Source organism: Curtobacterium herbarum, from assembly GCF_016907335.1.
GTDB lineage: Bacteria > Actinomycetota > Actinomycetes > Actinomycetales > Microbacteriaceae > Curtobacterium > Curtobacterium herbarum.
This window is the reverse complement of record NZ_JAFBBT010000001.1, coordinates 221653-333113: the sequence shown is the minus strand read 5'-3', so window position 1 is coordinate 333113 and position 111461 is coordinate 221653. Positions and strand designations below refer to the sequence as shown.

Sequence of the window (111461 nt, the reverse complement as noted above, 5' to 3'; positions counted from 1 at the left end):
GCGGGATCCGGACCACGTCGATGCTCCGGACCGTCGTCGACGTCGCGCGGACGTCGACGTTCGAACACGCCGTCGTCGTGCTCGACCACGTCCTCCACGTCGGGGCGCTCGACCGGTCTGCCCTCGAGCATGCGCTCACCACCTGCGTCGGACGTCGAGGCGTCCGTCAGGCGTCTGCGGCACTGGACTTCGCCGATGCGGCCGCCGAGTCGCCCGGCGAGTCCATCAGCCGGGTCACGGTCGATCGCCTCGGAGCCCCTGCCCCCGTCCTGCAGCACCGGTTCGACACCGACCGTGGCGTGTTCCGGGTCGACTTCTGGTGGCCGGATGCCGGTGTCATCGGTGAGTTCGACGGGCGGGTGAAGTACGACGACGGTGATGCGCTCTGGCACGAGAAGCGGCGCGAGGACGCCCTCCGCCGCGCGAGCCGCGTCCACGGGTTCGCGCGGTGGGGCATGGCGGAGGCCGGAGACCCGGCGCGCCTGGGTGCGGTCCTCGTCGCCGCCGGGCTGCCGATCGGACGCGGTTGGGCGCAGCGCAGATGAACGGCCGGTCGGGCGCGGCGAGACGCCCCCGTCTGCGCGACGCGCGTCGGACATGCCGAGACACCGCTGAACTCGGCGGCGTCTCGGCGCAAGGCGGGCGTCGAACACAGACGGGGGCGTCTCGTGGACCTCAGGCCTCCCGGGCCAGCCGTTCAGAACAGTGGAGACCGTCCGGACGGACTGCTGATCAGGGGTTCCGGTGAGACCGTTCAGAAGAGTCACGGCTGTGTAACGAAACACCCAGGTGTGCACTCCCGTCACACGGGCGAAACACATCGACCCTAGTTTTCTCCACATCCCACGCGGAGACGCAGCGCTCGACCCGATGCGGCAGGGCCTCCGCGCAGAGAAAGGGTTCCACGGATGATCAGAACCACCCGCGCCACCACGGCGCTGGCACTGGCGGGAGCTGCAGCGGTGCTCCTCGCCGCCTGTTCCACCTCGAGCAACGCCGGTGGCGGCTCCTCCGAGTCGGCCTCGGCCGGCGGGGCGAAGAAGGACCCGGCCTCGAGCTGCCAGGCCCCCTCGTCGCCCGGCACCGACGCCCTGAAGATCGGCACGATCCTGCCGCTCACCGGGTCGCTCGCCTACCTGAACCCGCCCGCCGAGTCCGGCGTCGGCCTGGCGGTCGAGGACATCAACTCCGGCGGCGGCGTGCTCGACAAGGACGTCACGATCGACCCCGCCACCGACTCCGGTGACAGCAACGACATGACCGTGTCGAGTGCAGCGGCGACGAAGCTCGTGAACGCCAAGGTCCCGGTCGTCATCGGCGCCGAGTCGTCCTCGGTCACGCTCAACGTGATCGACCAGCTGACGAGCAACTGCATGGTCCAGATCTCGCCGGCCAACACGGCGTCCGACCTGTCCGGTTACTCGTCGCACTACTACCGGACCGCTCCGCCGGACTCGGTGCAGGGCTCGGCCCTCGGTCAGCTCATCACGGGTGACGGCAACGCCAAGGTCGCGTTCCTGGTCTTCAACGACACGTACGGCACCGGTCTCCGCAACTCCGTGCAGGCGGCCGTCGAGGCCGCCGGCGGCCAGGTCGTCTACGGCGCCAAGGGCAAGGGCCAGGAGTTCCCGCCCGGACAGACCACGTTCTCGTCCGAGGTGACCGCGGCACTCGCCACGAAGCCCGACGCGATCGTCGTCCTGGCCTTCGACGAGACGAAGTCGATCATCCCTGAGCTCGTCTCGCAGGGGAACAAGGCGAAGATCTACATGTCCGACGGCAACACCGCGGACTACTCGAAGGACTTCGACAAGGGCACCCTCGACGGCGCCCAGGGCACCATCCCCGGTGCCAGCCCGAAGGACGAGCTGAAGCAGCGTCTGGTCGAGTTCTACAAGAAGTCCTCCGGCAAGGACCTCGCCGACTTCTCGTACGCCGCTGAGTCCTACGACGCCACCACCCTCGCCGCCCTCGCCGCGGTGAAGGGCAAGGGCACCGACTCCGGCACCATCCAGGCCAACATGGCTGCGGTGTCCGGCGCCGACGGTGGCACCGAGTGCTCGACGTTCAAGGACTGCAAGGCCCTGCTGGACAGTGGCAAGGACATCCACTACACCGGCCCGTCCGGCATCGGCCCGTTCGACAAGAAGAACGACCCGTCGAGCGCCTACATCGGCATCTACAAGTTCGACAAGGACAACAAGCCGGTCTACCAGAGCGCCATCCAGGGCTCGGTCTCGAAGTAACCGCACCAGCACCACGACGGCCCCCGGGAGCACCAGCTCCCGGGGGCCGTTCGCGTGCCGCGGGGTCGGCCGAACGAGCAGGCGACGGACGGGAGGCCCGCCCCGCCCCCGTCAGCTCAGGCCGGCTCCGGCACGGGGTCGCGCCGGGCACTCCGCCGCGCAGCGGTGAACGAGTCGATCGTGAGCAGCACCAGCGCGAACCAGACCACACCGAAGCCGACCCACCGCGAGGGCGACATCGCCTCGTGCTGCACGAGCACCCCGACGAGCAGCTGCATCACGGGTGCGAGGTACTGCGTCAACCCGAGCGTCGACAGGCTGACCCGACGGGCCGAGGACGCGAACAGCAGCAGCGGCACCGCGGTCGCCGGCCCGGTCAGCACCGTGATCAGGACGTGCACCCCACCCTCGCCGGCGAAGGTCAGCCCGCCCGCGAGTCCGGTCACCCCGAGCACCACGAGCGCGCCGACCGCGATCGGCAGCAGCCACACGGTCTCGATCGTCAGCCCGCTCAGTGCGTCCACGGTCCCGCCGACGCGCTTCTTCACCAGACCGTAGAGCCCGAACGAGAACGCCAGCGCCAGGGAGATCCACGGCATCCGCCCGTACCCGACCGCGATGACGACGACCGCGACGACACTGATGCCGACCGCGATCCACTGCAGCGGCCGCAGGCGTTCGCGGAGCACCACGATGCCCAGGGCGATGGTCACGAGCGGGTTGATGAAGTACCCGAGCGCGGCCTCGACGGTGTGGCCGGTGGTCGTCGCAGCGACGTACACGGTCCAGTTCACCAGGATGAGTCCGGCGGCGATGCCCATGATCCCCATCACCCGGGGCTGCACGAGCAGGGCACGGGTCCGCAGCCACGAGCGGGTGGCGAGGATCGCGACGGCGCAGAACACCAGGCCGAAGACGATCCGCCACGACACGATCTCGAACGCGCCGGCGGGGGCCATCGCGGCGAAGAGCAGGGGCATCAGGCCCCAGAGTCCGTAGGCGACGAGCGCCTGCACGACGCCGACGGATGCCTCGCTGCGCGCCGGGCGCGTGGGACTCGGTTCACTCACGGAACCATCCTAGGAACGCGAGCCGACGTCGGGTGCTGGGGCGGGCCTCCCGGCAGACGACGAACGCCCCGCCGGCCAGGCCGACGGGGCGTTCGTGGAGCAGGTGTCAGTGCTCGATGACCGCGAGGACGTCGCGGGCGGAGAGGACCAGCAGGTCCTCGCCCGAGTACTTGACCTCGGTGCCGCCGTACTTCGAGTAGATGACCTTGTCGCCGACGGCGACGTCGAGCGGCACGCGGTTGCCGTTGTCGTCGATGCGACCCGGGCCCACGGCGACGACCTCGCCCTCCTGGGGCTTCTCCTTCGCGGTGTCCGGGATGACCAGACCGGACGCGGTGGTCTGCTCCGCCTCCACCTGTCGGATGACGATGCGATCTTCGAGCGGCTTGATGCTGACGGCCACGGTGACCTCTTCTTTCTCGGTACGTGTTCGGTACTGACGAAAACCGGGTTGGCACTTCCCTCGGGAGAGTGCCAACCCCAACTGTAGGACGTCACTGGCACTCGGTCAATCCGAGTGCCAGTGCGCCGCGGCCGTGTCCGCCGCCTGGGAGGATCGGGGCATGGACGCCGCCGAACTCACCCAGCTGCTGACCCCGGCCGGGATGGACCTGCTCGACCGTACGCCCTCGGTCTCCGACGGCGGCGAGATCGTCCGGGTCGTGTCCCGGCTGCGGGCCGAGGGCCACGACCCGGCCCTGGTGGCGGCTGTCCTCACCCAGGCGAAGCTGCGACAGAAGGCCCGCGGCAAGTTCGGCGACTTCGCCGCGCGCATGCTCTTCACCGAGGCGGGGCTCGAGCAGGCCACCCGGCTGCAGGTCGCCGCGCAGCACGCCGGGCGGTTCGCGGCCGCTGGCCTGGGGCGGGTCGCGGACCTCGGCTGCGGGATCGGCGGGGACGCCCTCGCGATGGCGGCGCTCGACCTCGACGTCACGGCGGTCGACCGCGACGAGGTGACGGCGGCCGTCGCGACGCACAACCTGGCGCCGTGGCCGAACGCCCGGGTCGCCCTCGGCGACGCCGCCTCGTTCGACCTGTCCACCGTCGACGGGGTGTGGATGGACCCGGCCCGGCGGACGAGCGGGCACTCGGACACCCGGCGCCTGGCCGATCCCGACGACTGGTCGCCGTCGCTCGACACCGTGTTCGCGGCGGCCACGACGACCCCGACCGGCGTGAAGCTCGGGCCCGGCATCGACCGCGACCTGATCCCGGACACCGCCGAGGCGCAGTGGACCTCCGTCGACCGGGAGGTCGTCGAACTCGCCCTGTGGTTCGGCCCGCTCGCCCGCCCCGGGATCCGCCGTGCCGCGACCGTCGTCGGCCCGCACGGCATCGCCGAGCTGACCGGCGCAGCCGACGCCGAGGACGTCGAGGTCGGACCACTCAGTGGCTACCTCTACGAGCCCGACGGCGCCGTGATCCGCGCGCGGCTGGTCGGGGACCTCGCCCGTTCGATCGACGGCCGGATGCTCTCCGAGGGCATCGCGTACGTCAGCTCGGACCGGGCCGTCGTCACCCCGTTCGCGCAGGGGTTCCGCGTGCTCGACACGATGCCGCTCGACGTCAAGCGGCTGGCCGCACGCCTGGCCGCGGACGACATCGGCACGGTGGAGATCAAGAAGCGCGGGGTCGACGTGGACCCGGCCGAGTTCCGCAAGCGGTTGCGTCTGCGGGGCCGCGGTCGCGTCACGCTCGTGCTCACCCGACTGGAGGGACGACACACCGCCGTCCTGTGCGAGCGCCTCACCGACGTGGCCGGCTGAGCGACCGGGTACGGCCAGGGTCAGGCGGCGCGGTCGCGGTCCGGCGACCGCGGTCAGGCGGCGCGGTCGCGGTCAGGCGGGCGCGGTCAGCCGACGAGCGCGGCGCTCCCGCCGCCCGTGCCGTCCCAGCCGCTGACCCCAGACTGGTCGATCGTCGACGCGACGACGATGATCACGACGACCAGGAGGATGAAGAGCCCGGTCAGGATCCACCCGCCGATGATGCCCGCGAGTGCCAGGCCACGACCCTGTTCCCCGGTCTGCTTGATGCGACCGAGGGCGACGTGACCCATGATCGCGCCGGCCGGGCTCGTCAGGATCAGGAGCGGACCGAGGACGACGCCGCCGAGGGCGAAGATGATCGACAGGATCGCCAGGGTGCTGGTCTTCTGCGGGGCGTACGGGTTGTGGGTACTGGCACGGTACGGGTCGGCGGCGGCGTACTGCGGCGCAGCGTACGGGTTCTGCTGGGCGTACGGGTTCTGCTTTGCGTAGGGGTCGGGTGTGCCGTACGGGTTCTGCTGACCGGCGCCGTACTGCCCGGGCTGGCCGTACTGCTGCGGCTGACCGTACTGCTGGGGCTGCCCGTACTGCCCCGGCTGCTGCCATCCCTGGCCCTGCTGCCCGTCTGGGCCCGGCTGCGCCTGCCGGGACGTCTCGTCCGGCTTCGATCGGTCGTTCAGATCGGACACGTGGCACCCTCCTGGCGACCACTCGATCACCGGGGCCGATCCTCCCACACGGGTCCCTGAGCGGTTCGGGAGACCGGCTCAGACCTGGACGGTCGTCACCGGCAGGGTGGAGTCCGCCGCGATGCCGAGGTCGCTCGGCGCGTGCCCCTCGGCGACGAGCCGGGCCCCGACGGCCGCGATCATCGCCCCGTTGTCCGTGCACAGGTCGAACGGCGGGATCCGCAGGGCCACACCGGCCGCGGCGCAGCGTTCCTCGGCGACCTGTCGCAGTCGGGCGTTCGCGACCACCCCACCGCCCAGGAGCAGTCGGTCGACACCGGTGTCCCGGCAGGCGTTGAGGGCCTTGGTGAGGAGCACGTCGACCACGGCCTCCCGGAAGCTCGCGGCGACGTCGGCGACCGGGACCTCGCGGCCCTCGTCGCGGCACCGCTCGACCCAGCGGGCGACGGCGGTCTTCAGCCCGGAGAACGAGAAGTCGTACCGGTGCGCCGCCATGTCCTTCGGCAGGGTCAGCCCGCGCGGGAACCGGATCGCGGTGGGGTCGCCGTCCGCTGCGGCCCGGTCGATCTGGGGCCCGCCGGGGTAGGGCAGGCCCAGGAGCCGGGCGACCTTGTCGAACGCCTCGCCCGCCGCGTCGTCGATGGTCTCGCCGAGGAGCTCGACGTCCCCGACCAGGTCCCGCACGAGGAGCAGGGACGTGTGCCCGCCGGAGACGAGCAGCGCCACCGTCGGCAGGTCGATCTCGGACCCGTCCGGCCGCAGCACGTCCGCGCCGACGTGTCCGACCAGGTGGTTCACGCCGTACAGCGGCTTGCCGGTCGCCACGGCGAGCGCCTTCGCCGCGCCGACCCCGACCATCAGGGCACCGGCGAGCCCGGGGCCGGCGGTGACCGCGACGGCGTCGAGTTCGTCGAGCGTGACGCCGGCCTGCGCGAGCGCCTGCTGCAGCGTCGGGGTCATCGCCTCGAGGTGCGCGCGGGCGGCGACCTCGGGGACGACGCCGCCGTACCGGGCGTGCTCGTCCATGCTCGAGGCGATCACGTTCGCGAGCAGGGTGGTGCCACGGACGATGCCGACGCCGGTCTCGTCGCAGCTCGTCTCGATGCCGAGCACCAGGGGTTCAGTCGCGCTCATCGAGGGCCTCCTGTCCGATCGGGCCGGGGCCGGAGCCCGGACCGGTGGGTGCCGCGGGTTTCCCGGTCTCGAGCGCGGCACGCATCACCCACGCGTCGACCCCGTCGGGCTGGTAGTACCGCGGCCGGGTGGCGATGTGCGCGAACCCGAAGCCGGCGTACATCGTCTGCGCGACGGGGTTGTCGGCGCGGACCTCGAGGAACACCTCGTACACGCCACGGCGTCGGGCTTCGTCGAGCAGCTCGGTGAAGAGGACCCGGCCGATCCCCTTCCCACGCTGCTCGGCGGCGACCGCGATGGTCTGCACGTCGGCCACCGGGTTGCCCGGCAGCGACGACAGTCCCGCGTAGCCGACGACCGTGGGGGCGGAGTCGTCGCCCGTGGTCTCGATGACGACGTAGTACCCGTTGGGCGAGTGCAGTTCCTCCGACATCTGCGACGACGACCAGGCGTCGGTCGGGAACGAGACGCGCTCCAGCCACATGACGTCGTCGAGGTCCGCCGGGTGCGCCGGCCGCAGGCGCAGACCGTCCGGCAGGGCGAGGGTCACCGGGCCACCCGCTTCGGTGCGCCGGGGACGGTGACGTCGGGCTCCCGCAGGTACACCGGCGTGTCCGCGGCCAGGGGTGTGCCGGAGGCGAGCCGGTCGGCGGCGAGCACCCCGAGCCTCCCGGCCGGGATCGTGACGGCGGTGTGCCGGCGCCAGTCGACGGTGTCGGGACGGGAGGCGCGCAGCACGTCGTCCAGGTCCGCCGGCCTGGCGAGACCCGGACCGGCGACGCGGATGCCGTCGGCGTCGTACGCGCTCCACGCGACCTCGCGGCGGCGGGCGTCGGTGAGGACGACGAGCGGGCCCCGCTCGCCGGCGGCCACGGCGTCGTGGCTGACGAGCGGCAGGAACGGGACGCCCCGGGCGGCGGCGAAGGTGCGGGCGGCGGCGATGCCGACGCGCAGACCGGTGAACGGTCCGGGGCCCATGCCGGCGACCACGGCCGTGACGTCGGCGGGCGTGATGCCGGCGGCGCGCAGGGTCTCGTCGAGGAACGGGCCGATCACCTCGGCATGGCGGCGCGTGTCCTCGGTCTCGCGCTCGGCGAGGACCCGGCGGGTCGACGGGTCGACGACGGCGACCGAGGTCCCGGCGGAGGTGTCGATCGCGAGCAGCACGAATCCATCGTAGGCGCGGACCAGCGCCCGCCCTACGCTGACGGGATGGACCGCGATGCCCTGCTCGAGCACGTCCGGACGCGCCGCGGATCAGCACGGTCGCCGCTCGTCGTCGGGGTGTCCGGCCACTGCGGGTCCGGCAAGTCGATGTTCGCCCGCGCGCTCGTCGACACGATGCCCGGGGCGGTCCGCATCCGCGGTGACGACTTCCTCGACCCGACCCGTTCGCACCGGCGGTCGACGGACTGGGACGGGGTCGAACGCCTGCGGCTCGCTGCGGAGGTCCTCGAGCCGCACCGGGCCGGTCGTGCGAGCACGTTCCGCCGGTTCGACTGGTCCGCCCGCGCGCTCGGAGCACCGGAGCCGTTGCCGACCACCGACCTGCTCGTGGTCGACCTGATCGGGCTCTTCCATCCGGAGGTCCGGGGGCTGCTGGACCTGGCGGTCTGGTGCGACGTCGACCTCGACGAGGCGGCTCGGCGTGGGATCGCTCGGGACCGCGAACTCGGACGGTCGCACGAGGCCCTGTGGCGCGACGTCTGGATCCCGAACGACCGCGACTTCGCCGAGCGTTTCGCCCCGCGGGAGTCCGCAGACATCCGGTACCGCTCGCGGGTTCGACAGCCGGACATCCGCACGCCCGGAGACGGGTGAAGCCGCCGTGACCCGAGGGACTACGACGGCTTCCAGAACCCGAGCAGCCTTTCGACTGCGGGACTATGCATCGATAGTAGCGTGCCTGGGTGATCCCGCCTCCGACGTACGACGAACAGCGAGCTCTGATCGCGAGTCTCGCACCCGCTCGCCTGCGACGCTTCCGTGCTGCAGTCGGTGGTGCAGACCGCGCAGCCGTCGAGCTGGCCCTCGTCGACGCGTCGCTGGCCTCGCACTTCCATGCAGTCCTCCGACTCGTGGAGGTCGCGCTGCGCGAGCACCTGCACCGGTCTCTCGCAGCGAAGTTCGGACCCCGCTGGTTCGAGAACCAGCGGGATGCGTTCGATGAAGACCTCCTCGGGCAGGTGGAGACGGCGATCGCACGCGTCGGCGTCGGTGCGCAACCAGGCCAGGTCGTCGCGCAACTCATGCTGGGGACCTGGGTGGCGGTGTTGGGTCGCGGTGGCCGGAAATCCGACGGAACGAAAGCGTCCTACTCCGAGTCCTTCTGGGAACCAGCTCTCGGCGTTGCGTTCCCGGGCCGGACCCGCCGCGAAGTCCACCGCCTCGCGCTCCGTCTCAATTGGGCACGGAACCGCATCAACCACTGCGAGCCGATCGTCTTCGGGTTCCCCCAACCGGGCGTCGGATCGGAGGGGCGTCAGCTGCGGCGGTCACCGGCCCTGATCCTCGAGGATGCCAGAACGCTCACGACCGCCGTCAGTCCTGAGCTCGGTCGGTGGGCGCGCCGCTGGGATGCTGTGGACGCGCTCCTCGAGGACGAGCGCGCGCAGGCTGCACTCGACCACATCGCGACGGATCGGCACGTGACGCTCGAACGCTGACCGGCACACTCGCGCCGTCCGGCGTTGAAGACGGAACTCCCCCACCCCGATCGGGCAACACCAATTTCGCGCTGAGCGACAGCGCTCGGGTCGCCGGCCACGAGGACTGTCGCTCAGCGCGAACTCCCGTCCGCGTGCCGCTCACAACCGCGGGTCGACCGCCTCCGACTCCATCGCCAGCACCCCGAACACGGCCTGGTGCACGCGCCACAGCGGCTCCCCCTCGACGAAGCGCTCGAGTGACTCCAGCCCGAGGGCGTACTCGCGGAGCGCCATCGACCGCTTGTGGCCGAGGTCCCGGTCCTTGAGGCGCGCCAGGTTGCCCGGCTCCGTGCACTCCGGCCCGTAGATGATCCGCAGGTACTCCCGCCCGCGGACCTTCACGCCCGGCTGCACCAGTCCCTTCGGTCCCCGGGTCAGGTTCGTCTCCGGCTTCACGACGGCACCTTCGCCCCCGGCGCCGGTGAGGTCCTGCCACCACTCGACCCCGGCCGCACGGCTCGCCTCGTCCCGCACGTCGACGAGCAGCGAGCGGGTCGCCCGCACCACGTCGGGTGCGGCGGCGGCCAGCCGGTCGGCGACCGCCATGTGCCACCCGTGCGGCCGGTCCGCGAACGTCCGTCCCTGGGCTGCCAGGACCTGGAACGGCGCGAACCGCACGTCGTCGAGGCCGGTCGCGGGGTCGGCGTACCGGCGGTAGGACGCGGTGTAGGCGGCCGCGTCGACCGCCCGCTGCTCGGTCCGGGCCAGCAGGTCGGTGACGTCGACGCCGCCGTCACGGGCGGCGGCGAGCGCGGCCAGGGCGTCCGGGAAGGCCCCGCCGGCAGCGGCCCCGACCTCGGCGTACCAGTCGCGGATCATGCCCTCGGCCTTGACCGCCCACGGCAGCACCTCGCCGTCGAGCAGCAGCCAGTCGGTGTCGAGTTCGTCCCAGAGCCCGGCCGCCTCGACCGCAGCGTCGAGTCGCCCGAGGAACGTCCGTGTGTCGACGGCGTCGAAGAACGCCCGGCCCGTGCGGGTCGTGACGACGCCGTTCCAGTCGGCCGGTGTACCGAAGCGGGCGGGGTCGCGTGCGAGCAGCACGGTCCCACGGGAGCCCATGTGCTTCTCCTCCATCCGCACGTGCTCGACGCCCTGGCCCCGGTAGTACGCGAACGCCTCGTCCGGGTGCTCCAGGTGGTCGGGGTGCGCCGAGGTCGCGACCGGGCTCATCGTCGGCGGCAGGTACGGCAGCCAGCGCGGGTCGACGGCGAAGCGGCTCATCACTTCGAGGGCGCCGGCGGCGTTCTCGGCACGGATGCCGATCCGGCCGTGGTGCCGGGTCTCGACGATCTGCTTGCCGGTGACGTCCTCGATCGGGAGCAGCCCGGGGACGCGACGCGGTGCGGCGGGGCCGGCCACGGGCCTCCCGGCCGGACTGGAGGCACGCCCCACGTCCGCACCGTCGGCACCCGTCGTCGACGTGCCCGGTCCGCGCAGCGGCTCGAGCGGCTTGGCGGCTTCGTGGTGGACCCGCTCGGCGGGGACCTGGACGACCTCACGCTCGGGGTAGCGGAGCGCGGAGAGCTTGCCGCCGAACACGCACCCGGTGTCGAGGCACATGGTGCCGTTGATCCACTCGGTGTCGACCGTCGGCGTGTGGCCGTAGAGGACCGTCGCCTTCCCGCGGTACGAGTCCGCCCACGGCAGGCGGACGGGCAGGCCGTACTCGTCGCTCTCGCCCGTGGTGTCGCCGTAGAGCGCGAAGGACCGCACCCGACCGGAGGCCCGGCCCTGGTACTGCTCCTTGAGCCCCGCGTGCGCGACGACGAGCCGGCCGTCGTCGAGGACCAGGTGGCCGACGAGGGACCGGCAGAACTCGCGGACCTCGTCGCGGAAGGCGTCCGGCTCGGCGGCGAGCTGCGCGAGGGTCTCGGCGAGCCCGTGCGACGTCTGGACCTTGCGGCCGTCGAGCGCGCGGACGAGCTTGTCCTCGTGGTTGCCCGGGACGGCGAGGGCGTGGCCGTTCCGCACCATGCCCATCACGAGCCGCAGGACCCCCGGGGAGTCCGGGCCGCGGTCGACCAGGTCGCCGAGGAACAGTGCTTGGCGGTCCGCGGGGTGCACGGCGTCGACAGGACGCCCGAGGTCGTCGCGGACCAGGGTCCAGCCGAGGCGGCCGAGGAGCGTCTCGAGCTCGGAGCGGCAGCCGTGCACGTCCCCGATGACGTCGAAGGGGCCGTGCTCGCCGGTGCGGTCGTTGAGCAGGGGTTCGCGGACGATCGTGGCGGCGGCGATCTCGTCCTCGCCGTGCAGGACGTGGACGCGGCGGAAGCCCTCCTTGCCCAGGGCCTTGAGCCCGCGGCGGAGCTGCCCCTGCTGGCGGCGGATGACCTCGGGGCCGAAGTCACGGCCGGTGCGGGCGGCGTTCCGGGCGATGCAGACCGACTCGGGGACGTCGAGGACGATCGCGACCGGCAGCACGTCGTGCTCGCGGGCGAGCTGCACGAAGTCGCGACGGGCCTCGGCCTGCACGTTCGTCGCGTCGACGACGGTGAGCAGGCCGGCGCGCAGCCGCTGGGCGGCGACGTGCTTCAGCGCCTCGAACGCGGCGGGGGTCGCGGCCTGGTCGTCCTCGTCGTTCGAGACGAGGCCGCGGAAGAAGTCGCTCGACAGGGTCTCGAAGCGGCCGAAGTGCTGCGCGGCGAACGTGGACTTGCCGGAACCGCTCGTGCCGACGAGGAGCACCAGGGACATGGTGGGGACGGTCAGGGCGGTCATGCGGCGGTGCCTCCGGTCGTCGGGCTGGTGGTCGTCGGGCTGGTCGTCGTGTGGCTGCCGGTCGTGTGGCGGCGGAACAGGGCGAGCTGGGTGGGCGGGCCGACCTCGGGGTCGTCGTCGCCCACGGGTCGGTGTTCGACGGTGTAGCCGTGCCGGTCGCCGACGGCCTGCGCCCACCTGCGGAACTCGTCGCGGGTCCACTCGAACCGGTGGTCCGGGTGCCGGAACCGACCGGCCGCCAACGAGGGGAAGCGGACGTTGTGCTCGGCGTTCGGGGTGGTCACGACGACGGCTGCGGGGCGGGCGGCCTGGAACACCGAGGCCTCGAGTGCCGGCAGTCGCTCGGGGTCGACGTGCTCGACGACCTCCATCAGGACGACGGCGTCGAGGCCGGCGATCCGGTCGTCGGAGTACGTGACCGAGGACTGCAGCAGCCGCACCCGCGCCCGCTGCTCGTCGCTGACGTCGTCGAGTCGCAGGCGCCGCTCGGCCCGTGCGAGTTCACGGGGTGCGACGTCGGTGCCGATGATCGTCGTGAAGGAGCGGTCGGCGAACAGGTGCCGCAGGAGGGCACCTTCACCACAGCCGACGTCGGCGACGGTGTGGGCCTGGACGTCGGCGAGCGCCGTCAGGACGGCCTCGGCGCGGCGGCGGTACAGCGGCGTCTCGGGCGGAGCCGTCGTGCCGTCGTCGTCGGCGGAGACCTCGTCGACAGCGGTGTCCCCGGCACCCCCGACCACGGCACCGCCGTCGCCGGCGGCGCCGTCGAGCCCGAGCAGCCGTCCGGTCGCGTCGTCCACGAGGGAACGCTGGTGCGCGAGCGACCGCGTCGTGATGAGCTCCCGGAGCGGGTGGCCGGCGAGCCAGCCCTCGCCCCGACGGAGCAGCGTGCCGACCTCGTCGTCGCCGACCCAGTAGTGCTTGGCGTCGTCGAGCACCGGCAGCAGCACCGTGAGCTGGCGGAGCGCGTCGGCGAGCCGGACCCGTCCGCGCAGCCGCAGCCCGACCGTGGCTGCGTCGCCCCACTCCGGCCGGGTGTCGTCGAGCGGCCGTCGGGTCTCCTCGACGTCCCAGCCGAGCGGCGCGAAGAGCCGGGTGGCCAGGCCGACACCGTGCTCGTCGACCTCGCTCGGCACGCTGGTCAGGGCGAGCTCGAGGTCGAGCGGCTCGGCTGCACGCTCCGGCCGGGAGGCACTGCGCCCACCCATCGCGCTGCGGAACACCTGTCCGATCGCCAGCGCGAGCATCGAGGTCGACGCGTAGGGCCGGTCGTTGACGTACCGCGACAGCGCCTGCGCGTCGGCGCCGTACCGCTTGCTGCGGGCGAGGGCGATCGCGTCGACCTCGAGCAGCAGGGCGGCGGTGCACTCGTCCGGGGTGTCCGCGGGGTAGAAGACGTGCGCCGTGCCGACGCTGAGGTCGAAGGACTGGGCCCGCTCGGGGTGCTTGTGCAGCAGGTGCGAGAGGTCCGGGGCGGCGTCACCGCGGGTGGTGATGGTCACGAGCATGCGCGTGGCCTCCGATCGTCGTGGTCCGGCATCACTGCCGCCCGGCGGGTCCGAGGCCGGAGAGCGAGCCTAGTACGACGGCACGGCGTCCAGGCAACGGCAGCAGACTGGGACGTCGACCGTCCCGCCGCCCCCGGCACCGGTCCCCCGACAGGAGGCCCGTGATGGTCGTGTACGACAGCCGCCCGATCCGACGTGCCCGGCAGGTCGTCGGCGACGTGCTCGTCCTGCTCGGCATCGTCCTGGCGGTGGTCGTCGGCCGCGACGTCGCCGGCTCGATCGCCCGGCTCGCCACCATCGGCACGCGGGTGCAGTCCGAGGGGACCGCGTTCCAGCAGCAGCTCGCCGCCACCGCACGGGCGCTGTCCGGTATCCCGCTCGCCGGGGACGCGGTGAGCAGCCCGCTCCGGAAGGCGAGCGAGCACGCCGGTGCCGTCGCGGCCGCCGGGGCCCAGCAGCACGACACCGCCCTGCACCTGGCGCACCTGGTCGGGGGCGGGCTGACCGTCGTGGTCATCGCCCTCCTGCTGCTGGTGTGGGTCCGGACCCGCGGGCGCTTCGTCCGGGTCGCGAGCGCCACCAGCCGCGTCGACCGGTCGCCGGACGGGGCAGAGCTCCTCGCGCTCCGCGCCCTGGTCGGCCGGGACGCCGTCGTCGCCCTCGGGCCCGGTGTGGTGGACCGGTGGCGCGGGCGGGACCCGCAGACCGTCGCGGCGCTGGCCGACCTCGAGCGGCGGAGCTGCGGCCTCCGGACCCGGGCGGGCCGCGGCTGAGTCCACGGCCGGGTCTTGTCGGGTCACTCCCCCGGCGGTACCGTCGAGCACCCGACCAAGGAGTCCCTGGTGCCCGCACGGTTCGTGTACTGGATGAACGTGTCGCTCGACCTGCTCATCGAGCGCGACAGCGACGACCACAGTGGGATCGACGGACCGGACTGGCTGCACATCGACGAGACGCTGCACCGTGCGTTCACCGACCGTGCACGAGCCATGTCGATGTTCGTCGAGGGTCGTGTGGTCCGCGAGATGATGGACCCGTTCTGGCCTGATGCCCGGCACGACGAGTCGCTCCCGGCGTGGCTCCGGGAGTTCGGCACGGTCTGGACCGACATCCCGAAGGTCCTGGTGTCCCGGACCCGCACCAGCGCCGAGCACCACACACGTGTGATCGGCGGTGACGACGCGATCGAACAGCTCGCCGCCCTCCGTCAGCAGGCGGAGGGGGACATCGCCGTCGGAGGAGCGAGCCTCGCCACGCAGTTGCTCACCGCCGGGCTCCTCGACGAGCTGCTGCTGTACACGCACCCCGCCGTGCTCGGCACCGGCCGCCCGCTCTTCGACGAGCCCGTCGCGGTTCCCCTGCTGCTCGACCTGCTCGAGCAGCAGGCGTTCCACAACGGGGTCACGCTCACCCGCTACGCGATCCGAGGAGCGACCGCATGACCACGGTGTGGGCCGCAGCGTCGTGTGCGTACGAGAACGTGCCCTGCGACGACGGCGGCGGCAGCATGGACGCGACCGGACTGTTCGTCACCGTCGTGGTCGTCGTGGCGGTCATCGTGCTGTTCGGTGTGCTCCTGCTCGGACGCTCCCGCCGCTGACCGGCGGACCCCGCCCGCAGGTCGACGGGGTCGAGGGCGCCTGTCTCGCGTTCGGGTCACGCGACAGGCGCCCTCGCGCTACGACGCCGTCGGGTACGACGTTGGCGCACGACGAGGTCCGACCCGGTAATGGGGACGGGCGACCGCGGCCAGGGTCCGCGGTGTAGCGCGGGTGACGCTACGCCGTCGGGTCTCGATACCCAAGCGTTCCGAAACGGTTGTCCGATCTCCGCGGAACCCGGTCGGGAGGCCCGCCGACGTCCGCCCCGCCGGCCTCGGTCAGAGGGTGACGCCCTGCCACCGCGGACCGGTCCCGGTGACGATCACCCGGCGCGGCTCGTCGGGGACGTCGTCCGGGTCGACGTCGTCCAGGTCGACGGCGCCCTCGGCACCACCGCCGGTCGGCCGGGCGATCTCGACGTCCAGGACGCTGTCGCTGACCCCGTCGACCATGCCGCGACCCCACTCGACGACGACGATCGAGCCGTCCCAGTCGAGGTCCAGGTCGTCGAGCTCGACGGGGTCGGACAGCCGGTAGGCGTCCACGTGCACCAGGTCCGGGCCGGCCGTGGTCGGGTGGGTGCGCGCGAGCACGAACGTCGGGCTGGACACCTGCCCGCGAGCGCCGAGCGCCGAGCCGAGGCCCCGCGTCATCGTGGTCTTGCCGGCGCCGAGCGGCCCGGTCAGGACGACGAGGTCCCCGGCCCGGAGCACCGCGGCGATCCGGGCACCGAGCGCACCCATCTCCTCGGTCGTGGCGACCGTGGTGTCGAGCAGGACCGTCACGACCGTTCGCCCCGCAGGTACTCCCCCACGCGGCCCTCGCCGGAGTGCCCTTCGTGGACCCGCTGGACCCGGCTGCCGATCCGGCAGACGATCTCCTCGCCGATGGTGTCGAGCGCACGGCCCCACTCGAGGACCGTGGACTCGCCGTCCTCGCCGGTGCCGAACAGCGTCACGGTGTCGCCGACCCGGACGTCGTCGTCCCCGACGTCGACCAGGAACTGGTCCATCGCGACGCGGCCGGCGATCGGGTAGCGCCGGTCGTTGATCGCGACCTCGATGCGTCCCTGCGCTGCCCGCGGCACACCGTCCGCGTAGCCGATCGGCACGAGCGCCAGGGTCGTCTCGGTGTCGGTCCGGTACGTGTAGTCGTAGGAGACGCCGGTGCCGACCGGTACCCGCTTCGTCTTGGCCACGGCGGCGGACACCGTCATCACGGGCGTCAGGCCGAGGTCGGCGGCGGAGACCCCGTCGGCACCGGGGATGCCGAACAGGTTCGCGCCCATCCGGACCATGTCCTTCCGGAACTCCTTGCGCTCCAGACCGGCGAGCGACGCGGCGACGTGCTCCCACCGGATGTCGAGCCCCAGGTCCTCGGCCCGCTCGACCATGGCGTCGAAGTGCGCCACGGCCTCGGAGTCGTCGGCGTCCGAGGACTCCGCCAGGTGCGTGTACGCGGCGACGACCTCGATGCGGCCGTCGCGCTGGGCGTCGCGCGCCAGTTCGACCAGCGCGGTCCAGTCCTCGGCGGTCGCGCCGTCACGGTGCAGACCGCTGTCGACGCCCAGGTGCACACGGGCCGGACGCTGGTCGACCGCCTCGACGATGCGGCGCAGCTCGGCGGTGTTCGAGACGCCCAGGTCGACGGCCGAGTCGATCGCGTCGCGGAAGTCGAGCCCCGGGTCGTGCTGCCACGTGAACAGGTGGACGTCCTCGCCGACGCCGATCGCGCGCAACCGCAAGGCTGCCGGCACCGTCAGCACGCCGATCCACCGGATGCCCGCGTCGACCGCGGTCAGGGCGATCGGTTCCAGACCGTGCCCGTAGGCGTCGGCCTTCATGATCGCCATCACCTCGACCGGGTCCATCCACGACCGCACCAGGTCGAGGTTGGCGCGGTAGGCGTCCAGGTCGATGACCGCCCGGCGCAGTCCAGCGCTCACGTCGTCCTCCGTTCGACGCTGCGGCCGACCCGTGCGACCACCTCGTAGTTGATGGTGCCGATCGCGTCGGCCCAGTCCTCCACCGCGGGGTCGCCGTTCGCCGGGTCGCCCCAGAGCACGACCTCGTCCCCGATCGCGACGTCCGCGTCGCCGATGTCGATGTGCATCGCGTTCATGGCCACGCGGCCGACCACCGGGAACCGACGGTCCCCGATCCGGACCGAGACGTGGTTGCCGTACGCCCGGTCGAAGCCGTCGGCGTACCCGAGCCCGATCACCGCGAGCCGGGTGTCCCGCTCGGCACGCCAGGTGTACCCGTACGAGACTCCGTCCCCGGCGGGCACGGCGACCGTCCGCAGCACCGCGGCGGTCACCCGCATCGCGGGGCGCAGGCCGAGGTCCGCCGAGGTCCGGTCCGGGAAGGGGCTGAGGCCGTACAGCGCCAGGCCGACCCGTGCCAGGTCGCGGCGGGTCTCCGGCAGCGCCAGACTGCCCGCGCTCGCGGCCAGGTGCACGACGTCGGGGCGGATGCCGACCGCGGCCAGGCCGTCGATCGCCCGCTGCAGTGCCGCGTCCTGGTCGAGGTCGTCCGAGCGCGAGGCGTTCGACAGGTGCGACATCAGCCCCTCGATGCGGGTCCGGTCGCCGTTCCGGGTCAGTGCCGCGGCCGTCGCGAAGAGCTCGGGCCACTCGGACTCGACCGCGCCGTTGCGGCTCAGACCCGTGTCGACGACCAGGTGCACCTCGGGGACGTCGGCGTCGGCCGCGGTGGAGAGCTGCTCGACGCTCGAGACCGCCGGCGTGATGCCGTAGCGGGCCGCACGGCGGAAGTCCTCGTCGGGGGCGTGCAACCACGCCAGGATCCGGACCCCCTCGTCGATGCCGGCCTCGCGGAGCGCCACGCCCTCGTCGAGGTCGGCGACCCCGAGCCAGTCCGCACCCGCGTCCACCAGGGCCCGGGCGACCTCGACGGCGCCGTGCCCGTACGCGTCGGCCTTCACCACCGCGACGACGCCGGCCGGAGCCACCTGTTCCGCGACCGTGGCGTAGTTGGCGATGAGGGCCTCCCGGTCGACGGTCACCCCCGTGAACGCGCTCACGCGATCGGTCCTTCCGTTGCGGGCCGGTCCCGGCCCTCGATGACGACGAACGCCGTCGCGATCCCGCCGTCGTGCGACAGCGAGAGGTGCACGTGCGCGACGCCGCGCTCGTCGGCGACCCGTTGCGCGCCCTCGTGCAGGGTGAGCGACGGGTTCCGTTGGTCGTCCGAGACGACCTCGAGCTCCCGCCAGCTCAGGCCGGCACTCGACCCGAAGGCCTTGATCAGGGCCTCCTTCGCCGCGAACCGGGCAGCGAGCGACGCCACCGGGCGTGGCTCGCCGTCCCGCAGCTGCTCGGCGTCGGTGAACAGCCGCGACCGCATCGCGGGGGTCCGTGTCAGGACCCGCTCGAACCGTTCCAGGTCGACCACGTCGACCCCGATGCCGATGATCACGTCCCGACTACTCGACGGTGACCGACTTCGCGAGGTTGCGCGGCTGGTCCACGTCGAGGCCCTTGGCCGCGGCGAGCTCCATGCCGAACATGTGCAGCGGCGCCACGGCGAGCAGCGGCTCGAACAGCGGCGTCGCGAGCGGGATCCGCAGGACCTCGTCGGCGAACGGCAGCACGGCGGCGTCGCCCTCTTCCGCGATCGCGATCACCCGGGCACCGCGGGCGCGGATCTCCTGGATGTTCGAGACGACCTTCGGGTGCAGCGACCGGGCGTCACGCGGCGACGGGACGATGACGAAGACGATCTGGCCGGGCTCGATGAGCGCGATCGGACCGTGCTTCAGCTCACCGGCGGCGAAGCCCTCGGCGTGGATGTAGGCGAGCTCCTTGAGCTTCAGCGCACCCTCGAGTGCGATCGGGTACCCGACGTGGCGGCCGAGGAACAGCACGCTGCGGGTGTCCGCCATCCACTTGGCGAGCTCGGCGATCCCGGCGGCGTCCTCGATGGTCTGCTGCAGCTTCTCCGGCAGACCCTCGAGCTCGGCGACCTGCGCGGCGATCTGCTCGGCGGTCAGCGTGCCGCGGAGCGTGGCGAGGTGCAGCCCGAGCAGGTAGAGCGCGACGCCCTGCGCCAGGAACGCCTTCGTCGACGCGACCGCGACCTCGGGACCGGCGTGCGTGTAGATGACGGCGTCGGACTCACGCGGGATCGTCGCGCCCTGGGTGTTGCAGATCGACAGGACCTGGGCACCCTGCTCCCTGGCGTACTTGACGGCCATCAGCGTGTCCATCGTCTCGCCGGACTGGCTGATCGAGACGACGAGCGTGCGGTCGTTCAACACCGGGTCACGGTAGCGGAACTCGTGGGCGAGCTCGACCTCGACGGGCACGCGGGCCCACTGCTCGATCGCGTACTTGCCGAGCATGCCGGCGTAGGCCGCGGTGCCGCAGGCGATGACGATGACGCGGTCGACCTCCTGCAGGCGCTCGGCGATCGGCTCGAGGTCGGTCAGCGTGACCGCGCCCTCGTGCACACGACCGAGGACCGTGTTGCGGACCGCCTCCGGCTCCTCGCTGATCTCCTTCGCCATGAACGAGGACCAGCCGCCCTTGTCGGCGGCCGACGCGTCCCAGTTCACCTCGAACTCGTTGCGGTCGGCGGGGGTGCCGTCGAAGTGGATGACGTCGACGCCGTCCGGGCGGATCGTGGCGATCTCGTCCTGACCGATCGACAGGGCGCGCTGCGTGTACGCGACGAACGCGGCGACGTCGGAGCCCATGAAGTTCTCGCCGTCGCCGAGGCCCACCACGAGCGGCGAGTTGCGACGGGCACCGACGACGACACCGGGCTGGTCGGCGTGCACGACGAGGAGCGTGAAGGCGCCGTCGAGTCGGGCGACCGTGCGCCGCATCGCCTCGGTCAGGTCGTGGGTGTCGCGGAACTCCCGCGCGACCAGGTGTGCGGCGACCTCGGAGTCGGTCTCGCTGTGGAAGACGACGCCCTCGGCGAGCAGTTCGTCCTTCAGCGGGGCGAAGTTCTCGATGATGCCGTTGTGGATCAGCGCGAGCTTGCCGCCGTCGGCCAGGTGCGGGTGCGCGTTCTCGTCCGTCGGGCCGCCGTGGGTCGCCCAGCGGGTGTGCCCGATGCCGGTGCCGCCGTCCGCGATCGGGTTCGTGTCGAGCTCGTCGACGAGCATCTGGAGCTTGCCGGCCTTCTTCGCCGAGGTCAGGTCACCCGACGGGTCGACGACGGCGATGCCGGCCGAGTCGTAGCCGCGGTACTCCAGGCGACGCAGGCCTCCGAGCAGGACGTCCGTGCTGCTGTTGCTGCCGACGTATCCGACGATTCCACACATGGGGTCGATCCTACGGGCAGCGCGGGGAGCACCCTGCGAAGCGCACGGCGGGTGGGGATAGCCTCCGGGCATGGGACGCTTCGACGACATCGAGATCACCACCATCAAGGGCGAGACCACCACGTTCGGCAGCTTCGGTGACAAGGCGGTGCTCGTGGTGAACGTCGCCTCGCGCTGCGGCCTCGCCCCGCAGTACGAACAGCTCGAGGAACTGCAGCGCACGTACGGCCCACGGGGCTTCACCGTGCTCGGCTTCCCGAGCAACCAGTTCCTGCAGGAGCTCGGCTCGTCCGAGGCCATCGAGGAGTACTGCTCCACCACGTGGGGCGTCAGCTTCCCGATGTCCGAGAAGGTCAAGGTGAACGGCCGCTCGGCGCACCCGCTGTACCGCGAGCTCACGCAGGCCCCGGACGCGTCGGGCAAGGCCGGACGCGTGATCTGGAACTTCGAGAAGTTCCTGGTCGCTCCCGACGGGACGGTCACCCGCTTCCGTCCGACGGTCAAGCCGGACGCCCCCGAGGTCGTCGCCGCCATCGAGGCGGCGCTCCCCGCCTGATCGGCGGGTGCACCCGCCCACGGACGGGAGGCCCGTCCACCGCAGCCGACGTCGCTGACCGGTGGCGGGCCTCCCGGCTGAGTACGCTCGACCCCATGCCGATCCCGGAGACGACCGTCGCGCACCCGACCCCCTTCGTGGAGATCCCCCGGGACGAGTGGTCACAGCTCGCGCCGAAGGAGCACCTGTCGCTCACCGAGACCGAGATCGTGCAGCTGCGCGGCCTGGGTGACCGGCTCGACATCACCGAGGTGCAGGACGTGTACCTGCCGCTCTCCCGGCTGCTGACGCTGTACGCGGCCGGTGCGCGGGATCTGCACGCGGCGACCGGGCGGTTCCTCGGCGAACGGGCCGGTCGGACGCCGTTCGTGATCGGTGTCGCCGGGTCGGTCGCCGTCGGCAAGAGCACGGTCGCGCGGCTGCTGCGCGAACTGACGAAGCGCTGGCCGGACACCCCGCGGGTCGAGCTGGTGACCACCGACGGGTTCCTGTACCCGAACGCGGAGCTCGAGCGTCGCGGGATCATGGACCGGAAGGGCTTCCCGGAGTCCTACGACCGCCGGTCCCTGCTGCGCTTCGTCAGCCAGGTGAAGAGCGGCGCTGCCGAGGTCCGGGCGCCGTACTACTCGCACCTGGTGTACGACATCGTGCCGGACGCCGAGATCGTCGTGCGCCAGCCGGACATCCTCATCGTCGAGGGGCTCAACGTGCTCGCGCCGCCGGTGCACGGGCGGCTGGCACTGTCCGACCTGTTCGACTTCACGATCTACGTCGACGCGAAGACGAAGGACATCGAGTCCTGGTACGTCGACCGGTTCCTGGCGTTGCAGGAGCAGGCGTTCTCGAGCCCGGACTCGTTCTTCCACCGCTTCGCCGCACTGTCCCGCGAGGACGCGGTGGCGACGGCGACCGGGGTGTGGCGCGCGATCAACGAGCCGAACCTGCTCGAGAACGTGCTGCCGACGCGCTCCCGGGCAACGCTCGTGCTCAAGAAGGCGGCCGACCACAAGGTGACGAGCGTCCTGCTCCGCAAGATCTGACGCGGCTGGGTTCTCCCCCGATCGGTTCGGAGTGGCGTCGCACAACAGGAACCCGCTCGAACCGCAGACGTCCGTGGTTCGAGCGGGTTCCTGTTGTGCGTGGCCGGAGCGCACCAGCAGGCGCGGCCGGCGCCGGGGCTCCGCCGGGCTACGCGGCCTCGGGGGTCAGGCGCTCGCGGACGACCTCGGCGAGCTGCTCGGCGACGCGCTGGGCGTCCTCCTGCGACGCGGCCTCGACCATCACGCGGACGACCGGCTCGGTGCCGGACGGACGCAGCAGCACCCGGCCGGTGTCACCGAGCTCCTGGGTCGCCGCAGCGATCGCGTCCTGCACGCCCTGGTCCTGCAGCCCGTGCCGGTCGACGCCCTTGACGGCGAGCAGCACCTGCGGGAACACGGTCATGCACGCAGCGAGTTCGCCGAGCGTCTTGCCGGTCCGCGCCATCTCGGCGACCAGGTGGAGGCCCGTCAGGACCCCGTCACCCGTCGTCGCGAAGTCGTTGAAGATGATGTGGCCGGACTGCTCGCCACCGAGCGAGTACCCGCCCTCGTTCATCTTCTCGAGCACGTAGCGGTCGCCGACGCCGGCCTCGATCACGGTGATGCCGGCCTCTGCCATCGCGCGCTTCAGGCCGAGGTTCGACATCACGGTCGCGACGAGGGTGTCGTCGACCAGCCGGCCGCGTTCCTTGAGGGACAGCGCGAGGATCGCCATGATCTGGTCGCCGTCCACCGCGTTGCCGTCGGCGTCCACCGCCAGGCACCGGTCCGCGTCGCCGTCGTGGGCGATGCCGACGTCGGCTCCGGCCTCGAGGACCGCGCGGGCCAGGTTGTCGATGTGGGTCGAGCCGACGCCGTCGTTGATGTTGATGCCGTTCGGGTCGGCACCGATCAGCGTGACCTTCGCCCCGGAGTTGACGAACACCTCGGGTGAGACCCCGGAGGCAGCCCCGTTGGCGCAGTCGAGCACCACGTGGATGCCGTCGAGCCGGTGCGGCAGGGTGCCGAGCAGGTGCACGACGTAGCGGTCCTCGGCGTCGGCGAACCGCGTGATGCGACCCACCTCGGCGCCCGTCGGGGTCGGGGCGGACTGGTCGTGCATGGCCGCTTCGATGCGGTCCTCGACCTCGTCCGGCAGCTTGCGACCACCAGCGGCGAAGAACTTGATCCCGTTGTCCGGGGCGGGGTTGTGCGACGCGGAGATCATCACGCCGAAGTCGGCGTCGATGTCCGCGACGAGGTACGCCGCTGCGGGGGTGGGGATGACCCCGGCGTCGAGGACGTCGACGCCGGCGGAGGCGAGCCCGGCTGCCACTGCGGCACCCAGGAACTCGCCGGAGACGCGCGGGTCGCGCGCCAGCACGGCCTTGGGGCGCGTGCGACCGGACGCTCGTCGAGCGTCCGCGTGGTGTCCGTGCGTGAGCACGGCCGCGCTCGCCTGGGCAAGACCCAGTGCGAGCGCGGCCGTCAACTCGCCGTTGGCGAGGCCACGAACGCCGTCGGTACCGAACAGACGCGGCATGCGATCTCCCGCCGTCAGGCGATCAGCGCTTCGAGAACTGCGACGCCTTGCGGGCCTTCTTGAGACCGGCCTTCTTGCGCTCGATGACGCGGGCGTCACGGGTGAGGAAGCCGGCCTTCTTGAGGGCCGCGCGGTTGTTCTCGCGGTCGATCTCGTTCAGGGTGCGGGCGATGGCGAGACGCAGCGCGCCGGCCTGACCCGAGGGGCCGCCACCCGTGATGCGGGCGGTGACGTCGTACGAGCCGAGGAGCTCGAGCACCTTGAATGGGTCGTTGATGAGCTGCTGGTGCAGCTTGTTCGGGAAGTAGTCCTCGAGCGAGCGGCCGTTCACGACGAACGTGCCGGAGCCCGGGACGAGTCGCACGCGGGCGATGGCCTCCTTGCGGCGACCGACGGCACCGCCCGAGACGTTGAGGATCTGACGGGGAGCCGCCTCCGACGCGACGGGTGCGCTCTCGGTGGTGAAGGTCTCCGGGGTCTGGTCGATGGAGTCAGCGATCTGAGCCATGAGTGTTTTCTCGTTCCTGGAAGTCGTCGTGGCCGCTGTTACTGCGAGACCTGGTCGAAGGTGTACGGCTTGGGCTGCTGCGCCGCGTGGGGGTGCTCAGCGCCTGCGTAGACCTTGAGCTTCTTGAGCTGCTCGCGACCGAGGGTGTTCTTCGGCAGCATGCCGCGGATCGCCTTCTCGACGGCGCGGGTCGGGTGCTTCTCCAGCATCTCCGGGTAGCTGGTGGCCGTGAGGCCGCCCGGGTAACCGGAGTGACGGTAGTAGACCTTCTTGGCGAGCTTCGACCCGGTCAGGGCGACCTTGTCGGCGTTCACGATGATGACGTAGTCACCCATGTCCATGTGCTGGGCGAAGGTGGCCTTGTGCTTGCCGCGGAGGAGGGCGGCGACGTGCGAAGCGAGGCGGCCGAGCACGACGTCGGTCGCGTCGATGACGATCCAGTCGTGCTGGACGTCTGCCGGCTTCGGGGAGAACGTACGAGTCACAGGAGTGCTGCTTTCGTGTCGAGGTGAGGAGTCCGTGAATCCCACTCCGGTGGGCGTTCCCGCGGGCAGATGCCCGGTGAACGACCCGGTGGAGGGCCCATCTGACTGTCTGGCGCAACAGAGCGCGCAGACCAAGAGATGAGCCTAGCCGACGCCGATCCTCCCGGTCAACCGAGCGCCGCTCCCCGACACCACGGACGGGAGGCGCGGCACGGGTCGGACCCGTGTCGCGCCTCCCGTCGGTGGTCGCGTTCAGCGCGAGGTCACCCGGCGCTGCCACCCGTCGTCCGGCGGCGACGGAGGGCGAGGAGCCCGCCGCCGGCCGCCAGGAGCGCGAGGGCCGCCGCGAGGCCACCGCCGATCTGGGCACCGGTGAAGGCCAGGCTGCCGCCACCCGTGGTCGGCGTCACGCCGGCACCCGGGGTCGTGCCCGCACCACCGGCGATCGGCGCCGGGGTCGGGTCGGCCGCGGGGTCGTCGGCCGGCTCGTCCGTGCCGGGCTCGGGCGTGGGCTCCGGCGTCGGGTCGCCCGGCACCGCGGCGGCGGTCAGGTCGAAGCCGACCAGGATCGGGTCGTGGTCGCTCGCGCGGTACACGTCGGCGGAGTAGAGGTCCGAGACGTTCACGTTGTAGCGGCTGTACTCCAGGCCCACCGACTCGGTCGAGTTGATGTTCCAGATGTCCACGCCCGTGACGCTCGCCAGTGCTGCCGGTGATGCGAGCACGTGGTCGAGGGACCCGCTCAGACCGCTGAACACGTACGAGTACTCGCTCCGGTCGCGGGCCGAGGCCAGGTCGGTGTACCCGGCGTCGCGGAGGACGACCATCGGGTCCTCCTCGCTGTAGGCGTTGAAGTCCCCGATCAGGAACGTCTTGTCGGTGCCGTACTGCGCCTGCATCGCGGTGGAGAAGGTCGTGAGTGCCCGGGCCTGGCGCACGCGATCGGCGTTCGAGGCACCCTGGCCGTCGCCCTGGTCGGCATTCTCGCCGGTGCCGGAGCCCTTCGACTTGAAGTGGTTCGCGATGACCAGGAAGTCGTCGTCCGCGGTGCCGCCGACCGGGCGGAACGCGTCGGCGACCGGCTGGCGCTGGAAGACGTCGGAGTCGGTGAGGATCGTCGACTCGGCGGTCGGCGCGACGCGGGCCTTCTTGTAGATGAGCGCCAGGCGGATGACGTCCTCGTCGGCGGCGAGCTTCGTCGGCGACGGGACGTACGCCCAGGTGTCGCTCCCGGTGGCCGCGTTGAGTGCGTCGACGAGGGTGGCGACCGCAGCGTCCCGGTCCTGCCCGAACGCCGCCGAGTTCTCGATCTCCTCGAGCGAGACCACGTCGGCACCCAGGCCGTTGATGGCCTTCACGATCTTCACCTGCTGGCGCGCCAGGTCCTCCGGCTCGGCAGCACCGCGGGCGTCACAACCGGAGTTCACCGTGATCGGGTCTCCGGTGCGGTCCGTGTAGTAGGTGCAGCCGGTCAGCTGGTCGCCCGTCGTCGGGAAGTAGTTCAGGACGTTGAACCCGGCGAGCTTCAGGTCGCCGCCGACCGCGGCGGGCGCCGTGGTGCGCACGTCCGAGAACGTCGCGGGCAGGTCGGCCTTCGGGGTCGCGCCGGTGATCGGGGCCGTCGGCTGGAACGTCCAGACGTCGTTCCGGTAGTCCAGGACCACGGGCTCGGTGAACGTCGTGGTGGCGCCGACCGTGACCGGGCCCGCGTTCGTCAGCCACGGCACCGGGATCGACCGGGCGGACTGGTCCTGGCCGTCGCGCGGCAGGAAGTTCGTGCTCGCGCCGTCGTCGAGCGTGACCGCGCGGGCGGCGTTGTCGGCGACCACCGCGGCTGCCTCGGCGCTGCCCGGACGGGCGACCTCGGTCGGCTGCAGCAGGCGGCCCGGACCCGTGGCGAGCGTGACCACGCCGTACTGGTTCGTCGTGTAGTTGTCGGCGACCGTGTAGTCACCCTGCGGTGCGACGAGCATGCTCTCGAGCGCCTCACGTTCGGCGTCCGTGCGGGGGAACGCCACGGCGGCCGGGACCGGGGCGGCGGCCGGGGTGGTGAGCTCCGTCAGCCCGGCGGTGTCCGCGACGGTGAGCTCGGTGAGCCCCTTGAACTCGGAGACCGCGCCGGTGACCTGGACGTGGTCGCCGATCGTGACGAGTCCGGCCGTGGCGGCGGAGTAGACGTACAGACCGTCGGAGGCGGTCCGCGTGGCCAGGGTGGTCTCGCCTCCCGTCCCCGGGGTCTGGATCGTGTACCCGTTCAGCCCGCCGGTGGCGTAGACCGCGGTCACGACGCCGCTGGTGGTGACGGTCGAGCCGGCGAGCGGTGAGGTGTCCGTCGTGCCCTGGATCTCGGGGATGGTCGCGGCGACGGGGGTCGTCGTCGGCGGGGTCGTGCCGCCACCGCCCGGCGTCGGCGTCGTGCCGCCCGCTGCCGTCTCGCCGGCGGCGTTCCGCGGGGTGATCGTCCGCGTCAGCGTGAAGTCGGCGGCGTTCGCGTCGGTGTCGGTCGTCCCCTGCCGGACGAGGGCGTCCGGGGTGCTGTTCGCGCCCGACGGGTTCGTGGCCGGAGCGGTCTCGGAGGTGTTCGAGGCGCCGTACCCGAGCAGGTCCACCACGCCGGGCGTGCCGGGTGCGATCGCGCCGACGGGCAGCGTGAGCGCCGTCCGCTGGTCGGAGAGGACGAGCGTGCCGCTCGCACCGGAGGTGTTCAACGTCGAGACGACGTCCGGCGTGGGCAGCGCGGCGCCGGCCGTGCCGTTGGCGGCACCCTGCACGAGGTACGTGCCGTTCGCCGGGACCGACCCGGTGAGCGGTACGACGGTGCTCGCCGCTCCACTGCTCGTCGCCGAGCGGTACTGCAGCGACCACCCGTCGACGGAGACCGCGGCGGCGGTCGGGTTGCCGATCTCGACGAACCGGTTCGTGAACGGCTGGTTCGCGCTGCCGCCCTTCAGGTACGCCTCGGTGATGACGAGCCCGGTCCCCGCGGGGTTCGCGGAGGCTGCGGTGACGATGACGAGCGGTGCGGCGATCAGGGTCGCGGCAGCCGTGGCGCACAGCAGGGTGCGTCCGACGGTTCGTGGCATGGGGACCTTCGGTTCGGAGTCGGGAGGGATCGCGTGAACCGTACGGGCCTGCGGGGTCACACAGGTTACGACGAGGTGAAACCTCGCCCCCGGACGAGGGTCGACCGTCCGTTCCCCCGGGCGACGCGAGCAGCCACGCACCCGCCGTCACCACGATGGGCTCGACGACCGCCTCACGACCCGGAGAGCACACGCAACAGCGCCACCCCCGCTGCAGCGACGTACCACCCCACGAGGTTCCCGCGTCCCCTCGCGAGCGCCAGCGATCCGGCCATCGCAGCTACTGTGACGACTGCCGCGACCCCGCGGATCGTCAGACCTTCGCTCATCACGCCGACGACGCAGCACCCCAGTGTCGCGACGACCGTCAGGAGTCCGACGACGGACTGGCGGATCCTGCCGTGCCCGCCTGATCCGGCGTTGGCCCCGTCGGTCTTGCCCCTGCGGACGATGTCCATGGTGGTTCCCTCCAGGTCGCGGCTCCGTCACCGGTCGAACACCATGTCACATCTGTTGTTCCAGCACCAGTCGCCGATGCCGGAACGACGCCCTCACCCCTGGATCGGCACCCACTCCGACCCCACCCGGTGCACCGCCGGCCCGTGCCCCGGCAGCACGATCGCCGGGTAGGCCAGCGCCCGAGCCGACTCCACGGCGAGCGCCTGGTCGGCCGTGAAGAACGGCGTGATCATCCGCGGCCGCGGTGCCCACGACCCGGGCTGCGTGTCGTGGTGCGTGACGACGGCGTCACCGGTGACGATCGCGTCGGCCGCGGGCAGCAGGTAGGCGGTGGAGCCGTCGGTGTGCCCGGGGACGGGCAGCGGCGTCATCGCCCGGCCCTCGAAGTCTCGGGCGGTGAAGGCGCGGGCACTCGGCACGGTAGTCGGGCGGAGGGCGTCGGAGGCGATCGCGCGGCCGAGCCAGCGGAGCACCCGGGGCGCGGCCAGACGTCCGCCGATCTCGGCCGGCGTCACCTGCCGGCGCGACGGTCCACGGACGTTGTCGAGTTCGTCGGCGTGCGCCAGGACCTCGACGTGCGGGAAGCGCTCGAGGATCCCGGGCAGCCCGCCGACGTGGTCGACGTGGCCGTGGGTGACGTAGACGCGGCGGAGCTCGTCGAGGTCGTGGCCGGCGAGCAGGACGCTGTCGAGCACCAGGTCGGTGTCGGCCGGGTAGCCCGCGTCGATGAGGGCGACGCCGTCCTCCTCGGCCAGGACGACCCAGTTCGACACCGGCCCCTCGACGAAGACCACACCGGGTGCGACGGAGACGACGGAGCGTGGAGCACGAGGAGCCATCCCCCGACGCTACCGCCCGTCCTCGTCCGGCAGGTCGCCGGGCCGGTGCCCCTCCGCGTCGCGACGGGCGCGTGTCTGGACGGCCCGCGCCTCCAGGGCGTCGTCGTCCGGGTACCCGACCTCGGTGAGGGTGAGTCCGCGGGCCGGCGCGGTGGTGAAGGCGCTGGTGCGTGCCGCCGCGACCCGCAGCTCGTCGAGCTCGTCCGGCGTCAGCCGGCCCTCGCCGACGGCGAGGGTGCCCCCGACCATCGCACGCACCATCGAGTGGCAGAAGGCGTCGGCCTGGAGGCTCGCCACCAGCACGCCGTCCGGCTCACGGTCCCAGCGGAACTCCTGCAGGGTCCGGATCGTGGTCGCGCCGACGCGCGGCTTGCAGAACGCCGCGAAGTCGTGCAGTCCGAGCAGCCGCAGCGCACCCCGCTCCATCGCTGCCGGGTCGAGGCGCCCCGGGTACCAGGTCGTGTGCCCGCGGCGGAGCGGGTCGCGGAGGGCGTCGACGTCGGCGACCCGGTACCGGTACCGCCGCCAGAGCGGGGAGAACCGGGCGTCGAAGCCGGCGGGGGCGACGGTGACACTGCGGACGACGATGTCCCCGTCGGCACCGGCGAGGCCGTTGAGCCGTCGGACGAGGCCGGCGAAGGCGTCGCGGACGGTGCCGTCGGCGCTCGGGCGCTTCGGCCGGGTCAGGGCGGCCCACTGGTCGGGGCTGAGGTCGAGGTGTGCGACCTGTCCGGTGGCGTGCACGCCGGCGTCGGTGCGACCGGCGACGGTCAGCTGCGGTGGTTCGCCCCACCGGGTGAAGACGGTGGCGAGCGCGTCCTCGAGCACACCCTGCACGGTCCGGAGGGCGGGCTGGCGTGCCCACCCGGAGAAGCCGGAGCCGTCGTACGACAGGTCGATCCGCAGTCGCACGCCGGTCTCGCCTGCGCCGGTGTCGCCTGGTGTCCGGGCCGTCTCGCTCACGCCCTCCACGGTACCGATGTCAGCGCCGCGTCAGTGCCGCGTGAGCGGTACTCGGCACTGTCGTCCTCGACCACGACGTCGACGGAAGGACACGACGATGACCACGACACCGCTCGCGGTGGAGGCCACTGGCCTCGTGAAGACGTTCGGCAGCAACCGGGCCGTGGACGGGGTCGACCTCCGCGTCGAGGCCGGCACGGTCTACGGGGTGCTCGGGCCGAACGGCGCCGGCAAGACCACCACCATCAGCATGCTCGCGACCCTGCTCCGCCTGGACGGCGGCGAGGCGCGGGTGTTCGGCCACGACGTCCGCCGGGAGCCGCACGTGGTGCGCCAGCTCATCGGCGTGACCGGCCAGTACGCCAGTGTCGACGAGACCCTGAGCGCCACCGAGAACCTCGTCGTCTTCGGTCGGCTGCTCGGGCTGTCCGGGGCCGAGGCGAAGCGGAAGTCCACCGAGCTGCTCGAACGCTTCGGGTTGAGCGAGGCCGCGCGACGGCCGCTCCGCGGGTTCTCCGGCGGCATGCGGCGTCGGCTGGACCTGGCGGCGAGCCTCATCGCGCAGCCGCCGCTGATCTTCCTCGACGAGCCGACGACCGGCCTCGACCCGCGGACCCGGGCGCAGATGTGGGACACGATCCGGGAGCTCGTCGCGACCGGGTCGACGGTCCTGCTGACGACCCAGTACCTGGACGAGGCCGACCAGCTCGCGGACCGGATCGCGGTGATCGACCACGGCCGGGTGGTGGCCGAGGGCACGAGCGACGAGCTCAAGGCCTCGATCGGGACCGCGTCGCTGCAGCTCCGGCTGGCGGACTCGGCCCCGGCCCGGCTGGCGGAGGCGTCCGAGCTGGTGCTCCGGGTGCTCGGGACCGCGGCGGTCGTCAGCCCCGAGGGCTCCCGGCTCACCGCGCCGATGGCGGACCCGGACCGCGTCACCGACCTGCTGGTGTCCTTCCGCGAGGCCGGCATCTCCCTCACCGAGATGAGCGTGCAGAAGCCGACGCTCGACGAGGTGTTCCTCACCATCACCGGCGAAGGGGTGGGCGCCGACGCGTCCGCACATGCCGACCGCACGCTCGAAGGGAGCAACGCATGACCACGCTCACCACACCCGACCTGGCCACTACCGGCGCACCGCGCATCACCCCGCGGCCCGGCGTCGGCGGTTCCGGCCTCGCCGCGACCGTCCGGCAGTCACTGACGATGGCGTACCGCGGGCTGATCAAGGTCCGGCGCACCCCGGAGCAGCTCTTCGACGTGACGCTCATGCCGATCGTGTTCACCGTGATGTTCACGTACATCTTCGGTGGCGCGATCGCCGGCGACGTCAGCAGCTACCTGCCGATCATCATCCCGGGCATCCTCGTGCAGACGAACATCACGTCGTCGATCGTCACCGGCGTGCAGCTCCGCGAGGACATGGACAAGGGCGTGTTCGACCGCTTCCGGTCACTGCCGATCGCGCGCATCGCCCCGCTCGCCGGTGCCCTGCTCGCCGACACCGTCCGCTACGCCATCGCCACGACGATCACGTTCACGGTCGGCTTCATCATGGGGCTGCGTCCCGCGGGCGGCATCGGCGCGGTGCTCCTCGCCGGCCTGCTCGTGGTCGTCGTGGCCTGGGCGATCAGCTGGGTCTTCGCCTACTTCGGGGTCGTCGCCCGCACGGCGTCGAGCGTCTCGGGCATCTCGAACCTGGTGCTCTTCCCGCTGACGTTCCTGTCGAACGCGTTCGTCCCCGCGGACACCCTGCCGGACTGGCTGCACTGGTTCTCCGACGTGAACCCGGTCTCGCACCTCATCACCGCGGTCCGCGACCTGGTCAACCACGGCACGGTCGGCGGCGACCTGTGGCTGAGCCTGCTCGGCGCAGCGGTCATCGTCGCGGTGTTCGCCCCGCTCACCGTCCGGGCGTACATGCGGAAGGCCTGATCGCCTCGAGCACCGCACGCGCGGCAGCGGCGGCCTCGGCCCGGGACGTCCCGGCCGAGGCCGTCTCCGCATCCGCCACCAGCGCCTCGCCGACGGCGGCGACGACGAGCGGCCTGAGCCGTCCGTGGCCGAGGACCGCGAAGTCCTGTCGCGCGCCGAGCCGGAGGGCGCTGCCCCACGCCGCGGCGACGAGGGCCGGGTCGGCACGACGCCCGATCGCGTCGAGCGCGGCGGCGAGGACGGCCGTCCCGACCACCGGCAGGTCGTTCCACAGCGACGGCTTGCGGAGGGCGACCAGGGCGCTCACCCGGACCTGTCGTGCGATGTCCGCACGTGCCTCCCGGCCGTCCTGGAGGCCCGCCCCGGCCCCGGCGGACCGGCCCGCGTCCGCCGCCTCCCGCGCGGCGCCGTCCGCCGCCTCGTCCTGTGCGGCGAGCAGCGCCGCCCCGACGATCATCACCCACTGGCTCGCCTCACGCCGGTGCGGCAGCACCTGGTCCCACGCACGCCGGTACTCGCCGACCGCACGCGCGGGATCGCCCTCGGCGCGCGCGACCTCGGCCCGGACCGCGTGCGCGAGCAGCGTCATCTGTGCCCGTTCCCCGCCAGGACCGCCACCCGGACCACCGACCGGACCGGTACCGGGGGCGACCGGGAGTGCGGCGAGTTCCGCGGCCAACGCCCGGGCCCGGTCGACGTCGCCGGTCGCCGCAGCGCTCAACCCGACGCTCCAGCCGACCTCGACCAGGTCGTCCTCGGCGCCGAACTGCTCCAGCCGTTCCCGCGCCACGTCCGCCGCGGCGAGCGCCTGCTCGTACCGACCGAGCTGCCCGGCGAGCTGTGTCACCGAGACGGCCGCGGTACCCGACGTCCAGACGTCACCGGCCTGCTCGGCGAGCACCCGCGCGCGGGTCGCGAAGCCCAGGGCGCGTTCGAGCTCGCCGTCGTTCTCGGTCAGGGGCGCGCTGAGCAGGTGCGCCAGGCACGCCACCCCGGTGTCCGGGTCCCCGCGGAATCGGGACAGGGCCGCCTCGCCCACGTCCCGACGGCCGAGGGTCAGCAGCAGCTCGGCCTGGGCGTCGACCACCGGGACGCCGGTCACGCCGGCCCGACGCAGGCGGCGGAGCGCGGCGCGGGCGCGCACCGAGGTCCGCCGGTCGGAGAACGCGGCGGTCGCGCAGGCGATGACGAGTCCGAGGACCGCGGCGGTGCGGACGCCGGAGGCGCGCGCGGGTGCGTCCTCCGGGGCGGGCCCGCCGTCGTGCCCGCCGTCCTGCCCGCCGTCGTCTCCGGGCGGGAGGGTGCGGAGGACAGCGACGACGTCCGGCGCGATGGCCGCGACCTCGCCGTGCGCCCCGCGGAACGACCAGTACCCGGCGAGCGCCGAGAACAGCGGTGCGACCGCGAGCGCGTCCCCGGCCCGGAGGTTCCAGCGCAGCAGTGTGATGAGGTTGTCCGCCTCGCGCTCGAGGACCCGGAACCGTGCGACCTGGTCCGTGGTCCGGACGGTGAACAGGTCGTGCTCGGCGGCCAGCGCGCAGGCCCACCGCGTCATCGCCGCGCGGACGTCCGCCGTGGCACCGGACTCCTCGAGCCGTGCGGCACCGAACTCGCGGACGGTCTCGAGCAGGCGGTAGCGGACCGGCTCCCCCTCCTGCTCGACGAGTTGCACGAGGGACTGCTCGACCAGTTCGGCCAGGTCGTCGAAGGCGTCGTGCACCCGGGCCGGAGCAGCGACGGCCGCCACGGCGTCGACGGACAGCCCGTCCGGGAAGAGCGCGAGCCGGGTCAGGAGATCGCGGGCGCCGTCGTCGAGCAGTCGCCAGCTCCACTCGATGACGGCGAGCAGCGTCCGGTGCCGTTCGGGCGCCGACCGGTCCCCACCGCGGAGCAGCGCGAACCGGTCGTCGAGCCGGCGTTCGATCTCGTCGACGCTCATCCCGCGGATCCGGGCGGCCGCGAGTTCGATCGCCAGCGGCGACCCGTCCAGGCGGGTGCAGATGCGGCGGACGGCATCGACCGGCAGCACCGCACCCGGTCGGGCAGCGCGGGCCCGGTCCGTGAACAGGCGGACGGCCGCCCCGTCGGCCTCGACCGGCAGGGGCGCCAGCGGGGCGACGACCTCGCCGGAGACCACGAGCGGTGCACGCGAGGTCGTCAGGACCCGCAGACCAGGCAGCTCGGCGAGCAGATCGGCAGTGAACGCGGCGACCGGCTCCAGGAGGTGCTCGCAGTTGTCGAGCACGAGCACGGTGGGTTCCTCACCGAGCGCCCGGACCACCCGGGTGCGGAGGTCAGCGACGACCGCGTCCCGGAGGCTCCGCGCACTGCGCACCTCGGCGATCCCGAGCAGCGCACCGATCGCGGGGACCACGTCCTCGCCGGTGGTGAGCGGGGCGAGCTCGACCACCACGACCCCGCAGCCGGCAGGGACCGTCGCCGCCGCGGCCTGCGCCAGCCGGGTCTTGCCGAGGCCACCGGCCCCGAGGATCGTCACCAGCCGCGCCTGGGACAGGAGGCGCGTCACGGTGGCGAGGTCGGCCTCCCGACCGATGAGCGCGTTCGGGGCGGCCCGCAGCCCGACGCGACGGGTCGAGCCGCTGGCGGGTCCGGCGCTGCGGAGTACGTCGGCGTTCAGTCGGACCAGGTCGGCCGACGGGTCGGCACCGAGTTCGTCGGACAGCCGGTCGCGGTGCGCGGCGAAGACGGCGAGCGCCTCGGCGGACTGGCCGGCGGCGGCGAGGGCACGCACCAGGCCGGCGACGGCGGCCTCGTCGAAGGGGTCGGCCGCCGCTTCGTCCCGCCAGAGGGCAGCGGCCGCGGCCGGGTCACCGGCTGACTGGAGGGTCGTGGCGAGTCGACGACGGAGGTCCCGTCGGACGATGGCGGCCCGGTCGGCGAGCTCCCCGGCGACCGGGCCGTCGAGGTCGCCACCGGGCTCGCCGCGCCAGCGGTCGAGCGCGGCACGGAGCGCCGGAGCGTCCGCCGGCGCGTCCCGCGACCCGTCGAGTGTCCGTTCGGCGGCGCCCAGGTCGGTCGCGTCGGCGTCCACCCCGAGTGCGTAGCCGGCGGCCGTCGAGACGACCAGCCCGTCGGCGGTGGCACGGCGCAGGCGCGAGACGAGGGTCTGCAGGGCGGCGCGGGCGCCCTTCGGTGGTCCGTCGCCCCACAGGTCGTCGATGAGCGCCCCGGTGGTGACGGCACGGCCGCCGGCCAGCACGAGCGCCGTGAGGAAGGTGCGTGCCAGCGCCCCGGGCAGCGGCACGAGCGTCCCGGTGGGGTCCTCGGCGAGCACCGGACCCAGGACGGCGATGCGCGGCGCGGACACGCAGCGAAGTCTAGGCGCGGCGCCGGGCAGCGCAGGCCGGTCAGCGCAAGGCGGTCAGGCCGACGGTCCGGTCTCGGTGTCGACGTCCTGGGTCGCCCGACGCTCGGACTCGACGATGCCGCGGAGCGACACCAGCGCCGACGACGTCACCGCCACGTCGGACGGGTGCTCACGCGACGCGTCGAGGGCCCGCTCGAGCTCCGAGATCGCCCGGTCGCCCTCCTCCGGCGGGTGGTCGCCGCGGACCATCGCCGCGACCTGCCGGATCGCCGTCGTGAGCGGAGCGGTGAAGGCCTCGTCCGGTCGCCCGAGGTTCGACGACACCGGACCCGACCGGGCCACGAGCTCGGTGAGGTCCGTCGTGTACCAGGCGACCCGTTCCAGGGCGCGGAAGCGTGACCCGTCGTGCTGCAGCCGCGCCCGCGATCCCCGCAGTGCGCCGCGGGGGTTGATGCGCCGGCTCTCCTGCGCGATCGACACCCGGCTCCGGACGTCGGCGATCGCGCGGTCCAGGCGGTCCTGCGCCCGGTCCCACGCCCGCTCGTCCCGTTCCCCCTGCTCCAGGACGTCCGCCAGTCCGTCGAGGTGCTCGGCCAGCACGCTGTTCACCTGATCGATGCGGCGCTCGGCGTCCCAGAACCGCAGCGGCGGGAACACCAGGAAGTTCACCAGCAGCCCGACGACCACGCCGACGGCCATCTGCACCAGGTAGCCGAGCGAGTACCCCTCGGCGTGCGCACCCCCGACGAGCAGGACGAACAGCGCTGCCGTCGACACCCACGAGCTGCCCTCACCGAGGATCCGGAAGCCGCCGACGAGCACGCCGACGCCGACCGCCAGCGCGACCGCCAGGACACCGGGGTCGCCCACCCACATCGTGAACGCGGCCACCGCGATGCCCAGTGCGATGCCGACCAGGGTCTGGATGCCGCTCCGGAGGCCCGCGAACACCGTCGTCTGCATCGCCACGACCGCGCCGAGCGGGGCGTAGTAGGGGTAGTCGGACGCCACCCCGGGCACGTAGCGGGCGACGACCCACGCGAGCGCCGCGGCGACGGCGGCCTTGGCGGCGTGGAGCAGGCGCGGCTGCGTGCCGGAACTCCGGCTCCACCGCCAGACGCGGGTGCCGACCCCCGCGATGTGCTCGAACTGCATGGGTGCTCTCGTCTCGTCGGCCGTCACGGTACCCGGCGGCCACTGGTCGGGCCTCCGGGTGGGGACGGTCCGGTTGCCGGGTGGGGCCGGTGCGGTCTCCGGGTGGGGCCGGCAGGGTTCCCGGGTACGGAGGGTTCCCGGGTCCGGAGGGCCGGGGGAAGCAGGAGGGCCCCCGCAGCCTGCGCTGCGAGGGCCCTCCTGGTGGTGCGGTGTGACTACTTGGACGAGTCCGCAGCGTCGTCCGACTTGGCTGCGGCGTCGGCCTCGACCTCAGCGGCAGCGTCGGTCGTGGTCTCCTCGGCGACCGGGGTCGACTCCTCGGTGGACTCGGTCTCGTCGACCGGGGCCTCCGTGGCGTCGCTGTCCGTCGCGGCCGGCGCGGCGGCGGCCGGAGCAGCCTTGCGCGAGACCGGAGCCGGCGTGCTCGACACGGGCTCGAGGACGAGCTCGATCGAGGCGAGGGGCGCGTTGTCGCCCTTGCGGAAGCCGAGCTTCGTGATGCGGGTGTAACCGCCCTGGCGGTCGGCCACCTGCGGCGCGATCTCGGTGAACAGCGTGTGCACGACGGTCTTGTCGCGCAGGGCTGCGATCACACGACGACGAGCGTGCAGGTCGCCACGCTTCGCGAACGTGATGAGACGCTCGGCGACCGGGCGGAGGCGCTTGGCCTTCGTCTCGGTGGTGGTGATGCGGCCGTGCGTGAACAGGGCGTTGGCGAGGTTGCTCAGGAGCAGGCGCTCGTGGGCGGGACCGCCACCGAGGCGGGGGCCCTTGGTGGGCTTCGGCATGTCAGTTCTCCAGTGGTGATGGTGGTGCGCCCCGTGTCAGGAGCGCGTGCGCGTCAGCGCGAGGTCAGTTGCTGGACTCGTCCTCGTCGTACCCGCTGTAGAAGTGGGCACCATCGAATCCGGGGACGGTGTCCTTGAGGGACAGGCCGAGCTCGGTGAGCTTGTCCTTGACCTCGTCCACCGACTTCTGGCCGAAGTTGCGGATGTTCATGAGCTGCGTCTCCGAGAGGGCGACCAGCTCGGACACCGTGTTGATGCCCTCGCGCTTCAGGCAGTTGTAGCTACGGACCGACAGGTCGAGGTCCTCGATCGGCGTCTGCAGCTCGTTCGACAGCACGGCGTCGACCGGCGCGGGGCCGATCTCGATGCCTTCAGCCGCCGTGTTGAGCTCGCGGGCGAGCCCGAACAGCTCGACCAGCGTGCGACCGGCCGACGCGATGGCGTCGCGCGGCGTGATCGCGGGCTTCGACTCGACGTCGACGACCAGACGGTCGAAGTCCGTGCGCTCACCGGCACGCGTCGCCTCGACGCGGTAGGTGACCTTGAGGACGGGCGAGTAGATCGAGTCGATCGGGATCTGACCGGCTTCGCTGAACTCCGAGCGGTTCTGGGTCGCCGAGACGTAGCCGCGGCCACGCTCGATCGTCAGCTCCAGCTCGAAGCGGGCGGCGTCGTTCAGGGTCGCGATGACGAGGTCCGGGTTGTGGATCTCGACACCGGCCGGCGCGGAGATGTCCGCAGCGGTGACCTGACCGGCACCCTGCTTGCGCAGGTAGGCGGTGATCGGCTCGTCGTGCTCGCTGGAGACGACCAGGCTCTTGATGTTCAGGATGATCTCGGTGACGTCTTCCTTGACACCGGGAACGGTGCTGAACTCGTGGAGGACACCGTCGATGCGGATGCTCGTGACTGCAGCACCGGGGATGGACGAGAGGAGCGTGCGGCGCAGCGAGTTGCCGAGGGTGTACCCGAAGCCCGGCTCGAGCGGTTCGATGACGAAGCGCGAGCGGAATTCGGAGATGGACTCCTCGTTCAGGGTGGGGCGCTGTGCAATGAGCACTGTGGAATTCCTTTCGGCGAAGTGTCCGCTATATGACACTTGGCGGTACGTCGGGGCCGGCCGGGCCCCGACGGGTCTGTTTCAGTTGTGATCACGCGCACAGGAGTGCGCGATCGAACGACCAGGAATGGCCGCCCCCACTCGTCCCGGTCAGGGAACGAGCGGGGAACGGCCGGTTGCTCCTCGCGTCAGACGCGGCGGCGCTTCGGCGGGCGGCACCCGTTGTGCGCCTGCGGCGTCACGTCGTTGATCGAACCGACCTCGAGGCCAGCGGCCTGGAGCGAACGGATCGCCGTCTCACGACCGGAACCCGGCCCCTTGACGAAGACGTCGACCTTCTTGACGCCGTGCTCCGCTGCCTGGCGGGCAGCCGACTCGGCCGCGAGCTGCGCCGCGAACGGCGTCGACTTGCGCGAGCCCTTGAAGCCGACGGCCCCGGAGGACGCCCAGCTGAGGACGGCACCCGACGGGTCGGTGATGCTGACGATGGTGTTGTTGAACGTGCTCTTGATGTGGGCCTGGCCCACAGCGACGTTCTTCTTCTCCTTGCGGCGCGGCTTGCGCGCGGCGGTCTTGGGGGTAGCCATCGTGATCTCCTATCGAGCCTTCTTCTTGCCTGCCACGGTGCGCTTCGGACCCTTGCGGGTACGAGCGTTCGTCTTGGTGCGCTGACCGCGCACCGGGAGACCGCGACGGTGGCGGAGACCCTCGTAGCTACCGATCTCGACCTTGCGGCGGATGTCGGCGGCGACCTCACGGCGGAGGTCACCCTCCACCTTGAAGGTGCCCTCGATGAAGTCGCGGAGGGCGACGAGCTGGTCGTCGGTGAGGTCCTTGACGCGGATGTCGCCGGAGATGCCGGTCTCCGCGAGCGTCTGGACGGCGCGGGTACGGCCGACCCCGTAGATGTAGGTGAGTGCGATCTCCACGCGCTTCTCGCGCGGGATGTCGACGCCTGCTAGACGTGCCATTGTGCTGGCTGCTCCTGTTGTCGATGGAGGTGTGGCACAGTGCCGGTGCCCGGGCCTCCGACCCGAGGTGTCCCCCACCCGCTGATGCGGACGGGATCTGACACTGCGTTGTCGATGTTCAGTTGTGGGTCGTGCTCGAGCCGCTGGCAGTCTCGCAACTGGCGGCCCCGGTCGTGCAGCCGGACCGGAGTCCGTCCCGGAGCAGCTCGCGCTGGTCCGTCAGGGACTAGCCCTGGCGCTGCTTGTGACGCGGGTTGCTCTTGCAGATCACCATGACGCGGCCCTTGCGGCGGATGACGCGGCAGTGCTCGCAGATGACCTTGACGCTGGGGTTGACCTTCATTGTTCGTTCCTCGTGCTCGCTGGCTTCGTGCTCGGCGGGTTCGCCTTGCCGTTCCTTTCCAGCTCGCGGATCACTTGTAGCGGTAGACGATCCGGCCGCGGGTCAGGTCGTACGGGCTCAGCTCTACGATCACGCGGTCCTCGGGGAGGATGCGGATGTAGTGCTGGCGCATCTTCCCGGAGATGTGCGCGAGGACCTTGTGTCCGTTGGTCAGCTCAACGCGGAACATCGCGTTGGGCAGAGCTTCGAGCACCGAGCCTTCGATCTCGATGACGCCGTCTTTCTTGGCCATAGCCTCACTGTCGCTTGGTTGGATTACCGGTGTGATCCCCGAGCCGGTCTGCGGGTTCGGGCGCCACGCCAGAAGGCATGGCACACCAAAGATCGATCTTATGTGGTAGACGGCGGATTGCCAAGTGCGGCTTCCCCGCTCCGCGCGTCGGACTGTCGCCAGGCACCTGCCGGGCACCCCGGTGCAGGGGCCGGATCGTCCGAGACTGTGCGGTGGTGCGCCGTTCCACAGCGATCTCGTGGGCTCCCCGTCGTCGACACCGAGGCTCGGCCCGTACGGTGTCGGGAGCAGTGACCGAAGGAGAACACCCGTGCCCGACGCCCCCGGCCGCACGCGCCCCCTCGCGCGACACGGTCGCCTCCCCCGCCGACGCGGGTGGGCGACCCTGCTCACCGTCGTCGCCGCGGCCGCCGCGGTGGTCCTCGTCAGCGGCGCCAGCGTCGCGACCATCGCCGGCGCACAGCTCGCGACTTCGACACGGACCGTGCCGCTGAGCACCGACGACCAGAGCACCGCGAAGACCGCCGACGTCTCCGCCATCAAGGGCGGGGCGAACATCCTGCTCATCGGCAGCGACACCCGGGTCGGCCAGTTCGACTCCGACGAGGACGTCGAGGGTGCGCGCAACGACGTCACGATGCTCGTCCACGTGTCCGAGGACCACAAGCAACTCACCGCCGTCAGCTTCCCCCGCGACCTGATGGTCCCGATCCCGGCCTGCACCAACCCGGAGACCGGCACCACCTACCCGGCAGAGGCCTCCGCACAGTTCAACACCGCGCTCGGCAACGGCGGCGTCTCGTGCGTCGTCGACACCGTCGAGAACCTGACCGGGCTGACGGTCCCCTACGCCGGACTCATCACCTTCGACGGCGTCATCGAGATGTCGAACGCCCTCGGCGGGGTCGACGTCTGTGTGGCGTCCCCGATCGACGACACCTACACCGGGCTGCACCTCAGCGCCGGCGCGCACTCCCTGCAGGGCTCGGACGCGCTGGCGTACCTGCGCTCCCGGCACGGCGTGGGCGACGGCAGCGACCTGGCGCGGATCAGCTCGCAGCAGGTGTTCCTGTCGGCGCTCCTCCGGCAGGTGACGTCCAACGGCACGCTCTCGAACCCGATCACGCTCTACAAGCTGGCGGGCGCCGCACTGTCCAACATGACGCTGTCGGACGGACTCGCCCAGACGAAGACACTCGTCGGCCTGGCGTCCACGCTCCGCGGCATGAGCACGTCGAGCATGCTGTTCGTCCAGTACCCCGTGGTCGACGACCCGGCGGACTCCGCACGGGTCGTCGTGGACGAGGCGAACGCCCACACCCTCAACGTGGCGCTGCAGACGGACGAGCGGACCTCGCTGAACGACTCCACGACGGGTCGCGCATCCAGGGACTCGTCGGGCACGGGCTCGCCGTCCACTCCGGCGACCGCGACGCCGACAGCGACACCGGCACCGACCTCCGACACCGGGTCGCCCGCTCCCGAGACCACGACCACGAGCAGCCCGTCCGCGACGCCACTCCCGTCCTCGATCACGGGGCAGAGCGCCGCCGAGCAGACCTGCTCCGTCGGGAACTGAGCAGACCTGCTCCGTCGGGAACTGGGCCGGTTCGCTCGCGACGGCGACGGGGCGGGACCACGACAAGACGGGAGGCCCGCCACCAGCTGGCGACGGGCCTCCCGTCACGTGGGCAGCACGTCTGGTCCCGCACCCGCCTGCGCGCGTGCCTGCCCTGCGCGCGTGCCTGCCCCGCGCTCGTACCTGCCCTGCGCCCGTACTGCCTGGTGCTCGCACCCGTCCGCGCGCGTACCGGCCAGCTCTCGAGCCCGTCCCTGGTGTGGCGCCGAGCGTGTCGACGAGCTCGTGAGGCCGTTCCGGCCTGCTACGGCACCGGGACGGGCGTGACGCCGAGCGGTTCGAGCGCCGAGGCACCGCCGTCGGCGGCGGTGAGCACCCAGATCCCGTCGGCGTGCACCGCGACGCTGTGTTCCCAGTGGGCGGCGTCGGACCCGTCGAGCGTCCGCACGGTCCACTCGTCGGCGTCGGTCGAGCTGTCGATCGTGCCCGCGGTCACCATCGGTTCGATCGCGACGGCCAGACCGGGCTTGATCGCCGGGCCGGCGCCGCGGACGCGGTAGTTGAAGACCGGCGGCTCCTCGTGCATCGAGCGACCGATGCCGTGGCCGGTGAAGTCCTCGACGATGCCCCACTCGCCGGTCTCGTCGATGGCGTCCTCGACCGCGGCGCCGACCTCGTGCAGGTTCTTCGCGTGCGCGATTGCAGCCACACCGTGCCAGAGCGCGCGCTCGGTGGTGTCGCAGAGCTTCTGGCGCGCGGCGGTCGTGTCTGCGTCGCCGCCGGGCACAACCGTGGTGAAGGCGCTGTCGCCGTTCCAGCCGTCGACCTCGGCACCGGCGTCGACCGAGACGATGTCGCCCGGCTCGAGCACGCGGTCACCCGGGATCCCGTGCACGATCTCGTCGTTCACGGACACGCAGAGGGTGTGCCGGTAGCCGGGCACCAGCTGGAAGTTCGGCACACCGCCGCCGTCGCGGATGGTGCGCTCCGCGATGGCGTCGAGCTCGCCCGTGGTCGTGCCGGGGCGGATCGCTGCCCGGACGGCGTCGAGGGCCTGGGCCGTGAGGAGCCCGGGGCGCACCATGGCGCGGAGCTCCTCGGGGGTCTTGTAGATCGAGGGCTTCCGGAGGCGGGACACGGCGTTCCTGGTCAGACCGAGGCTGCGAGGCCGCGGGCGGACAGTGCCGCCGCGATCCGGTCGCCGACCTCGTCGACGCCACCGAGACCGTCGACGTCCACGACGAGACCGCGCTGCTGGTAGACGGCGACCAGCGGAGCGGTCTGCTCCTGGTACACCTGCTGACGACGGCGGATGGTCTGCTCGTTGTCGTCTGCGCGGCCCTGTTCAGCGGCACGGTTCAGCAGCCGACCGACGAGCGCGTCCTGGTCGGCGACGAGCTGCACGACCGCATCGATCCCGGTGCCGTGCTCGGCGAGGAGACCGTCGAGGTACTCCACCTGGGCAGGGGTCCGCGGGTAGCCGTCTAGGAGGAAGCCCTCGGACGCGTCGGGCTCGGCCAGACGGTCACGGACGAGCTCGTTCGTCAGGTCGTCCGGGACGTACTCGCCCGCGTCCATGATCGCCTTGGCGCGCTGGCCGAGGGGCGTGCCCTCGGAGACGTTCTTCCGGAAGATGTCACCGGTCGAGATCGCGGGGATCCCGAACGACGACGCGATCCGACCGGCCTGCGTGCCCTTCCCGGCTCCGGGAGGTCCGACGATGATGAGACGTGCGCTCAACGGAGAAGCCCTTCGTAGTGACGCTGCTGCAGCTGCGAGTCGATCTGCTTCACCGTCTCGAGGCCGACACCCACGATGATCAGGATGCTGGCACCACCGAACGGGAAGTTCTGGTTCGCCCCGAACAGCGCCAGTGCTGCGAGCGGGATGAGCGCGATGAGACCGAGGTAGAGCGCGCCGGGCAAGGTCACCCGGGTCAGGACGAAGTCGAGGTACTCGGCGGTCGGACGACCGGCACGGATGCCCGGGATGAACCCGCCGTACTTCTTCATGTTGTCCGCGACTTCTTCGGGGTTGAAGGTGATCGCGACGTAGAAGTACGTGAAGCCGACGATGAGCAGGAAGTACAGCACCATGTAGAACCAGTTGTCACCCGAGGTCAGGTTGCTCTGGATCCAGGTCACCCACGGCGCCGGCGCGGAGCCGTCCGAGGGCTGGTTGAACTGGGCGATCAGCGCCGGCAGGTACAGCAGCGACGACGCGAAGATGACGGGCACGACGCCGGCCATGTTCACCTTGATCGGGATGTACGTGTTGTTGCCGCCGTAGGTGCGCCGACCGACCATGCGCTTGGCGTACTGCACCGGGATCCGTCGTTGCGACTGCTCGACGAACACGACGGCCATCATGATCACCAGGCCGACCAGGATCACGAAGAGGAAGAGCTCGAAGGACTGCGACTGCTCGATGGCCCAGAGCGCGGAGGGGAACTGCGCGGCGATCGAGGTGAAGATGAGCAGCGACATGCCGTTGCCGATACCGCGTTCGGTGACGAGCTCACCCATCCACATGATGAGGCCGGTGCCGGCGGTCAGGGTGATGACCATGAGCAGGATCGCGTACCAGCTGTCGTTCGAGATGATCGACGTGCAGGACGCCGACGCACTCGTACCGAACAGCGCGCCCGAGCGGGCGACGGTGATCAGGGTGGTCGACTGCAGCACGCCCAGCGCGATCGTGAGGTAGCGCGTGTACTGCGTCAGCTTGGCCTGACCGGACTGGCCCTCCTTGTAGAGGGAGTCGAAGTGCGGGATGACCACGCGCAACAGCTGCACGATGATCGACGACGTGATGTACGGCATGATCCCGAGCGCGAACACCGAGAGCTTCAGGAGCGCGCCACCGGAGAACAGGTTGATCAGGTCGTAGAGACCACCGGAGGACGACGCGGACGCCAGGCAGGCCTGGACGCTGGCGTAGTCGACGAACGGTGCGGGGATGTACGAGCCCAGGCGGAACAGCGCGATGATCGCCAGGGTGAAGCCGATCTTCTTGCGAAGATCTGGGGTGCGCATGATGCGCGCGACCGCTCTGAACACGAGTTACTCCGAACTTCTGTGACCGGTCTGGCCGGTCGAGCCGGGCGAGGTGCCCGTGGCCGGAAGCGCCGACCCCGTGGCCCGTTGACGCACGTCGAACGACGCCGTCATGTCGGGCCTGCCATCAAGGAAACCGTAACGGCGGCCCGCGCGCAATGCGCGGGCCGCCGACGGGGACTTACTTGGTGACGGTGCCGCCCGCCGCCACGATCTTCTCCTCGGCGGATGCCGAGACCTTGTCGACCGTGACCGTGAGCTTCACGCTGATGTCACCCTGACCGAGAACCTTGACCTTCTCGTTCTTGCGGACGGCGCCCTTGGCGACCAGGTCCGCGACGGTGACGTCGCCACCGTTCGGGTAGAGCTCCGCGATCTTGTCCAGGTTCACGGGCTGGTACTCGACGCGGAACGGGTTCTTGAACCCGCGGAGCTTCGGGGTGCGCATGTGCAGCGGCATCTGCCCACCCTCGAAGCCGACCTTGACCTGGTACCGGGCCTTCTGACCCTTGGTGCCACGGCCGGCGGTCTTGCCCTTCGAGCCCTCACCGCGACCCACACGGGTGCGGTCCTTCTTCGAGCCAGCGGCCGGACGAAGGTGGTGCACCTTCAGGATCTGGACGCGCTCGTTCTTCTCGTCGCTCATGCGTCGACCTCCTCGACCTTCACGAGGTGCGCCACCGTTGCGACGTACCCGCGGTTCTGGGCGTTGTCCTCACGCAGGACCGTACGGCCGATGCGCTTGAGACCCAGGCTGCGGAGCGTGTCGCGCTGGTACTGCTTCTCGCTGATGACGGACTTCGTCTGCGTGATCTTCAGCATGGCCATCAGGCACCTGCCTTCTCGTTCGCGGCGGCACGCGCAGCTGCTTCGGCCTTCAGCAGGCGAGCCGGCACGACGTGGTCGACGGGGAGGCCACGACGTGCTGCGACGGCGCGGGGCTCCTCGAGCTGCTTGAGGGCCTCGACCGTGGCGTGCACGATGTTGATGGTGTTCGACGAGCCGAGCGACTTGCTCAGGACGTCGTGGATGCCGGCGCACTCGAGCACGGCGCGGACCGGACCACCGGCGATGACACCGGTACCGGCCGCGGCCGGACGCAGGAGGACGACGCCAGCGGCGGCTTCACCCTGCACCGGGTGCGGGATCGTGTTGCCGACGCGGGGGACGCGGAAGAAGTTCTTCTTGGCCTCTTCGACGCCCTTCGAGATGGCGGTCGGGACCTCGCGGGCCTTGCCGTAGCCGACGCCCACCAGACCGTTGCCGTCACCGACGACGACGAGTGCGGTGAAGCTGAAGCGACGACCACCCTTGACGACCTTGGAGACGCGGTTGATGGTGACGACGCGCTCGAGGAACTGGCTGTCGCCACCTCGCCCGCTCCGGTCGTTGCCGCCGCGTCCACCCTGCTGGCGGTCACGGCCGGCACCGCTGCCGCCACCACGGCGGCCACGGTTGTCGACGGAGTCGCGGTTGTTCGAAGCCGAACCCGCAGCGGTCTCGACGGGACGCTCGACGACGGGGACCTCAGGCTCCTTGGCCGCGGGGGCCTTGGCGTCTGCGTCGGTCGTCTCGGTCGTCTCAGCCGCGTCGGTGCTCTCCGCGGCGGTGTCCGCCTCGGTCGCAGCGTCGGTGGTCGTCTCGACCTCGGCGTCGGTCGTGGCCTCGGCCTTGACCTCGGCGTCGTCGTTGGTGTTCGCGATGTCGCTCACAGGTTCAGCCCTCCTTCACGGGCACCGTCGGCGATCGCGGCGACGCGACCGGCGTACTTGCTACCACCGCGGTCGAAGACCACGGCTTCGACGCCAGCCGACTTCGCGCGCTCGGCGACGAGCTCGCCGACACGACGGGCCTTGGCGGTCTTGTCGCCGTCGAACGAGCGGAGGTCGGCCTCCATCGTCGATGCGCTGGCGAGGGTGTGACCCTTCGCGTCGTCGATGACCTGGACGAACACGTGACGTGACGACCGGGTGACGGCGAGGCGGGGACGGGTCTCGGTCCCGGCGATCTTCTTCCGGAGACGGTTGTGGCGGCGGGCCTTGGCGGCCGCCTTGCTCTTGCCTCGAGTACGAGTTCCGATGGCCATGATCACTTACCTGACTTTCCGGCCTTGCGGCGCACGATCTCGCCGGCGTAGCGGACACCCTTGCCCTTGTAGGGCTCGGGCTTGCGCAGCTTGCGGATGTTGGCCGCGACCTCACCGACGAGCTGCTTGTCGATGCCGTTCACGGTGACCTTGTTGTTGCCCTCGACGGCGAAGCTGATGCCCGCCGGCGGGTTGACCGTGATCGGGTGCGAGTACCCGAGCGCGAACTCGAGGTCGCTGCCCTTGGCGGCCACGCGGTAACCGGTACCGACGACCTCGAGGCCCTTGGAGTAGCCCTGGGTCACGCCGATGATCTGGTTGGCGATGAGCGACCGGGTGAGGCCGTGCAGCGCGCGGGAGGAACGCTCGTCGTCCGGGCGGCTGACGAGGACCTGGTTGTCCTCGACGGTGGCCTGGATGGGCTCAGCGATGACGAGCGTGAGCTCGCCCTTCGGGCCCTTGACGGCGACGTTCTGGCCGTCGACCGAGACGGTCGCTCCGGCCGGGATGTCGATTGGGAGACGTCCGATACGAGACATGATCGATCACCAAACGTAGGCGAGGACTTCCCCACCCACGCCCTTCTGCTCGGCTTCGCGGTCGGTCAGGAGCCCCGAGGAGGTCGACAGGATCGCCACGCCGAGGCCACCGAGGACACGGGGCAGCTCGGTCGACTTCGCGTAGACGCGGAGGCCCGGCTTCGAGACGCGCTTGATGCCGGCGATCGAACGCTCGCGTTCGGGGCCGTACTTGAGTTCGATGGTCAGGGTCTGCCCGACGCGGGCGTCCTCGACCTTCCACTCGCTGATGTAACCCTCGCGCTTGAGGATGTCAGCGATGGTCTGCTTGAGCTTGGAGCTCGGAAGCGAGACGGCGTCGTGGTGCGCCGAGTTCGCGTTCCGCAATCTGGTCAGCATGTCTGCGACCGGATCAGTCATCGTCATGATGCGTATCCGTTCTTCGTCCGGTTTCGATCACCCGTTCCACGAGTGCCGACCTCGACGATCGATGTGATCCCAGGGCGGTTCCCCGGGATCGGTGTGACTTCGTGCGTGCGGGCCGGAGGAGATGAACTCCTCCGGCCCGCGCCGCCCGGAGTAGCTTAGACCGTCTGCTCGCCCGAACGGAACGGGAAGCCGAGCTGGCGGAGCAGCGCGCGGCCTTCGTCGTCCGTCTTCGCGGTGGTGACGACAGTGATGTCGAAGCCACGCACGCGGTCGATGCGGTCCTGGTCGATCTCGTGGAACACGCTCTGCTCCGAGAGACCGAAGGTGTAGTTGCCGTTGCCGTCGAACTGGCGGTCGCTCAGACCGCGGAAGTCGCGGATGCGCGGCAGTGCCAGCGACAGCAGGCGGTCCAGGAACTCCCACGCACGGTCACCGCGGAGGGTGACGTGTGCGCCGATGGCCTGGCCCTCACGCAGCTTGAACTGCGCGATGGACTTGCGGGCCAGCGTGACCTGCGGCTTCTGACCGGTGATCGCCGTGAGGTCCTTGATGGCACCTTCGATGATCTTCGAGTCGCGCGCGGCCTCACCGACACCGGTGTTGACGACGACCTTGACCAGGCCGGGGACCTGGTTGACGTTCGCGTAACCGAACTGCTCGGTCAGCGCCGCCTTGATCTCGCTGCGGTACTTCTGCTTCAGGCGCGGCTGAACTTTCTCAGCAGTCGCGGCAGTCGTGTCGGTCATCAGAGCTTCTCACCAGACTTCTTGGCGTAGCGGACGCGGACGGTCTTGGTGACGCCGTCCTTCTCCACCTCTTCGTTGCGGAAACCGACGCGGGTCGGCTTCTTGGTCTTCGGGTCGACGATCGCGACGTTCGACACGTGGATCGGAGCTTCGTGCTGCTCGATGCCACCGGTCTTCGAGCCGCGCTGGGTCTGACCGACGCGGACGTGCTTGGTCACGAAGTTGATGCCCTCGACGACCAGACGGTCGCCGCGGACCTCGATGACCTTGCCCTGCTTGCCGCGGTCGCCGCCACGCTCCTGCGTGGCACCCGTGATGACCTGGACCAGGTCACCCTTCTTGATGTTCGCCATGGCTTACAGCACCTCCGGCGCGAGCGAGATGATCTTCATGAACTTCTTGTCACGGAGCTCGCGACCGATCGGCCCGAAGATGCGGGTTCCGCGCGGGTCGCCGTCAGCCTTGAGGATCACTGCCGCGTTCTCGTCGAACTTGATGTAGGAGCCGTCGGCACGACGGGTCTCCTTCTTGGTGCGAACGATGACCGCCTTGACGACGTCACCCTTCTTCACGTTGCCGCCGGGGATGGCGTCCTTCACCGTGGCGACGATGACGTCACCGAGGCCGGCGTAGCGACGACCCGAGCCGCCGAGAACACGGATGGTGAGGATCTCCTTGGCGCCCGTGTTGTCAGCCACCTTCAGGCGGGATTCCTGCTGAATCACTGCTGTCTCCTATTCCGAAGCGGGCCGAGGCCTACTTGGCCTTCTCGAGGATCTCGACCAGGCGCCAGCGCTTCGTGGCGCTGAGGGGACGGGTCTCGCTGATGACGACCAGGTCGCCGACACCGGCGGAACCCTGCTCGTCGTGGGCCTTGACCTTCGACGTGCGACGGATGACCTTGCCGTAGAGAGCGTGCTTCACGCGGTCCTCGACCTCGACGACGATCGTCTTGTCCATCTTGTCGCTCGTGACGTAGCCACGACGGGTCTTGCGGTAGCCGCGGGTGACGGCGGCGGAGTCCTTCTCTTCGGTGGCCATCAGTTCTCCTCGGCGGTCGCGGCCTCGGTCGACTCAGCCGGCTTCTCGGCCTTCTTCGACGACTTCTTGGCCTTCGGGGCGGTCTCGACGGGCGCGGGCGTGGCACGGATGCCGAGCTCGCGCTCACGGAGCACGGTGTAGATGCGCGCGATGTCGCGCTTGACGGCACGGAGACGGCCGTGGCTCTCCAGCTGGCCGGTGGCCGACTGGAAGCGGAGGTTGAACAGCTCCTCCTTGGCCTTCTTCAGCTCGTCAGCGAGACGCTCGTTCTCGAACGTGTCGAGCTCCGTCGGACGGAGCTCCTTGGAACCGATCGCCATTATGCGTCGCCCTCCTCGCGCTTGATGATGCGTGCCTTGAGGGGCAGCTTGTGAATTGCACGGGTCAGTGCCTCGCGAGCGACCTCGTCGCTCACGCCGGCGAGCTCGAAGAGCACGCGACCCGGCTTGACGTTGGCGACCCACCACTCGGGCGAACCCTTACCGGAACCCATTCGGGTCTCAGCGGGCTTCTTGGTCAGCGGGCGGTCCGGGTAGATGTTGATCCACACCTTGCCGCCACGCTTGATGTGCCGCGTCATGGCGATACGAGCGGACTCGATCTGACGGTTGGTCACGTAGGCCGGGGTGAGCGCCTGGATTCCGTACTCACCGAAGGAGACCTTCGTGCCACCGGTCGCCTGACCCGAACGCTTCGGGTGGTGCTGCTTGCGGTGCTTGACTCGACGGGGGATAAGCATGATTACGCCTCAACTCCTGCGCCGGCCGGCGCGTCCTGCGGGGCCTGCTGCTCGCGACGGTCGCCACCACGGTCGTTGCGGTCGCCACGGGGGCCGCCGCCACGACGGTCGTTGCCGCCACCACGACGCTCCGGGCGGGACGAACGCTGGTTCGCCTGCTCGCGAGCGAGCTCCTTGTTCGTGATGTCGCCCTTGTAGATCCAGACCTTCACGCCGATGCGGCCGAACGTGGTCCGGGCCTCGTAGAAGCCGTAGTCGATGTTCGCACGGAGGGTGTGCAGGGGCACGCGGCCCTCGCGGTAGAACTCCGAACGGGACATCTCGGCGCCGCCGAGGCGACCCGACACCTGGATGCGGACACCCTTGGCGCCGGCACGCTGTGCACCCTGCAGGCCCTTGCGCATGGCGCGACGGAACGCGACACGGGCGGAGAGCTGCTCGGCGATGCCCTGCGCGACGAGCTGAGCCTCGGTCTCGGGGTTCTTGACCTCGAGGATGTTGAGCTGGATCTGCTTCTTGGTGAGCTTCTCGAGCTCGCTCCGGATGCGCTCGGCCTCGGCGCCGCGGCGACCGATGACGATGCCCGGGCGCGCCGTGTGGATGTCCACGCGGACGCGGTCACGGGTGCGCTCCAGCTCGATGCGGGCAACGCCCGCGCGGTCGAGGCTCTTCGTCAGGAACTGACGGATCTTGATGTCCTCGGCCACGAAGTCGGCGTAACGCTGACCCTTCTTCGTGCTGTCGGCGAACCAGTGGGAGATGTGGTCCGTCGTGATCCCGAGACGGAAGCCGTACGGGTTGACCTTCTGGCCCATTACTTGCTCGCCTTCTTGCTCGTCGCGGCAGCCTCGGCCTCATCCGGCGTCGCGAGGACGACCGTGATGTGGCTCGTGCGCTTGTTGATGCGGAAGGCGCGGCCCTGGGCGCGCGGCTGGAACCGCTTCAGGGTCGTGCCCTCGTCGACGAAGACGCTGCTCACGTAGAGGTCGCGTTCGTCGAGGAAGCTGTTCGTCGAGTCCGCCTTGACCCGTGCGTTCGCGATCGCCGAGGCGACCAGCTTGTACACGGGCTCCGAAGCGCCCTGGGGGGCGAACTTCAGGATGGCGAGCGCCTCGTGGGCCTGCTTGCCGCGGATCAGCTGGATGACGCGACGGGCCTTCTGAGGCGTGACGCGGATGTGTCGCACGCGTGCGATCGACTCCACCATTTCGTTCCTCCTCTGCGTCGCCGCCTTAGCGGCGACGGCCCTTCTTGTCGTCCTTCACGTGGCCGCGGAAGGTGCGGGTCGGCGCGAACTCGCCGAGCTTGTGACCGACCATCGACTCGGTGACGAAGACCGGGATGTGCTTCCGACCGTCGTGCACCGCGATGGTGTGACCGAGCATGTTCGGGACGATCATCGACCGTCGCGACCAGGTGCGGATCACGTTCTTGGTGTTGGCCTCGTTCTGCGTGACGACCTTGCGGAGCAGGTGCTCGTCGACGAAGGGGCCCTTCTTCAGACTGCGTGGCATCTTCGGAACTCCTACTTGCGCTTCTTGCCGGCGTTACGGCGACGGACGATGAGCTTGTCGCTCGGCTTGTTCGGCTTGCGCGTGCGACCCTCGGCCTGGCCCCACGGGCTGACCGGGTGACGGCCACCGGAGGTCTTGCCTTCACCACCACCGTGCGGGTGGTCGACCGGGTTCATCGCGACACCACGCACGGTCGGGCGGACGCCCTTCCAGCGCATGCGGCCGGCCTTGCCCCAGTTGATGTTCGACTGCTCGGCGTTGCCGACCTCGCCGATCGTGGCGCGGCAGCGGGCGTCGACGTTGCGGACTTCACCCGACGGCAGGCGGAGCTGCGCGTAGGGGCCGTCCTTGGCAACGAGACGCACCGAGGCGCCGGCAGAGCGGGCGAGCTTGGCGCCGCCACCGGGGCGGAGCTCGATCGCGTGCACGACCGTACCCACGGGGATGTTGCGCAGCGGCAGGTTGTTGCCGGGCTTGATGTCAGCGCCGGGGCCCGTCTCGACGACGTCGCCCTGCTTGAGCTTGTTCGGCGCGATGATGTAGCGCTTGGTGCCGTCCACGAAGTGCAGGAGCGCGATGCGCGCCGTGCGGTTCGGGTCGTACTCGATGTGTGCGACCTTGGCGTCGACACCGTCCTTGTCGGCACGGCGGAAGTCGATCACGCGGTACTGGCGCTTGTGGCCACCACCGATGTGACGCGTCGTGATGCGACCCGAGCTGTTCCGGCCACCGGTCTTCGGCAGCGGACGGAGCAGGGACTTCTCCGGGGTCGAACGAGTGATCTCGGCGAAGTCGGAGACCGAGGAGCCGCGACGACCAGGGGTCGTGGGCTTGTAGTTACGAATAGCCATGATTTATCCCTCTGGTCCTCAGCCGACAGCCGTGAAGATGTCGATCGAACCGGACTTGAGCGTCACGATGGCGCGCTTGGTGTCCTTGCGCTTGCCGATCCCGAACTTGGTCCGGCGGGTCTTGCCCGGACGGTTCAGCGTGTTGATGCCGGCGACCTTGACGTCGAAGATCTTCTCGATCGCGAGCTTGATCTCGGTCTTGTTCGCACGGGGGTCCACGAGGAACGTGTACTTGCCCTGGTCGATGAGGCCGTAGCTCTTCTCCGACACGACCGGCGAGATGATGATGTCGCGCGGGTCCTTGTTGAAGCCGCTCATGCGGTGATCTCCTTCGCGGTCTTCGACGCGATGAAGGCGTCAAGGGCGCTCTTGCTGAAGACGACGGCGTCCGCACGGAGGACGTCGTAGGCGTTCAGCTGGCCGTACGAGAGCGCGTGGACGTTCGGCAGGTTGCGGACGCTCTTCAGCGTCAGCTCGTCGCCCGACTCGAGCACGATGAGGACGTGCTTGACGGGTGCGACCTTCTCCAGCAGCGTGCGAGCGGTCTTGGTCGACGGCAGTTCTGCCTCGACGAAGCCCTCCACGGCGGAGATGCGGCCACCGCGGGCGCGGTCCGAGAGCGAGCCGAGCAGAGCTGCGGCGATCATCTTCTTCGGGGTGCGCTGCGAGTAGTCACGCGGGGTCGGTCCGTGGACGACGCCACCACCGGTGTGCTCCGGAGCGCGGACCGAACCCTGACGGGCGCGGCCGGTGCCCTTCTGCTTGAACGGCTTGCGACCGGAACCGCGGACTTCGCCACGGTTCTTGGTCTTGTGGGTGCCCTGACGCGCGGCGGCGAGCTGCGCGGTGACGACCTGGTGGATGAGCGGGACGTTGGTCTCGACGTCGAAGATCGCTGCGGGGAGCTCGACGGAGCCGGACTTCACGCCCGAGGCGTCGAGGACGTCGATCGTGGTTGCGGTCGTGGTGGCCATGATCACTTACCCTTCACGGCGGTGCGGACGAAGACGGAACGGCCACGAGCACCGGGGACGGCGCCCTTGACGAGCAGCAGACCCTTCTCGGCGTCGACGGCGTGGACCGTGAGGTTGAGGACGGTCACGCGGTCGCCACCCATACGACCGGCCATGCGCATGCCCTTGAAGACACGCGACGGGGTCGAGGAGGCGCCGATCGAACCGGGCTTGCGGTGGTTGCGGTGCGAACCGTGCGAGGCGGAGACACCGGCGAAGTTGTGACGCTTCATGACACCGGCGAAGCCCTTGCCCTTGCTGGTGCCGACGACGTCGACCTTCTGGCCGGCCTCGAACGTGTCGACGGTCAGCTCCTGACCGAGCGAGTACTCCGCGGAGTCGTTCGTGCGGATCTCGGTGAGGGTGCGACGCGGCGTGACACCGGCGGCCTCGAAGTGGCCAGCGGCCGGCTTGTTCACCTTGCGGGGGTCGATCTGGCCCGCGGCGATCTGGATCGCCTCGTAGCCGTCGCGCTCGATGTTGCGGATCTGGGTGACCACGTTCGGGCCGACCTCGATCACGGTGACGGGGATGAACTTGTTGTTCTCGTCCCACACCTGGGTCATCCCGAGCTTCTTGCCGAGGAGGCCCTTGACGGTCTTGGTTGAGTTCGCCATGAGTTCCAGCCCCCTTACAGCTTGATCTCGATGTTGACGTCGGCCGGGAGGTCGAGACGCATGAGCGAGTCGACGGCCTTCGGCGTCGGGTCGACGATGTCGATGACCCGCTTGTGCGTGCGCTTCTCGAAGTGCTCGCGCGAGTCCTTGTACTTGTGAGGGGAACGGATCACGGGGATCACGTTCTTCTCGGTGGGGAGCGGCACCGGGCCGACCACAGTTGCACCGGCACGGGTCACCGTGTCGACGATCTTCCGGGCCGACGTGTCGATGACCTCGTGGTCGTACGACTTGAGCCGGATGCGGATCTTCTGTCCCGCCATGTGTTTTCCTGTCCTCTCTGCGCCGCGCACCCGCAGGCCGCCTGACGCCGCCGGGGCTCCGCTCTCGCGTGCCCGGCTGTTTACGTGAACCACCGGCTCCACCGCAGGGGATGACCGCTGTTCTCCTGTCAACCGCGCGAGTACCCGGGGCACACGCGTGGGCATGTCGTCACCCGCGCACCGAGGTGCTGGCGGATGTCGATCGTGTTCTGCTGCCTGCGGCCCAACCCAGCCCTGCTGAACAAGGGGGTTGTGCACTGTCAGAGCAGTGACCCCACGGGCGCGAACACCCGCGGAACTTCGGAACCGGACAAGTCTCCCATAGGCCCCGCTTCCGTGCAACCCGGGCGTGTCGCGATCTGCGCGGCGTGTCGCGGGGCTGGCCACACGCCTCCCGGCCCGCCTCCGGAAGGGGTCCGGAACCGACCTGGAGGCGCTGCTCACGCCCGCCGGACCGGTCGCCGCCGGGCCGGCGGAGCGCCGCTGCTAGCCTTCGCGCATGCCCGATCTCGATGTGCTCGCCGACCCCTCCGACCCGGCCGTCCAGCGGCTCAGCGACCTCGCCAAGCCCGCGCGCGGCACGGTCCGGACCGCGATCGTCGAGGACCAGGAACCGCTTGTGCAGGCCCTCCGTGCCGGTGTCCGGTTCGTCGAGGTCTACGGCGAGTCCACGCGGGAGTTCCCGGGCGACCTGGCTGCCCTCTGCGCCGAGCTCGGCGTGACCGTGCGGCTCGTCGAGCCGGCCGTGCTGACCAAGGTGTTCCGCAGTGAGAAGCGGCCGAAGGTCTTCGGGGTCGCGAACATCCCGGCACCCGCGCGGTTCTCCGCGCTGGCCGAGGGCACGGGCGACGTGCTGGTCCTGGACGGGGTGAAGATCGTCGGCAACATCGGCGCCATCGTCCGCACCGCCGTCGGTCTCGGCGCACGCGGGGTCGTCCTGGTCGACAGCGACCTGCCGACCATCGCCGACCGGCGCGTCGTCCGGGCGAGCCGGGGCCACGTGTTCTCGCTGCCCGTGCTGCTCGAGACCCGGGAGCGGGTCGCCCGGTGGCTCGGCGAGTCCGGACTGCGGGTGGTCGACGTGGACATGGACGGGTCGCTGTCGCCCGAGTCGCTCGGCGCACTCGAGGGCGACGTCGCGCTGCTGCTCGGCGCGGAGAAGACCGGCGCGTCCGACGTGCTGCAGGACCTCGCGGCGGACACCGTCTCGGTCCCCATCGACAGTCGGGTCGAGTCGCTCAACGTGTCGGTCGTCGCCGGCATCGTCCTCTACGCCCGCAGCCGCCGCAGCGCCTGACGCCGCTACGCGAGAACGCGCCAGCACGCACCAGCACGCCAGAACGCCCCGGACCGCACGTGCGGTCCGGGGCGTTCTGCACGTCCGGGGATCAGTCCTCGGGCAGCGGCGGGACGAACCACGGCGGGAACACCGCGACGCGCGGCGCGGGACCGCCCTGTTCGGCGAACACCGCCTTCACCTGCTGGCGGACCCGGTCGTTCGGCACGCCGACCAGGGCGACCGACGACAGCGGCACACGCGGGCCGGCGAGCAGCTCCACGCCGTGCATCGACGGGTCGGTGATGTCGGTACGACGGAGCAGGTTGGTCGCCGCGTCCGGGCCGACGGCGAACCGCACGTCCGGGTCGTCCGCGTCGGTGTCCGCCAGGATCACGGACGCTCCGAATGCGGTCGTGGGGACCACCAGGACGACGAACTCGGTCGCCCGCGTGCGCCGGGCTGCGTCCGACCAGCGGTCCTCCTCGGCGCCGGAGCGGAGCTCGTCCCAGCGGCGTGCGTCCGGCGAGAGGGTGAACGGCACGTGGCCGGCCACGCTGGAACCGTCGGGTGCGGTGGCCGCACCACGGGCCTCCCGGGTGGCGGCGGAGCTGACGTCGACGACCGGCGTCACCTGGTCGGACGCCAGGACGGCACCCTCGGCGACGATCGCGGCGAGGTTGTCGATGTGTGTGACGTGGTGGGCGCGCAGCGCCGCGAAGTCGCGGGTCGCCGGCAGCACCTGCGCGGGGACCTTGCCGCCGGGCGTCGACGGGGTGGACCGCAGCGACGTCGTCACGCGGCTCCGACGCGGCGTCGGGGTCTTGATGATGTCCTCCGGATCACGCTGCCGTGGGGAGCAGATGTCGCAGAGTTCGATGGGGAAACCGTGGATGCACTCGTCGGTCACGACTGATGGGTCCTTCCGTGCCTCGTGGGGTGGGCGGGCACGACCACCAACGCTACGTCATCCCGGCACCGCCGACGACCGTTCACTCCGCCACCGCGTCATTGTCGGTAGAGCAGCGCCCGGACTTCGGACTCGGCCGCGTGCAGCCGTTCGGGGTCGATCGTCTCGCCGTGTTCGTACGCGTCGAGCAGCCTGGGGTCGATGTAACTCTGTCTGGCGACGGTCGGTGTGTTGCCCAGGACCTCGCTCGCGGCCTTGACCGCATGGGAGATCGCCTTCTTCCGCTTCGCCTGGCTCGACAGGACTCCCGTCTCGGCCAGGTCCACGGCAGCCGCGACCGTGCCGTGCAGTGTCCGGAAGTCCTTCGCGGTGAAGTCCTCCCCCGCGCGCTCCTTGACGTACGCGTTGATGTCCTCGGCCGTCACCGGCTCCCAGTCGTCGCCGCGACGCTCGCGGAACGAGAGCAGGCGGGCGTTCGGACCCCGACGCTTCATGCCGACCAGGACACGTGCCAGGTCGGCGTCGTGGATCGTCGACGACCACGCCTGGTGGCTCTTGCCGGGGAACTCGAGCTCGATGTCGTCGCCCGAGACGTGGGCGTGCGTGCACAGGAGCGTGGACAGGCCGTGGCTGCCGTGCTCGGTGGCGTAGCGCTCGGACCCGACGCGGAGCGACCCCTGGTCGAGCATCCGGAACGCGGCGGCCAGCGCTCGGCGACGGTCGGGCTCCGGACGGCGGAGGTCCTGGGTCACCATCCGACGGGCACCGGGCAACGACTCGGCCAACCCGAGTGCGCGGTCGTACTTGATCTTGTCCATCCGGTCACGCCAGGACGGGTGGTACATGTACTGGCGGCGTCCGGCACCGTCGATCCCGGTCGCCAGGATGTGCCCGTTCTCGTACGGGGATATCCAGACCTCGTCCCAGGCCGGCGGGATCACGAGGTCCTCGAGCCGCTTCCGGACCGCTGGGTCGGACACGGTCGAGCCGTACGGGTCCTTGTACGAGAAACCCGTGCCGCTGCGGAGACGGTGGTACCCACGACCCTTGGTCGAGGAACGGCGGAGACGTGTCACCTGGCCGATGCAACACCATCGGGGCTGTCCGGCGGAGCAGGAACGTCCCCCGGTGCGCGTGCTGGCTCGGACCGCGCAGACGGAAGCGGGGTCGGGCAGACGGAAGCGGGCCGGGCAGACGGAAGCGGGGCCGGGCAGACGGAAGCGGGGCCGGGCCCGAAGGCCCGACCCCGCTCTCGCAGGTGACCGGAGTTACTTGACGATCGTCTCGACCGTGCCGGCACCGACCGTGCGGCCACCCTCACGGATGGCGAAACGCAGGCCCTCTTCCATGGCGATCGGCTGGATCAGCTCGACCGTCATGGCGACGGTGTCACCGGGCATGACCATCTCGGTGCCCTCGGGCAGCGTGATGACGCCGGTGACGTCCGTGGTGCGGAAGTAGAACTGCGGGCGGTAGTTCGCGTAGAACGGGTTGTGACGACCGCCCTCTTCCTTGTTCAGGATGTACGCGTTCGCCTTGAACTCGGTGTGCGGCGTGACCGAACCCGGCTTCACGACGACCTGGCCGCGCTCGACGTCTTCGCGCTTGAGGCCACGGATGAGCAGACCGGTGTTGTCACCGGCGACTGCCTTGTCCAGCAGCTTGCGGAACATCTCGATGCCCGTGACCGTGGTCTTCTGGGTCGCCTTGATGCCGACGATCTCGACCTCGGAGTTGAGGTCCAGCTCGCCACGCTCGACGCGACCGGTGACGACGGTGCCACGACCGGTGATCGTGAAGACGTCCTCGATCGGCATGAGGAACGGCTGGTCGGTGGCGCGCACCGGGTCCGGGACGTTCTCGTCGACGGCGGCCATCAGGTCCTGGACGGACTTGACCCACTTCTCGTCGCCCTCGAGCGCCTTGAGCGCCGAGACCTGCACGACGGGGGCGTCCTCGTCGAACTCCTGCGAGCCGAGGAGCTCGCGGACCTCGAGCTCGACGAGCTCCAGGATCTCCTCGTCGTCCACCATGTCGGACTTGTTCAGCGCGACGACGATGTACGGGACGCCGACCTGGCGGGCGAGCAGCACGTGCTCACGCGTCTGGGGCATCGGGCCGTCGGTGGCGGCGACCACGAGGATCGCGCCGTCCATCTGGGCCGCACCGGTGATCATGTTCTTCACGTAGTCGGCGTGACCAGGAGCGTCGACGTGCGCGTAGTGGCGCTTCTCCGTCTGGTACTCGACGTGCGAGATGTTGATCGTGATGCCGCGCTGGCGCTCTTCGGGAGCGTTGTCGATCTGCGCGAAGTCGCGGGCCTCGTTGAGGTCCGGGTACTGGTCGTGCAGAACCTTGGTGATCGCCGCCGTGAGCGTGGTCTTGCCGTGGTCGACGTGACCGATGGTTCCGATGTTGACGTGCGGCTTGGTCCGCTCGAACTTGGCCTTGGCCACTGTGGGTCCTCCTCAGGACTCGGATGCGTCGCCCCCGGCAGGACCTGGTCGGTCCTGCGCTGTTGGCGCGCGGTTGTGTGTATCTACTTTAACTGGTGGCGAGGGGCCCGTCGCCGGGCACCCTCGCCTGGGGATGACGCGGGAGCGTCAGGCCCCGGTGCTCTTCTGGATGATCTCGTCTGCCACGTTGCGCGGGACCTCGTTGTAGGTCTCGAACACCATGGAGAAGACAGCACGTCCAGAGGTCTTGGAGCGCAGGTCGCCCACGTAGCCGAACATCTCGGACAGCGGGACGCTTGCGCGGACCACCTTGACGCCGGACGCATCCGTCATCTCGGAGATCTGCCCACGACGCGAGTTCAGGTCACCGATGACGTCGCCCATGTACTCCTCGGGCGTACGGACCTCGACGGCCATGATCGGCTCGAGCAGCACCGGACCGGCCTTGCGAGCCGCTTCCTTGTACGCGATCGAGCCGGCGATCTTGAACGCCATCTCGGACGAGTCGACGTCGTGCGCCGCGCCGTCCTTGAGGGTCGCCTTGACACCGACGGTCGGGAAGCCGGCGAGCACGCCGACCTGCATCGCGTCCTGGATGCCGGCGTCGACCGAGGGGATGTACTCGCGCGGGACGCGACCACCGGTCACGCCGTTCACGAACTCGTACACCTTCTCGGCGGTGACGGGCATCGGCTCGAGCGCGATCTGCACCTTCGCGAACTGACCGGAACCACCGGTCTGCTTCTTGTGGGTGTAGTCGTAGCGCTCGACGACCTTGGTCAGGGTCTCGCGGTAGGCCACCTGCGGCTTGCCGACGTTCGCCTCGACCTTGAACTCGCGCTTCATGCGGTCGACGAGGATGTCGAGGTGGAGCTCGCCCATGCCCTTGATCGTCGTCTGACCGGTCTCGGCGTTCTGCTCGACGCGGAACGTCGGGTCCTCTTCAGCGAGCTTCTGGATGGCGACCGAGAGCTTCTCCTGGTCGGCCTTCGTGTTCGGCTCGATGGCGACCTCGATGACCGGCTCCGGGAACGTCATCGACTCGAGGACGACCTGGTTCGACGGGTCGCACAGGGTGTCACCCGTGGTCGTGTCCTTGAGGCCGATGACCGCGTAGATGTGACCGGCGGTGACCGAGTCGACCGGGTTCTCCTTGTTGGAGTGCATCTGGAAGATCTTGCCGATGCGCTCCTTCTTGCCCTTGGTCGAGTTGATGACCTGAGCACCGGAGTCGATGTGACCGGAGTACACGCGGACGTAGGTGAGGCGACCGAAGAACGGGTGCACCGCGACCTTGAACGCGAGCGCCGAGAAGGGCTCGGAGGACTCCGGCTTGCGGATGATCTCGACCTCTTCGTCCTTGACGTCGTGGCCGATCATCGGCGGGACGTCGAGGGGCGAGGGGAGGTAGTCGATGACCGCGTCGAGCATCGGCTGCACGCCACGGTTCTTGAACGCCGAGCCGCAGAGGATCGGGTAGAGCGTGCTGCTCACCGTGAGGGCACGGATGGCCGCCTTGATCTCGGCGACCGAGAAGTCGGTGTCACCGTCGAGGTAGCGCTCCATGAGGACGTCGTCCGCCTCGGCCACGCGCTCGATGAGCTTCTCGCGGTACTCGGCGGCACGGTCGGCCAGGTCGGCCGGGATCTCCTCGATGGTGTACTTCGCACCCATCTCGACGTCACCCTTGGCGTCGCCGCGCCACGTCAGGGCACGCATCTCGACCAGGTCGACGATGCCCTCGAAGGAGCTCTCGGCACCGATCGGCAGCTGGAGCACGAGGGGCTCCGCGCCGAGGCGGTTCACGATGGTGTCGACGGTGTAGTAGAAGTCAGCGCCGAGCTTGTCCATCTTGTTGACGAAGCAGATGCGCGGGACGTTGTACTTGTCCGCCTGACGCCACACGGTCTCGGACTGGGGCTCGACGCCCTCCTTGCCGTCGAAGACGGCGACGGCACCGTCGAGGACGCGGAGCGAACGCTCCACCTCGACCGTGAAGTCCACGTGACCCGGGGTGTCGATGATGTTGATCTGGTTGTTGTCCCAGAAGCAGGTCGTCGCGGCCGACGTGATCGTGATGCCGCGTTCCTGCTCCTGCGCCATCCAGTCCATCGTGGCAGCGCCGTCGTGGACCTCACCGATCTTGTGCGTGATGCCCGTGTAGAACAGGATGCGCTCGGTCGTCGTGGTCTTGCCGGCATCGATGTGCGCCATGATGCCGATGTTGCGGACCTTGTTCAGGTCGGTGAGCACGTCCTGTGCCACAGGTTCCTCCGGGAGAGTTGTAGGAGAGGGTGGCGGCCGTCCGGGTGCCGCGGCTCTTGGCCGAGACACCCGGACGGTGCCTGATGACTACCAGCGGTAGTGCGCGAAGGCCTTGTTCGACTCGGCCATCTTGTGGGTGTCCTCGCGGCGCTTGACCGCGGCACCGAGACCGTTCGACGCGTCGAGGATCTCGTTCATGAGACGCTCGGTCATCGTCTTCTCGCGACGGCCCTTGGCGTACGAGGTGAGCCAGCGGAGCGCGAGGGTGTTCGCGCGGTGCGGCTTGACCTCGACGGGCACCTGGTAGGTCGAGCCACCGACGCGGCGGCTGCGGACCTCGAGGGTCGGACGGACGTTGTCGAGCGCCTTCTTCAGCGTGACGACGGCGTCCTGGCCGTTCTTCGACGAGACACCTTCGAGCGCGTCGTAGACGATGCGCTCGGCGAGGCCCTTCTTGCCGTCGAGGAGGATCTTGTTGACGAGCTGGCTGACGACGGGGGCGCCGTAGACCGGATCGGCGACGACGGGGCGTTTCGGGGCGGGACCCTTACGAGGCATCTAACTCAACCCTTCTTCGCACCGTAGCGGCTACGAGCCTGCTTACGGTTCTTGACGGCCTGGGTGTCCAGGGCACCGCGGATGATCTTGTAGCGCACACCCGGGAGGTCCTTCACACGACCGCCGCGGACGAGCACCATCGAGTGCTCCTGGAGGTTGTGGCCCTCACCGGGGATGTAGGCCGTGACCTCGGTGCCGTTCGAGAGCTTCACACGAGCGACCTTGCGCAGGGCGGAGTTCGGCTTCTTCGGGGTGGTGGTGTACACGCGGGTGCACACGCCACGCTGCTGGGGGTTCGCCTTCAGTGCCGGCGCCTTGGTCTTGACGACCTTCGGCGTGCGACCCTTGCGAACGAGCTGCTGGATGGTAGGCAACTGTTCTCCTGGTTCTTCGCTCGTGCTCTCTGGCCGACGCGGTCCGTCGGCTTCCTCATCCCACGCGGACCAACGCCTGACGGCGGAGGGAGATGGGGGATGGAGTGATCGGGAGGCCTGAGGCCTGCAAGATCTGGGCGCGCCCGAAGGCGCACACCCAGAAGAGCCTAGCCGTCGTGACAGACGAGGTCAATCCGTGGTAGTCCGCGGGACCGCGGGTCAGGACCCCGAATCGGCCTGACCCTTGCCGATCGCCGACTCGAACGTGGCCCCGTCGTCGCTGAACGCCGTGATCCAGCCGGCCGCGCGCACGGTGATCGGCCCGGCGGTCGCCGTGCCCCGCCCTGCCGGACCCGTGAACTGCGCCCGGAACGACGCGGAACCCGCCGACCGGGTCGAGACCGCCCAGCCCTTCACCGCCCAGCCCCCGACGGTGACGGTCGGTCGGGACTCGAGCGTCCACTTCTGGTCGGTGTACGTGTTCGCCGGGTCCGCGCCGTACGCGTAGAAGCTGCAGCCCGCGGGGATCGGGGTGGGCTCCGCCACGCAGGCGTCCACCCACGCGTCCACCGCGGCGGACGCTGCCTTCGACCCGGCGTCGGTCAGGGTCGTCGCCACGACGACCGGGGTGCCGGTCGCGCCGAACCCCGGGACGGCCGCGGTCGAGTCCGTGGCGGTGAGCCACTTGCCGCCGTCGAGGTGCACCCCGTACGACCCGGGGAACGCCCGGAGCGAGGCGGTCCCGGACGCGTCGGTCCGGACGTCGGCGCCCGCGACCTGCACGGTGCTGCGCGGCGGGCCCTGCACGGCGACCTGCACCGAGCCGAGCGTCGGGGCACGGAGCGACCAGACGGGGAAGACGCCCCAGTCGGTGCCGGTCCGCTCGAGCTCGAACGTCGCCGGGACGGTTCGACCCGCCTGGGTGAGCACGGTCCGCACGGTCGCGCGGTCCGACTGCTGCTCCACGGAGGTGATCCGGTGCGCCGTGACCTTGTCGCCGGCGCGCGCGTAGACCGTGTCGGTCAGGAGCACGTCGTCGCGGTCGCGGTCGATGCCGGCCGTCCGGATCGCGTCCGAGAGGTGTCCGTGCTCGAGGTCGTCCAGGAAGGACTCGACGGGACGCTCGGCCGAGTGGCTGTCCGATCCGACGGACCAGCCGACGCCACCGGCGACGACGAGCAGCACCAGGGCCGTGGCACCGGCCACGATCCCGACCACTGCACCTCGGCGCAGCCGGCGACGACCACTGCGGTGCGGCCCGGTGGGCGCTGCGGTCATGGCGGGCGGCAGGACCCGGTCGCCGTGGAGCGAGGTGCCGTCGGGCACCGACTCCCAGCCCGGCGTGCGGTCAGCTCGGTCGTTCATCGGTCCCCCAGGTGCGTCGGTCAGCGCTTTCCCGGAATCGTACCGGGCGGGGCGGGGGCGGGGCGCGCCTCCCGTCAGTCCTGTGGGCGGACCGGCGGCTGCTGCGGCCCCTGTGGATGACTCGCCTGCCACCGCACCGCGGAGATGCCGCCGACGACTGTCAGGAGGGCGACGACGACGGCGCCGACCACGAAGGGGCTGAGGGCGTAGCCCGCGGGGAAGACCAGGAGCTCGGCGACGTCCGAGCGGACCAGGGCGTAGCCCACCGCTCCCACGCCGAGCATGACCAGGTAGGTCGTCGCTGCGGCGACCAGGCCGGTGATGCCGGGATTGCCCTCCCGGGCACCCATCGCGGTCGCGAGGAACACGACGATCGCGGCGCCGACGACCATGCCCGGACCGAGGTACGGGGTCGCGTCGGGCTGACGGATCGCTTCGGCATCGGCGAGCAGCGCTTCGAAGCCCGCCACCGCGATGACGAGCGCGATGAAGAGGACGGACGTCATCGTCGCCACCAACCACCGGGACATGGGGCGATCGTAGCGCTCCCCCGCTGACGGTCGGCGCGGGGGCGCCGGGGCGGCGGCGCGATCGGGCTCGGGGGCGTGGCGGGTCCCCCCAGGCGTCGGGGGTGGGGGCTCGGCCCTCCGGGTCAGCCGACCGGCACCGGCGTCGCGGTGGCGGAAGCCCCCGCTGCGGCCTCGTCCGCCAGCACGTAGACCGAGCCGCTGAACGACCAACTCGGCGCGCTCGACTCGGCTCCGTCCGACTCGGACGACGCCGACATCGACGACGAGATCGACGTGATCAGGAACAGTCGGTCGCCCGCCTGGACGCCCCTGACGAAGGCCAGCGCCTGCGCGAAGTCCCCGTTCACCGAGACGGAGACCGGGACGACGGAGAAGTTCTGGGCCGTGATGCTGCTGCTCGTCGTCGGTGCGAGCGCGGCCGGGATCTGCGCAGCACCGGTTGCCGGAGCAGGAGTCGCGGACGGCGACGGCGTCGCGGTCGCGGCGCCGGACGCCCCGGTCGGACCGGCATCGACGGTGACGGGTGGTGTGTACGCCACCGCATCGCCGACGGTCAGGGACGACACCTTGACCCCGGCCTGGTCGGCGGTGGCGTTCAGGGCGCTGATGAACGCCGATGCGCTCGCCGTGCTCGGCACCGACCGCCGGAGTGCCGAGAGTGCGGACTGCTGCTGCGGGAGCGTCTTCGCCTGCTGCCGAAGCCGGGCCAGTTCAGCGCGGGTGACCTCGTTCGTCGCGTCGATGCTGGACGCGTCCGATCGGGCTGCAGCTGCCCGGTCGAGCTGGGGCCGGACTCCGAGGAAGAAGCCGCCGGCGAGCACGACGACCGCCGCGAGTCCGGCGAGCACGAGCATCAGGCGGTTCCGGCTCACGATCTGTCCTTCGCTGCGTACTTGCCGTCGAAGACGGCCTTGTCGAGGTGGATCGTCATGTCGACCGTGTAGACGCCCGTCGACGTGTCGAGGGTCACCGAGTTCGCGTTCGCGTCCACGTAGCCCGGGAGACTCCGCACCGCGTCGAGCCAGGACGGCACCGACGGGAGGGTCGGACTCGCAGCGTCGACCGTCAGGGTCGCCACGCGCTGCCCCTGCAGCGGTCCGGTCGCCTGCGCGTAGGCCTCCAGCGGTGTGGCCGAGTCGATCTGCACCCCGGTGATCGTCACACCGGTCGGCAGGGAGTCCTGGACACCCTGGAGGGTCGACTGCCAGTCGATCTCGGTGGACCCGCCGACCGACTGCGCGGCGCGGAGCAGATCGGACTGACTCTCCACGCTCCGCACTTCTCGGTACTGCTGTTGCTGCAGGAGGAGGGAGTCGGTCTCCCGGCGGACGTCAGCGAGGTGCGCGTCCTGCTGCATCGCACTCGCAGATGCGAGCAGCACGACGCCCGCCGTCGCCGCAGCGAGGAGGACGACACCGAGCCAGACCCGACGGACGACCGCGCGCTGTCGTCGGTCGACGAGCACCTCGGTGGGGAGGAGGTCGGCGCGCGGGACACCACCGACCAGCAGGGCCTGGCCCGCTCCGCGCCCCTGTCGCTTGGTGCGTTGCGCGACCTCCGCCGCGATCCTGACCTCGTGCGACGCGGTTCCGCGGCGGAGTCTCGGCTTCGGTCGGTCCAGGGTCTTCGTCATACGGCAACGCTCCCGGCGGCCAGACCCCAGGCGACGGCAGTCGACGTCCCACGTGAGGTGATGTCCTCACGGCGGAGCGCACGTGAGGTGGCGGCGTCGACGAAGGCGTCGCCGACGGACACCGGGATCCGGGTCTGTGTCTGCAGCGCCTCGGCGAAGCCCGGCAGCAACGCTCCCCCACCGGCCAGGACGATGCTCGACACGGACGTTCCGGTGCGGGTGCTGGCGAAGTAGCTGACGGTGTTCCGGAGGCTCGTCAGCAGTTCTCCGGTGCGCTCACGGATCGACGCCGCGGCACGCAGGTCGTCCGGTGTCTGCACGTTCGAGCCCATGCCGATCCACCGCTTGACGGTCTCCGCCTGCGCGGCCGGGATCTCCAGGGCCGCCGACAACGACGTGGTCACGTCCTCGCCGCCCGTCGGGATGATCCGGACGAACTGCGGGACGCCGTCCGTCGCGATGATCACCGTGGTGGTGTTCCCGCCGATCTCGACCAGTGCGTGCGTGCCGCGGGACCGGACCGCGGGGAGGTACACCCGAGCGAGGGCGAACGGGATGAGGTCGACCCCGACGGGCTTGAGCCCGGCGAGCTGCACGGCGCGGACGTTCGCCAGGACCGCGTCCTTGATGGCAGCGACGAGCAGACCGTGCACGACGGGGCCGTCCGGACCGACGCTCTCGGACACCGGGTAGAAGTCGAGGATCGCGTCACCGACCGGGACCGGCAGCATGTCCTGCACCTGGAACGGCAGGGATTCCCGGATCTGTGCGAGCGACGCCTTCGGCACGGTGAGGTCACGCGACAACACACGCTGGTTCCCCACGCCGAGCATGACGTTCTTCGACCGGAACCGTCCGACCCGCCACAGCTCGCGGAGCGCCGCGGCGATCGTGTTGGGCTCGAGGACCTCACCGCGCTTGGTGGATCCGTCCGGCAACGGGACCTCGGCGATCCGTTGGATCACCGGCTCGGGTCGGCCGGGGTGCAGGACCTCGACCCCGCGGATGGATTCACCACCGATGTCGATCCCGACGACGCTCTTCGCCATGTGCATGGTCCTTCCTCAGGCCAGTCCGATGATCCGCAGGTACCCGGCGAGCAGCGGCTGGCCGGCGAACACGCCGAGCCACGCTCCCGCGAGCATCCAGGGGCCGAAGGGGATGCCGGTTCGGCGTCGAGCACGTCCGGCGACCATGAGGCCGATGGCGAAGGTACCGCCGAGGACGAAGGCGCCGAAAGCTCCCACTGCGAGGGGTCCCCATCCGAGGTACGCGAGCACCATGCCGAGCACGCCGGCGAGCTTCACGTCGCCGAGCCCCATGCCGCCCGGCACGGCCAGCGCCAACGCCAGGTACATCGCCCCGAGCGCGGCGAGGCCGAGGCCGGCGCGACCGAGCGCGCCCCAGTCACCGCTCACGGCGCTGCTCGCAACCAGCAGGACGGCGAGCACCGGGTACGCCGGGAGGACGATGGCGTTCGGCAGTCGGTGGACGTCCACGTCGATGAGCGTCAGGGCGATGGAGATCGCCATCAGGTAGAGCAGCGCGATGAGGACGATGACCGGGACAGCCACCGACGGGCCTGGCGGCGCGGTGTCGAGTGCGGGGACGACGAGCCCGGCGACGAGTGCGAAGAGGACCGCGGTCGTGGCCTCGACGAGCGGGTACCGGGCGGAGATCGGCGCGGAGCAGTCGCGACAACGGCCGCGGAGCACCAGCCAGGAGAGCACCGGGACGTTGTCCCGCGACCGGATCTCGTGTCCACACCGGGGGCATGCGCTCGCCGGGGCGACCACCGACCGGCCGTTCGGGACGCGGTGCACGACGACGTTGAGGAACGATCCCACCGCGAGCCCGAGGACTGTCGCGACCAGGACGATGACGACGCTCACCGCGGGGTGCCGTTCGCGTCGTAGGCCGGTCTGACCTCGATCTGCGACGTCACCTTGTACGTCGTGATGACCGGTTGCGGGAAGAACGGGGGCGTGTAGCTGCCGAGACTCGTGTCGTAGCCGTAGCCCTTGAGGTAGCCGTTGCTCCCCTTGCCGACGGCGCCTCGGTACCGCTGCGCGATGGAGCCGTTGAGCGTCAACGTGCCCCGGTCACCGCCGTGGGCGTAGTTCTGCACGGTGAAGGTCCCCTGGTTGGACAGGATCGCGCCGGAGACGGTCCGGTTGTCGGCCGTGAACGGGGTGGGGGTCGTCCCGAGGAACGAGGTGCTCCGGTCGAACATGGGGTTCCACACGATGACCGCTTCCTGCCCGACGAGCCCGAGCACGGTCGACGCCGCACGGTTCGTCGTGTACTTGAGGTCACCTGTGACGTAGACGTAGTTCTCCGCCACGAGGGACACCGAGACGTCGACCTTCCCCGAGACGAACAGGTCACCGTTGCTGCACCCGTACGCGGTGCTGAAGGGCACCGAGCCGCCCTGGGCGTTGCGCGGGGTCGCCTCCGAGTAGGTCCCCGAGTAGCCGGCGGCCTGGCCCGTGAACGGGAAGCCCAGGCCGTTGTCGGTCACCGACGAGCTCCGCATGCACGCGGACGGCGCGTTCCGGGTCGTGTACTTCGACCAGTAGTAGTTCGGGTTCGTCGTGCTCCCGCTGCCGGCCGACGCCGGTTCGTCCTGCACGTAGAGGAGGTTGTTCGCGAGCAGGGACGTGCTCACGGTCGCACCGGCACCCTGCAGGTCGCTGATGGATCCGCACTTCGGGGGGCTGGAGCCGTACGGGCTGGTCTGTTGCAGGTTGGTGGCGAGGGTGAGCGGGGAGCGGACCTTCATGGTGCCGTCGCCGGTGAACGTCACCTGGGTCGGGCCGGTGTAGAGGCAGCCGGTGCCGGGGGCAGACCCGGCGACGGTGGGGTCGTCCGAGTACGTGCGGTCACGACCGCCGCTGATGGTGGAAGGCGGCGTGGAGGACCCGACGACCTCCGGCTGGTAGCCCGCGTAGTACTGGAACGACGGTGTCCGCTTCGGCGAACAGCCGGAGTCGGTGGTCCCCACGGCCGACTGGACCGTGCTCTTGAACGTCCCGCCGCAGATGAGCATCACGTCGTTCGAGCGGATCGGTCCGTTGAGCGTGTCGCCGTCCTGGAACTGGATGCGCGAACAGACCGGCTTCCCGCCGATCGACGGGGCGGTGAAGGTGGCGTTCTGGTAGACGTTCCGGCAGTCCTCGCCGGTGATGTCCGGGTCACCCGACTCGTAGTCCGTCCAGTAGAGGTAGTTCGAGAACCCGTCCGGCTTGACGTTCGCGACGAGGGTGCGCGTCGTCGTGCCCGCCCGTCCCGTCACCTGCACACGGACGATCCCCTGTTGGCCGAAGATGCTGTTGTCGACCGCGTAGCGGTAGGACGACGGGCCACCGGCGCCGCTCGAGTCCGGCACCGTGACCCAGCTGGTGAACGCCGGGTTCCCGCCGGTCTTGCTCGGGAACACGTCGCCGGTGCTGAACGCCTGTCCGGCGTCGCCGTACTTCGTCGCGTAGGTGTTGTCACCGTTCACACGCGACTGGTACTCGGCCAGTCCGGCGTAGGCCGCGGCCATGGCGTTCGCGTAGTCCCGGTCCGAGGTCGTCTTCACGGCACCGGACGTCGCGATGCCGACCATGGTGGCCGCGAGGATCATGACGACCATGCCGATGCCGATCACCGCGGCGAGGGCGACGCCACGGTCGTCGTCGTGGCGTCGGAGGAGAGCGAGGAGACGGTGCATGTCAGATCCGGAGGTTCGGCATGGCCACGGTGCTCGTGAGCGTCACGTTGTCCCGGGCGCCGGGTCGGGACGGGTCGGGGTCGCCGACGGTGAGCGAGATGCTGACGGACCGGACGGACTGGAGGTCCGCCATGCTCAGCCCGGCGGCCCCGGGGACCAACGGGTTGCCCCCGGCATCGGCGTACGTGAAGAGGGAACCCGGGACGACCGAGGACGCGAGCGTGAGCTGCGACGTCGGGCTGTTCGACAGGGTCGGGGTCGTCGCGCGCGGGAAGTCGAAGTAGGTCCGCGAGAGGTCCGTGGGAGACCCGTTCCACTTGGTCTCGACGATGGTGCGCTTCGCCTGGTCCATCGTGAACTGCACCTCGACCGGCTGGACGTCGGAGGTCGAGTTGAGGTTGATGTAGGCGAAGAAGCGCATCGACGTCGGCGAGGCGTACTGGAAGGCGAACTGGGTGTCGACCCCGCTCGCCACCGGGTTGTTCGACGCGACCCGGAGCATGCGTTGCAGCTCGAGCATCGCAGTGGATGCGACACGGGTGTTCCCGTCGACGCCGGTGGTCGTGCTGGAGGCCCGGGAGACCGAGACGAAGAACGCGCCGGCCATCGTCAGCACCAGGATGCTGACACTCATCGCCACGATGAGCTCGGCGAGGGAGACGCCCCGCTCGTCCCGGCGGAGGCGGGCGAGTTCCCGCATCACGGTGCTCTCCGCGGATCGAGGAGTACCTTGCTCGCCGTCGCGGTGACCCCGGGCGCGGTCGTGACGGTGGGAGGCGTGCTGGAGAAGGTGATGGTGACGAGCCCGGAGAGGACGGAGACCACCGTGCCGGACTGCAGGGACCAGGTGCCGTAGGGCAGGGCGATGATCGCGTTGCCGTTGGTCGGCAGGTTCGTGAAGGTGTACGTGGTCGTCGTCGCACATCCCGGATCACCGCTGCCAGCGTCGGGGGCCACCGACACAGCGCGGAGCGAGTTGTCCTGCTTCCCGTTGAGCTTGACGGCGAACGTCTGGACAGGGGCCTTCACGGCGTTGGTCCCCGCTTCCGGCTGCGGAGCGTTCCGCGGCGCGACGGCCGTACCGCTGGTCGTCGTCCAGTTCTCCGGGTCGACGCTGAGGCAGGACGCCGGTGTCCCGGCGACCGCCTTGTACCCGTCGGTGTACGGGAAGACCTGCGTCGCCACACCAGTCGGGTAGGGGCCGTAGTCGGCGGACTTCCGCCGGAGCGAGACCGCCGTGCTCGTCGGCGTCGCGAACGGCCGCGCGCTGGCGTTCGGGTCGGACCACTGCGGCACGACGGTGAGTGCCTGGTCGTAGTTGAAGTTGGCGGCCGAGGTCTGGTTCGCCTGCACCGTGACGGTGGTGGACGGTGTCGCGGTCTGCGCCCCCAGCGAGCCGGAGGAGGTTCCGTCGTCGATGTTGCCGGGTTCGCTCAGTCGGACGTCGTACCGCCCGGGCTTCACGTTGAGGGCGTAGGAGCAGCCGTTCGCGTCGGTCTTCGGGATCGTCGCGGTGATGGCTCCGGCGCCGCCCGGGCTGGTGACGGCAGGGGTGATCGAGACGGCCGCACCGGCGTTGCCGGAACCGCTCACCAGGCTGGCCGAGACGATGATCGTTCCGAGGTTCGCAGCCGTCACCGAGGAGGTCGGCGCCACCAGGGAGTTCATCGAGACGGACTGGGTGCTGGCCGAGGACCACGACACGGTCAGCGAGATCCGCTTGTAGGCGAGCGGGCCGCCGTTGGCCCCCGCGGCACCGCAGGCGTTCGCGGACCCGGAGGACGGGACCCAACGGGCGACCTGCTTCACCGTGTACCGGAGGCCGCCGACCGTCGGTGTCGTCGTGCCGTCGACGACGGAGAAGAGGTTGGTGCTCGTCCGTGCGCTGTCGACGGCGTCCTGCGCGAGGTTGATCGCGACTTCACGCGAGCGGGAGCTGTGCGCGAGGTACAGCGAGCTGGCGATGCCCATCGCCACGCCCGCGGCGATCATCGCGAAGACCGTCATGGCGACGAGGACCTCGACGATGGAGAGCCCCTCGTCGCGCTCACGGGCTCGGTCGAGCAGGGTCGTGATGCGCAGCACGGGTCACCTCCTGTCGGCACCGGTTCGGACATGGGACAGGCGGACTCGAGGTTCCCCCGAGTCCGCCTGCGGCAGAGGAGCTGGCTAGCAGCCGTCCTTCTTGACGCCGCCGTCCTGGTCGATGTGGAAGACGTTGGCCGCGTTGCTGGTGGCCGAGATGCAGAACGCGGCAGCGGTGGCACCCGTCTTGAGTGCCGGCGCGACTCCGGATCCCGAGTAGTCGCTCTTGCTGTACCCGGCGAGCCCGTCGAGGGTCGCGGGGAAGGTGTTGTTCTGCGTGTAGCTCGCGATGAGTGCGGTCTTGGCGTTCGTCAGGTCCGACTTCGCAGCCGAGTCCTTCGCGTTGTTCTGCACGCCGATGTACACCGGGATGGCGATCGCGGCCAGGATGCCGATGATGATGACGACGACCAGGAGTTCGATGAGCGTGAAGCCCTTCTCCTTGTCCTCGAGGAGACCCTTGCGGCGAGCGTCGAGCTTGCCCATGAGAGCGAAGTACATGGTGATTTCCGTTTCGTGGGGAATGCAATTGGGGGTGACGCCGGGGACTGCTCCGCCGCGGTGTCAAAGGTAATGGGGGCATGATCGCCGCATAATCCCGAGAACGGGGGGCAGATTCCGCGGAGATGTCCCCACTACCGGGGGCAGAAAAAAGTCGTTCTGCCCCCGGCGAGGGGACAGTAGTTGGTCATTTGACCAGTGTGGTGATCTGGAAGATCGGCAGGTAGAGCGCGACGATCATGCCGCCGACCACGACCCCCAAGAACGCGATGAGCAGCGGCTCGATGAGCGAGGTCAATGCGTCCGTGGTCGTCTCGACCTCGTTGTCGTAGAACTCTGCGATCTTCTGCAGCATGATCTCGAGGGAACCAGCGTCCTCACCCACGGCGATCATCTGCGAGACCATCGCCGGGAACACCGTTTCCTTCGCCAACGGAGCGGCGATCGATTCACCCTTCCGAACTGATTCCGCAATGCGACCGAGGGCTTTCTCGACGACGTGGTTGTTCGACACTTCACCGGCGATCTGCAATGCCTGGAGAATGGGGACCCCGGCGCCGATCATGTTCGAGAGATTGCGCGAGAAACGTGCGATGACGATCTTCTGGTTGAGCTGGCCGAAGACCGGCACCTTCAGCTTGACCGGGTCGATCACGGCGCGGACGCGCTCGGTGTTCTTGTTCGCCCGCCACCACAACCAGGTGACGATGACGACGACCAGCAGGACCGGGCCCACGTAGACCATCGCGTGCGAGGCGTAGACGAGCACCATCGTCGGCAACGGGAGCTCACCGCCGAGTGACGAGAACATCTTCTGGAAGATCGGGACGATGAACACCAGCATGATGACGACCGCCGCCAGCGACATGCACAGCACCACGACCGGGTAGGTCATCGCCGACTTGATCGTCGACCGGAGCTTGTGCTCCTTCTCGAAGTTCGTCGCGATCGAGTCCATGGCCTGGTCGAGGAACCCACCGGTCTCCCCCGCGCGGATCATGTTGATCATGATCGGCGGGAAGTCGACCGGGTGCTTGCCGACGGCGTCCGAGAACGACACGCCCTGCTCGACCTCGTCACGCACCTTGCCGAGGATGTCCTTGAGCTTCTTGTTCTCGGTCTGGTCCGCCAGGATCGACAGCGCCCGGAGCAGCGACAGCCCCGACGAGAGCATCGTCGACGCCTGCCGCGACATGATCGCCAGGTCCTTCAGCCCGACGCCCTTCTCGAAGCCGGGGATCTTGATCTCGGTCTGCAGGCCGGTGCCGGCCTTCGCCTCGGTGATGGCGATCGGCGAGACCCCCATGCCCCGCAGGCGCTGCACGACGGCGCCTTCGGACGCGGCGTCGACGCGCCCCTTGACGAGTTTCCCCGCGCCGTCCCGCCCGCGGTAGTCGAATGCGAGGGACATCAGTAGCCTCCGGAGAACTTGTCGCCGAAGTCGATCCCGCTCGCGGCGATGGCGTCGGCGGACGCGTCGGACGGTGACTCGACGCGCTGCACGAGCCGGTCGAAGCCCTCGAGGTCGTGGACCTTCTCGAGCGCCGCCCTGCGGGTGATGGTGCCGACGTTGACCAGCTCGGCGAGGTCCTGGTCCATCGTGTGCATGCCCGAGTCGCGCCCGGCCTGCATCGCCGAGGTGATCTGGTAGGTCTTGCCCTCGCGGATGAGGTTGCCGATGGCCGGGGTCGTCTTCATGATCTCGGTGGCCACGATGCGCCCGGTGCCGTTGGCCTTGGGGACGAGGGTCTGGCAGACGACGCCTTCGAGGGTGGCGGCGAGCTGGGTGCGGATCTGGCCCTGCTGGTGCGGTGGGAACACGTCGATGACGCGGTCGATGGTGCCGGGGGCGCTCTGCGTGTGCAGGGTGGCGAACACCAGGTGTCCGGTCTCGGCGGCGGTGAGGGCGACGGAGATCGTCTCGAGGTCGCGGAGCTCACCGATGAGGATGACATCGGGGTCCTGGCGCAGCACGTGCTTCAGCGCGCGGGCGAACGAGTGCGTGTCGGCGCCGACCTCACGCTGGTTGATGATCGCCTTCTTGTGTTCGTGCATGAACTCGATCGGGTCCTCGACCGTGACGATGTGGTCGGCACGGGTCTCGTTGACCAGATCGATGAGCGCGGCGAGGGTGGTCGACTTGCCGGAACCGGTCGGGCCGGTGACGAGCACGAGGCCGCGCGGCAGCTTGGCGAACTCCCCCACGTACCCGGGGATGCCGAGCTGCTTGAGGGTCTTGATCTTGGTGGGGATGATGCGGAAGGCGGCGCCCCAGTTGCCGCGCTGCTGGTAGTAGTTCACGCGGAAGCGGAACTCGGGCGACAGCGAGTACGCGAAGTCGAGTTCCTGTTCCTGGTCGAACTGCGCAGCCTGCTCGGCGGACAGGAGCGTCTTGAGGGCGGCGATGACCTTGTTGCGCGCCCACGGGCCTCCCGGCACGGCGGGTCGGAGCGAGCCGTCGACGCGGACGGTGGGCGGTGCGTCGGCGGTGACGTGCAGGTCGGACGCCCCCTGGTAGACGACCTGGGCGAGGGCGGTGACGAGGTCGGCGTCGGCGTCCTCACGCGCGTGGCGCGTGAAGTTGATCTCGGCGCTGCCCGTCGGGGCGGCCACCGGCACCGGCGGAGCGGCGACGGTCTGGAGGTTCGTGGTCGCGACCGCGGGCACGACCGGCAGCCGTTCGGTCACCTGGTGACCGAGCGGTGTTCCGCTCGGTGCGGGCCAGCCGGCGAGGTCGTCACCGAGGTCGTAGATCGGCGTGGCCGGAGCGGCGGACGACGTGGGGGCAGCGGGGGCTCCCGGGGCAGCCGGCTGCTGCGCGGCCTGTGCGAGGCGGGCCGCACGGCGACCACCGGCCTCGAGGCCGGGGGCACCCGGGTACCAACCGTCGACCGGCTCGTCGCCGGCGGGGGTCAGGTCGTACACGGAGTCCGTCATGTGTTCGTCTCCCACGGCTACGCGACCACGCGCAGGATCTCGTCGACGCTCGTCAGCCCGAGCTTGACCTTCTCCCACCCGTCCATGCGCAGGGTGAGCATGCCCTGCTCCTGGGCGACGCGGCTGATCTCGGCGCTCGAGGCGCGGGAGACGGCGAGGCGCTCGATCTCCTCGGTGACGGTCATGACCTCGTGCAGGGCGATGCGTCCCCGGTACCCGGTGTTCGAGCAGACCGAGCAGCCGATCGGGGCGAAGAAGTCCGGCACGGTGGCAGCACCGTCGAGGAACCCGAGTGCGCGCAGCTGCTCGGCTTCGTAGAACGCGGGGGCCTTGCACCGGTCGCAGAGCTTGCGGGCGAGACGCTGGGCGACCACGCAGTCGAGCGCGGACCCGACCAGGAACGGTTCGATGTCCATCTCGGTGAGACGGGTGATCGCCGACGGGGCGTCGTTGGTGTGCAGGGTGGAGAGCACGAGGTGGCCGGTCAACGACGCCTCGATGGCGATCTGGGCGGTCTCGTGGTCGCGGATCTCACCGAGCAGGACGACGTCGGGGTCCGAGCGGAGGATGCTGCGGAGCGCCGAGGCGAAGGTCAGCCCCGCCTTCGGGTTGACCTGCACCTGGTTGACGCCCGCCATCCGGTACTCGACCGGGTCCTCGACCGTGATGACGTTGATCTCGGGCTTCGCGACGGCGTTCAGCGTCGTGTAGAGGGTCGTCGACTTACCGGATCCGGTCGGACCGGTGACCAGGATCATGCCGTACGGCTTCGAGTAGGAGCGCTGGTAGGCCGCGGCGTTCCGGTCGAGCAGGTTCAGGTCCTTGAGGGTCAACGACGTGTTCGTGTTGTCGAGGATCCGCATGACGACCTTCTCGCCCCACACCGTCGGCAGTGTCGCCACACGGAGGTCGATCTGCCGGCCGCCGTGCCGGACGGACATCCGGCCGTCCTGGGGCTTCCGACGCTCGGCGATGTCGATGTCGCTCATGATCTTGAGCCGACTGATGACGCCGTTCTGGATGTTCTTCGGCGCCGGGGACATCTCGTGCAGGACACCGTCGATGCGGTAGCGGACCCGGACCTCGTGTTCGCCGGGCTCGATGTGGATGTCGGACGCGTGGTCCTGGATCGCCTGCGAGACGAGCAGGTTGACGAAGCGGACGATCGGGACGTCGTCGAGGGAGCCGTCACCGATGTCGGCCTGGTGTTCGGTGGTCCGCGCTTCTTCTTCGAGCGAGGAGGTGAGGTCGTTCAGCTCGTCGTCGGCGCGGAGGTACCGGTCGAACGCCGACAGGAGGTCGCGTTCGTCCACCTGCAGCGGCTTGATCGGCCGGCCGGACGCTGTGCGGGCGTCGTCGATGGCCAGGACGTTCGCCGGGTTGACCATGGCGAGCACGAGGGTCTCGCCCTCGAACCCGATACCGAGCACCGCGTGCCGACGGCACAGCGGAGCGGGCAACACCGAGACCGCTGTCCCGTCGACCGGGTAGTCGGTCAGCGGGACCGTCTTGGAGTTGTGGGAGGCCGCGCGGGCGGTGATGTACTGCGCCTCGCTCACGACGCCCTGCTCGACGAGTGAACGGATCGCCTGCTCGTCGACGTCTTCGTGACCGGTCATCGCGTCGAGGTACTCGATCGGGAGGGCGCCGTTGAGGATCAGGATCTCGGACAGGGTTGCCATGCGCCCTGTACCTCCTTGCTTGCGCGCGCGACGGATCGGCGTGGATCGATGGGCGCCACCAGGGGTGCGGCGCTCGACCACGGTACGGCCGGGGTCCGCACGTGGAGCAGTCCCAGAAGGAGGGGGCGGAGGGGTTCCGACTGGACCCAGAACAGGGGTACCCGCGGGTATCGAGTTCCGACGAGGGGTGCTAGAGCGCCATCGACGTGGTGATCGCAGCAGTCCCGGCGATGAAACCGAGGCGCTCGTAGAGCGCGACGGCACCGCTCGGGTTCTCGGCGTCGACCTCGAGGGATGCAGCCGAGAGCCCGGCACCGCGGACGGCGTCGAGGGTCGCACGGACGACGAGCGGTGCGAGACCCCGTCCGCGCGCTCGACGGACGACGCCGACCCAGTGGATGTACCCGAAGCTCCGACCGCGGGCCGCGAAGGCACCGGGGTCGGACTCGACCACGGTGAACGCCAGGACGTCCCCGCGCTCGTCCACCACCACACGCGACAGGTCGAGCCGGCTCTTGTCCGACGTGAGGTACCCGCGCCAGTCCGCTTCGACCATCGGCTGCGAGCCCCAGTGGTCACGGAACGCGTCGTTCTTGGCCGCCCGCATCGGTTCGATGTCGTCCTGGGTCGCCGGTCGCAGCACGAGGCCGTCGGACAGCGTCGGCAGGGGTTCCCGTTCCGCAGCCCGGTCGTCACCGTCCAGGTCGACCTGCATGTCGACCCACGTGCGCACCGGGTGCAGGCCGGCCCGCGCCGCGAGTGCGAGCGTGACCGATCCTGCCGGGGCGGTGAGGTCGATGGCTCCGGGCAGGTCGAGGTCCAGGCCGGCGAGGTGCTGCCGTGCCCGCGCGGTCTGCCAGGCGAGGACGCGCCGGCCGATCCCCTGTCCCCGGTGTGTGGGGCGCACCGCACCGCCGAGGAGGACCCGCGCGGCGGTGTCCCGTGTCGGGACGGGGATGACGATGGCGTACGCGTGCACATGCCCATCAGCATCGATCCCGACCACCGTGTCACGCTCGGGATCGAGCCCTTCTGTGGACAGACGGTGGACGAAGTCCTCTGTGGAGGGATGCGCGTGCGGCTCGTCGACCGCGGCCGACTCGAGGGCGACACCGTGCACCTCCGGCAGGTCCGCCATCGTGGCCGGCCGGAACGTCAACCCGCCGACCGGGAACGGGACCTCGAGGTGAGCCGGAGCCGTGACCCGTTCGCGCAGCGTCGCCATCCTCACAGCATGCCCTACCCCTCGACGCACCGGGCATCGACGGACCATGATGAGGCATGGACATCACGAGTGTGACCGTGGGGTTGCCCGTCACCGACCTCGAGGCCTCGTGCCTCTGGTACGGCGCGGTGTTCGAACGTGTCGAGCCGGACCTCGAGCCGACCGAGGGCGTCGCCGAGTACGAGGTCGGCGGCATCTGGATCCAGCTCGTCGAGGACCCGGACGCCGACGACAACCCCGTGGCCGTCCGCTTCGGCGTCGACGACGTCGCCGCACAGCACGCCCGCATCGCTGCCCTCGGCATCGACGTCGGCCCGATCGAGTGCGTCGACGGAGCCGTCGACTGGTTCGACGCCCGCGACCCCGACGGCAACGTCCTCAGCCTGTACTCGCTCGCCGACGAGAGCGGCCGCGGAACCGGCGGTCGCGACAGCGACGCGGGTCGCTCCGCCTAGGACCCGACCAGTTCCGGACGGGAGGCACGGGGCGGGCCCGCCCCGTGCCTCCCGTCCGTCACCGCCTGTCACCACCGAACGAAGGAGGGCCCCGCATCCGGCTGGATGCGGGGCCCTCCTCAGGGATTCACTCGGTTCAGTTGTACGTACCCGGCGTGAAGTCGTCCGACGAGAAGCTGTCGAAGTCGACGAAGCTCAGGTCGGCGTCCGAGAACGACGAGTCGTCCGCGAAGATGCGGTTCGGGTACCGCTCCGCCTTCGCTTCTTCCGTCGCGTTCACGTCCACGTCGCGGTACCGGCTGAGGCCCGTCCCGGCGGGGATGAGCTTACCGATGATGACGTTCTCCTTGAGGCCGACGAGCTGGTCCTGCTTGCCCTCCATGGCCGCCTGCGTCAGGACGCGGGTGGTCTCCTGGAAGGACGCGGCGGACAGCCACGACTCGGTCGCGAGGGACGCCTTCGTGATGCCCATGACCTCCTGGCGAGCCGAGGCGGTCTTGCGACCCTCCTGCAGCGCCGCACGGTTGATCGCGTTGTAGCGCGACCGGTCGACGAGCTCACCCGGCAGCAGGTCGGTGTCGGCGTGGTCGACGACGGTGACCTTGCGGAGCATCTGACGGACGATGACCTCGATGTGCTTGTCGTGGATCGGCACACCCTGCGAGCCGTAGACGTCCTGCACACCGTTGACCAGGTGCTTCTGGACCTCTCGGACACCCTTGACCCGGAGGACTTCCTTCGGGTCGACGGTGCCGGCGATGAACTGCTCGCCGAGCTCGACGTGCTGGCCGTCCTCGATGAGGAGGGTCGCACGCTTGAGCACCGGGTAGATGAACGGCTCGTCGCCGTTGTCCGGCGTGAGGATGATCCGACGACCCTTGTCCGTGTCCTCGATCGTGGCGCGGCCGGGGGCCTCGGCGATCGGGGACGCGCCCTTCGGGGTACGAGCCTCGAAGAGCTCGGTCACGCGGGGCAGACCCTGCGTGATGTCGTCGGCCGAGGCCGAACCACCCGTGTGGAAGGTACGCATCGTCAGCTGGGTACCGGGCTCACCGATGGACTGCGCGGCGATGATGCCGACTGCCTCACCGATGTCGACCAGGTTGCCCGTGGCGAGCGACCGGCCGTAGCACTGCGCGCAGACACCGACGGCCGACTCGCAGGTCAGGACCGAGCGCACCTTGATGCTCTCGACACCGGCTGCGAGCAGCTTGTCGAGGAGGACGTCACCGACGTCCTCGCCGCCCTCGGCCACCACGGTGCCCGAGGCGTCGACGGCCTCGGTCGCGAGGGTGCGCGAGTAGACGGTGTTCTCGACACGCGGGTCGCGGACGAGCTTGCCGTCGGCACCCATCGTCGCGATCGGCAGCTCGAGGCCACGGGTCGTCCCGCAGTCGTCCTCACGGATGATGACGTCCTGCGACACGTCCACGAGACGACGGGTCAGGTAGCCCGAGTCAGCGGTACGGAGAGCCGTGTCCGCCAGACCCTTGCGAGCACCGTGCGTGGCGATGAAGTACTCCGCCACGGTCAGGCCCTCGCGGTACGAGTTGATGATCGGGCGGGCGATGATGTCGCCCTTCGGGTTGCTCACCAGACCACGCATACCGGCGATGTTGCGCACCTGCAGCCAGTTACCACGAGCACCGGAGGACACCATGCGGTTGATGGTGTTGTCCTTCGGGAAGTTGTCGCGCATCTCCTGCGCGATCTCGTTCGTGGCCTCGGTCCAGATCTTGATCAGGTCGGCGCGACGCTCCGAGTCCGTGATCAGACCCTTGTCGAACTCACCCTGGACCTTGGCGGCCTGGATCTCGTAGCCCGCGATGATCTCCTTCTTGCGAGGAGGCGTCACGACGTCCGAGAGGGCGACGGTCACACCGGAGCGGGTGCCCCAGTAGAAGCCGGCGTCCTTGATCCGGTCGAGTGCAGCGGCCGTCTCGGTCTTGGAGTACCGCTCGGCGAGGTCGTTGACGATCGCGGAGAGCGTGCCCTTGTCGGTGACCTTCTGGACGAACGGGTAGTCCGTCGGGAGGGTCTCGTTGAACAGCGCGCGACCGAGGGTGGTCTCGAGGAGGATCGTCTGACCGACCTCGTAGCCCTCGGGTGCTTCACCCTCGGCGAAGTGGACACCCGACATGCGGATCTTCACGGTCGCGTTGAGGTGCAGCGTGTTCTGGTCCTTCGCCATGATCGCCTCGGCGACCGAGGAGAACGAACGGCCTTCACCGACGGCGCCCTCGCGGACGGTCGTCAGGTGGTGCAGACCGATGATCATGTCCTGTGCGGGCAGGGTCACCGGGCGGCCGTCGGACGGCTTCAGGATGTTGTTCGAGGCGAGCATCAGGATGCGAGCCTCGGCCTGGGCCTCGACCGACAGCGGCAGGTGCACGGCCATCTGGTCGCCGTCGAAGTCCGCGTTGAACGCAGCACAGACCAGCGGGTGGAGCTGGATGGCCTTGCCCTCGACGAGCTGCGGCTCGAACGCCTGGATGCCGAGACGGTGCAGCGTGGGCGCACGGTTCAGCAGCACGGGGCGCTCGCGGATGATCTCCTCGAGCACGTCCCACACCTGGGCACGCGAACGCTCGACCATGCGCTTGGCCGACTTGATGTTCTGCGCGTGCGACAGGTCGATGAGGCGCTTGATGACGAACGGCTTGAACAGCTCGAGCGCCATCTGCTTGGGCAGACCGCACTGGTGGAGCTTGAGCTGCGGGCCGACGATGATGACCGAACGACCCGAGTAGTCGACGCGCTTGCCGAGCAGGTTCTGGCGGAAACGACCCTGCTTGCCCTTGAGCATGTCGCTCAGGGACTTCAGGGCGCGGTTGCCGGTACCCGTGACGGGGCGGCCACGACGACCGTTGTCGAACAGCGCGTCGACCGCTTCCTGCAGCATGCGCTTCTCGTTGTTCACGATGATCTCGGGGGCACCGAGGTCGAGCAGGCGGCGGAGACGGTTGTTGCGGTTGATCACACGACGGTAGAGGTCGTTGAGGTCCGACGTGGCGAAGCGGCCACCGTCGAGCTGCACCATCGGGCGCAGTTCCGGCGGGATGACCGGCACGACGTCGAGCACCATCGCTGCCGGCGAGTTGCCGGTGGCGAGGAAGGAGCTGACGACCCGCAGACGCTTGATCGCACGGATCTTCTTCTGGCCCTTGCCCTCGGCGATCTGCAGACGCAGTGCCTCGGCCTCGGCGGCCAGGTCGAAGGCCTCGAGCCGCAGCTTGATCGCCTCGGCGCCCATGTAGGCGTCGAAGTAGATCCCGAAGCGGTCCTGGAGCTCGTGGAAGACGGCGTCCTCGGGCTTGAGGTCGCCCACCTTGAGGTTGCGGAAGTCCTCCCACACACGCTCGAGACGGGTGATGTCCTCGTCGAAGGACTTGCGGACCTGGGACATCTCCTTCTCGGCGGTGTCCTTGGTCCGGCGCTTCACGTCGGCCTTGGCGCCTTCTTCCTCGAGCGCTGCGAGGTCGTCCTCGAGCTTCTTGAGGCGGTCGGCGATGATCGAGTCGCGCTGGTTCTCGAGGTTCTTGATCTCGAGGCGCATCTCGTTCTCGAGGCCGGGCATGTCAGCGTGACGGCCCTCCTCGTCGATGCTGATGATCATGTACGCCGCGAAGTAGATGACCTTCTCGAGGTCCTTCGGGGCCATGTCCAGCAGGTAGCCCAAGCGCGACGGGACGCCCTTGAAGTACCAGATGTGGGTGACGGGTGCGGCGAGCTCGATGTGGCCCATGCGCTCACGACGGACCGAGGACTTGGTGACCTCGACGCCGCAGCGCTCGCAGACGATGCCCTTGAACCGGACTCGCTTGTACTTGCCGCAGGCGCACTCCCAGTCGCGGGACGGACCGAAGATCTGTTCGCCGAACAGACCGTCCTTCTCGGGCTTCAGGGTGCGGTAGTTGATCGTCTCCGGCTTCTTGACCTCGCCGTACGACCACTGGCGGATGTCCTCGGCGGTAGCGAGGCCGATCCGAATGGCGTCAAAGGAAGTTGCTTCGAGCAATGTTCTTCTCTCTTGCTGGTTCGAAACGTGTTCGGCGGGCGGGATCAGATGTCGTCGACGGACGACGACTCGAACCGCGAGGAGATGTTGATGCCGAGCTCTTCAGCGGCACGGAAGACCTCGTCGTCCGTGTCGCGGAGGCTGACCGCCTGACCGTCGGCCGAGAGGACCTCGACGTTCAGGCAGAGCGACTGCATCTCCTTCATGAGGACCTTGAACGACTCCGGGATGCCGGGCTCCTGGATGTTCTCGCCCTTGACGATCGCCTCGTAGACCTTCACGCGGCCGAGGATGTCGTCGGACTTGATCGTCAGGAGCTCCTGGAGGGCGTACGCGGCACCGTATGCCTCGAGCGCCCACACCTCCATCTCGCCGAAGCGCTGTCCACCGAACTGCGCCTTCCCACCCAGCGGCTGCTGCGTGATCATCGAGTACGGGCCGGTCGAACGGGCGTGGATCTTGTCGTCGACCAGGTGGTGCAGCTTCAGGATGTACATGTAGCCGACCGACACGGGCTCCGGGAACGGCTCGCCGGAGCGGCCGTCGAAGAGCTGTGCCTTGCCCGAGGAACCGATCAGGCGTTCGCCGTCACGGTTCGGGAGCGTGGAGTCGAGGAGACCCTCGATCTCGCGCTCGTACGCACCGTCGAACACCGGGGTGGCGACCTTCGTGCCGGGGGCTGCGCTGTGCGCGGCTTCCGGCAGGTTCTCGGCCCACTCCTGGATGCCCTCGACCTGCCAGCCCTGCTTGGCGAGCCACCCGAGGTGGATCTCCAGCACCTGGCCGAAGTTCATGCGGCCGGGGACGCCGAGCGGGTTGAGGACGATGTCGACCGGGGTGCCGTCCGCGAGGAACGGCATGTCCTCCACGGGCAGGATCGTCGAGATGACGCCCTTGTTGCCGTGGCGGCCGGCGAGCTTGTCACCCGCGGTGATCTTGCGCTTCTGGGCGATGTAGACGACCACGCGCTGGTTGACGCCCGAGCCGAGCTCGTCGTCGCCGTCCTGCGAGTCGAACACCTTGACGCCGATGATCGTGCCCTCTTCACCGTGGGGCACCTTGAGCGAGGTGTCGCGGACTTCGCGCGACTTCTCGTTGAAGATGGCACGGAGCAGGCGCTCCTCCGCGGAGAGCTCGGTCTCGCCCTTCGGCGTGACCTTGCCGACGAGGATGTCGCCGGGGCGGACCTCGGCACCGATGCGGATGATGCCGCGCTCGTCGAGGTCGGCCAGGAGGTCCGGGCTGACGTTCGGCAGGTCGCGGGTGATCTCTTCCTTGCCCAGCTTGGTGTCGCGGGCGTCGACCTCGTACTCCTCGATGTGGATCGAGGAGAGCGTGTCGTCCTTCACGAGGTTCTGCGACAGGATCATCGCGTCCTCGTAGTTGTAGCCCTCCCACGGCATGAACGCGACGAGGAGGTTCTTGCCGAGCGCGAGCTCGCCGTTCTCCGTCGCGGGACCGTCGGCGATGACCTCGCCCTGCTCCACACGCTCACCGGCGCTGACGATCACGCGGTGGTTGTAGCTGGTGCCCTGGTTCGAGCGGTCGAACTTGCGCAGGTAGAAGGTCTGCGTGCCGCCCTCGTCGAGCTGCAGGGTCACGGCGTCCGCCGAGACCTCGGAGACGACACCGGCCTTGTCGGCGGTGATGACGTCGCCGGCGTCGATGGCGGTGTAGCCCTCCATGCCGGTGCCGACGAGCGGCGACTCGGAGCGGAGGAGCGGCACGGCCTGGCGCTGCATGTTCGCACCCATGAGGGCGCGGTTCGCGTCGTCGTGCTCGAGGAACGGGATGAGCGAGGTCGCGACCGACACCATCTGGCGCGGCGAGACGTCCATGTAGTCGACCTCGTCCTTGCCGACGAGCTCGACCTCGCCGCCCTTCTTGCGGACGAGCACCTTGTCGTCAGCGAAGTGGAACGAGCTGGTCAGCGGGGCGTTGGCCTGCGCGACGACGAACTCGTCCTCTTCCGAGGCGGTCAGGTAGTCGATCGTCTTCGTGACCTCGCCGTTGACGACGCGACGGTACGGGGTCTCGATGAAACCGAACGAGTTGATCCGACCGAAGGACGCGAGCGAGCCGATCAGGCCGATGTTCGGGCCTTCCGGGGTCTCGATCGGGCACATGCGGCCGTAGTGCGACGGGTGGACGTCACGGACCTCGACGCCGGCACGCTCACGGGACAGACCACCCGGGCCGAGGGCCGACAGGCGACGCTTGTGCGTCAGACCCGCGAGCGGGTTGTTCTGGTCCATGAACTGCGACAGCTGGGACGTCCCGAAGAACTCCTTGATCGCAGCGACGACGGGACGCACGTTGATGAGCGTCTGCGGCGTGATGGCCTCGATGTCCTGCGTGGTCATGCGCTCGCGGACGACGCGCTCCATGCGGGACAGACCGGTGCGGACCTGGTTCTGGATGAGCTCGCCGACCGCACGGATGCGACGGTTGCCGAAGTGGTCGATGTCGTCCACGTCGAGGCGGAGCTGCACCGGCTCACCGTCACGGACGCCGTCCATGGTGGTGCGCTCGGCGTGCAGGGACACCAGGTACTTGATCGTCGCGACGATGTCCTGCACGGTGAGCACCGAGTCGGACAGCGGGGCGTCGATACCGAGCTTGCGGTCGAGCTTGTAGCGACCGACCTTCGCCAGGTCGTAACGCTTCGAGTTGAAGTAGAAGTTGTCGAGGAGCGCACGCGCGGCCTCGGCAGCGACCTGCTCGCCCGGGCGCAGCTTGCGGTAGATGTCCTTGAGCGCCTCTTCCTTCGTGAGGACGGCGTCCTTCTCGAGGGTCGACTCCATGGACGCGAAGCCCTGGAACTCCTCCATGATCTCTTCGCTCGTCAGGCCGAGGGCCTTGAGGAAGACGGTCACGGACTGCTTGCGCTTGCGGTCGATGCGCACGCCGACCTGGTCGCGCTTGTCGATCTCGAACTCGAGCCAGGCGCCACGCGACGGGATGATGCGCGCCGAGTAGATGTCCTTGTCGGACGTCTTCTCCTGCGCACGCTCGAAGTACACGCCCGGCGAGCGGACGAGCTGCGAGACGACGACACGCTCGGTGCCGTTGATGATGAACGTGCCGCGCTCGGTCATGAGCGGGAAGTCGCCCATGAAGACCGTCTGCGTCTTGATCTCACCCGTCATGTGGTTCATGAACTCGGCGTTGACGTACAGCGGAGCGGCGTAGGTCTTGCCGCGCTCCTTGCAGTCGTCGATCGAGTACTTCGGGTCCTCGAGCTCCGGGGACGTGAACGAGAGCTGCATGGTCTCGCCGAGGTCCTCGATCGGGGAGATCTCCTCGAAGATCTCCTCGAGGCCGGAGTGCAGCGCGAGGTCGGTACGACCCTGCTCCTGCCCTTCGGCGAGGCGGGCCTTCCATGCGTCGTTGCCGACGAGCCAGTCGAAGCTCTCCGTCTGGAGGGCGAGCAGATCAGGAACCGTGAGGGTGTCCGTGATCTTGGCGAACGAGAGTCGCGAGTGGTTGCGACCGTTCTTGGGGTTGGTGGATGCGTTGGGCGCAGCAGCCAAGGGTGTGACCTCCGGTAGGCCCCGTCGGGCCGACACTGACGAAGCAGTGTGTAGGTGAGTGGATTGATCGCTCGGCGCAACCCGGTGATCAGGACACGAGTACGGTGTGCTCCGGGTCCGGAGCCGCGTGTGGGATGATCGGTGAGCGGGTCCCGCCGCCATATACGGGACCGGCATCACCAGGCGTGTTCAGCGAAGCACCTGCTGAGAGGCGTCTTCGTGGAACTCGGTCGACCGCAATATGACGACACGGATGCCAGGGAGCGCGAACTGTCATCATAGGTGGCTCGACAGTGCGCTGTCCAGTCCCTGGCTTGACCGAGATCGAGTCCGGCGTGTATAAGCCCCGGACGGCCAGTCTCATCCGAGCGGGCAGTCTCATTCCGATCGGGCAGGCTCATTCCGAGCGGGCAGCGCCGACCAGCGCCCGCACCGCGTCCTCGGGCCGGTCGCTCCGCACGAACGTCGTCCGCCCCGACGCGTCGGTGATCTCCACCCCGGGCCCCGGCGTCAGCACGAGTGCCCGCCGCCGTCGGCCGATCCGCAGCCCGACGCCGCCGTAGGTGCGCGCGTCCGCCTCGGTCACCCGGACGGCCGTGATGACCCGGCGGGCGATGCGCCGCGGCGGGAGCGGGCGGAAGTGCAGGACGACCGCGTCCTCGGTGACGGTCAGGCCAGCCCGGGCGACGAGCGCCAGGATCCCGACGACGACCGCGACGAGTCCCGGGATCACGAGCGCCGACTCCGGCGCGTCCCCCGGCCAGCCGAGGACGGCTGCGGTGAGCGCGAGCCCGGCGGCCAGGACGATCCCGCCGACGGCGCGCATCCAGAGCGGCGCACCCTGGTGGTCGTCGACGAGCGGACGGGAGGCCCGGCTCGTCCCCGCCCCGCCGCCCACCCGGTCCGGGGCGTGCGTCTGGGTCTGGGTCTGGGTCTGGGTCTGCGTCTGGGTCCACCCCGGTCGGCTCGGTCGGACGGGGACGGACAGGGTGTCGGCGGTCATGGGGGTGCTCCTTCGGGCGCGGGGGCCCGGACGTCGTGTGGCGGTGCTGGTCGCCGCGGTACCGGTCGTGGCGGTGCCGGTCGCAGCGGTGCGGGTGGACGCGGCGCACGGCGTCGAGACCCGCGACGGGAGCGGGGCTCGTCGTCGGGCGGGCGTCCGGGTCGGCCCCGCCGGACGTGCGCGCGGCTGCCGGGGAACGGCGGCCGACGACGCGGTCTGGAGGGACCGGGACGACGGGCACGACCGGTCGGTGGGGATCCGCGGTCGCGTCGCTCGTCGTCGCGAGGACCCGTCCACGTTACGGCGTCCGGCTTGGCGTCTCCTGTCCGTCGATGCAAGAGCATCGATCAGCACACGAGCCGCCGCGGAGGACGGCCCGCCTCAGCGCAGGACGCGGGCGACGGCCTCCGCCCGGGTCCGGACACCGAGCTTCGTGAAGACCTGGTTGACGTACGACTTCACGGTCGGCACGGTCAGGAACAGCTCGGCGGCGATCTCCGGGTTCGTGCGGCCCTCGGCGATGCGGGTCAGCACGTCGGCCTCACGCGGGGTCAGTTCCGGGAACCGCTGCCGCACGTCCGGCACCCCGCCCGCCGCTCCGGAGGACGCCGGACTCGAGGCCGCCGCACCGGCACCGGCTGCTCCGGCCGCCAAGCGTGCCAGGACCGCCGCCCCCGCGGTCGCGTCGAACGTCGTCTGCCCCGAGGCCACCGCCCGGATCGCGGTGGCGATCTCCGCGCGGCCGGCGTCCTTGGTCAGGTACCCCCGGGCGCCCGCGGCGAGCGCGGTGAGGATCGAGTCGTCGTCCGCGTAGGTCGTCAGCACGAGGACCGCGACCCCCGGGTGCTCCGCGGTGATCCGCCCGGTCGCCGCAGCGCCGTCGAGGACGGGCATCCGCAGGTCCATGAGCACGACGTCCGGGGTCAGCGCCGCGACCATGGCGACGGCGGCCGCGCCGTCCTCGGCTTCGCCCACGACCTCCAGGTCGTCGACGAGCGAGAGCACCGTGACCAGGCCGTCCCGGACGATCGCCTGGTCGTCGGCGACCAGCACCCGGATCGTCACGAGGTCCGGCCGGTCGTGGCGCCGCGCGTCGGACGCCCCGCGGACCGGGCGACCGGCACGTGCATCGCGACGACGAACTCGCCGTCGGACCGCTCCGCCTCGACGGTCGCCGCCCCGCCGAGCTCCGCGAACCGCTCACGCATGCCGAGCAGACCGTGTCCGTCGGCGGCGACCGGGTTCGCGACGACGACGTCCACGGCGTCGCCGTCCCGGATGACGGACAGGGACACGGGGCGGCCGGGGGCGTGTCTGCGGGCGTTGCTGAGGGCCTCCCGGACGCCGGCCACGACGACCGCGCGGGTGGGCTCGTCGACGTCGTGCAGGTCGAGGTCGCCCTGCACGACGGCGGTGCCGCCGAAGGAACGGTGCGCGTCGACGAGGGCGGCGATGCCGTCACCGGTCGGCCGGGAGGCCCGTGCCGGCTCCGCCTCGTCCCTCGCGTCCGGTCCGGCGGCACCCGCGGGGACCACGTCGCCGGGCTGGTCGTCGCGGAGCGCGCGGACCGCCCGGCGTGCCTCGGTGAGTCCGTCGGCGGCGAGTGTGCGGGCGTCGGACGCGCGCTGTCGGGCGTCGTCGACCCGGCCGGCCTCGAGGAGGGCCTCCACGGCGTCGAGCTGCAGGACGAGTCCGCCGAGCGAGTGTGCCAGGACGTCGTGCACGTCCCGGGCGACCCGCGCCCGGTCGGCGAGCAGGCCCGCCCGCTGCTGGTCCCGGTCGGCCTGGCGAGCCTGCTCCTCGAGGACGCGGGTCTGCTCCTCGGCCGTCCGGAGCTGTCGGCGGCTGACGCCGATCACGACGCCGAGCGCCAGGCCGAGGGCGGTGCCGAGGACCAGTGCGACGGAGGTGCCGGCGGCCGTGGCGACCGCGGCGACGACGGCCACGGCGACGAGCGCGGCGACGACGGCGACCCAGACGGGGAGGGTCGGCGCGGCCTCGAGGACGACGAGCCCGATGATGACCGGGACGAGCAGGAGCCCGTCGGTGTGGACGACCGCGAGTGCGCCGGCGACGACCATCACCACGGCGGCGGGCACGGCGAGGCGGGGTGGGCCGTACTCGCGGACGGCCCAGGCGGCGAGCGCCACGGCCCCGGCGAGCCAGACCCACAGCGGCAGTTCCTCGGCGACGCCGTTCCGGACGAACCAGAAGGCGACGACGACGATGCCGATCGCGTTGAGCCCCACCGACACCCCGGCGCGGGACCGGCCCCGTGCGGGGTCGGTCCCGGCGGCACGCCCCTCGGGGCCGCGGAGCTCGGTCATCACACCATCATGCCGCGGGCGGTGCGGCGGGCGTCGTGCTGGAGGCGCTGGTCGACGACCAGGGCGCGGGCGGCCCGGTTGACGGCGAGCATGAGGAGGACGACACCGGTCGAGGTGAGCAGGTGCGCACCGAGGTGCGCGCCGACGACGTCGAGGCCGATGCGGACGACGATGAGGGCGACCCAGAGGGCGGCGCCGGACCAGCCGGTGCGGGACTGCAGGGTGCGGCCCGTCGAGTCGGGGGTACCGACGGTGCGGAAGCGGGTGCGGCTGCCCATCGCCAGGCCGATGCCGACGGAGAGCAGCGCCTCCAGGCCGAGGAAGACGACGTCCTGGGGGTCGATCGTGGCGGCGCTCTGGGCGAGGACCACGATGCCGATGGCCGCCATCACGACCGGGCCGCGCCAGATCCGTGCCGGGTCCAGGAACTGCCAGGTGGACTGCTTCCAGGCGAGGAACCCGACGAGTGCGAGTCCGATGACGATGTTCGTGAGGAGCTGGACGGACATGGGGTGGGCCTCCCGGTCGTGGGCCGGCGGGGTGTTCCCGGTCGGTGGTCCCATCGTCGCGAGGCCGCGTCCGCCGCCCCACCACCCACGGGTGGGGACCGGGCGGGGGGCCGGGTGGTGTTCCATGGACGCATGGCTGATGCGTTCGACGGGTTCCGGGTGGGTGCGGGGTACGCGGTCGTCGAGCCCGACCGGCACCGGCCGGGGTCGTTCACCCTGGTGGTGGACGGGACGCCGCAGTCACACGTCGACCTCGAGGACCCGACGCACCTGGCGTTCGAGTACATCCGGCGGATCGGGCACGCGATCGACCTGCTGCCGTCGGGTCCGGTGACGGCGCTGCACCTGGGCGCCGGAGCGCTGACCCTGCCGCGGTACGTGGCGGTGACCCGACCGGGCTCCCGGCAGCAGGTGATCGAGCTCGAGCGGGACCTGGTCGACCACGTCCGGGACGCCCTGCCGTTCCCCCGCGGCGCGTCGATCCGGGTGCGGTACGGCGACGCCCGGGAGGTCATGGAGAAGCTGCCGGCCGGGCTCCGCGGCACCGTCGACCTGGCCGTCGTCGACGTGTTCTCCGGTGCCCGCACGCCGGCGCACGTGACGAGTGTCGAGTTCTACCGGTCCGTCGCGTCCTTCCTGTCCCCGACCGGGATGATCGCGGTGAACGTCGCGGACGGTGCCGGGCTGGCGTTCGCCCGCGGGCAGGCCTCGACGCTGCAGTCGGTCCTGCCCTCGGTGGCGGCGGTGGCGGACACCGGGATGCTCAAGGGACGCCGCTTCGGCAACATCGTGCTGCTCGGCTCCCCCGGCGAGCTGCCGATCGCCGACATGCCCCGGCGCTACTCGTCGGACCCGCTGCCGAGCAAGGTCGTGCACGGCGACGAGCTGCGGGCCTTCATCGCCGGCGCACCGATCGTCACCGACACCACGGCCGTCGGGTCGCCCGAGCCGAACAAGTCGGTCTTCGGCGCCTGAGCCGTCGCTGCGGATCACGCCGCGGGCGTACCCCGGGCGGGGGACGCTGCCAGGATGGTCTGAGCACACCGCGCCAGCGCGCGACGGCGCACCACCGCGCGACCGCACACCAGGAGGAGACCGCCGATGACCAACGACGATCGCAAGGACGAGCAGCCCCGCCACGGCGAGCAGGAACAGCCGCGGTACGGCGAGCGCGTCAGCCCGGAGCAGGGCGGAGCCCCCCGGTACGAGGACCAGCCGACGCAGCAGTACCAGCAGCAGTCGGCGCCGCAGTGGGGCCAGCACGACCAGCAGCAGCAGTACGGGCAGCAGGGCGGGCAGCAGCAGTACGGGCAGCAGGGCGACCAGTACGGCCAGCAGCAGTACAGCCAGCAGCCGCAGCAGTACGGCGACCAGCAGCAGGCCGGAGCCCCCGCCTGGAACGCGCACGACGAACCCGCCAAGAAGAAGAAGACCGTCGGCATCATCGCCTTCTTCGTCGGCGTCGTCGCGCTCGTGCTCGGCGTCGTCGCCGGGGTCCTGCTCGGCAACGGCCTCGGGAACAGCCAGGCCCTGCAGGACTACGCGGCGAACGGTGGCGCGGGCGACCCGCAGGAACTCCAGCGCCAGCTCATGCAGGACCCCGCCGCGATGTCGTCGCTCGGCACCGGCGTGGTCGTCTTCGGGATCGGCTCGCTGTTCGGCCTCTGGGCGATCGTGCAGGGGATCATCGCGATCGCCACGAAGCGGGGACGCGTCTGGGGTGTCCTGGCCGTCGTGCTCGCCCTCGTCGCCGTCGTCGTGGCCATCGCCCTGTACGGCAGCGCCATCGCCGGGTCCGTCTCCGGCATGTGACCAGCAGATCGACACCACACGGCCCGTCCTGGACTCCCGGGGCGGGCCGTCTGCGTTCGTGCGCGTGGCACGGTCACCTCCCGGCGCGACGCGGATACCCTCGACCCTGATGTCCCTCCCGCCCGACGAACGCCGAGACCACGACCGCGCCGACCAGGCCCGGGAGCCCCGTCATGCCGCCCCGGTGACCGCCGGGGTCAGCCCGGGCAGCACCTTCGCGCCGATCAGCCTGCGCCCCGCCGTCGACGTCCAGGCCGTGCAGGACCGCCTGCGGGACCTCGGGCAGAGCCGCAGCACCGACGCGCTGGCCGAACGTGCCGAGCTGCTCCGGCTGCTCGGGCGTCTGGACGAGGCGCTGACCGTCGCAGAGGAGGTCTTCCGGCTGACGATGTTCACCGGCGAGCGCCAGGACAAGGAAGCGGCCCGGATCCGCCGCGCCCACATCCTGCACGACCTCGGCCGGTACGAGCGTGCGGCGACCGAGGCCTCGATGGCGCGGGACACCGCCGCGACCGAGGAGTGGCCGGAGCTCGAGGGCGCCGCCGCCGAGCTCGAGGGCTGGTCCCTGTACGAGCTGTCCCGCTTCGAGGAGGCCCGCGCCGTCCTCAGCCGGTCGTACGACGCGTTCCGCGCTGCCGGCGCCCCGTCGGAGCGCACCGAGGCGCTCCGCACCGCCGTCGAGGCCGCACTCCGGGCCTCCATGACGCAGCCCGCGGTCGCACCCGACGCCGAGCGTCCCCGGACCGCCCGCGACTTCGCGGTGCGCACCGACGCCGCCCCCGTCGTCCGCCCGGCGGAGCCGTCGGCGCAGCCCCCGGCGACCCCGCGTCGGGTGCTCGGTGCCCCGGACGCCGCTCGGACCGAGGGCGACTCGCTCTGGGGTCGGCTGGCTCGTCCGTCCAGCACGGACCGGGACGAGTGACGCTGCTCGACGACGTCCGGACCCGCGCCGCGGAGCTGATGGGCCGGCATCTGCCCGACGGCTCGTGGGCGTTCGCGTTCGACAACGCGAAGACCCGCGCCGGCCAGTGCGACTTCGCCCGTCGCCGGATCACGGTGAGTCGGCACCTCGCCACCCGGTTCACACCCGAGGACGTCGAGCAGGTGCTGCTGCACGAGATCGCGCACGCGCTGAGCGGGCCGCGCGCCGGACACGGCCCCGCATGGCGTCGGACCGCCCGGGGGCTCGGCTACACCGGCTCGCGGCTGCACGACGGCCCGATCGCCAGTGAACTCGCCCCGTGGGTGGGGAGCTGTCCTGCGGGACACGAGCACTTCCGCTACCGGACGCCCACCCGGCCGCTGGCGTGTGCCCGCTGTGGGCGGCGGTTCGACGAGCGGAACGTCATCACCTGGCACCGTCGGACCGAGGCGACTATCCTAGATTCGACAGATCGTGCCGGAGGCGCGCCGCTCACCCGTTAGCCTGGGCGGATGCGAACAGGGCAGGACATCCGGACCGATGCCGGGTCGTCGTGGTTCTTCGATGCGGGCCGGATCGCCCTGGACTTCGCACACACCGGTGGGTTCGCCGACGACCCGGACCGGCGCCGCCCCCGCGGACACCTCGGGGAGCTGCTGGCCACGCCCGCGGACCTCGACGAGTGGCTCGGGTTGCACACCGAACCGATCGACCTCGGTGCGACCGCGCGCGAGCTGCAGGACGCCCGCGCACTCCGGGCCGCGATCGCCCGCCTGGCCACCGCGGCCGCCCCGGCACCCGCGGACTCGGCTGCCGACCGGACCGCTGTCGCCGTCGGCCTCCGCGCCGGCACCGGACGGACCCGGCCGGCGCCGGACGACATCGACACGGTGAACCTGTTCGCCGCCCTGCCGGACGTGCCCCCGAGCCTCCCGGGTGGCCGACGCCGTGCCGGGGCGAACCGGGTGCGGCTCGCACAGGCACTGTCGAGCGTCGCGCGCGACGCCGTCGCCCTGCTCACCGAGGTCGGCTTCGACGACGTCGAGGCGGAGGGGCGCCCGGCCCGCCTGAGTCGGTGCTCGGCGCCGGACTGCGGCCTGGTGTTCTACGACTCCTCGCGCGGCGGCACGCGCCGCTGGTGCTCGATGCAGCGCTGCGGCAACCGGGCGAAGGTCCGCGCCCACCGGGCCCGCCGCGCGGCCGTCTGAGCCGAGCGCACGACGCGGCCGTCCGAGCCGAACACACCGCGAGCCGAGCGTGCGGAGAGCGACCGATCCCGCGCAGATCGGACGGCGCACCGAAAGTCTGGATTCGGCAGGCCGAAACCTCTGGCATGGTGGAGGCATGACGGACACCGCCACCCCGGTCGTGGGCCAGCGCCCGCCGGGCCGCCGCGCCACCGGACTGGGCCTGCTCGGTCCGGCGTTCGTCGCGGCGATCGCCTACGTCGACCCCGGCAACGTCGCCGCGAACCTGACCGCGGGCGCCCGCTACGGCTACCTGCTGCTGTGGGTGCTGATCGCCGCGAACGCCAGTGCCGTCGTCGTCCAGTACCTCTCCGCGAAGCTCGGCATCGTCACCGGCCGGTCCCTGCCCGAACTGCTCGGTCTGCGGATGCGCCGCACACCCCGGCTGCTGTTCTGGGCGCAGGCCGAGGTCGTCGCCGCCGCCACCGACGTCGCAGAGGTGATCGGCGGCGCCCTCGCCCTGCACCTGCTCTTCGGCGTCCCGCTCGTGGTCGGCGGACTGATCACCGGCGTGGTGTCGATGGCGATCCTGCTGCTCCAGCACCACCGCGGCGCCCGGACCTTCGAGGCCGTCGTCACGGCGATGCTCGCGGTGCTGACGATCGGGTTCTGCGCCGGGCTGCTGTTCGCGCAGGTCTCGCCCGCGGCGCTCGTCGCGGGGATCGCCCCGCGGTTCGCCGACTCCGGCTCGGTGCTGCTCGCCGCGTCGATGCTCGGCGCGACGGTCATGCCGCACGCGGTGTACCTGCACTCAGCCCTGGCCCGCGACCGGCACGGGGACACCGCCGTCGGCCCCGAGCGCCGGCGCGTGCTGGTGGCGACGCGGTGGGACGTGGCCCTGGCGCTCGTCCTCGCCGGCGGGGTGAACATCGCGATGCTCGTCCTCGCCGCGGCCACGCTGCAGGGGGTGTCCGGCACCGACTCGATCCCGGGAGCGCAGCACGCCATCGCCGAGAACGTCGGCCCTGTGGTCGGGGTGCTCTTCTCGGTCGGGCTGCTGGCGTCCGGGCTCGCATCCACCTCCGTCGGCTGCATGGCCGGGGCGGAGATCATGCACGGCCTGCTGCACGTGCGGGTGCCGCTCGTCGTCCGGCGACTGGTCACGCTCGTGCCGGCGATCGTGCTGCTGGCGCTGCGGTACGACCCGACACAGCTGCTGGTGATCAGCCAGGTGGTGCTGAGCTTCGGGATCGCCTTCGCGATCGTGCCGCTGGTGACCTACACGTCACGGCGGAGCGTCATGGGTGACGACGTCAACGCGCTCGGCACGAAGGTGCTCGCCTGGCTCATCGCGGCGGTGATCGTCGCGCTGAACGTCGCGCTGATCGTGCTCACCGTCACGGGCTGAGGACACCGGCGGGGCCAACCAGGGCCAGGGGGGTGGCGGCCGCACCGCACGGGGCGGTGCGGCCGCGCGGCCTCACTCGGAGACCTTGGCGTCCTTCCAGAACGCGACGTACCCGCTGTAGTCCTTGCCGACGCGGTCGAACGACGTCGGGATCGGCTGCGGGTAGGACCACGCTGCGTCGACGTGCTGCTGCCCGTCGACGGTCACGGTCCAGTACTGCGTGTCGCCCTTCCACGGGCAGTGGTACTGCGTGGGGCTCTCGCTGAAGAGCTCGGTCTTCACGCTCGCCGGCGGGAAGTACCAGTTGCCCTCGATCTGGATGAGGTCCGTCTCCGGGGCCTCCGCGATGACGGTGTCACCGATCAGTGCCTGCATGGCTCACTCCTCGTTCGTCGCCGTCGGTGGGACGGCGGTCGACTCGGGACGTTACGCCCGCTCGGTGGACGGTCGCAGCGTGACGAGCTCCGGTCCGACGGCGAGCGCCGCGTGCACCCGCTCGACGCCGATGGCGCCCGCCGACTCGGACGCGGTCACCAGGTGCGTCGCCGCCCGACGGAGGCCCGTCCACGCCGCGCAGGCCGCCGCCGCCTCGGGTGAGGTGTGGTCGACCCCGCACGTCACGAGGGCGTCGACGACGGCGCCGGCGGCGAGCAGGTCCTCGACGGCGAACCCGGGCTCCGCGGACGCGCCCGGGAACGCGCCGGCGTCGTCCACCGCTCCGTCGCCGATCGGTTCGTCGGTCTGGCCGGCCGCGACGACGGCCACGACACAGCGGTCCCCACGGTCGGCCTGGAGGCGCAGCACCCGTTCCGCGACCGCCGTCACGTTCCCCAGGTGGCCGAGCACGACCTCCGGCCCGTCCGGCAGCAGCGCGAGGGGGACGCGCGGGCCGTCCGTCCCCGCTGCCGGGAGGACGTCGACCCAGACGAGGAGGTGCGCGTCCGTCGCGAGCCGGGCGGCCGCCGCCGCACCCCACCCGAACCGCACCTGGTACCGCCGCTGGCCTCGCTCCTGCACGCCGACACGATACCGAGCCGAGCGCACTCGCCCGGACCCGGGGTGTCCGCGCCGGCCGGTACGATCCGATGCCATGGAGACCGACCCCGCGCCCACCCTCACCGGCGACCGCGTCACGCTCGAGCCGCTGTCGCCCGAGCACGCGGACGACCTCCGGGCAGCGGTCGCGGACGGCGACCTCTGGCGTGCCTGGTACACGTCCGTCCCCGCGCCGTCGCAGGTCGAGGCGGACATCGAGCGCCGGCTGTCCGAGCAGGCCGCGGGTCGGATGGTGCCCTTCGCCGTGCGGGACCGCCCGACCGGCCGGGTCGTCGGGGCCACCACCTTCCTGAACCTCGACCGGGCGAACCGTCGGGTCGAGGTCGGGGCGACCTTCCTCGCCACCTCGTCGCAGCGCACCGGCATCAACACCGAGGCGAAGCTGCTGCTGCTCTCGCACGCGTTCGAGACGTGGCAGTGCATCGCCGTCGAGTTCCGCACGCACTGGCACAACACCCGGTCCCGCGCGGCGATCGCCGGGATCGGTGCGAAGCAGGACGGCGTGCTCCGGAACCACTCGGTCGGGCCCGACGGCAGCATGCGCGACACCGTGGTGTTCTCGGTCATCCAGTCGGAGTGGCCGACCGTGCGCCTGTCGTTGGCGGAACGACTGCGCAGCCACGACCGTGCGGAGGGCGCGCGCCGCCGGTCCGCCCGGCACGCCTGATCCGCTGGTACGCCCGACCCGCTGGCGCGTGACGGTGGCGGCGCGGGCGGACCCCAGCCGGTCCGCGTAGCGTGCGCGCCATGCACGTCGGTCTCCGCATCGTCCTGGACGCTCCCGTCGACGCCGTCCGGGACGCCCTCCTCCGGCCGTCCGTGATGGTCGCCGTCACCAAGCCGTTCCTCGTCTACCGCTCGCTCGACCCCGCCGGGTTCCCCGAGCACTGGACACCGGACGAGCCGCACCCGATCAGCGCGTCGACGTTCGGCCTGGTGCCGAGCGGCGCGAGCCACGTCGACATCGAGCTGCACGAGACCGACGGCGTCCCGATCCAGGTCGACCGTGGCGGCGGCACGAGCGGCCTGTTCGCCCGGATGGACATGCGCCACCGGATGGCCGTGTCCGCGCTGCCCGACGGCCGGACCCTGTTCCGTGACCGCCTGACCTACCGCACCCGGCCGGCGCTCCTCGGGCTCGCGCTCTGGCCCGGCATGTGGGTCATCTGGCAGTGGCGGGCGTTCCGGATGCGCGCCCTGGCCCCCACCTGGCGGGCGTGAGCGTACGCTCGTCGACGTGACCCAGACGGAGACCACCGACCGCGTCCGCACCGCACTCGCCACCGCCGACTGGCGTCGCGAGACGTTCGACCTCTTCCGCCGGGTCCGGGCGACGCCCGAGCCCGAGGCGGCCCACACGCTGTGGCGCGAGGCCCGCGACGCCATGTTCCGTGCGCACCCGGCCAGCCCGCTCCTGCCCGAGGACGCCGCCGGGTTCACCGCCCTGCCCTTCCCGGCCTACGACCCGGCCTGGCGCTTCCACGCCCGGATCGAGGAGGCCGAGCCGAAGGTGCTCGACGTCGAGACCGGCACGGACGGCATCGTGCACTTCGACCGACTCGGCATCGTGCAGGTCCCCGGCGTCGGGTCGCTCGACGTGTGGGCGCACGGCGGCTACGCGGGCGGCCTGTTCGTGCCCGTGAAGGACGCGAGCGCCGGCAAGCCGGGCGGGACCTACGGCGGCGGGCGCTACCTGATCGACACCATCAAGGGCTCCGACCTGGGCGGCGGTGACGGCGAGCTCGTCCTCGACTTCAACTTCGCGTACAACCCGTCGTGCGCCTACGACCCGGCGTGGGCCTGCCCGCTCGCGCCTCCCGGCAACACCCTGCCCGTGGCGGTCCCGGTCGGCGAACGGTACGGCTCCTAGGGTGGACCGCATGTCGGGATTCGTCGCGATCGACGCCGGCGGCCGCGTGCCGCCCTTCGAGCAGGTCCGCTCACAGCTCGCCGCCCAGATCGCCGCCGGGTACCTGGTCGACGGGGAGCGCCTGCCGAGCGTCCGCGGACTGGCCGCGGAACTCGGGCTCGCCGCGGGGACGGTCGCGAAGGCCTACCAGCTGCTCGAGGAGGCCGGGCTCGTGCAGACCGCACGGGGCGCCGGAACCCGGGTGGTGCGGCCGGCCGCCGTGCCCGAGTCGGTGACGCACGCCGCCGCCGCCCTCGTCGCAGCCGCACGAGAGGCCGGACTGTCGGCCGACCAGACGGCTGCTGCGCTGCACGACGCCTGGCCCGCGTAGTCGGTCCGCCGGGTTCACCGGGTTCGCGCTGGGCGCGAAGCCCGCCTGCCCCGCTCAGCAGTGGCGGAAGACGTACCCGTCCTCGCCGGCCGGCACGAGGTCCCGGTCGCGGAGGATCGTCATCCGCGGGCGGTCGGTCATCGCACAGACGGCGGACCACTTCCCCTTGAGGGTGTCCGCGTACTCGACGTCGATCACGCGCGCCCCGTACACGTCCGTGTAGGCGGCGCACTCGTCGTACTGCACGCACTCCTCGGCGACCACGAAGTCGAACCCGGTGCGCTCCCGACCGGAGGTGCCGAGCTGCGGGGTGTTCTTCTGCGCGGCGGCGAGGCCGTGCTGGTGGGCGACCCGGACGAGCGACGCGGCGAGCGCCAGGTTCCCCGAGCGGGTCATCCGGCCGCCGGAGCGGGTCCACGAGTCCAGGTTGTCGAACTCGACGGCGTCGAACCCGCGGTCGGCGCACCGGGCGATCGACCGGGTCAGCACCGCGGTGATCGTGGCCCGGGCGCTCGCGGTCCGGGTGTCGAGGATGAGTTCGTCCGGCCACCCCGGGTCGATGACGGGCTTGCCGGCGGCCGTGCGGAGGATCGCACCCGGGTGCTCGGACAGCCACGAGGCCCGGTCCTCGGGCTGCGTCTGGAACCCGTTGACGTAACAGATGCCGTACACGCCGGCGGCGGGCTTCTCCGTGCTGTCCCGTTCGACGACCGTGACGCCCGCGGGCGGTGTGTACGACCCGCCGAGCTGGTAGTCGGGGATCCCGCCGGTGGGCAGGGCACGTGCGGCGACGTCGACACCGGCGGTCGCGCCTCCCGTCCCGGCGTCGTCGACGGTGCGGTGCGTGCCGGGGGTGGTGCCCGCGGACCCGGTGCCGCCGGCGCAGCCCGTCAGGCCGGTGACGGCGACGGCGAGCACGGCGATGGTGACGAGGGACCTGCGGAAGAGCACGAGGCATCCTCGCACGTTGCTGCGACCCGTCCGTGCCGCCGTCCAGGACAGCCGACCCGTGACCCCGGCGGGCGGCCCGACGGACGCCCGACGAGGACCCCCCTCCCGTTCCGACGCCCGAGCCCGCTATGCTGGTACCACTCGAGGCGCCGATCGCCTCGTGCGTCGTACGGACGCCCCCGAAACTCCCGGTGTCCCGCACGAGACGGACAGACCCCCGTGTCTGGTCGGATCACGTGCGGAACCGACACCGATGTGTATCGCGCACCACCCTCGCCCCGGAATCCGTCCGGTGGCGCAGATCCCGGTGCCAGGCTCTCTGCTGCGGCGACAGCACCCGCACTCCAGCACCGACGTCCACCAGGACCCGGACCGCTGCGCGGATGCGCTCCCGCCCGCGCCGGCCTCGACCGCGCGCCCTTCCGGCCCTCCCGGGCCCGAGAGGTCACCATGACCACCCAGAACTCCAGCACGACCCAGAACACCAGCACGACCCAGAGCGCCGACAGCACCGACGTCCGGTTCGCCGACCTCGGTGTCCCCGCCCCGATGGTCGACGTCCTCGTCGGCCAGGGCAAGGAGAACGCCTTCCCGATCCAGGTCGACACCCTGCCCGACTCGCTCCAGGGCAAGGACGTGCTCGGCCGCGGCCGCACCGGCTCCGGCAAGACGATCGCCTTCGCGATCCCCCTCGCCGCTCGCCTGGCCGCGTCCTCCCGCAACCGTCGCGCCGGTCGCCCCCGCGCCCTGGTGCTCGCCCCGACCCGTGAGCTCGCGACGCAGATCGACGCGACGCTCGCGCCCCTCGCCAAGGCCATGGGCCTGAACACGACGACCATCTTCGGTGGTGTCGGTCAGGGCCGTCAGGTCGAGGCGCTGAACCGCGGCGTCGACATCGTCGTGGCCTGCCCGGGCCGCCTCGCCGACCTCATGCAGCAGGGCCACGTGCACCTGGACGCCATCGAGGTCACCGTCCTCGACGAGGCCGACCACATGGCCGACATGGGCTTCCTGCCCGGCGTCACCAAGATCATGCAGGCCACCCCGGTCAAGGGCCAGCGCCTGCTGTTCTCCGCCACGCTCGACAACGGCGTGGACAAGCTCGTCAAGAAGTTCCTGCACGACCCGGTGATGCACTCGGTCGACGACGAGAACAGCCCCGTCGAGGCGATGACCCACCACCTCTTCGAGGTCGCGGACGCCGACGCCAAGAAGGACCTGGTCAAGGCCCTGGCCTCCGGCACCGGCCGTCGCATCCTCTTCATGCGCACGAAGCACCACGCGAAGCGCCTCGCCAAGCAGCTCTCCAGCCAGGGCATCCCGGCCGTCGACCTGCAGGGCAACCTCTCGCAGGGTGCCCGCGAGCGGAACCTCGCCCGGTTCTCCTCCGGTGACGCCCTGGTGCTCGTCGCGACCGACGTCGCCGCCCGCGGTGTGCACGTCGACGCCGTCGAGCTCGTCGTGCACGTCGACCCGCCCACCGAGCACAAGGCGTACCTGCACCGCTCCGGCCGCACCGCCCGTGCCGGTTCGTCGGGCGACGTCGTCACCGTGACGATGCCGGCCGAGCGTCGCGACGTCGCACAGATGATGCGTGCCGCAGCGATCAAGGTCAGCCCGCAGCACGTCACCGCGACCTCCGCGGCCGTGACCGAGCTCGTCGGCGCGGTGGCCCCGTACCGCGAGGACACCACCCCCGCTCCCCAGCAGCAGCAGCCGTCGCGCCGCCAGTCGTCGGGTGACACCGCCGGCCAGGGCCGTGGCCGCTCGCGTGGTCGTGGCGCCCCCGCCGGTGGCACCGGTGGCCGTTCGGGAGGCTCGTCCTCCGCCGGTCGCTCCGCCGCCGGTTCCGACTCGGCCGGTTCCGGCGCCCGCCGTGGCGGCCGTTCCGAGAGCGCCGGTCGCGACGACCGTCGCGGTGCGCCGCGTCGCGCCGGTTCCGACACCACCCGCGGTGGCTCGGCGTCGGTCTGGTCCTCGGACGGCGGCTACAGCGCCGGCCGTGCGCCGCGTGACGACGCTGCTCCCGCAGGCCGTCGTGGTGGCTCGCGCCGCGCCTCCCGTCCGGCCGGTACCGGCCGCTGACCCTGGTCCTGAACGCTTCCTCCGAAGTCCACGGACGACGGGCGTACGGTTCTGGTCACCGGCGGGTGCGCGAGCAGCCGTCGGGGACTTTTTCCGTTGTCGAGAGGAGCGCACATGGCTGGGATCGAAGACATCAAGAACGCCGCTGAGAAGGCGGCAGGCAAGGCCAAGGAAGCCCTCGGCAACGCCACGGACAACGACCGCCTGAAGGCCGAAGGCCAGACCGACCAGGGCAAGGCCTCGGCCAAGCAGGGCGTCACGGACGTGAAGGACGCGGCCCACGGCGTCGCCGACAGCTTCAAGAACGACAAGTAACCAAGCCGGTCTCGTACCGCGCTGCGAAGCCCCCGGATCCGATCGGATCCGGGGGCTTCGTCGTGTGCCGGGGCCGACGGCCCAGGACGGCGCGACTCAGTGCAGCGCGCCGACCGAGGCCAGGCCCGCGCGGAGGAGCGTGCCGCGGCCGCCCTCCATCTCGTCGGCGACGGCGTCGGACGCCGCCTCCATCGGGCTCATCCACGTGAGCTCGAGGGCGTCCTGGCGCGGTTCGCACGTGCCCGTGACGGGGACGACGTACGCCAGGGAGATCGCGTGCTGCCGCTCGTCGGTGTACACCGAGGCACCGGGCAGCGGGAAGTACTCGGCGACCGTGAACGGGTTCGGGCTCGCCGGCAGCTGCGGGAACGCCATCGGCCCGAGGTCCTTCTCGAGGTGGCGGAACAGCGCGGTGCGGATCGACTCGCCGTACATCACGCGGCCGGAGACGAGCGTGCGGGCGATCGACCCGCTCGACGACACCCGCAGCAGGATCCCGACCTCGGTCACGACGCCGAGGCCGTCGAGCCGCACGGGCACCGCCTCGACGTAGGAGATCGGCAGGTGACGACGGACGGACGCGAGTTCCTCGTCCGACAGCCAGCCGGAGCCGGAGTCGGGATCGGGGTCGGGGGTGCGCAGCGAGGACATGCACCGTTCCTACCAGGCCCGGCGGCGAACTCGGCGACGGACCCGGCCGCAGTGCGCTCCTGGTCCCCCGCACGACCGGGTCCGGGTGCACCGGGTCCGGGTGCACCGGGTGCGGGTGCACCGGGTGCGGGTGAGGAGCGCTCGTGATGTGCGGGTCCTCACGCACCGGCCCGCGCTCTCGCCGGGAGGATCCAGCCCCCGCCAAGAGGGTGAGGCCATGACGACACCACGAACGACAGCACTCCTGCTCGCGCGCGCTGCCGCTGCAGCCGCGGGCGCCGCCCTGCTCGCCGGCTGCTCCGCCGGCCCGGCCTCGGCCGCCCCCACGACGACGGCCGCGGCCGCGTCCACCACCTCCACTGCCACGACCGGGTCCGGCGGTACCGGCAACCGCCTGGACGCCGCGGCCGAGCGGACCGACGCCAGCCTGGTCCGGCGGCTGTTCACCCAGGTCTTCCCGGACCCGTCCAGTGCCGCGGCCGTCCGGGCCGCGCGCAGCATCGTCGCACCGGACGCCGTCACCCACGGCGGGACGGCCGGGCCGGCCGGGGTCCTCGCGGCCTTCCGCGCGGACCACGCACGGATCGCCGGAGCGCACGCGGTCGTGAAGCACATCGCGGCCGACGGGGACCTGGTCGCGGTGCACTGGCAGCTCACCGCCGACGTGCACGACGAACGGCAGGGTGAGGCCGCGGTCGACCTCTTCCGGGTCAGCGGTGGTCGTGTCGTCGAGCACTGGTCACTCGCCCAGCCGGTGGCGACCGGGAAGCCGGCCAGCGGCAACACCAACACGATGTTCAGCGACCTGTACCGGGCCCCGGCCGCGCAGCGTCACCCGTCCGAACGGCAGGAGGAGCGGAACCGCCGCTTCGCCGTCAGCGCCTACGACACCCTGTTCCGCGACCACGACGTGTCGGTGCTCGACCGGGACTTCGACCCGAAGTACCTGCAGCACAACCCGGTCGCACCGAACGGCACGGCCGCGCTGAAGAAGCTGTTCGGCGGCGGCACGTCCTTCCCGGCGCAGGAGTCGGTGGTCTCCCTGTCCGACGGGGACCTGGTGTGGACGTTCTCCCGACCGGTCGGCGCATCGGCGGACAGCCCGTTCCTCGCCGCGGACCTCTTCCGCGTCGACGGCGGGCTGATCCGTGAGCACTGGGACGTGGTCCCGCCCTCGGCCGGCTGACACCGCCGGACCGGCACAGACGGAACGGGAGGCCCGTTGCCAGCTGGCAACGGGCCTCCCGTCCGGTCTGTGGCGCGGTGGCGCGGCGCCGTGACGCCGACCGCTCAGTCGCTGAGGACCTGGAGCAGGTCGCGCCGCAGGCCGTCGATCTTCTCGGTGGCCGCCGTCGTCTGCGCTTCCGTCGCACTCGTGCGGAACACGTGCATGACGCTCGCGAGCTTGCGCAGGGACTCGAACAGCTCGCGCTGCGAGTCCGGCATGCCGGGCGTGGACTCCCACGCGGCGGCGATCTCGTCGGCCTTGGACTCGGCCTCGGCCCGGCCGGCGTCGGTGAGCTCGAAGAGGGTCTTGCGGCCGTCGCCGGTGGACACCACGAGCTCTTCGTCGACGAGCTGCTGGAGCGTCGGGTAGACCGAGCCGGGGCTCGGCTTCCAGGCGCCGCCGGTGCGCTCGGCGATCGTCTTGATGACGGCGTAACCGTTCTGCGGGCCCTCGGCGAGGAGGCCGAGGATCGCCAGACGGACGTCACCGCGGCGGCGGCGCTCGCGGCCGGGGCCGAAGCCCGGACCGAACCCGCCGCCGAAGCCGGCGCCGAAGCCCGGACCGCCGAACCCCGGGCCGCCGAAGCCGGGGCCGCCGAAGCCGGGGCCGAAGCCCCGACCACCGCGGCCACCGCGGCCGTGTTCGTGGTCACCGTGGTCACGGCCGGGGAACCCAGCACCGTGGTGCTGGCGGGCGCTGCCGAAGCGGGGCCCGCGCTGGCCGCGACCGAAGGGGTCGCGGGGGGACGTGGAGCTGTTCTCGTCGTCGATGGGGCGCATGACGACTCCTTTCTCGAAGTTGGTTCGCGACCCGTTCACAACCGGTCGCGATGCAGTAACGATAGATCGGTAGTGTTCTCGTTGTCAAGCACCGGTCGGCCGCGGGCTCCTGTCGGTGGTGAGGAGCAGGATGGGGCGGACCATGACGGACGTCTTCGAGCGCTTCTCCCCTGCCACCGCCGAGTGGTTCCGGGGGGCGTTCCGTGAACCGACGGCCGCGCAGGCCGGCGCCTGGGACGCCATCTCGACCGGACAGCACGCGCTCGTCATCGCCCCGACCGGCTCCGGCAAGACCCTGGCCTCGTTCCTGTGGTCGATCGACCGGCTGATCTCGGCGTCGGACACCCCGCCCGCCAAGCAGCGCACGCGCGTGCTCTACGTCTCGCCGCTCAAGGCCCTCGGTGTCGACGTCGAGCGGAACCTGCGCTCGCCACTCGTCGGGATCACGCAGACGGCCAAGCGACTCGGGCTCGAACCGCCCGACGTCACCGTCGGGGTCCGGAGCGGCGACACCCCGTCGTCCGACCGGCAGAAGCTGCTCCGCCTGCCGCCGGACATCCTCATCACCACGCCCGAGTCGCTGTACCTGATGCTGACGTCGAAGGCGCGCGAGACCCTGGTGAACGTCGACACCGTGATCGTGGACGAGGTGCACGCGGTCGCCTCGTCGAAGCGTGGCGCCCACCTCGCCGTCTCGCTGGAGCGTCTCGACGACCTGCTCGAGAAGCCCGTCCAGCGCATCGGGCTGTCCGCCACCGTGCGCCCGGCGGAAGAGGTCGCACGGTTCCTCGGCGGCCGCGCACCCGTGCAGATCATCGCGCCGCCCGCGCAGAAGACCTTCGACCTGCGCGTCGTCGTGCCGGTCGACGACATGACCGAGCTCGGAGCGCCGCCGGTCGGGGCCGATGCGACCTCCGGGCCGACGAACGGGTCGATCTGGCCACACGTCGAAGAGTCCGTGGTGGACCTCGTCGAGCAGCACCGGTCGACCATCGTCTTCGCCAACTCCCGACGGCTCGCCGAACGCCTGACCGCCCGGCTCAACGAGATCCACGAGGAGCGGGCACTCGCGACGACCCAGGTGGCCGAACCCGTGGGCGCCGGCGTCGGTGCGACGCCGGTCGCGCAGTCCCCGGGGCGGGCGTCCGCGCACGCGCCGGTGGCCCAGCCGAAGCGACCCCCGGCCCAGATCGTCGGCCAGTCCGGGCAGACCGACGGCGGCGGTTCGGACCGGAGCATCCCGGTGCTCGCCCGCGCCCACCACGGTTCGGTGTCCAAGGACCAGCGCGCGATCATCGAGGACGACCTGAAGTCCGGACGGCTGCGCTGCGTGGTCGCCACCAGCTCGCTCGAACTCGGCATCGACATGGGCGAGGTCGACCTCGTCATCCAGGTCGAAGCGCCACCGTCGGTCGCCAGCGGACTGCAGCGCGTCGGGCGAGCCGGACACCAGGTCGGCGAGATCTCGCGCGGCGTCCTGTTCCCGAAGCACCGGGCGGACCTGGTCAACAGCGCCGTGACCGTCGAGCGCATGGTCGCCGGGCAGATCGAGTCGATCTCGGTCCCCGCCAACCCGCTCGACGTCCTCGCGCAGCACACCGTCGCCGCCGGCGCCATCGACACCGTGGACGTCGAGCACTGGTTCGACCTGGTCCGGCGCAGCGCCCCCTTCAGCGGACTCCCGCGCTCCGTCTTCGACGCGACGCTCGACCTGGTCACCGGCCGGTACCCGAGCGACGAGTTCGCCGAGCTGCGGCCGCGCCTGGTCTGGGACCGCGTGCACGGCACCCTGACCGGGCGTCCGGGAGCGCAGCGCCTGGCCGTCACGAGCGGCGGGACGATCCCCGACCGCGGCATGTTCGGCGTGTTCATGGTCGGCGAGCGAGCCTCCCGCGTCGGCGAGCTCGACGAGGAGATGGTCTACGAGTCGCGCGTCGGGGACGTCTTCGCGCTCGGTGCCACCAGCTGGCGGATCGAGGAGATCACCCACGACCGGGTCCTGGTCAGCCCCGCGTTCGGGCAGCCGGGCCGGGTGCCGTTCTGGAAGGGCGACGGACTCGGCCGCCCCGCCGAGCTCGGCCGCGCCACCGGGGCCTTCGTCCGAGAGGTCGAGTCCGCGTCCGACGAGGACGCCCGGGCCCGGGTCGCCGGCGTCGGGCTCGACGAGCGCGCGGTCACGAACCTCATCACCTTCCTGCGTGACCAGCGCGCGGCCACCGGCCACGTGCCGAGCGACACCACGCTCGTCGTCGAGCGCTTCCGCGACGAACTCGGCGACTGGCGGCTGATCCTGCACTCCCCGTACGGCATGACCGTGCACGCGCCGTGGGCCCTCGCGGTCGCGGCCCGGCTGCGGGAACGGCACGGGATCGACGGTGGCGCCATGGCGGCGGACGACGGGATCGTCGTGCGGATCCCGGAGACGGACGCCGAGCCTCCCGGGGCGGAGCTGTTCGTCTTCGAACGCGACGACCTCGAGACCATCGTCACCGACGAGGTCGGCGGGTCCGCGCTGTTCGCCGCACGCTTCCGCGAGTGTGCGGCCCGTGCGCTCCTGCTGCCCCGCCGTGACCCGGGCCGCCGGTCGCCGCTCTGGCAGCAGCGCCAGCGGGCATCGCAGCTGCTCGAGGTCGCGCAGAAGTACCCGACGTTCCCGATCCTGCTCGAGACCGTGCGCGAGGTGCTGCAGGACGTGTACGACGTGCCCGCCCTGCTCGGCATCGCGGACGAGATCGCCCGGCGCCGGATCCGTCTGGTCGAGAGCGAGACCGAACAGCCCTCGCCGTTCGCGCGGACCCTGCTGTTCGGGTACGTCGCGGCGTTCATGTACGAGGGCGACTCCCCGCTCGCCGAACGCCGGGCCGCTGCACTGTCGCTCGACTCGACCCTGCTCAGCGAGCTGCTCGGTCGCGCGGAGCTCCGCGAGCTACTCGACCCGGCCGTCATCGACGGTGTCGAGCGCGACCTGCAACGGCTCTCCCCCGACCGCCGGGCACGGGACGTCGAGGGCATGGTCGACGTGCTCCGGCTCGTCGGCGCGCTCGACCTGGACGAACTGATCGACCGGAGCTGGCTCGCCGAGGCCCCCGACCGCACCGAGGCCGCCGCGGCCCTCCGCACCGCGCTCGGCGGGCTCGAACGCGACCGCCGTGTCCTGGCGTTCTCGCACGCCGGCGCCACCCGCTGGGCCGTGATCGAGGACGCCTCCCGCCTCCGCGACGCCCTCGGGGTACCGCTGCCGATCGGGGTCCCGACGGCGTTCGTCGAGCCGGTCGCGGACCCGCTCGGTGACCTGGTCGGCCGGTACGCCCGCAGCCACGGGCCCTTCGGCGCGCAGGAGGCGGCGTCCCGCCTGGGACTCGGGATCGCGGTCGTGCAGGACACCCTGCGCCGCCTGACCGCCGACCGACGCCTGGTCGAGGGCGAGTTCCGGCCCGACCGCCAGGGTGCCGAGTGGTGCGACGCCGAGGTGCTCCGCCGCATCCGCACGAAGTCGCTCGCGGCACTCCGGCACGAGGTCGAACCGGTCGCCCCTGACGCCCTGGCCCGCTTCCTGCCCGCGTGGCAGCACGTCCGCATCGCCGGCGCCCGCGGTGGGCTGCGCGGGATCGACGGCGTGCTGCAGGTGGTCGACCAGCTGTCCGGGGTGGCCCTGCCCGCCAGCTCGTGGGAGTCGCTCGTGCTGCCCGCCCGCGTCGCCGACTACGCCCCGAGCATGCTCGACGAGCTGACCGCCACCGGCGAGGTCCTCTGGTCCGGCGGCGGCACCCTGCCCGGCAACGACGGCTGGGTCCGACTGCACCTCGCCGACACCGCCGCGACCACCCTGGCGGAGGCCGCGGGCGACGAGACCACCGAGCTGCAGCGGGACGTCCTCGGCGCCCTCGCCGGCGGCGGCGCGTACTTCTTCCGGCAGCTCGGACAGGCCGTCGGCAGCACCGACGACTCCGCGCTGACCACCGCGCTGTGGGACCTGGTCTGGGCCGGGCAGATCACCAACGACACGTTCGCCCCGCTGCGGGCGATGCTCGGCGGCAAGGCCCGGACCTCGAGCGCGCCGCGCACCCGCGCCTACCGCGGCCGCCGGCGCCCGACACTGCCGACCCAGTCCGGGCCGCCGAACGTCGGCGGACGCTGGTCCCTCCTGCCGCTCGCCGAACCCGACGCCACCGTCCGGGCCGCGGCGACCGCGGAACTGCTGCTCGAGCGCTACGGCGTCGTCACCCGCGGGGCTGTGCAGGTCGAGGGCGTCCGCGGCGGGTTCGCGGGGGTGTACCGCGTGCTGGCGAAGTTCGAGGAGTCCGGCCGTGCCCGACGCGGGTACTTCGTCGAGGGGCTCGGCGCCGCGCAGTTCGCGACCGGGCCGACCGTCGACCGCCTCCGTACGTACGCGAAGGACCTGGACGACGAGGAACGCGCCGACCCAGACCGTGCCCGGGAGGCCCTGACGCTGTCCGCCACCGACCCCGCGAACCCCTTCGGTGCGTCGTTGCCCTGGCCGCACGAACCCGCACCGGTCGACCCCGACGACCCGGCCGCTGACCCGGCCGCGGGTGCGGCTGCGCGTCCGGTCGCGGGTCCGACCGCGGGTCCGGTCGCGCAGGCCGGCGCGGGCACCGCCCCCGCGAAGGGCGGTGCCCGCGGCCACCGTCCGGGCCGCAAGGCCGGTGCGCTCGTCGTGCTCGTCGACGGTCGGCTCGCCGTCTACGTCGAGCGCGGCGGCAAGAGCGTCCTGACGTTCACGGAGGACCCGGCCGACCTGGCCGCGGCAGCCACGTCGATCGCCACGACCGTCCGGAGCGGACTCGGCAAGCTGTCCGTCGAACGGGTCGACGGGGTCTTCGTGCTCGAGGCACCCCTCGGCGACGCCCTCCGCACCGCGGGCTTCACCGCCACGCCCCAGGGACTGCGACTCCGTGCCTGAGGAGACCCGTGCCTGAGGGCGACACCGTCTTCCGCGCTGCGGCCCGGTTGCACGCCGCACTCGCAGGCAAGGTCCTGACCCGCAGCGACTTCCGGGTGCCCGCGTTCGCCACGCTCGACCTGGTCGGCCGCACCGTCGACGAGGTCGTCCCGCGCGGCAAGCACCTGCTGCACCGGATCGGCGACCTGACCGTGCACTCGCACCTCAAGATGGAGGGCCGGTGGGACGTCTACGCCCCCGGCGAGCGCTGGCGTCGACCGGCGTTCCAGGCGCGCGTCGTGCTGGACGCCGCCGACGTCTCGACGGTCGGCTTCACCCTCGGTGTCCTGGAGGTCGTGCCGCGCGACCGGGAGTCCGACGTCGTCGGGCACCTCGGCCCCGACCTGCTCGGCCCAGACTGGGACGCCGACGTGGCCCTCGCGAACCTCACCGCGGACCCGGACCGGCCCGTCGGCCTGGCGCTCCTCGACCAGCGGGTGATGGCGGGCCTCGGCAACGTCTACCGGAACGAACTCTGCTTCCTGCGCGGCGTGCTGCCCACCCGGCCGGTGCGCGACGTGCGGGACCCGGCGCGGATGGTGACCATGGCCTCCCGGCTGATCGTCGCGAACCGCGACCGGAGCAACCGGGTGACCACGGGCGTCGACCGGCCGGGGCAGCGCTTCTGGGTCTACAACCGGGCCGGCAAGCCCTGCCTGCGCTGCGGGACGCGGGTGCGGTCCGGCGACCTGGGCGAGTCGGAGCTCACGCTGCGGGACACCTACTGGTGCCCGCGCTGCCAGACCTGACCAGCCCGCAGCCAGCCCGGCCAGGCGAACCAGCGTCAGTGGTCGACGGTCTCCACGGTGCAGCTCTGGACCTGCTTCGCCGCGTCCGAGGTCTCCGAGAACTCCGACGGCGCGGCGGTCGCCGTGCTCTCGTCGGCGACGACGTCCTCGGCGACCTTGTTCACCGGGAACACCCGGCCGTCGAAGTCCTCGGCGGTCGGGTCGTCCTGGGTGCCGAAGACCGCGACCTCGTCGTCGTTCGGGTCGTCGCTCTGGCTCGGGGCCACGGAGACGCCGAGGTACCAGCCGGCCTCGCCCTTCGTGACGCTCGCGACGTCGGTGCCGTCGTGCGGTCCGACGGCCTTGTCGACCGCGTCGACGGCGGCACTCGAGGCGACCTGGCAGGGCGAGCTGTTGCGCTGCCCGGGGTCGGTGCGGGTGGCGGACTCCTCGGAACCCGGGACCTTCGCCACCGGGTTGCCGTTCTGGGCGCCGGCGTTCGCGCAACCGCCGAGCAGCATGGCGATGGTGGCGAAGCCGACGAGGGCGGCGGTGGTCGTGGTGCGCGTGCTCATGGTCGGGACGGTAGGCGGACGTCGGTGTGCCGGGGTCCAGGAGTGCGTCCTGTGGCTCCGGCAGGCGTGCTGGGGTGCGGTGCTCGGCCCCGGGGGTCAGGCCTGGTCGGGGGGCGGGCCTGGTCCGGGGGTCGGGCCTGGTCCGGGGGTGGGGCCTGGTCCGGTGGTCGGGCCAGAGCGTCGGGTTCCGCGGCGCCGTCCGACCCGTCACGCCGGCGGGTGCAGCCGCTCCGCCGCTACCGTGCGCACCGCATCGGTCACGCGTTCGAGCAGCGGCGACGCCAGGTTCCACCGCTGCCACCACAGCGCCACGTCCGCCCGGCGCCCGGGCGTGAGTTCGACGAGGTCACCCCGCTCGAGCGCCCCGAGGCACTGCGCTTCGGGCAGCAGCCCCCACCCGAAGCCGAGCTGCACCGCCCGGGCGAAGTCCGCCGAGTTCGGGACGAAGTGCCGCGGACCCCGGGGAGCGTGCCCGAGCACCCGCCGGAGGAACCCCTGCTGCAGGTCGTCGTCGCGGTCGTAGTCCACGAGCGGCACCCGGTCGAGACGGGTCGTCATCCGGCGCTCGGTGTCCGCGCCGTCGAGGTACCGGCGCACGAACGAGGGGGCGGCGACGGCCCGGTAGCG

114 protein-coding genes (2 of these 114 only partly in view) are annotated in these 111461 nt (G+C 71.0%); 30 read left to right on the top strand and 84 right to left on the bottom strand.

Annotation, left to right across the window (positions count from 1 at the left end; translation table 11 throughout):
• Window positions 1-545 carry the 3' portion of a hypothetical protein gene (locus JOD51_RS01740; protein ID WP_204606763.1) on the top strand. 13 nt of this gene lie to the left of the window's left edge, so 545 of the gene's 558 nt are visible here — the last part of the coding sequence; the start codon falls outside the window, past its left edge; the stop codon is at window positions 543-545.
• Between the two features lie 363 nt (window positions 546-908).
• Entirely contained in the window at window positions 909-2246 is a 1338-nt protein-coding gene (locus JOD51_RS01735) for an ABC transporter substrate-binding protein (protein WP_204606762.1), read from the top strand.
• Window positions 2247-2362: 116 nt separating this feature from the next.
• Here JOD51_RS01735 and rarD read toward each other — a convergent pair whose 3' ends face one another.
• Together rarD and groES are read right to left on the bottom strand one after the other, a co-directional pair.
• Window positions 2363-3316 (bottom strand): EamA family transporter RarD, encoded by a 954-nt coding sequence (gene rarD / locus JOD51_RS01730; protein ID WP_204606761.1) that lies wholly within the window; start codon window positions 3314-3316, stop codon window positions 2363-2365.
• A 106-nt stretch (window positions 3317-3422) separates the two neighbouring features.
• On the bottom strand, window positions 3423-3719 hold the full coding sequence (gene groES, locus JOD51_RS01725) for a co-chaperone GroES (RefSeq protein WP_071292506.1): 297 nt from the start codon (window positions 3717-3719) through the stop codon (window positions 3423-3425).
• A 160-nt stretch (window positions 3720-3879) separates the two neighbouring features.
• On the opposite strand from groES, the gene JOD51_RS01720 reads away from it, so the two are divergent.
• Entirely contained in the window at window positions 3880-5082 is a 1203-nt protein-coding gene (locus tag JOD51_RS01720) for a class I SAM-dependent methyltransferase (protein WP_204606760.1), read from the top strand.
• An 86-nt stretch (window positions 5083-5168) separates the two neighbouring features.
• Here JOD51_RS01720 and JOD51_RS01715 read toward each other — a convergent pair whose 3' ends face one another.
• The 4 genes from JOD51_RS01715 to tsaB form a co-directional block, all read right to left on the bottom strand.
• The gene (locus tag JOD51_RS01715; RefSeq protein WP_204606759.1) at window positions 5169-5774 is read right to left on the bottom strand and encodes a DUF4190 domain-containing protein; all 606 of its coding nucleotides are present in this window, start codon (window positions 5772-5774) and stop codon (window positions 5169-5171) included.
• A gap of 78 nt (window positions 5775-5852) precedes the next feature.
• Entirely contained in the window at window positions 5853-6908 is a 1056-nt protein-coding gene (gene tsaD, locus JOD51_RS01710; protein WP_111073903.1) for a tRNA (adenosine(37)-N6)-threonylcarbamoyltransferase complex transferase subunit TsaD, read from the bottom strand.
• On the bottom strand, window positions 6895-7458 hold the full coding sequence (gene rimI, locus JOD51_RS01705; RefSeq protein WP_259558036.1) for a ribosomal protein S18-alanine N-acetyltransferase: 564 nt from the start codon (window positions 7456-7458) through the stop codon (window positions 6895-6897). The genes tsaD and rimI overlap by 14 nt, the downstream gene beginning before the upstream one ends.
• Window positions 7455-8075, bottom strand: coding sequence for a tRNA (adenosine(37)-N6)-threonylcarbamoyltransferase complex dimerization subunit type 1 TsaB (gene tsaB, locus JOD51_RS01700; protein ID WP_204606758.1), 621 nt, complete (start codon window positions 8073-8075; stop codon window positions 7455-7457). Before tsaB ends, rimI begins: the two co-directional genes overlap by 4 nt.
• A gap of 45 nt (window positions 8076-8120) precedes the next feature.
• Between tsaB and JOD51_RS01695 the strand changes: the two genes are divergently transcribed.
• Window positions 8121-8729 (top strand): uridine kinase family protein, encoded by a 609-nt coding sequence (locus JOD51_RS01695; RefSeq protein WP_204606757.1) that lies wholly within the window; start codon window positions 8121-8123, stop codon window positions 8727-8729.
• A gap of 257 nt (window positions 8730-8986) precedes the next feature.
• The gene (locus JOD51_RS01690) at window positions 8987-9574 is read left to right on the top strand and encodes a hypothetical protein (RefSeq protein ID WP_204606756.1); all 588 of its coding nucleotides are present in this window, start codon (window positions 8987-8989) and stop codon (window positions 9572-9574) included.
• Window positions 9575-9715: 141 nt separating this feature from the next.
• Here JOD51_RS01690 and JOD51_RS01685 read toward each other — a convergent pair whose 3' ends face one another.
• Window positions 9716-12334 (bottom strand): polynucleotide kinase-phosphatase, encoded by a 2619-nt coding sequence (locus JOD51_RS01685; RefSeq protein WP_204606755.1) that lies wholly within the window; start codon window positions 12332-12334, stop codon window positions 9716-9718.
• Complete coding sequence (locus tag JOD51_RS01680) at window positions 12331-13842, bottom strand: 3' terminal RNA ribose 2'-O-methyltransferase Hen1 (RefSeq protein ID WP_204606754.1); 1512 nt, start codon at window positions 13840-13842, stop codon at window positions 12331-12333. Before JOD51_RS01680 ends, JOD51_RS01685 begins: the two co-directional genes overlap by 4 nt.
• A 164-nt stretch (window positions 13843-14006) precedes the next feature.
• On the opposite strand from JOD51_RS01680, the gene JOD51_RS01675 reads away from it, so the two are divergent.
• The 3 genes from JOD51_RS01675 (at window position 14007) to JOD51_RS01665 (ending at window position 15442) form a co-directional block, all read left to right on the top strand.
• Window positions 14007-14615 (top strand): hypothetical protein, encoded by a 609-nt coding sequence (locus JOD51_RS01675; RefSeq protein ID WP_204606753.1) that lies wholly within the window; start codon window positions 14007-14009, stop codon window positions 14613-14615.
• A 69-nt stretch (window positions 14616-14684) separates the two neighbouring features.
• The gene (locus JOD51_RS01670) at window positions 14685-15284 is read left to right on the top strand and encodes a dihydrofolate reductase family protein (RefSeq protein ID WP_204606752.1); all 600 of its coding nucleotides are present in this window, start codon (window positions 14685-14687) and stop codon (window positions 15282-15284) included.
• Window positions 15281-15442 carry a hypothetical protein gene (locus JOD51_RS01665; protein ID WP_204606751.1) on the top strand — a complete coding sequence of 54 codons (162 nt, stop codon included), beginning with the start codon at window positions 15281-15283 and terminating at the stop codon, window positions 15440-15442. Before JOD51_RS01670 ends, JOD51_RS01665 begins: the two co-directional genes overlap by 4 nt.
• A gap of 279 nt (window positions 15443-15721) precedes the next feature.
• On the opposite strand, the gene tsaE is transcribed toward JOD51_RS01665, so the two are convergent.
• Genes tsaE through glmS form a run of 5 tightly spaced genes read right to left on the bottom strand, consistent with a single transcriptional unit; the run spans window position 15722 to window position 20738 of the window.
• Complete coding sequence (gene tsaE, locus JOD51_RS01660; protein WP_204610687.1) at window positions 15722-16186, bottom strand: tRNA (adenosine(37)-N6)-threonylcarbamoyltransferase complex ATPase subunit type 1 TsaE; 465 nt, start codon at window positions 16184-16186, stop codon at window positions 15722-15724.
• Between the two features lie 38 nt (window positions 16187-16224).
• The gene (alr, locus tag JOD51_RS01655; RefSeq protein WP_204606750.1) at window positions 16225-17388 is read right to left on the bottom strand and encodes an alanine racemase; all 1164 of its coding nucleotides are present in this window, start codon (window positions 17386-17388) and stop codon (window positions 16225-16227) included.
• Entirely contained in the window at window positions 17385-18488 is a 1104-nt protein-coding gene (gene alr / locus JOD51_RS01650) for an alanine racemase (RefSeq protein WP_204606749.1), read from the bottom strand. Before alr (JOD51_RS01650) ends, alr (JOD51_RS01655) begins: the two co-directional genes overlap by 4 nt.
• Complete coding sequence (locus JOD51_RS01645) at window positions 18485-18883, bottom strand: holo-ACP synthase (protein WP_204606748.1); 399 nt, start codon at window positions 18881-18883, stop codon at window positions 18485-18487. The genes alr (JOD51_RS01650) and JOD51_RS01645 overlap by 4 nt, the downstream gene beginning before the upstream one ends.
• Window positions 18884-18890: 7 nt before the next feature.
• Window positions 18891-20738 carry a glutamine--fructose-6-phosphate transaminase (isomerizing) gene (glmS, locus tag JOD51_RS01640; RefSeq protein ID WP_204606747.1) on the bottom strand — a complete coding sequence of 616 codons (1848 nt, stop codon included), beginning with the start codon at window positions 20736-20738 and terminating at the stop codon, window positions 18891-18893.
• A 70-nt stretch (window positions 20739-20808) separates the two neighbouring features.
• On the opposite strand from glmS, the gene JOD51_RS01635 reads away from it, so the two are divergent.
• A complete protein-coding gene (locus tag JOD51_RS01635) occupies window positions 20809-21294 on the top strand; it encodes a glutathione peroxidase (RefSeq protein ID WP_111073912.1) in 486 nt (161 codons plus the stop codon).
• A 95-nt stretch (window positions 21295-21389) separates the two neighbouring features.
• Window positions 21390-22334, top strand: coding sequence for a type I pantothenate kinase (gene coaA, locus JOD51_RS01630; protein ID WP_204606746.1), 945 nt, complete (start codon window positions 21390-21392; stop codon window positions 22332-22334).
• 148 nt (window positions 22335-22482) lie between these two features.
• On the opposite strand, the gene glmM is transcribed toward coaA, so the two are convergent.
• From glmM to JOD51_RS01595, 7 genes are all read right to left on the bottom strand, one after another.
• Window positions 22483-23856 carry a phosphoglucosamine mutase gene (gene glmM / locus JOD51_RS01625; protein WP_204606745.1) on the bottom strand — a complete coding sequence of 458 codons (1374 nt, stop codon included), beginning with the start codon at window positions 23854-23856 and terminating at the stop codon, window positions 22483-22485.
• Window positions 23857-23878: 22 nt separating this feature from the next.
• Entirely contained in the window at window positions 23879-24364 is a 486-nt protein-coding gene (gene rpsI, locus JOD51_RS01620; RefSeq protein ID WP_110903538.1) for a 30S ribosomal protein S9, read from the bottom strand.
• Between the two features lie 38 nt (window positions 24365-24402).
• The gene (gene rplM / locus JOD51_RS01615; protein WP_111073916.1) at window positions 24403-24849 is read right to left on the bottom strand and encodes a 50S ribosomal protein L13; all 447 of its coding nucleotides are present in this window, start codon (window positions 24847-24849) and stop codon (window positions 24403-24405) included.
• Between the two features lie 263 nt (window positions 24850-25112).
• Window positions 25113-27932, bottom strand: coding sequence for an ExeM/NucH family extracellular endonuclease (locus tag JOD51_RS01610; protein ID WP_204606744.1), 2820 nt, complete (start codon window positions 27930-27932; stop codon window positions 25113-25115).
• Window positions 27933-28105: 173 nt separating this feature from the next.
• The gene (locus JOD51_RS01605; protein WP_204606743.1) at window positions 28106-28390 is read right to left on the bottom strand and encodes a hypothetical protein; all 285 of its coding nucleotides are present in this window, start codon (window positions 28388-28390) and stop codon (window positions 28106-28108) included.
• A 93-nt stretch (window positions 28391-28483) separates the two neighbouring features.
• The gene (locus JOD51_RS01600; protein WP_204606742.1) at window positions 28484-29230 is read right to left on the bottom strand and encodes an MBL fold metallo-hydrolase; all 747 of its coding nucleotides are present in this window, start codon (window positions 29228-29230) and stop codon (window positions 28484-28486) included.
• A gap of 9 nt (window positions 29231-29239) precedes the next feature.
• Complete coding sequence (locus tag JOD51_RS01595; protein WP_259558053.1) at window positions 29240-30193, bottom strand: tRNA pseudouridine synthase A; 954 nt, start codon at window positions 30191-30193, stop codon at window positions 29240-29242.
• Window positions 30194-30290: 97 nt separating this feature from the next.
• Between JOD51_RS01595 and JOD51_RS01590 the strand changes: the two genes are divergently transcribed.
• Both JOD51_RS01590 and JOD51_RS01585 read left to right on the top strand, forming a co-directional pair.
• Window positions 30291-31292, top strand: a complete 1002-nt coding sequence (locus tag JOD51_RS01590) for an ATP-binding cassette domain-containing protein (RefSeq protein WP_204606741.1) — start codon at window positions 30291-30293, stop codon at window positions 31290-31292.
• A complete protein-coding gene (locus JOD51_RS01585) occupies window positions 31289-32128 on the top strand; it encodes an ABC transporter permease (protein ID WP_204606740.1) in 840 nt (279 codons plus the stop codon). The genes JOD51_RS01590 and JOD51_RS01585 overlap by 4 nt, the downstream gene beginning before the upstream one ends.
• Here JOD51_RS01585 and JOD51_RS01580 read toward each other — a convergent pair.
• From JOD51_RS01580 to infA, 8 genes are all read right to left on the bottom strand, one after another.
• Window positions 32097-35456, bottom strand: a complete 3360-nt coding sequence (locus JOD51_RS01580) for an AfsR/SARP family transcriptional regulator (RefSeq protein WP_204606739.1) — start codon at window positions 35454-35456, stop codon at window positions 32097-32099. The genes JOD51_RS01585 and JOD51_RS01580 overlap by 32 nt on opposite strands.
• Before the next feature lie 54 nt (window positions 35457-35510).
• Window positions 35511-36611, bottom strand: a complete 1101-nt coding sequence (locus JOD51_RS01575) for an aromatic acid exporter family protein (protein WP_204606738.1) — start codon at window positions 36609-36611, stop codon at window positions 35511-35513.
• A 215-nt stretch (window positions 36612-36826) separates the two neighbouring features.
• Window positions 36827-37399 carry a 50S ribosomal protein L17 gene (gene rplQ, locus JOD51_RS01570; RefSeq protein ID WP_204606737.1) on the bottom strand — a complete coding sequence of 191 codons (573 nt, stop codon included), beginning with the start codon at window positions 37397-37399 and terminating at the stop codon, window positions 36827-36829.
• Between the two features lie 64 nt (window positions 37400-37463).
• Window positions 37464-38459 (bottom strand): DNA-directed RNA polymerase subunit alpha, encoded by a 996-nt coding sequence (locus tag JOD51_RS01565; RefSeq protein ID WP_110903551.1) that lies wholly within the window; start codon window positions 38457-38459, stop codon window positions 37464-37466.
• 188 nt (window positions 38460-38647) lie between these two features.
• Entirely contained in the window at window positions 38648-39046 is a 399-nt protein-coding gene (rpsK, locus tag JOD51_RS01560; RefSeq protein WP_110824227.1) for a 30S ribosomal protein S11, read from the bottom strand.
• Between the two features lie 9 nt (window positions 39047-39055).
• Complete coding sequence (rpsM, locus tag JOD51_RS01555; protein WP_110903552.1) at window positions 39056-39430, bottom strand: 30S ribosomal protein S13; 375 nt, start codon at window positions 39428-39430, stop codon at window positions 39056-39058.
• Between the two features lie 226 nt (window positions 39431-39656).
• A complete protein-coding gene (gene rpmJ / locus JOD51_RS01550) occupies window positions 39657-39773 on the bottom strand; it encodes a 50S ribosomal protein L36 (RefSeq protein WP_111073925.1) in 117 nt (38 codons plus the stop codon).
• 70 nt (window positions 39774-39843) lie between these two features.
• Window positions 39844-40065: a translation initiation factor IF-1 gene (gene infA, locus JOD51_RS01545; RefSeq protein WP_017885509.1), complete on the bottom strand. Its 222-nt coding sequence runs from the start codon at window positions 40063-40065 to the stop codon at window positions 39844-39846.
• A gap of 310 nt (window positions 40066-40375) precedes the next feature.
• On the opposite strand from infA, the gene JOD51_RS01540 reads away from it, so the two are divergent.
• Window positions 40376-41644: an LCP family protein gene (locus JOD51_RS01540; RefSeq protein ID WP_204606736.1), complete on the top strand. Its 1269-nt coding sequence runs from the start codon at window positions 40376-40378 to the stop codon at window positions 41642-41644.
• A gap of 304 nt (window positions 41645-41948) precedes the next feature.
• Here JOD51_RS01540 and map read toward each other — a convergent pair whose 3' ends face one another.
• The 23 genes from map to rpsJ all read right to left on the bottom strand — a co-directional run bounded on the left by map (window position 41949) and on the right by rpsJ (window position 54577).
• Entirely contained in the window at window positions 41949-42728 is a 780-nt protein-coding gene (gene map, locus JOD51_RS01535) for a type I methionyl aminopeptidase (protein WP_239539972.1), read from the bottom strand.
• Between the two features lie 65 nt (window positions 42729-42793).
• A complete protein-coding gene (locus JOD51_RS01530) occupies window positions 42794-43384 on the bottom strand; it encodes an adenylate kinase (RefSeq protein WP_204606734.1) in 591 nt (196 codons plus the stop codon).
• Window positions 43381-44703, bottom strand: coding sequence for a preprotein translocase subunit SecY (secY, locus tag JOD51_RS01525; protein WP_204606733.1), 1323 nt, complete (start codon window positions 44701-44703; stop codon window positions 43381-43383). The genes JOD51_RS01530 and secY overlap by 4 nt, the downstream gene beginning before the upstream one ends.
• Before the next feature lie 178 nt (window positions 44704-44881).
• On the bottom strand, window positions 44882-45346 hold the full coding sequence (gene rplO, locus JOD51_RS01520; protein WP_110903556.1) for a 50S ribosomal protein L15: 465 nt from the start codon (window positions 45344-45346) through the stop codon (window positions 44882-44884).
• Entirely contained in the window at window positions 45343-45528 is a 186-nt protein-coding gene (gene rpmD, locus JOD51_RS01515) for a 50S ribosomal protein L30 (RefSeq protein WP_022906355.1), read from the bottom strand. The genes rplO and rpmD overlap by 4 nt, the downstream gene beginning before the upstream one ends.
• Entirely contained in the window at window positions 45528-46412 is an 885-nt protein-coding gene (gene rpsE, locus JOD51_RS16825; protein WP_204606732.1) for a 30S ribosomal protein S5, read from the bottom strand. The genes rpmD and rpsE overlap by 1 nt, the downstream gene beginning before the upstream one ends.
• A complete protein-coding gene (gene rplR, locus JOD51_RS01505; protein WP_204606731.1) occupies window positions 46409-46786 on the bottom strand; it encodes a 50S ribosomal protein L18 in 378 nt (125 codons plus the stop codon). The genes rpsE and rplR overlap by 4 nt, the downstream gene beginning before the upstream one ends.
• Before the next feature lie 2 nt (window positions 46787-46788).
• Complete coding sequence (rplF, locus tag JOD51_RS01500) at window positions 46789-47325, bottom strand: 50S ribosomal protein L6 (RefSeq protein ID WP_111073930.1); 537 nt, start codon at window positions 47323-47325, stop codon at window positions 46789-46791.
• Window positions 47326-47331: 6 nt separating this feature from the next.
• The gene (gene rpsH / locus JOD51_RS01495; protein ID WP_166780378.1) at window positions 47332-47730 is read right to left on the bottom strand and encodes a 30S ribosomal protein S8; all 399 of its coding nucleotides are present in this window, start codon (window positions 47728-47730) and stop codon (window positions 47332-47334) included.
• Window positions 47731-47888: 158 nt separating this feature from the next.
• Window positions 47889-48479, bottom strand: coding sequence for a 50S ribosomal protein L5 (gene rplE, locus JOD51_RS01490; RefSeq protein ID WP_204606730.1), 591 nt, complete (start codon window positions 48477-48479; stop codon window positions 47889-47891).
• Entirely contained in the window at window positions 48479-48832 is a 354-nt protein-coding gene (gene rplX / locus JOD51_RS01485) for a 50S ribosomal protein L24 (RefSeq protein WP_111073933.1), read from the bottom strand. Before rplX ends, rplE begins: the two co-directional genes overlap by 1 nt.
• A 3-nt stretch (window positions 48833-48835) precedes the next feature.
• The gene (gene rplN, locus JOD51_RS01480; RefSeq protein ID WP_110903562.1) at window positions 48836-49204 is read right to left on the bottom strand and encodes a 50S ribosomal protein L14; all 369 of its coding nucleotides are present in this window, start codon (window positions 49202-49204) and stop codon (window positions 48836-48838) included.
• A 31-nt stretch (window positions 49205-49235) separates the two neighbouring features.
• Window positions 49236-49520, bottom strand: a complete 285-nt coding sequence (gene rpsQ, locus JOD51_RS01475; protein ID WP_204606729.1) for a 30S ribosomal protein S17 — start codon at window positions 49518-49520, stop codon at window positions 49236-49238.
• Window positions 49520-49840 (bottom strand): 50S ribosomal protein L29, encoded by a 321-nt coding sequence (gene rpmC / locus JOD51_RS17265; RefSeq protein WP_110903564.1) that lies wholly within the window; start codon window positions 49838-49840, stop codon window positions 49520-49522. Before rpmC ends, rpsQ begins: the two co-directional genes overlap by 1 nt.
• The gene (gene rplP / locus JOD51_RS01465; RefSeq protein ID WP_111073935.1) at window positions 49840-50259 is read right to left on the bottom strand and encodes a 50S ribosomal protein L16; all 420 of its coding nucleotides are present in this window, start codon (window positions 50257-50259) and stop codon (window positions 49840-49842) included. The genes rpmC and rplP overlap by 1 nt, the downstream gene beginning before the upstream one ends.
• 2 nt (window positions 50260-50261) lie before the next feature.
• Window positions 50262-51074, bottom strand: coding sequence for a 30S ribosomal protein S3 (gene rpsC / locus JOD51_RS01460; RefSeq protein ID WP_166780381.1), 813 nt, complete (start codon window positions 51072-51074; stop codon window positions 50262-50264).
• Complete coding sequence (gene rplV, locus JOD51_RS01455) at window positions 51074-51466, bottom strand: 50S ribosomal protein L22 (RefSeq protein ID WP_110903567.1); 393 nt, start codon at window positions 51464-51466, stop codon at window positions 51074-51076. Before rplV ends, rpsC begins: the two co-directional genes overlap by 1 nt.
• Window positions 51467-51491: 25 nt before the next feature.
• Window positions 51492-51773 carry a 30S ribosomal protein S19 gene (rpsS, locus tag JOD51_RS01450; RefSeq protein WP_017885529.1) on the bottom strand — a complete coding sequence of 94 codons (282 nt, stop codon included), beginning with the start codon at window positions 51771-51773 and terminating at the stop codon, window positions 51492-51494.
• Window positions 51774-51784: 11 nt separating this feature from the next.
• On the bottom strand, window positions 51785-52624 hold the full coding sequence (gene rplB, locus JOD51_RS01445; protein WP_111073937.1) for a 50S ribosomal protein L2: 840 nt from the start codon (window positions 52622-52624) through the stop codon (window positions 51785-51787).
• Between the two features lie 18 nt (window positions 52625-52642).
• Window positions 52643-52942, bottom strand: coding sequence for a 50S ribosomal protein L23 (gene rplW / locus JOD51_RS01440; RefSeq protein ID WP_110824245.1), 300 nt, complete (start codon window positions 52940-52942; stop codon window positions 52643-52645).
• Window positions 52939-53598, bottom strand: coding sequence for a 50S ribosomal protein L4 (rplD, locus tag JOD51_RS01435; protein WP_111043491.1), 660 nt, complete (start codon window positions 53596-53598; stop codon window positions 52939-52941). The genes rplW and rplD overlap by 4 nt, the downstream gene beginning before the upstream one ends.
• Window positions 53599-53600: 2 nt before the next feature.
• Window positions 53601-54254: a 50S ribosomal protein L3 gene (gene rplC / locus JOD51_RS01430; RefSeq protein ID WP_110903570.1), complete on the bottom strand. Its 654-nt coding sequence runs from the start codon at window positions 54252-54254 to the stop codon at window positions 53601-53603.
• A 14-nt stretch (window positions 54255-54268) separates the two neighbouring features.
• A complete protein-coding gene (gene rpsJ, locus JOD51_RS01425; RefSeq protein WP_110824248.1) occupies window positions 54269-54577 on the bottom strand; it encodes a 30S ribosomal protein S10 in 309 nt (102 codons plus the stop codon).
• A 499-nt stretch (window positions 54578-55076) separates the two neighbouring features.
• Between rpsJ and JOD51_RS01420 the strand changes: the two genes are divergently transcribed.
• A complete protein-coding gene (locus tag JOD51_RS01420; RefSeq protein ID WP_204606728.1) occupies window positions 55077-55874 on the top strand; it encodes a TrmH family RNA methyltransferase in 798 nt (265 codons plus the stop codon).
• Window positions 55875-55965: 91 nt separating this feature from the next.
• Here the strand turns inward: JOD51_RS01420 and JOD51_RS01415 are convergent, their stop codons facing one another.
• The 20 genes from JOD51_RS01415 to JOD51_RS01320 all read right to left on the bottom strand — a co-directional run bounded on the left by JOD51_RS01415 (window position 55966) and on the right by JOD51_RS01320 (window position 78089).
• Complete coding sequence (locus tag JOD51_RS01415; RefSeq protein WP_204606727.1) at window positions 55966-56763, bottom strand: DarT ssDNA thymidine ADP-ribosyltransferase family protein; 798 nt, start codon at window positions 56761-56763, stop codon at window positions 55966-55968.
• A gap of 98 nt (window positions 56764-56861) precedes the next feature.
• Window positions 56862-57839: a DNA topoisomerase IB gene (locus JOD51_RS01410; protein WP_204606726.1), complete on the bottom strand. Its 978-nt coding sequence runs from the start codon at window positions 57837-57839 to the stop codon at window positions 56862-56864.
• Window positions 57840-58031: 192 nt separating this feature from the next.
• A complete protein-coding gene (gene tuf / locus JOD51_RS01405) occupies window positions 58032-59219 on the bottom strand; it encodes an elongation factor Tu (RefSeq protein ID WP_204606725.1) in 1188 nt (395 codons plus the stop codon).
• A 147-nt stretch (window positions 59220-59366) separates the two neighbouring features.
• Window positions 59367-61484, bottom strand: a complete 2118-nt coding sequence (gene fusA, locus JOD51_RS01400; RefSeq protein WP_204606724.1) for an elongation factor G — start codon at window positions 61482-61484, stop codon at window positions 59367-59369.
• Between the two features lie 87 nt (window positions 61485-61571).
• Entirely contained in the window at window positions 61572-62042 is a 471-nt protein-coding gene (rpsG, locus tag JOD51_RS01395; RefSeq protein WP_110903576.1) for a 30S ribosomal protein S7, read from the bottom strand.
• A gap of 5 nt (window positions 62043-62047) precedes the next feature.
• Window positions 62048-62416, bottom strand: a complete 369-nt coding sequence (rpsL, locus tag JOD51_RS01390) for a 30S ribosomal protein S12 (protein WP_058728453.1) — start codon at window positions 62414-62416, stop codon at window positions 62048-62050.
• A gap of 219 nt (window positions 62417-62635) precedes the next feature.
• Complete coding sequence (locus JOD51_RS01385; protein WP_204606723.1) at window positions 62636-63781, bottom strand: hypothetical protein; 1146 nt, start codon at window positions 63779-63781, stop codon at window positions 62636-62638.
• Between the two features lie 74 nt (window positions 63782-63855).
• Window positions 63856-64311 carry a DUF6121 family protein gene (locus JOD51_RS01380; RefSeq protein ID WP_204606722.1) on the bottom strand — a complete coding sequence of 152 codons (456 nt, stop codon included), beginning with the start codon at window positions 64309-64311 and terminating at the stop codon, window positions 63856-63858.
• A 122-nt stretch (window positions 64312-64433) separates the two neighbouring features.
• Entirely contained in the window at window positions 64434-65183 is a 750-nt protein-coding gene (locus tag JOD51_RS01375; RefSeq protein ID WP_204606721.1) for a hypothetical protein, read from the bottom strand.
• Window positions 65180-65944: a hypothetical protein gene (locus tag JOD51_RS01370; RefSeq protein WP_204606720.1), complete on the bottom strand. Its 765-nt coding sequence runs from the start codon at window positions 65942-65944 to the stop codon at window positions 65180-65182. The genes JOD51_RS01375 and JOD51_RS01370 overlap by 4 nt, the downstream gene beginning before the upstream one ends.
• A complete protein-coding gene (gene pilM, locus JOD51_RS01365) occupies window positions 65941-66993 on the bottom strand; it encodes a type IV pilus assembly protein PilM (RefSeq protein ID WP_204606719.1) in 1053 nt (350 codons plus the stop codon). Before pilM ends, JOD51_RS01370 begins: the two co-directional genes overlap by 4 nt.
• Before the next feature lie 15 nt (window positions 66994-67008).
• Window positions 67009-67836, bottom strand: coding sequence for a prepilin peptidase (locus tag JOD51_RS01360; protein WP_204606718.1), 828 nt, complete (start codon window positions 67834-67836; stop codon window positions 67009-67011).
• On the bottom strand, window positions 67833-69659 hold the full coding sequence (locus tag JOD51_RS01355) for a hypothetical protein (RefSeq protein ID WP_204606717.1): 1827 nt from the start codon (window positions 69657-69659) through the stop codon (window positions 67833-67835). The genes JOD51_RS01360 and JOD51_RS01355 overlap by 4 nt, the downstream gene beginning before the upstream one ends.
• Before the next feature lies 1 nt (window position 69660).
• Window positions 69661-70359 carry a PulJ/GspJ family protein gene (locus JOD51_RS01350; RefSeq protein ID WP_204606716.1) on the bottom strand — a complete coding sequence of 233 codons (699 nt, stop codon included), beginning with the start codon at window positions 70357-70359 and terminating at the stop codon, window positions 69661-69663.
• Window positions 70359-71744: a prepilin-type N-terminal cleavage/methylation domain-containing protein gene (locus JOD51_RS01345; RefSeq protein WP_204606715.1), complete on the bottom strand. Its 1386-nt coding sequence runs from the start codon at window positions 71742-71744 to the stop codon at window positions 70359-70361. The genes JOD51_RS01350 and JOD51_RS01345 overlap by 1 nt, the downstream gene beginning before the upstream one ends.
• 84 nt (window positions 71745-71828) lie before the next feature.
• Window positions 71829-72245, bottom strand: a complete 417-nt coding sequence (locus tag JOD51_RS17470; RefSeq protein WP_307839360.1) for a type IV pilin protein — start codon at window positions 72243-72245, stop codon at window positions 71829-71831.
• A 187-nt stretch (window positions 72246-72432) separates the two neighbouring features.
• Complete coding sequence (locus JOD51_RS01335) at window positions 72433-73656, bottom strand: type II secretion system F family protein (protein WP_204606714.1); 1224 nt, start codon at window positions 73654-73656, stop codon at window positions 72433-72435.
• Window positions 73656-75182 (bottom strand): type IV pilus twitching motility protein PilT, encoded by a 1527-nt coding sequence (locus JOD51_RS01330; RefSeq protein ID WP_204606713.1) that lies wholly within the window; start codon window positions 75180-75182, stop codon window positions 73656-73658. Before JOD51_RS01330 ends, JOD51_RS01335 begins: the two co-directional genes overlap by 1 nt.
• A 17-nt stretch (window positions 75183-75199) precedes the next feature.
• On the bottom strand, window positions 75200-76864 hold the full coding sequence (locus JOD51_RS01325; RefSeq protein ID WP_204606712.1) for a GspE/PulE family protein: 1665 nt from the start codon (window positions 76862-76864) through the stop codon (window positions 75200-75202).
• A 190-nt stretch (window positions 76865-77054) separates the two neighbouring features.
• On the bottom strand, window positions 77055-78089 hold the full coding sequence (locus tag JOD51_RS01320; protein WP_204606711.1) for a GNAT family N-acetyltransferase: 1035 nt from the start codon (window positions 78087-78089) through the stop codon (window positions 77055-77057).
• Between the two features lie 56 nt (window positions 78090-78145).
• Here JOD51_RS01320 and JOD51_RS01315 point away from each other — a divergent pair, with 56 nt between their 5' ends.
• Complete coding sequence (locus JOD51_RS01315) at window positions 78146-78544, top strand: VOC family protein (protein ID WP_204606710.1); 399 nt, start codon at window positions 78146-78148, stop codon at window positions 78542-78544.
• Between the two features lie 136 nt (window positions 78545-78680).
• On the opposite strand, the gene JOD51_RS01310 is transcribed toward JOD51_RS01315, so the two are convergent.
• The 6 genes from JOD51_RS01310 to JOD51_RS01285 all read right to left on the bottom strand — a co-directional run bounded on the left by JOD51_RS01310 (window position 78681) and on the right by JOD51_RS01285 (window position 89934).
• Complete coding sequence (locus JOD51_RS01310; RefSeq protein ID WP_204606709.1) at window positions 78681-82562, bottom strand: DNA-directed RNA polymerase subunit beta'; 3882 nt, start codon at window positions 82560-82562, stop codon at window positions 78681-78683.
• Window positions 82563-82606: 44 nt separating this feature from the next.
• Window positions 82607-86095, bottom strand: a complete 3489-nt coding sequence (rpoB, locus tag JOD51_RS01305; protein ID WP_204606708.1) for a DNA-directed RNA polymerase subunit beta — start codon at window positions 86093-86095, stop codon at window positions 82607-82609.
• Window positions 86096-86492: 397 nt separating this feature from the next.
• Window positions 86493-87098 carry a hypothetical protein gene (locus tag JOD51_RS01300; RefSeq protein WP_204606707.1) on the bottom strand — a complete coding sequence of 202 codons (606 nt, stop codon included), beginning with the start codon at window positions 87096-87098 and terminating at the stop codon, window positions 86493-86495.
• Window positions 87099-87479: 381 nt separating this feature from the next.
• Window positions 87480-88163 (bottom strand): response regulator transcription factor, encoded by a 684-nt coding sequence (locus JOD51_RS01295; RefSeq protein ID WP_204606706.1) that lies wholly within the window; start codon window positions 88161-88163, stop codon window positions 87480-87482.
• The gene (locus tag JOD51_RS01290; protein ID WP_204606705.1) at window positions 88160-89425 is read right to left on the bottom strand and encodes a sensor histidine kinase; all 1266 of its coding nucleotides are present in this window, start codon (window positions 89423-89425) and stop codon (window positions 88160-88162) included. The genes JOD51_RS01295 and JOD51_RS01290 overlap by 4 nt, the downstream gene beginning before the upstream one ends.
• Complete coding sequence (locus JOD51_RS01285) at window positions 89425-89934, bottom strand: hypothetical protein (RefSeq protein WP_204606704.1); 510 nt, start codon at window positions 89932-89934, stop codon at window positions 89425-89427. Before JOD51_RS01285 ends, JOD51_RS01290 begins: the two co-directional genes overlap by 1 nt.
• Window positions 89935-90066: 132 nt before the next feature.
• Between JOD51_RS01285 and JOD51_RS01280 the strand changes: the two genes are divergently transcribed.
• From JOD51_RS01280 to JOD51_RS01255, 6 genes are all read left to right on the top strand, one after another.
• Window positions 90067-90909 (top strand): spermidine synthase, encoded by an 843-nt coding sequence (locus tag JOD51_RS01280; RefSeq protein ID WP_204606703.1) that lies wholly within the window; start codon window positions 90067-90069, stop codon window positions 90907-90909.
• Window positions 90910-91035: 126 nt separating this feature from the next.
• Complete coding sequence (locus tag JOD51_RS01275; protein ID WP_204606702.1) at window positions 91036-91746, top strand: hypothetical protein; 711 nt, start codon at window positions 91036-91038, stop codon at window positions 91744-91746.
• Window positions 91747-91855: 109 nt separating this feature from the next.
• Window positions 91856-92668, top strand: a complete 813-nt coding sequence (locus JOD51_RS01270; protein WP_204606701.1) for a hypothetical protein — start codon at window positions 91856-91858, stop codon at window positions 92666-92668.
• Window positions 92665-93171, top strand: coding sequence for a SprT-like domain-containing protein (locus JOD51_RS01265; protein ID WP_259558082.1), 507 nt, complete (start codon window positions 92665-92667; stop codon window positions 93169-93171). The genes JOD51_RS01270 and JOD51_RS01265 overlap by 4 nt, the downstream gene beginning before the upstream one ends.
• A 9-nt stretch (window positions 93172-93180) precedes the next feature.
• Window positions 93181-93876, top strand: coding sequence for a CGNR zinc finger domain-containing protein (locus tag JOD51_RS01260; RefSeq protein WP_204606700.1), 696 nt, complete (start codon window positions 93181-93183; stop codon window positions 93874-93876).
• A 136-nt stretch (window positions 93877-94012) separates the two neighbouring features.
• Window positions 94013-95263, top strand: a complete 1251-nt coding sequence (locus tag JOD51_RS01255; RefSeq protein WP_204606699.1) for an Nramp family divalent metal transporter — start codon at window positions 94013-94015, stop codon at window positions 95261-95263.
• 72 nt (window positions 95264-95335) lie between these two features.
• Here the strand turns inward: JOD51_RS01255 and JOD51_RS01250 are convergent, their stop codons facing one another.
• Both JOD51_RS01250 and JOD51_RS01245 read right to left on the bottom strand, forming a co-directional pair.
• Window positions 95336-95638, bottom strand: coding sequence for a DUF427 domain-containing protein (locus JOD51_RS01250; protein WP_111073969.1), 303 nt, complete (start codon window positions 95636-95638; stop codon window positions 95336-95338).
• 51 nt (window positions 95639-95689) lie between these two features.
• Window positions 95690-96280, bottom strand: a complete 591-nt coding sequence (locus JOD51_RS01245; protein WP_239539746.1) for a hypothetical protein — start codon at window positions 96278-96280, stop codon at window positions 95690-95692.
• 73 nt (window positions 96281-96353) lie between these two features.
• Between JOD51_RS01245 and JOD51_RS01240 the strand changes: the two genes are divergently transcribed.
• The 4 genes from JOD51_RS01240 (at window position 96354) to JOD51_RS01225 (ending at window position 98559) form a co-directional block, all read left to right on the top strand.
• Entirely contained in the window at window positions 96354-96986 is a 633-nt protein-coding gene (locus tag JOD51_RS01240) for a GNAT family N-acetyltransferase (RefSeq protein WP_204606698.1), read from the top strand.
• A gap of 80 nt (window positions 96987-97066) precedes the next feature.
• Window positions 97067-97540: a hypothetical protein gene (locus JOD51_RS01235; protein ID WP_204606697.1), complete on the top strand. Its 474-nt coding sequence runs from the start codon at window positions 97067-97069 to the stop codon at window positions 97538-97540.
• Between the two features lie 16 nt (window positions 97541-97556).
• Window positions 97557-98189, top strand: a complete 633-nt coding sequence (locus tag JOD51_RS01230; RefSeq protein ID WP_204606696.1) for a DUF1684 domain-containing protein — start codon at window positions 97557-97559, stop codon at window positions 98187-98189.
• Between the two features lie 10 nt (window positions 98190-98199).
• Entirely contained in the window at window positions 98200-98559 is a 360-nt protein-coding gene (locus tag JOD51_RS01225; RefSeq protein ID WP_111074195.1) for a GntR family transcriptional regulator, read from the top strand.
• Window positions 98560-98613: 54 nt separating this feature from the next.
• Here JOD51_RS01225 and JOD51_RS01220 read toward each other — a convergent pair whose 3' ends face one another.
• Entirely contained in the window at window positions 98614-99510 is an 897-nt protein-coding gene (locus JOD51_RS01220) for an endo alpha-1,4 polygalactosaminidase (protein WP_259558091.1), read from the bottom strand.
• A gap of 450 nt (window positions 99511-99960) precedes the next feature.
• On the opposite strand from JOD51_RS01220, the gene JOD51_RS01215 reads away from it, so the two are divergent.
• Both JOD51_RS01215 and JOD51_RS01210 read left to right on the top strand, forming a co-directional pair.
• Complete coding sequence (locus JOD51_RS01215; protein WP_204606695.1) at window positions 99961-101595, top strand: DEAD/DEAH box helicase; 1635 nt, start codon at window positions 99961-99963, stop codon at window positions 101593-101595.
• A 114-nt stretch (window positions 101596-101709) separates the two neighbouring features.
• Window positions 101710-101910 carry a CsbD family protein gene (locus JOD51_RS01210; protein ID WP_111073976.1) on the top strand — a complete coding sequence of 67 codons (201 nt, stop codon included), beginning with the start codon at window positions 101710-101712 and terminating at the stop codon, window positions 101908-101910.
• Window positions 101911-102006: 96 nt separating this feature from the next.
• On the opposite strand, the gene JOD51_RS01205 is transcribed toward JOD51_RS01210, so the two are convergent.
• Complete coding sequence (locus JOD51_RS01205; RefSeq protein ID WP_204606694.1) at window positions 102007-102561, bottom strand: NUDIX hydrolase family protein; 555 nt, start codon at window positions 102559-102561, stop codon at window positions 102007-102009.
• Window positions 102562-102778: 217 nt separating this feature from the next.
• Between JOD51_RS01205 and JOD51_RS01200 the strand changes: the two genes are divergently transcribed.
• Entirely contained in the window at window positions 102779-103747 is a 969-nt protein-coding gene (locus tag JOD51_RS01200) for a nuclear transport factor 2 family protein (RefSeq protein WP_204606693.1), read from the top strand.
• Window positions 103748-103851: 104 nt separating this feature from the next.
• Here JOD51_RS01200 and JOD51_RS01195 read toward each other — a convergent pair whose 3' ends face one another.
• Window positions 103852-104568, bottom strand: a complete 717-nt coding sequence (locus tag JOD51_RS01195) for a PadR family transcriptional regulator (protein ID WP_204606692.1) — start codon at window positions 104566-104568, stop codon at window positions 103852-103854.
• A 142-nt stretch (window positions 104569-104710) separates the two neighbouring features.
• Between JOD51_RS01195 and JOD51_RS01190 the strand changes: the two genes are divergently transcribed.
• Window positions 104711-109492 (top strand): ATP-dependent helicase, encoded by a 4782-nt coding sequence (locus JOD51_RS01190; RefSeq protein WP_204606691.1) that lies wholly within the window; start codon window positions 104711-104713, stop codon window positions 109490-109492.
• A gap of 8 nt (window positions 109493-109500) precedes the next feature.
• Window positions 109501-110280, top strand: a complete 780-nt coding sequence (locus JOD51_RS01185) for a DNA-formamidopyrimidine glycosylase family protein (RefSeq protein WP_204606690.1) — start codon at window positions 109501-109503, stop codon at window positions 110278-110280.
• 35 nt (window positions 110281-110315) lie between these two features.
• Here JOD51_RS01185 and JOD51_RS01180 read toward each other — a convergent pair whose 3' ends face one another.
• Window positions 110316-110834, bottom strand: a complete 519-nt coding sequence (locus JOD51_RS01180) for a hypothetical protein (RefSeq protein ID WP_204606689.1) — start codon at window positions 110832-110834, stop codon at window positions 110316-110318.
• Window positions 110835-111041: 207 nt separating this feature from the next.
• Window positions 111042-111461, bottom strand: the 3' portion of a protein-coding gene (locus JOD51_RS01175; protein ID WP_204606688.1) for a LysR family transcriptional regulator ArgP. Its footprint extends 501 nt past the window's final position; 420 of the gene's 921 nt are visible here — the last part of the coding sequence; the start codon falls outside the window, past its right edge; the stop codon is at window positions 111042-111044.

What these genes read in the sequence shown, in the direction of transcription:
- rpmJ (WP_111073925.1), bottom strand. Translation starts at nt 39,773, where the DNA reads ATGAAGGTCAACCCCAGCGTCAAGGTCATCTGCGAGCACTGCCGCGTC.
- JOD51_RS01210 (WP_111073976.1), top strand. Translation starts at nt 101,710, where the DNA reads ATGGCTGGGATCGAAGACATCAAGAACGCCGCTGAGAAGGCGGCAGGC.
- JOD51_RS01280 (WP_204606703.1), top strand. Translation starts at nt 90,067, where the DNA reads ATGGCTGATGCGTTCGACGGGTTCCGGGTGGGTGCGGGGTACGCGGTC.
- JOD51_RS01275 (WP_204606702.1), top strand. Translation starts at nt 91,036, where the DNA reads ATGACCAACGACGATCGCAAGGACGAGCAGCCCCGCCACGGCGAGCAG.
- rpsC (WP_166780381.1), bottom strand. Translation starts at nt 51,074, where the DNA reads ATGGGCCAGAAGGTCAACCCGTACGGCTTCCGTCTCGGGATCACGACG.
- rpmD (WP_022906355.1), bottom strand. Translation starts at nt 45,528, where the DNA reads ATGGCCATGCTGAAGATCACGCAGACGAAGTCCGTCATCAGCGAGAAG.
- map (WP_239539972.1), bottom strand. Translation starts at nt 42,728, where the DNA reads ATGGTGCGCCCCGGGCTCCTCACGGCCCAGGCCCTCGACGCCGTCCGG.
- JOD51_RS01195 (WP_204606692.1), bottom strand. Translation starts at nt 104,568, where the DNA reads ATGCGCCCCATCGACGACGAGAACAGCTCCACGTCCCCCCGCGACCCC.
- JOD51_RS01695 (WP_204606757.1), top strand. Translation starts at nt 8,121, where the DNA reads ATGGACCGCGATGCCCTGCTCGAGCACGTCCGGACGCGCCGCGGATCA.
- rplF (WP_111073930.1), bottom strand. Translation starts at nt 47,325, where the DNA reads ATGTCTCGTATCGGACGTCTCCCAATCGACATCCCGGCCGGAGCGACC.
- rplW (WP_110824245.1), bottom strand. Translation starts at nt 52,942, where the DNA reads ATGAGCGGCTTCAACAAGGACCCGCGCGACATCATCATCTCGCCGGTC.
- JOD51_RS01575 (WP_204606738.1), bottom strand. Translation starts at nt 36,611, where the DNA reads ATGCAGTTCGAGCACATCGCGGGGGTCGGCACCCGCGTCTGGCGGTGG.
- rplB (WP_111073937.1), bottom strand. Translation starts at nt 52,624, where the DNA reads ATGGCTATTCGTAACTACAAGCCCACGACCCCTGGTCGTCGCGGCTCC.
- rplR (WP_204606731.1), bottom strand. Translation starts at nt 46,786, where the DNA reads ATGGCCATCGGAACTCGTACTCGAGGCAAGAGCAAGGCGGCCGCCAAG.
- JOD51_RS01270 (WP_204606701.1), top strand. Translation starts at nt 91,856, where the DNA reads ATGTCCCTCCCGCCCGACGAACGCCGAGACCACGACCGCGCCGACCAG.
- rpsI (WP_110903538.1), bottom strand. Translation starts at nt 24,364, where the DNA reads ATGGCTCAGATCGCTGACTCCATCGACCAGACCCCGGAGACCTTCACC.
- JOD51_RS01320 (WP_204606711.1), bottom strand. Translation starts at nt 78,089, where the DNA reads ATGGCGACGCTGCGCGAACGGGTCACGGCTCCGGCTCACCTCGAGGTC.
- rpsS (WP_017885529.1), bottom strand. Translation starts at nt 51,773, where the DNA reads ATGCCACGCAGTCTGAAGAAGGGCCCCTTCGTCGACGAGCACCTGCTC.
- JOD51_RS01675 (WP_204606753.1), top strand. Translation starts at nt 14,007, where the DNA reads ATGGTCGTGTACGACAGCCGCCCGATCCGACGTGCCCGGCAGGTCGTC.
- JOD51_RS01200 (WP_204606693.1), top strand. Translation starts at nt 102,779, where the DNA reads ATGACGACACCACGAACGACAGCACTCCTGCTCGCGCGCGCTGCCGCT.
- tsaE (WP_204610687.1), bottom strand. Translation starts at nt 16,186, where the DNA reads ATGGGTGCGCTCGGTGCCCGGATCGCCGCGGTGCTCCGGGCCGGGGAC.
- rpsG (WP_110903576.1), bottom strand. Translation starts at nt 62,042, where the DNA reads ATGCCTCGTAAGGGTCCCGCCCCGAAACGCCCCGTCGTCGCCGATCCG.
- rpsH (WP_166780378.1), bottom strand. Translation starts at nt 47,730, where the DNA reads ATGACGATGACTGATCCGGTCGCAGACATGCTGACCAGATTGCGGAAC.
- rplX (WP_111073933.1), bottom strand. Translation starts at nt 48,832, where the DNA reads ATGGCGAACATCAAGAAGGGTGACCTGGTCCAGGTCATCACGGGTGCC.
- infA (WP_017885509.1), bottom strand. Translation starts at nt 40,065, where the DNA reads ATGGCCAAGAAAGACGGCGTCATCGAGATCGAAGGCTCGGTGCTCGAA.
- JOD51_RS01255 (WP_204606699.1), top strand. Translation starts at nt 94,013, where the DNA reads ATGACGGACACCGCCACCCCGGTCGTGGGCCAGCGCCCGCCGGGCCGC.
- JOD51_RS01605 (WP_204606743.1), bottom strand. Translation starts at nt 28,390, where the DNA reads ATGGACATCGTCCGCAGGGGCAAGACCGACGGGGCCAACGCCGGATCA.
- rplE (WP_204606730.1), bottom strand. Translation starts at nt 48,479, where the DNA reads ATGACCGACACGACTGCCGCGACTGCTGAGAAAGTTCAGCCGCGCCTG.
- JOD51_RS01190 (WP_204606691.1), top strand. Translation starts at nt 104,711, where the DNA reads ATGACGGACGTCTTCGAGCGCTTCTCCCCTGCCACCGCCGAGTGGTTC.
- JOD51_RS01250 (WP_111073969.1), bottom strand. Translation starts at nt 95,638, where the DNA reads ATGCAGGCACTGATCGGTGACACCGTCATCGCGGAGGCCCCGGAGACG.
- rpsQ (WP_204606729.1), bottom strand. Translation starts at nt 49,520, where the DNA reads ATGGCCACCGAAGAGAAGGACTCCGCCGCCGTCACCCGCGGCTACCGC.
- JOD51_RS01590 (WP_204606741.1), top strand. Translation starts at nt 30,291, where the DNA reads ATGACCACGACACCGCTCGCGGTGGAGGCCACTGGCCTCGTGAAGACG.
- JOD51_RS01325 (WP_204606712.1), bottom strand. Translation starts at nt 76,864, where the DNA reads ATGGCAACCCTGTCCGAGATCCTGATCCTCAACGGCGCCCTCCCGATC.
- JOD51_RS01370 (WP_204606720.1), bottom strand. Translation starts at nt 65,944, where the DNA reads ATGACGAAGACCCTGGACCGACCGAAGCCGAGACTCCGCCGCGGAACC.
- JOD51_RS01315 (WP_204606710.1), top strand. Translation starts at nt 78,146, where the DNA reads ATGGACATCACGAGTGTGACCGTGGGGTTGCCCGTCACCGACCTCGAG.
- JOD51_RS01385 (WP_204606723.1), bottom strand. Translation starts at nt 63,781, where the DNA reads ATGAACGACCGAGCTGACCGCACGCCGGGCTGGGAGTCGGTGCCCGAC.
- JOD51_RS01330 (WP_204606713.1), bottom strand. Translation starts at nt 75,182, where the DNA reads ATGACGGACTCCGTGTACGACCTGACCCCCGCCGGCGACGAGCCGGTC.
- JOD51_RS01235 (WP_204606697.1), top strand. Translation starts at nt 97,067, where the DNA reads ATGCACGTCGGTCTCCGCATCGTCCTGGACGCTCCCGTCGACGCCGTC.
- JOD51_RS01300 (WP_204606707.1), bottom strand. Translation starts at nt 87,098, where the DNA reads ATGACCGCCGACACCCTGTCCGTCCCCGTCCGACCGAGCCGACCGGGG.
- JOD51_RS01205 (WP_204606694.1), bottom strand. Translation starts at nt 102,561, where the DNA reads ATGTCCTCGCTGCGCACCCCCGACCCCGATCCCGACTCCGGCTCCGGC.
- JOD51_RS01720 (WP_204606760.1), top strand. Translation starts at nt 3,880, where the DNA reads ATGGACGCCGCCGAACTCACCCAGCTGCTGACCCCGGCCGGGATGGAC.
- JOD51_RS01285 (WP_204606704.1), bottom strand. Translation starts at nt 89,934, where the DNA reads ATGTCCGTCCAGCTCCTCACGAACATCGTCATCGGACTCGCACTCGTC.
- JOD51_RS01260 (WP_204606700.1), top strand. Translation starts at nt 93,181, where the DNA reads ATGCGAACAGGGCAGGACATCCGGACCGATGCCGGGTCGTCGTGGTTC.
- glmM (WP_204606745.1), bottom strand. Translation starts at nt 23,856, where the DNA reads ATGCCGCGTCTGTTCGGTACCGACGGCGTTCGTGGCCTCGCCAACGGC.
- JOD51_RS01290 (WP_204606705.1), bottom strand. Translation starts at nt 89,425, where the DNA reads ATGACCGAGCTCCGCGGCCCCGAGGGGCGTGCCGCCGGGACCGACCCC.
- JOD51_RS01225 (WP_111074195.1), top strand. Translation starts at nt 98,200, where the DNA reads ATGTCGGGATTCGTCGCGATCGACGCCGGCGGCCGCGTGCCGCCCTTC.
- rplP (WP_111073935.1), bottom strand. Translation starts at nt 50,259, where the DNA reads ATGCTTATCCCCCGTCGAGTCAAGCACCGCAAGCAGCACCACCCGAAG.
- JOD51_RS01680 (WP_204606754.1), bottom strand. Translation starts at nt 13,842, where the DNA reads ATGCTCGTGACCATCACCACCCGCGGTGACGCCGCCCCGGACCTCTCG.
- rpsM (WP_110903552.1), bottom strand. Translation starts at nt 39,430, where the DNA reads ATGGCACGTCTAGCAGGCGTCGACATCCCGCGCGAGAAGCGCGTGGAG.
- rplC (WP_110903570.1), bottom strand. Translation starts at nt 54,254, where the DNA reads ATGGCGAACTCAACCAAGACCGTCAAGGGCCTCCTCGGCAAGAAGCTC.
- tsaD (WP_111073903.1), bottom strand. Translation starts at nt 6,908, where the DNA reads ATGAGCGCGACTGAACCCCTGGTGCTCGGCATCGAGACGAGCTGCGAC.
- JOD51_RS01600 (WP_204606742.1), bottom strand. Translation starts at nt 29,230, where the DNA reads ATGGCTCCTCGTGCTCCACGCTCCGTCGTCTCCGTCGCACCCGGTGTG.
- JOD51_RS01380 (WP_204606722.1), bottom strand. Translation starts at nt 64,311, where the DNA reads ATGTCCCGGTGGTTGGTGGCGACGATGACGTCCGTCCTCTTCATCGCG.
- JOD51_RS17470 (WP_307839360.1), bottom strand. Translation starts at nt 72,245, where the DNA reads ATGTACTTCGCTCTCATGGGCAAGCTCGACGCTCGCCGCAAGGGTCTC.
- rpsK (WP_110824227.1), bottom strand. Translation starts at nt 39,046, where the DNA reads ATGGCTACCCCCAAGACCGCCGCGCGCAAGCCGCGCCGCAAGGAGAAG.
- rpmC (WP_110903564.1), bottom strand. Translation starts at nt 49,840, where the DNA reads ATGGCGATCGGTTCCAAGGAGCTCCGTCCGACGGAGCTCGACACGTTC.
- pilM (WP_204606719.1), bottom strand. Translation starts at nt 66,993, where the DNA reads ATGGCGAAGAGCGTCGTCGGGATCGACATCGGTGGTGAATCCATCCGC.
- rplV (WP_110903567.1), bottom strand. Translation starts at nt 51,466, where the DNA reads ATGGTGGAGTCGATCGCACGCGTGCGACACATCCGCGTCACGCCTCAG.
- rpsJ (WP_110824248.1), bottom strand. Translation starts at nt 54,577, where the DNA reads ATGGCGGGACAGAAGATCCGCATCCGGCTCAAGTCGTACGACCACGAG.
- JOD51_RS01685 (WP_204606755.1), bottom strand. Translation starts at nt 12,334, where the DNA reads ATGACCGCCCTGACCGTCCCCACCATGTCCCTGGTGCTCCTCGTCGGC.
- JOD51_RS01585 (WP_204606740.1), top strand. Translation starts at nt 31,289, where the DNA reads ATGACCACGCTCACCACACCCGACCTGGCCACTACCGGCGCACCGCGC.
- JOD51_RS01350 (WP_204606716.1), bottom strand. Translation starts at nt 70,359, where the DNA reads ATGCGGGAACTCGCCCGCCTCCGCCGGGACGAGCGGGGCGTCTCCCTC.
- JOD51_RS01635 (WP_111073912.1), top strand. Translation starts at nt 20,809, where the DNA reads ATGGGACGCTTCGACGACATCGAGATCACCACCATCAAGGGCGAGACC.
- rplQ (WP_204606737.1), bottom strand. Translation starts at nt 37,399, where the DNA reads ATGCCGAAGCCCACCAAGGGCCCCCGCCTCGGTGGCGGTCCCGCCCAC.
- glmS (WP_204606747.1), bottom strand. Translation starts at nt 20,738, where the DNA reads ATGTGTGGAATCGTCGGATACGTCGGCAGCAACAGCAGCACGGACGTC.
- JOD51_RS01610 (WP_204606744.1), bottom strand. Translation starts at nt 27,932, where the DNA reads ATGCCACGAACCGTCGGACGCACCCTGCTGTGCGCCACGGCTGCCGCG.
- rplD (WP_111043491.1), bottom strand. Translation starts at nt 53,598, where the DNA reads ATGGCCACCACGACCGCAACCACGATCGACGTCCTCGACGCCTCGGGC.
- coaA (WP_204606746.1), top strand. Translation starts at nt 21,390, where the DNA reads ATGCCGATCCCGGAGACGACCGTCGCGCACCCGACCCCCTTCGTGGAG.
- rplO (WP_110903556.1), bottom strand. Translation starts at nt 45,346, where the DNA reads ATGAGCGACGAGAAGAACGAGCGCGTCCAGATCCTGAAGGTGCACCAC.
- JOD51_RS01355 (WP_204606717.1), bottom strand. Translation starts at nt 69,659, where the DNA reads ATGCACCGTCTCCTCGCTCTCCTCCGACGCCACGACGACGACCGTGGC.
- JOD51_RS01240 (WP_204606698.1), top strand. Translation starts at nt 96,354, where the DNA reads ATGGAGACCGACCCCGCGCCCACCCTCACCGGCGACCGCGTCACGCTC.
- JOD51_RS01420 (WP_204606728.1), top strand. Translation starts at nt 55,077, where the DNA reads ATGCCCGATCTCGATGTGCTCGCCGACCCCTCCGACCCGGCCGTCCAG.
- JOD51_RS01335 (WP_204606714.1), bottom strand. Translation starts at nt 73,656, where the DNA reads ATGTCCCTCGCATTCGACTACCGCGGGCGGGACGGCGCGGGGAAACTC.
- JOD51_RS01735 (WP_204606762.1), top strand. Translation starts at nt 909, where the DNA reads ATGATCAGAACCACCCGCGCCACCACGGCGCTGGCACTGGCGGGAGCT.
- JOD51_RS01180 (WP_204606689.1), bottom strand. Translation starts at nt 110,834, where the DNA reads ATGAGCACGCGCACCACGACCACCGCCGCCCTCGTCGGCTTCGCCACC.
- JOD51_RS01215 (WP_204606695.1), top strand. Translation starts at nt 99,961, where the DNA reads ATGACCACCCAGAACTCCAGCACGACCCAGAACACCAGCACGACCCAG.
- JOD51_RS01665 (WP_204606751.1), top strand. Translation starts at nt 15,281, where the DNA reads ATGACCACGGTGTGGGCCGCAGCGTCGTGTGCGTACGAGAACGTGCCC.